We start from the raw sequence: 115343 nt of genomic DNA, 5'->3' as shown, positions 1-115343 counted from the left end.
CTGACCATTGATTCGATTAAATGATTTATCGCACGTAACGATACGGCATGCAATGCTTGAATATTCCATGCATGGACTTACTTGTAAAGCAACCATTTCGACATCGCAATACAATGAATTCTGTGAAAAAGTTTAACTGGAGGATGCTCAATGTTACAACGTCAACTCGTTATGTCAGCACTGATTCTCTCTCTTTCACATGGACATGCACCGTTGATTCATGCGGAGTCGGGACTCGGAATCTGGAGCCAGGGTGCACCTGCCCCAAGCAAACGCACAGAAATAGCCGCAACAACATTAGGCAGCAAAATCTATGCTGTCGGTGGCTTCAACCGGCCAAGCATCAGTAATATTCTGGATTTTGCTGTCAGCCGGGATGTAGAGATTTACAACCCTGCAACAGATAGCTGGACCGTATCAACACCTTTGCCAGAAGGACGACACCACGCCGGTATTGCAGCCCACGGTGGATTTCTATATGTCATTGGTGGGTTCACGAAATCCGGCTTAACTGTCTGGCATCCTGTCAACACTGTTTATGAATACGACCCTGTCACTCAAACCTGGCGAGAACGAGCACCTATGCCAACCGCACGTGGCGCACTTGGCGTAACCGTTCATCAGGGCCGGATATACGCAATCGGCGGTTACGACGGCAAACAAAACACCGGCGCCACCGAAATTTACGATCCGGCCACCGATTCCTGGACAACCGGCGCACCCTTGTCTGCTCCTCGCGATCATCTTGCTGTTGCAGCAGCCGGTTCCAAAATCTACGCAATCGGCGGACGATCTAATTTGAAATACCAGCAAAACACCAGCGTGGTTGAAGCGTATGACTCCGCTTCTGATCAATGGGAGTACAAAGCAAATTTACCAACTGCCCGCAGCGGAATCGGTGCCGGCGTAATCAACGATCATATCTACATACTCGGTGGCGAATCGGATGAAGGAACGTTTGACAGCAATGAAAAATATCTTCCCGACAATGACCGCTGGGTAATCATGCCGCCTATGCCAACGGCAAGACACGGCCTGGGTGTGGCTGTTGTCGATGGACGGCTGTATGCCATCGGCGGTGGAACATCGCCTGGCGCATCGTTCAGTCAGATTACCGAAATCTTCGATCAGGCACCGGCGCTACAGTAGCGTTGAAATCAAAAATGATCAAAATCGTCATGATTTTTAGTAGACCTTCAGCACACGTAACGAGTAAGTAACAATACTTATGTTTTTATCAGCCACTTTATGTTATAAATAATATATGTGTGCTTGTTGATAATATTGACAATAGGAAATAGTAGCAAATAGCACAAGCGCATTGTGGAGGGTTGTCCTAAAGAAGCAAACTCAATATGTAAATGGAGGAGGTTACAATGAAACAGCTATCAACTATATTCGCAGTAGGTGTGTTGGCTATATTCCTGAGCAATCAGGCTTTGGCATCCGATGCAGGACATACTTCTGAAGCCATGGAACATGCAGGACAAGCACTTGCGCATGGTGAAGACGGGCATGCCAAGGTTTTGGTTGAGCATGCGGAAAAAGCTTTGCAACATGCAAAAGAAGCTGAAGAAGCGCATGCCGCAGCACATAAACATATGACAGAAGCCATAAAACATATGGAAGAATCAATCAAGCATGGCAAAATGGGACATGCCGACGAAGGTGCGAAGCATATGAAAGAAGCTATCATGCATATGCGTAAATCAGGGCATTAATAGCTAGCTAATTATTAAAAAAACCCTCAGTTTTTTTCTGAGGGTTTTTTTGTGGCTTCAATCTGCCAACCTGGCATTGGCACAACGACCTACTGCGCTGTTAGTAAATGGCGTATTTTTTGAATGGCCTTTGCTTCAATCTGCCGTACTCGCTCAGCCGAAACGCCCAGTTCGTCCGCTAGCTCATGCAATGTCGCCGTATCTTCTTCTCTAAGCCAGCGCGCTTCGATAATGTGACGGCTGCGTTCGTCAAGACAGTCCAGGGACTGTTGTAATCCCTCACCGCGGCGTGTTCTGTCCTGTTCTGCTTCGAGTATCTGCGATGGATCTGAGCCGTCAGTCAAATAGGCAATCGGACTATAGTAGTCGTCTTCTTCGTCAGACAGCGGTTCAAGTGAAATGTCATTACCGTTGAAACGCTTTTCCATTTCAACCACTTCCTCAGGCTTGACATTCAATTGCTCAGCAACCTGCTTCACTTCTCCTGGACCCATGGTATCCAGCCCTTGCTTCAGGCTGCGTAAATTAAAAAACAGTTTTCGCTGCTGCTTGGTAGTTGCGATTTTAACCAACCGCCAGTTCCGCATGATAAATTCATGAATTTCAGCCTTGATCCAGTGCACCGCAAACGATACCAGCCGTACGCCACGCTCGGGGTCAAAACGCTTGACTGCTTTCATCAGGCCCACATTGCCTTCCTGAATAAGATCTGCCTGCGGCAGACCATAGCCCTTGTAACCGCGCGCAATCGTCACGACAAAACGCAAATGCGACAATATCAGCTGCTGCGCTGCTTTGATATCGCCCTGATCCCGTAAGCGTCTTGCAAGCTTGTTTTCTTCTTCCTGAGACAGTAACGGAAAAGAATTCGCCGACTGGATATAGCTTTCAAGATTCCCGCTTATGGACGGTACCGTTAAAGCATACGTCATGATATTCTCCTCTTTACCTCGTTCAAATAATAATATCCGCTCAATAAAATCTGTTTATTATTTTAGCACTCTCAGCTTAAGAGTGCGAATATAGCCGTGAGTTCAACATTATGTAAAAATATTATTAATCTAATCTTTTTTTATGATTTTTCCTGCAATGCATGAATTCGTTTAACATCCTGAATCAGATGCCAGCACCAGACTCAGCTCTATGTATCGGATTCGATTCGTTTGAGATGGCCGGCAACAGCGAGGCGCGCACCCAGCCAGCCCAGCCAAGCGGCAAATAGCAGCAGGCTGATGCTGTCCCGCTCAGGAAGATGCTGTAAATGCACATCCCAGGCATACAGATCGGCCAGCGTCTTGAGTTCATCATTTATCGCTTGTAATACCAGCGCAATAATCAACCAAGCTGTTATACCGCCTGCCAGCCCCTGGATTGCGCCAAAATAAAGGAAAGGCCGCCGGATAAAACCATCTGTTGCACCAATGAGCTTAGACAACTCAATTTCATCGCGTCTGGTCATAATCTGCAATCTAATGGTATTAAACATCACAGCAACCACGGCAACGCTCAACAATGCAAACAACAACAAAACCACCACGCGTCCGAAATTCAATATCGCTTCCAGACGTTTGGTCCAGACCGAATCAAACTGCACATATTCGATTTCCGGCCATCCCTGCATGGTCGTCTGGAGCTGATCCAGTGCTTCGATGTTCGCATCCTGTATGTCGACAACAAATGCATCCGGCAAGGGATTTCGTCCAAGGCTATGCATAATGTCTCCCAAACCACCACTCTGTTGTAGTTGCAGCAAAGCCTGATCCTTGGAGACAAATTCAATTCGCACGACCCGTTTTTGCTCTTGCAGCAGGTTACGAATCGTGTCGATATCCTGTTCTGTTGCATGCTGTTTAAAAAACAGGCTCATTTGCGGCGTAACGGTTGTCTGTCCAGAAATTGCATGTAAATTTTGCAGCAATATATAAACCCCGACCGGCAGACTGAATGCTATTCCCATCACCAGTATACTCAGCAGATTGGTTACGGGTGACAGCACCATGCGTTTGAGCGCCTGTCCGAAAACAAAAACGTGCTGACTCAACCAGGCTTTGATCATGCCGCAAATTTTCCATGCTGCAATGACAGCACACGATACCGGTTTTCTTCCAGCAATGACGCATCGTGCGTTGCAATTAATACAGTTACACCTACCTGATGAAATGAATGGAAAATTGTCATGATCTCCCGCGCATACGCCATATCCAGATTGCCTGTCGGCTCATCAGCAATTAGAATCAACGGCCGATGCACCACAGCTCGCGCAATGCACAATCGCTGCCGTTCGCCGCCGGAAAGTGTAATCGGCATGGCTTTTTCTTTTTTTAACAGGCCAACCTTATCGAGTGCGGCGCGTACTCTTCCAGCCGTAATTTTGTTGTCAAAACCACTAATCTGTAAAGGCAGCAGCACATTTTCATAGACGTTCCTGTCAAACAGTAGTTTATAGTCCTGAAACACAAAACCGATTTTTCGACGCAAAAACGGTAATGCAGCAGGTCTCAACTGTACGATATTGTGTCCGTTGATCGCGATAACCCCAGAGGTCGGTCGGTCGATAGCCGCAATCAACTTCAGTAATGTACTTTTACCCGCTCCGGAATGTCCCGTTAAAAAAACCATTTCACCCGCGTCAATATTTAAATCGATATTATTCAATGCCTGATATCCATCGGGGAAACGCTTACTCACTTGCTTGAAATGAATCATACAGCCTCGATTAGTACGGAGACGAGCAGTCTTTAAACATGACTAAATTCTGTGACAAACACAGTACTTACACAACAGATCAGCCGAAAACACCACCGGCTAGTCAAACATGGCGTCGACAAACTCTTCCGCATTAAAGGGCCGGAGATCGTCGACACCTTCTCCTACACCGATAAATCGCAATGCAGGCGGGTTTTGAGTGTACTGACCGCGTATAGCTGCAACCACACCGCCTTTTGCCGTACCATCGAGCTTGGTCAGGATAAGACCCGTGACATTCAGTGCCTCGTCAAATGCACGTACCTGCGTCACCGCATTTTGTCCGGTGTTGGCATCCAGCACCAGCATAACTTCATGCGGCGCATTCGGCATGGCCTTGGCAATTACGCGTTTTACCTTTTTGATTTCCTCCATCAAATGCAGTTGTGTCGTCAAGCGACCTGCAGTGTCCGCCAAAACAATATCTATTTCGCGGGCCTTTGCCGCATTAATGGCATCGAAAATTACTGCCGCCGGGTCGCTTTTTTTAGCGGAATCACTGTCAGGTGCAATCACCGTCACACTGTTTCGCTCTCCCCACGCGATCAGTTGTTCACGGGCAGCAGCACGAAATGTATCTCCAGCTGCAAGTAACACTGATTGTCCACGTGCCTGAAAATATTTGGCCAGCTTGCCGATTGACGTCGTCTTGCCCACTCCGTTCACACCAGTAATCATAATAACAAACGGCTTGTTTGATGTGGTATCTAGGGATTTTTCCAGTGGTTTTAGCATACCTACCAGGGACTCCTTCAATGCTGTCTTCAGCTCCGCCGCTTCTGTCAACCCCTTCTTTTTGACTTGTACACGAAGATCCTCAAGTAATTGGGTTGTCGCATTGACGCCTGTATCTGCCGTCAACAGGATGGTCTCCAATTCTTCATACAGTTCTTCATCAATTTTTCCGCCACCGCCAAACAAACCGGACAATTGTCTACCCAGATTCTGGCGAGTTCGTGTCAATCCCAGACGAATTTTTCCCGCGAAACTGAGCGGACTGGATTCATCCCGTGTCTGGGTTCCGGATTCAGCGACAGAATCCGGCAGCGTTTCCGGTTGATCAGTTTGAACTAATTTAGATTGATCATCTTCGAAAAAATGGCTTTCTGTTTCAGCAGTGTCATTTTTTCTGGCCGACTCTTCAGTCTGACTGGCATGTTCGGATTCTTTCTTTTTGGATTTAAAAAAATTAAACATTCTGGTAGGCTCTGTCCTGATTGCTATAATACATTCACATACTAATTTTATTCTGTTTGATCATATTAGGTTAGCAAAAATGAAGCCAGTTTACTGTAAAACTTTTTCGATCATCGCATTGCTGATGATATCCCAATACTGGGTGGCAAGTCCCCTAAGTGCAAATCCACATGAATACATACTCGAAAATGGCTTGAAACTGGTTGTCAAGGAAGATCATCGCTCACCTGTTGTTGTGTCGCTATTGATGTATAAAGCCGGCAGCGTCGACGAAACAAACGGTGTAACAGGTGTAGCACATGTTCTTGAGCACATGATGTTCAAAGGTACTGAGAAAATCCCCGGTGGAGAATTTTCCAAGCGTATCGCTGCTGCCGGCGGACGTGACAATGCTTTCACCAGCCGCGACTATACCGGTTATTTTCAACAACTGCATAAGGATTTTTTGCCGCTCTCCATGGAGCTTGAAGCAGATCGCATGCAAAACCTGAAGCTAACTGAAGAAGAATTTTCCAAAGAAATCAAAGTTGTTATGGAAGAACGACGGCTTAGGACCGATGACCAGGCGCGTTCATTGTTATTTGAGAAAATGCTGGCAACCGCTTATCAGTCTCACCCATACCGTCGCCCGGTCATCGGCTGGATGAACGATCTTGAGAACATGACCGTCGAAGATGCACAAACATGGTATGACCGCTGGTATACACCCAACAACGCGGTACTCGTTATTACCGGTGACGTCAATCCTGGCGAAGTAAAAACGCTGGCACAGCGGTATTATGGCAAGATACCGGCACGCCCTGTACTCTCACTGGACAAGCGCAAACCGCAGACCGAGCCACCCCAGCTTGGTATTAAACGTATCACCGTCAAGGCGCCGGCTGAATTGCCTTATCTGCTCATGGGATATCATACACCGGTTATACATGATCCTGACGAGGACTGGGAGCCTTTCGCACTCGAGGTACTTGAAAGCATACTTGACGGACATGCATCTGCCAGACTGAATAAATCACTGGTGCGCGGACTTCAAATCGCCAACTCTGTAAGCGCCAGCTATACAGCGACCGGCCGTGGCCAAAGCATGTTTTTGCTTGGCGGTACACCTAGCCCCGGAAAAACTGCTGAAGAACTGGAGCAGGCATTTCGTACGGAAATCAAGCAAATGATAGAAAATAAGGTGACCGATGAAGAATTAAATCGAGTGAAGGCCCAGGTTATCGCCAGCCAAGTTTATCAACTCGATTCCATTTTCGCACAGACTATGCAGATTGGCAGATTGGAAAGTATCGGACTCTCCTACCGGGATATTGATCTCATACTTGAGAAACTGCAGACAGTAACCGCAGATCAAATTCGCATGGTTGCGGAAAAATATTTTGATGATGACCGACTCACCGTCGCCGTACTTGAACCCCAACCTCTGGAGCATAAAGAGCCAGGCAAAGTATCCGAAGGATTGCGTCATTGAAATTGACATCATTGAAAATTTACGTCAGTCTCGTTTTGGAATCAGGAATTCCACTGTGAGTGCAGCGCGTTGATCATTTTATTGCATTCACAAAAGACTTACGCTCGTTCATGACGAATAATCATTTTTTCATCAATTGCGTACTGTTAATATTTCTCTGTGCACTGGTGTCTAATTCACTGGCGTGGGCCTTTCAAGGCGAGATTTTTATGCACGTCCTGGACAATGATCATCAGCATTTACATCCAATCACCCAGAAAACACATACAAATAACCCACCCCAGGATTTTTCTGCAGAAACCGAATTAGCAGTATCATCCGGCGTATGCCTCAGTACTGCACAACAGCCCTTTTTCCTGACAAAACCACTGTATTCCCTGCTCCCTGCAATTACAGAAGTTTTTGATGAATTCATTTCTGAGCTGATATCAGACACCCCCGCATATTCTCTGTTTCGCCCTCCTCGAATCTCCGACCGCAGCTAACAGATTGTTGCACACACCGGGATACCTGCTGCTCCCTCAGAAAACTGATGGCGTGTTCCAGCCAGCTTGTTCAAAGGGTGCCGGAATATCAATTGCACACTGCATATTTCATTTACTGCATGAAGCTGCGGTACAGGTTGGCCCAACTTCAGACAGACTGAAATTGACTGTTACGGTTGTAGCACAATCCCTGCAGCTTATAACAGGTTCAGTGTTGCGTGAATGTTAAGTCTGGCATTCGTGCCAGTACGTATTACCTGAAAAATAACTGCCCGCATCAATACTTCTTTTCCGTCAAAAGAGCCGAATAATGATCAATAACATCATATATTTTTCAATCAAGAACAAACTGATTGTGGGTTTGATGACAGTCAGCCTAATATGTGCTGGCGTTTATTCCATGTTCACCATGAATCTTGGTTCACTGCCAGACATCACTAATAATCAGGTGCAGGTCATCACGGTGTCTCAAAATCTGGCGACCGAGGACATCGAACGATTTGTCACCTTTCCGGTTGAACTGGCAATGGCCAATCTGCCCGGTGTTGTGGAAATCCGGTCCATCTCACGTTTTGGCCTTTCAGTTGTAACTATCGTCTTTGAGGATGATATGGGAATTTACCTGCCACGCCAGCTGGTCCAGGAAAAACTGAACACTGTCAGGCAACAGATTCCAAAACAGTTTGGAAACCCATATATGGGCCCTATCACAACGGGCCTGGGTGAAATATATCAGTATACCCTTCAACCCAAACCGGGTTACGAAGCCGCCTTTTCACCCACGGAATTGCGCACTATTCAAGACTGGATTGTAAAACGACAAATGGCGCTGGTGGATGGCGTCGTGGGAATCAATTCCTTCGGCGGAAAAATTAAGCAATACGAAATTGCCATCAACCCTGAACGACTGAACGCCAACAATATTTCCATTTCCGAGGTGTTTGAAGCGCTACGTCGCAACAATGCCAATACCGGCGGGGCGTATATTGAAAAACACAACATGGCTAATTTTATCCGCGGCGAAGGACTGGTACGTTCACTCGACGACATCCAAAATATCTTCATAAAAAATGAAAATGGCATTCCTGTTTTAATCAGAGATATTGCAGAAAAAGTACACTTTGGCCACCAGGTGCGCTACGGCGCTTTTACACAGGATGGCAGAGAAGCGGTTGGCGGCATGATAATGATGCTGCGAGGTTCCAATTCAAACGCCGTTATTCACAATGTTCAGGAACGCATCGGTGAAATTCAAAAATCTCTGCCAGAAAGTATTGAAATCAAACCGTTTCTGGATAGAAGCGCATTGATAGAAAGGACCACCTCAACTGTCACCCAGAATCTTACAGAAGGCGCACTCATTGTCATTTTTGTCCTGGTCATACTGTTAGGCAGTATACGCGGCGGGATTATTACCGCCAGCGCCATTCCTTTATCACTGCTGTTTGCTTTTATCATGATGCGCCTGTTCGATGTATCAGGCAACCTGATCAGCCTGGGCGCTATTGATTTCGGGATCATTGTCGATGGCGTCGTCATCATAGTCGAACGAACCGTTTTTGAAATTCAGAAGCAGCTCAGGTCGAATACTTTCGCAATCAGTCAGGATGTCATGGATGACATCGCCTATAACGCAGGTAGCACCATGATGAAAACAGCGTTTTTTGGCCAGCTGATTATTTTGATTGTGTTTATTCCCATCCTGTCGCTGACCGGCATTGAAGGCAAAATGTTCCATCCCATGGCTTATACGCTTGGCTTCGCCATGCTGGGCGCCATCCTGCTGTGCCTGACTTACGTTCCGATGATGTCCGCCCTGCTTTTAAAGCCGACAAAAAACAAAGGAAGCCGGCATGAAAAATGGGGCAAGCGACTCGAGAATTGCGGTAACCGTATTGTGGGCGGATTTCATTACGCTTACCGGCCATTGCTGAAAAGCGCCTTGCGACATAAAACAATTGTCATCATTGTCGCGATATCCCTATTCGGCTCGGCCGGTTTTGTTTTTTCCAGAATGGGCGGCGTGTTTATACCCCAGCTGGACGAGGGTGACATAGCAATGCAGGCATTGATCAGACCGGGTAGCAGCCTCACTGAAGCCATCGAGGTTTCCAACAAAATAGAAAACCTTCTGCTGGAGAATTTCCCTGAGATTCAAACCGTTTTATCCAGAATTGGGGTCTCCGATATTCCGACCGACCCAATGCCAATGGATATCGCCGACATGTTCATCATTCTGGAAAAAGACACCAGTCAGTGGATTTCCGCAAATTCAAAGGATGCGCTCATAGAAAAAATAAAAACTCTGCTCGATAGCAGGCTTGTGGGTGTCAACCTGGTTTTCAGTCAGCCGGTTGAGCTTCGTTTCAACGAGCTGTTAACCGGAGTTCGAGAAGATATTGCTGTAAAGTTGTACGGTGATGATCTTGGTGTACTGGCACAGAAAGTTGAACAAATGGCAAAAATCATCCAAACGGTGCCCGGGGTGGGTGATGTCAGCCCTGAGAGAATTACCGGTCTTGCCCAAATGACCGTGCGTTACAACCGGGAGAAACTCGCTCAGTACGAATTGAATATTGAGAAGCTGAATGAATATATCAATACGGCATTTGCCGGCGGTGTTGCAGGCATCATACTGGAAGGCGAGAAGCGCTTTGAAATGGTTATACGCTTTGATCCTGCCTACCAGAAAAGTATTGATGATTTACGCAATCTTTACGTGGACCTGCCCAATGGCCATCAAATTCCGCTCCAGGAACTGGCGGATATCAATTACGCGCAGGGACCCATGCAAATTTCACGCGACAATGCCTATCGAAGAATCTATGTAGGCGTCAACACCCGAGGGCGCGATGTCGAATCCGTGGTCAGGGATATCCAGCAAAAGCTGAATACCGAGCTGGATTTGCCGCCTGGATACTACCTTACTTATGGCGGCGAATACGAGAACCTGCTCAGCGCAAAACAGAGACTAACTGTACTTGTTCCCATTGTTTTATTCATGGTTTTTTTACTGCTCTACTTTGCCCTGAGGTCAATTTCCCACTCCCTGATAATCTTCACCGGTGTTCCACTGGCTGCAATTGGCGGTGTATTCGCACTATGGATACGAGACATGCCCTTCAGTATTTCTGCCGGCATTGGTTTTATTGTTGTTTTTGGCATCGCCGTGCTTGACGATCTGGTACTCATAGATCGTTTCAACACATTAAAAGCGGAAGGAATCACCCATATCAAACAACGCATTCTTATCGGCACCAAAGAGCGAATCAGACCCATCCTGCTCGCTGATACAACAGATATTGTTGGTTTTATGCCAATGGCACTTGCCGTTACGGCAGGTTCTGAAATCCAGCATCCACTATCCACCGTTGTCATAGGAGGTCTATTATCGTCCGCGCTGTTTACACTGGTCGTGCTGCCGGTATTGTATGCGATTGTTGAAACCCATGGTGCTGAAACCCCAAAAGGGACAGAGAAGAAGAGCCGCGAAAAAACTCTAATCTCAAAATCGAGAAAACCAATGTCCATTTTGCTCCTGTTATTCGTTTCATTGTACGCCGCCACAGCGATGCCAGCACCAACACACCCATCCGGAAGCGAACAAACGATCACGCTGGACGATGCCCAACGACTTGCCGTTGAAAATTTTCCAAAAATCCAGGCTGCGAAACTAGAAATAGAAAACCAGAAAGTTTTAAAAAAGACTGCCTGGAACCTGGGCAACACGTCCATTTTTACCGGTGGAGAAGAAATTGGTAAAGCGCAAGGCGTTTACACCCAAATCGGCATACAGCAACGTCAGATCGATGTATTCGGTGTATCGCCCAAACTAAAACTTCAAGAAAAGCGAATAGGATTGGCTGAAAGTGTGTTTAGACTCTCTGTTATAGAGGTGGAGCGTGAAGTCAGCCGGGCCTGGGCCGAGGCCTATACAGCCCAAAAAAACTATAAGGTGTACACACGCCTTGATTCAATCTTCAAGGATATCAAACGGGCAGCCAGTATACGGTTTGAGGTTGGCGCAACCTCCAGACTGGAATACCTGGCGACAACGAACCAGGGAAACCAAGTGCAGATATTAAAAGAACAGGCCTATCGTGATTATCTGAGCGCAATACAGAAACTCAACCTATGGTTTGTCACCGAAACATTTTTTAACGTCCCTGACACGCCGGCGCATCAACTGGATACACCGCTTGAATCAACGGCCGGTGCTTTGGAAAATCACCCATTATTGGATGTTTCCAAACAACAAATCAGTGTAGCTGACGCAGCTGTCAATGAAAGAAAAGCGCAGTTTATGCCAAAATTCAACCTGATGTACGGCAAACAGGAGATTACAGGACTACCGGGCGGCTTTCACCAGTTCCAGGCAGGCATTCAGATTCCGCTGTTTTTCGGCCCGGAACTGGGAAGGTCACAATCGGCCAAAATTCAACGTTCAATCGCAACCCAGAATCTTCGGCAAACGCAACGGGAACTGAATACTGCATATCAAAGTATTCGCGAACAATACACCAAATGGTTGAATTCATGGCGATACTATCAGCAAACAGCACTTCCCATGGCACAGGAACAACAAGAAGGCGCGCTGTTTGCATACAGGCAAGGCGCAATCGACTACGTCACATTTTTGCAAAATATGCGCGAGGCGATACGTGTTGAAATCGATTCATGGAATGCCTTTGGCAATTATCTGGACAGCCGCTTTCAACTGGAATACTTCTTGAAAACAACACACTGAAAATTTTTTGAATAAAGAACGAATTAAATGAGCCAATACAAACTGTCCCTGCTTGCTTACTTGATGCTGATTATTCTGTCCGTATCCGGCTGTTACCAACAGACTTACGATCGCCCTGCGCCGAAAGCAGAAAACGGACACAAGCACCATCATTCCGATGTCAAGGAATTTGATCGTCACAGCAAAACGGACTCTATGCATATGCACCAAGAAATCAATGAGGTGCATTTGTCTGAATTGATGCTCGCCAACCTGGACATCAGGATCGACACTTTACCTGTTCGCTCACTTTCAGGAAAAATTAAAGTAAACGGCAGGCTTGCCCTGTTTCCACAACACAGAGCCACCGTTACAGCAATTCTGGGCGCAAACGTCACTGCAATCGAAGTGATAGAAGGAGAAAAAGTACACAAAGGTCAGGTGCTGGCTTATCTCTCACACCCCAATCTGACCAATCTTCAGGCAGCTTACATACGTGTCTATAATCAAATGCAGTTCCTGAAAAAGGAATATCTGCGTGAAGAACACCTTTTTGAGGCAGGTGTCGGCTCTGCCAAAGCATTTCAACAGGCAAAAGCAGATTACCTGGCAATGAAAGGTGAAATCGCAGGATATGAGGCGCAATTAGTACAGCTGAATATTGATGCCAGGCAGGTCAGAACCGGAAAAATTCTGCAAAGCGTCCCTGTCGTCAGCCCGATTGACGGCAACATCGAAAAGGTGCTGATACAACTGGGACAATTTGTCGACCCCAATGCTACATTGTTTATGATCATGAATCTGGAGCATATTCACGCTGACCTGATGGTGTTTGAAAAAAACGTTTCTCAAGTTCGTGAAGGCCAGCAAGTATCATTCAGAGTTGAATCTCTCCCGGGGAAAACAATATCCGCACGAATCTTTGCGGTCGGAAAGAATTTTGAGCAAACGCCCAGGGCTGTCCATGTGCATGCAGAAATTGAACAAAAACACAGCCTCATGATTCCAGGCATGTATATTTCCGGTGAAATCCATATCGAAAACTCGTCTGTCACTGCGCTGCCGGAAAGTGCTGTTGTCACAGACGACGGAAAATCGTTTATTTTCTCTGCGGAACCTCACCGTCAAAATGGGAAAATGGAATGGATTTTCAGGCCTGTCGAGGTCAGAACGGGTATTTCGGATGATGGGTGGATTGAACTATTTCCAGTCGAATCATTCCCGGACAATGCCAAGGTGGCATGGAACAATGCCTATTACCTGATTGCGGAAATAAACAAAAGCGAAACCTCTCACGCGCATTAATTGTATTGGCTCAGCTGTATTAGTTTAGATGCGAACAAATTTCCTTTAGCTTCCTTATGATCAAATACCACCAGACTAGCCGGTGGTACTGAATGATGATCATTGAATCGACTACATGGAATTGATTCAGTGATTCATGTGCGCATCCTGTTCATCATCACCGTCATGTGTCGCCTCACCATGACTTCCATGCGGTGAATGTTCAATCTCTTCATGATCATGTTCTTGTTTTTCACCATGTTCTTTTTCATGACCATGACCATGGCCGTGTCCGTGCCCATGCGCACCCTCTTTTTCGTCTCCGTGTCCATGACCGTGTCCGTGTCCGTGTCCGTGTCCATGATCAGCGTTATCTTTGTCATGCTTCTCACCGTGATCATGATCCTTTTTCATTTGTGCGTGCATGTCTTCCATCATCCAGTGGATCTCGTCCATATCCAGAAAACGATCATTATTCAAATCATGTTTGTTAAATTTCTCGCCCTGAAATTTCATGAATTCTCTTCTGCTGATTTTGCCATCTCCATCAGCATCCATTTTGGATATTTTCTTTTCACACATTTCACATGAATCCTGATCATGATGATGGTCATCATCAAGACCTGGACTATGCGCCATGACAGAAGGCAGGTTCAGCGTAAATACAAATAAAGCTGCTGCCGCAGACACTGAAATTAAGCGTTTAGAGTCGGACATGTTTGTTCTCCTTGTAAGTGAATGTACTGATACGAAAAAATAATAGCATGCTTTCCGAGCCACATTTAATAACACGTCGGCATAAAAAACTGCTTCGACCGAGTCAATAATGATCAATCGTTGATTATGATTCCGGCATGTACAGCAGCGATATCATCGCTTGTTATATAGCAATAAAATGTTCCCGGTAATACTTGAGTTCATTGATAGAATCATAAATATCGGCCAATGCTTCGTGTTTGCTTTCTTTTTTCAATCCTGAAGCGATTTCAGGCTTCCAGCGTTTGACAAGTTCTTTGAGCGTGCTGACATCCAGATTGCGGTAGTGAAAATACGCTTCAAGTTCCGGCATCCAGCGTGCCATAAAGCGGCGATCCTGGCAAATTGAATTGCCGCACATGGGTGAAGCACCAGAGGGTACATGTTGCCGCAGGAAAGACAGCATTTGTGTTTCCACATCGGTCTCCGTCATTGTTGACGTTTTGACCTTGCCAATCAGACCTGATTTTGCATGCGTCGACCGGTTCCACTTGTCCATACCCTCAAGCACTGCATTTGATTGAGAAACAACCAGAACAGGACTTTCGGCAAGCATATTGAGCTGTCCGTCGGTAATGACAATCGCGACCTCAATGATTCGGTCTTTATCCGGATCAAGACCGGTCATCTCCATATCAATCCAAATAAGGTTATGATTATTGTTATCTTGTGCCATAATTAAACAAAAAGTCAGAATTAATGAATGTAATCTGTTTTATTTTGTCACAAACGGTATCACAACGTCACTTTCAATATCGATTACTTAGAAAATAACCATGATGCAATCATTTACCTTGATTTTTATCACTGTTTTATTATTGACCGTTTCGATTCAGGCATGGCTGTCATCACGGCATATCCGTCATGTACGTGCGCATCAGAACAGAGTCCCCGAGGAATTTGCCAGCAAGATCAGCCTTTCTGATCACCGCAAGGCAGCTGATTATACCTGCGCAAAAACTCGTGCCGGTTATCCCGGTATTTTTCTGCATGCAGGAATATTGCTGATTCTGACGCTGGGCGGTGGATTGGATGCTATCAGTCATTATTGGTCAGAATGGTTCAATGATCCGATCATTCACGGCATGGCCCTGATCATGAGTACGTTCCTGATCATGAGCCTGGTGGAAATACCGTTGAGTTATTACCGGATTTTTGTCATCGAGGAACGGTTCGGTTTCAATAAAATGACTCCAGCCATGTTTTTTGCCGACTTGATCAAACAAGGTCTGCTGATGGCCTTGTTAGGCATGCCCCTGCTATTTGCCATTCTGTGGCTGATGGAAAAAACCGGCGAATTCTGGTGGCTCTACGCCTGGGCGGGATGGATGGCATTCAATTTATTTTTACTGGCCATTTTCCCGACCTGGATTGCACCTCTGTTCAATCGATTTACTCCACTTGAAGACGAGTCGCTTAAAACGCGCATCGAGCAACTGATGAAAAAATGCGGTTTTAAGTCCAGTGGCCTGTTTGTAATGGATGGCTCACGCCGCAGCAAACATGGCAATGCGTATTTTACCGGATTTGGTAAAACCAAACGCATAGTCTTTTTTGACACGTTGCTCTCAAGCCTCGAACCCAGGGAAATTGAAGCTGTTTTAGCACACGAACTCGGGCATTTCAAACACCGCCATGTGATCAAAAGGATTGCTCTCTCGTTCGTACTAAGTCTGGCATTCTTCTGGCTTCTCGGTTATCTGATGAATCAACCCTGGTTTTATGAAGGCCTGGGTGTAACCGGTACTTCGGTACCTGCGCCTGCGATGGCGTTGCTGCTTTTTTTTCTTGTAATGCCTGTATTTACCTTCCTGTTTCATCCGGTTTCGAGCATTTATTCACGCAAGCACGAATTTGAAGCCGATGCCTATGCTGCCAAAAATGCATCTGCTGATAATCTGATCAGCGCACTGGTTAAGCTCTACCAGGATAATGCCGCTACCTTGACACCCGATCCGTTACACTCGACTTTTTACGATTCGCACCCGCCAGCTTCCATTCGGGTAGCGCATCTGCAAAATCAGTTACAACCTTAAATCTTAAATCTACGCAAAATTGAATGTATGAATGATCTTACAACCAAGCAATGCAAACCCTGTGAAGGCGGCGTCGCACCGCTAAACGCCGAAGCTGCGGCGAAATTACTACAGCAACTCGACGAATGGCATTTACAGGAAAAGCAAATTACCAAAACCTATTCTTTCAAGAACTATTATCAAACCATGGCTTTCGTCAATGCCGTAGCATGGGTCTCACATCGGGAGGATCATCATCCTGACATGACCGTCAGCTATAACCGGTGTGAAGTCACATATACCACACATGCCATTGGCGGCCTGTCTGAAAATGACTTCATCTGCGCCGCCAAAATAGACAAGCTGTTCAGCATTTGAACGCGTTTCAACCGCACGGCAGCTCACATCAGACAGGTCTGGTTATCGCCGTTTTTGGCAGGCACTACTCGGTAGAAACAGCCGAGGGAGAGCTGCTATCGTGTGTAATGCGTGGCAAGAAAGGAGGCGTTGCTTGCGGCGACAAGGTAACAATCAGGGCGACCGGAACTGACCAGGGTGTTATCGAGGCCTTACATCCTCGCAAAACACTTTTGTATCGCAGCGATGCTTTCAAGGAAAAAATCATTGCAGCCAATGTATCGCAAATCATTATAGTCGTTGCCGCAGTACCCAGTTACAGTGAAGAACTCGTAAATCGCTGTCTCATCGCTGCCGAAAGCCAGAAAATTCGCTCCATCCTCGTATTGAACAAGACCGATCTGACCGAACCAACACAAAATGCCACAGAAACCCTGTCGCTGTACGAAGCTATAGGCTATCCGCTGATCAGGGTCAGCGCAATACAAAATATTTCACCACTAAAGCCTTATCTTAAAAATCACTTGAGCGTACTGGCCGGTCAATCCGGAATGGGCAAATCGACACTGCTCAATGCGCTGGTTCCCGGTGCACAACGTGCCACAGCGGATATTTCAACGGCACTGGATTCTGGTTGTCACACTACGACCCATTCGCGCCTTTATCATCTTGACGCGGACAGCGCTATCATTGATTCACCAGGTATTCAGGCATTCGGGCTGCATCATGTCAGTAATGAAGACATTGCGTGGTGTTTTATCGAATTCCGCCCTTATATCGGACATTGCAGATTTCATAATTGCCGGCACCTCAATGAACCAGGATGCGCGCTCATTATTGCAGCAGAGAATGGTAAGATCAGTGACAGGCGACTGATGTATTATCAGAAACTGCAACAACACTGACAGGAACAATTCCATGCATTTGATCAACCGCACGACGATACGCTGCATCCTTTTGGCGGCGATGGTCGCCATGAGCCCGGTACGGCCAGTTACAGCCGATTTGGGCATTTCGCTCAGAATCGGTCAGCTTGGTTTTTACGGAGAGATACATCTAGGTGAATTTTTTCCAGCACCTGAACTAATTTACACTGAGCCGGTTATTATTCACAGACCATCCGTACATATTGTCCAACAACCCATTTATTTGCATGTACCGCCCGGCCACGTCAGACTGTGGCACCGCTATTGCTATCAATATAACGCCTGCAACCGGCCTGTCTTCTTTGTTCGTGAACGATGGTACAACAATATTTATGTTCCTCAATATCATCGACACAATACGCTTCAACACCGATATGGAAACAAGCATGCTGATGATTACCGTGACAAGCACCGTCACAAAGATAATGACCGTCATTACGATTTTGACAGACACGACAAAAACGACAAGCATCGCAGGCATGACCGGAGGCATGGAAGAAAGCATGACGATTAAGGCGGACTGGATTACGCCTGTTTAGACTTTGAACCGGACCTGGATATCACTGGCATACGACAACGCGCAGGCGTTTCTCAGCTGAGAGACCAGTTCACGGGCCTCCTGTGTATCATGTACAATCGAGAGCGGCAGGTCCAGTTCAATTTTGATCTCACCGGACAGATAATGCAGCACCACTCCTTCTATTGCCGAAACAGGCAGGTGCGGCCAGCATTGTTTCAACGCCTCAATGACTTGTTCCCGGTTTGGCAGATTATCACATGGCGAACCGGATTCGTCATCTTCCGGGTCGATATGCACGGTTACATCCGACACGACATCTATTGCATCAAGCAGGCGCCTGCGGACAGTATCGCCGATTTGGTGTCCTTCCGATACGCTCAGCAAGGGATCAACCTGAATGTGTACATCAATGATCGCATTGCCGGCACTTTTTCGTGAACGTAACATATGCATCGAACGCACCCCTTTTACATCAAATATATGCTTGCGAATTGCATTGACCTCCTCTCGATCCAGCGCCGTATCTATCAATTCCAGTGAACTGGAACGCACGAGATCAAAGCCGATTTTGGCTATCATCACGGCTACAACCACAGCAGCAACCGCATCCAGATATGGCTGTCCATACATGGCACCCGCAATTCCCAGCATGACAACAATTGACGAAATCGCGTCCGAACGGCTATGCCATGCATTTGCCATCAGCATATCAGAACGCAGTCGCCGCGCAGCAGCAACCGTATATCGATAGATCCATTCTTTGGAGATGATTGACAGGATGGCCACGGCCAGTGCCAGACCACCGGGTACCGGCAAGTTTTCTGATTCACTAAGACGGTGAATGGAATCATAGGCGACACCGCAGGCAACCGCTATCAATACGATACCAAGCGCGACCGTTGCAAGTGTCTCGATACGTCCATGGCCGTAAGGGTGTTTTTCGTCCGCCGCCTTGTGCGCATGCTTGGCGGCATACAGTACAAAAAAGTCTGTAAACACATCGGAAAAGGAATGAATCCCATCCGCAATCAACGCTTGTGAATTTGCCAGCCAGCCGAATATCACTTTAACAACACCCAGCAAAAAATCGATGACGGAGCCGATCAGCGTTACTTTACGAATATCGCGGTAGCGTCTCTGCCGCGATGGTATGGTTGAATTAGAGTTCATTCCCGGCGCATTGATTATGATTGAAATGAGACAGCACTCTGCAGCTAAACTTCAGGCCAAACGACTTGATATCATGCCAACAGGATTGCTGTGACCGACAGAGGTTTGAAACAGCTTTGGCAACATCCTGACGTTGAAGCTTGCAAAACAGGTTCAGGCCACAATCGCAAAGCGCCCGAGTCAATGGCTCTGCGGAATTCGCCTGGATATCAGGCATATTCAGAAGCACAGAAGCTGAATTGTTCAAGCTGTTTCTGTCAACATACAATTATTTCAAATTTTGATTGCGTGCATCTCTGCCGATTGTTACTTATATTTAGCGGTTCTCAATGCGATTATAATCCAGTGCCCCATATTCAACAGGGTCTGTCAATTGAAATATTTTATGCAAATGATCACTGAATTGCCAGAAATGCTCATGCGATCGTCGAATACCATACATACTCATCAAATGATGGTAGTCCTCTTCATTTTCCAATTGGCTCACATGGGTTACAAAATCTTCAAGTGTTCCGGATTCAACCTGCCATAATGCATCCGGATAAGCACCAACGAAACCGGGTAACACAGTAACATAATCTTCTTCCGGCACACGGTTGTTCTGTTCAAACAAGAGACTGGTGATATGTGTGTGCGCACTGTTACGCAAAATTGTATAAACCAGATTCTGGCGATCGTGATCAGCCACCATTAACAATCCCATCTCCGGCAGTATACTTGCCGCTCCTCCCCTGAACTCATGCAGTTTTTTTAAAATCTGTCTGTGTCGTTCCGGCACCGTTTCGTTTTCAAGATCATATCGATTGGACAGGATACCAGATAACTTTTGCTGCAGCTGATCATATAAATACGCCTTGGCTTGATTTCCGTCCGGGTATGTAATTTCCGGTTCAGTACGTAACTGCGCATGCCCATACACATATTGTTTCACCCTGTCCTTGGCACCCCGATACCAGTGCTCACGCAATGCGGTACGTGTATCCCCCGGCAACAGGGCCAGAAAATTGAATTCACTTTCCATTCGTAAAAAATCCATATAGAGACGCGTCGACAGCTGGTGGCCGACATTACCGTAAACGTCGAAACCTGCGACCAGCAGATAATGAATACGTTCCAGAATAGGGTAATCGATCAACCATGCCGTTTTGGGTGGCCGCCCTACCAGACCCTCGACCACAGTGGCACTGTCAAAGTGTCTAAAAACGGTCAACGCGGCATTCCAGTTCTGTCCATCGCCATCCCAGACCCAATCGAGGTCGAATCTTTCATCACGTTCTTTTAGAAGCTCATTGAGTCTCTCGCTTTTTTCTTTCAGGTAGGTTGCCTGCAAATCTGAATATTCGGTCCAGTGACTGATAATACCGGCATTACTCTCCCGCTCAGGAGGAATTTTTAACTGTTCGCTGTGTTTTGTTAAAAACCGATCGATACCGGTCAGCGCTTCCTGATCGGGGTTGACAAAAAACACCCAGAAATGATCATTGATTACATTTAGGGCAACCTGTCCACGACAGACGGCCCCCTTGATAAACCCGTTTATAGTAAATTTGGCGTGCTCCAGCATAAAGCGGTAACGAATATTGGCTGGAATTTCGGTAAACGTTTTGAATGGATTCGAAGCCAGCTCGGGATCATAGCCAGGCAGTTCCTTTACGCTGTATGGCGTATCAAAAAACAGCGTCTCGAAGCGCTGCAAACGCCTATTGCTTAAAGCATACGGTAGATGGTTTTTTGCGACAACACTGCTTTCGACTCTTTGCAAACGGTAGTAAACTGTCCCGATTTCCGGGTCATCGTATGGCCTGCGCGTACTGACAATACTGACAGGCTCACCCGGCGGCGTCCGTGAGCGCACGATTCTGAAATAAGCCCGGATATTGCTGTTGTTGAGTTCCAGATCTTCAAAATACAGGTGCCCCAAAAACAGGTGTTCATAAATATAACGCGCTACCAGACGCTGTTTAGCGGTTACTCCGTTCAAAAAGGCTTCCCAGATATGAATCTGGTCCTGATAGACGGCATCCAGTTCCGGCAACGCTGTCAGAGGCGCACCAATCTGTAACCAATTTTCCAGTATTTTCAACTCTGCGGGTTCAATCGGTGGCAAGCCATAAGGCATGCCCCAGTATGGACGGGACTGGGCGAAATCTTCAAATTGATCCATATTTGGGCAGATATTTTCCGGATCGATCGAGAAGTTAAACAATTCTGCAGGCAGGCGTTCATTGTGTTTGACAACTTCGTTGAGGGGATTGTACTTTTTTAGCATCAGCATCTGATAAAGCAGGCTGTCCTGCAAGTGGTCTCCCCCCGGATCCTCGTTTAACACCGGATAAAATTCTTTTTCCCGCCATTCCTGTAAAGTATGTGCGTCTTCAAACAAACGCGTTAAAGGATCGGCAGTTAATCGAGTACCGTTATAAATTATCTGCTTATTTGCACCACGATCGATGCCTTGCGCTGATGCCAGATTAACCTGACAAGGCGCATCGTAGCAGCCATGACAAACCACACAGCGCTTTTCCAGTACTGGCTGAATACGATCCCGGTACAACCGCCCCTGTTCCGATTCAGGTGAAACATACCGATTCGGTAGCGAAGCGGAACCAGCTGGCTGATCAACACTGCATGCCGGCAGTAAAAAACAAATAACAAGCAAGATAATGTTTTTCAATGTTGGTTTTTCCCTTTGACACAATCTGTTTATCTTAACGAATCACTAATACAATATTTTCTTGTTATTCCGGCACGGATAACATAGAGCCCAAATTTTACTTGATCACAAAGTGTGTGGTTGCGCATTTCAGACTATTGCCGATCAATGGCGAGCTGATACTATGCCGCACAACACGCTTGTTCCCAGCCGAACAACCAGACGGCAAGTACATTTCAGATCTGCTCAGTACCTGCTATTCCAGGGCAGGAGCAAACACTACCCTGAATATTACAACCTCGCTTAATGGCTTTTGAATCTTATGCACCCTGGTGTCATGACTTTGTAACCACTCTTTTTTCCGGAAATTCGATACTGAATTCACTGCCTTTACCGACTTCGCTTTTAATTTTGAGCCGCGCCTGATGTCGATTCAGAATATGTTTGACGATTGCAAGCCCGAGACCGGTACCACCTGTCTCTCTTGACCGGCTGCTGTCAACGCGGTAAAAACGCTCGGTCAATCGTGGAATATGTTCAGGTTCAATTCCCACACCGGTATCCCATACTGTAAACAAGCCTTTACCGTTGCTGACAGTCCAGCGTATTCCTATTTCACCGCCCTCGGGTGTATATCGAATTGCGTTACTGATTAAATTACTGAATGCGCTGCGCAGTTCTTCACGACTGGCCAGAATTTGATCTTCACTGTCAACGCTTATTTTGACAGTATGCCTGCCGCTGCTTAATGACTCGGCTTCACGGCGCAGCTCGTAAAGCATGGGCACGATATCCACGGTACTCTCGGTTAATTTGTTTAGGCTGTCTTCCAGTCGTGAAAGCGTTAACAGATCTTCAACAAGATGTTGCATACGCAATGTCTGCTCGGTCATTGCACTCAAAGCCTGATTTTGCATTTCCATGTCCATTTCCGGATCAGCAGTCAACATCTCCAGATAACCTATGATTACCGTGAGCGGTGTGCGCAATTCATGTGACACATTGGCAATAAAATCACGCCGCATGGCCTCGATTCTTTCATAGCTCGTAATATCACGACTGATCAGCAGCTTCTGCTTGTTTCCATACGGCACGAGTTGCATTAACAATGTCAAACGGTGATGACGCATTTGTTTCAGAACCAGTGGTTTGTTGTACTTTCTGGCGGCCAGATATTCAACAAACGACCGTTGACGGACCATATTGGTAATCTGATGCCCAATATCCAACTCCAGATTAATACCCAGATGTTTTTCGGCAACCGGATCACACCATTCAATATGATCTCGCTCGTCCAGAATGACAATACCATCCGGCATTGCAGCAGTTACGCTCTGCAACTGTTTCAACTCGAGATTAATTAATTGCCGGCTTTGGTTTTGCGTACGCACATACCGCGCCAACAGCGCAAATATATTATCCCAGATCCCTGAACCGGCTGGAATGCTGGACGGCGTATGATCTGATATAAGCAACCATTGTTCCAGCGCCGCCAGATGTTTTGTATGATGCACCACCAGCCATAACAAGCTGATGCTGAAAACCGACAATCCAATCAGTGTTTCAGTGAACAAGCCGATCAATAACGCAATCAACGCAATTAACAATACGCTTCCCAGCCGCCGCCAGTAACTAAACACATGCAAGCCCTTTATAAAATGTACTGCAGTTGTGGATTGTATTTAAATCAATAGGTGTCAGTTGCAATATTTTCGAATGGTTAATACTTTGTAAGATCATGCCTTTGATCGTGTTTGTTATTTACGCTTGTTATTTACAAATCCGCAAACCCAAGTATGATGTGTTTTGCAGCTATGGACTAATGTCGACAACCTAATCTATAAAACTCATTACGCAGATATCAGATATGACAGGTTTAACAAAAAATTCACCCGTTCCTACAGAAATTAAGCTACACAAGCAATCCAGAATACTGGAAATCACCTTTTCCGATGGCAAAAAATTTCAATACACCTGCGAGTTTTTACGCGTTCACTCACCGTCGGCCGAAGTCAGCGGTCATGGTTTTGGCCAGGAAATCCTGCAAACTGGCAAAAAAGGCGTCAATATACTTAAAATTGAGCCAGTCGGCCATTATGCCATTCAGCTGTTTTTCAGCGACGGACACAACACCGGTTTATATTCCTGGGATCTGCTCTATAAATATGGACTCAATCAGGATAAAATGTGGCAACAATATCTTCAACGTTTAGAAGAAGCAAACGCAACGCGTGATTCTGAAACTGATCGTCCGACGGACCATCAAACCTGTCGACATCACTGAACAGTACATAAGATTACCATCGATGTATTTAACTTCAGGATCTTAACCTTATTCATTTAAACTATTATGACGAAAACCACGCATTTCGGTTTCAATACCGTTTCCGAGACAGAAAAAGCCGACAAGGTTGCCGATGTTTTTCACTCTGTAGCCGAACGTTACAATCTGATGAATGATCTCATGTCCGCTGGATTACATCGTTACTGGAAACGGTTCGCTATCGAAGTCAGCGGCGTCAAAACCGGCGACAAGGTTCTGGATATAGCCGGCGGCACAGGCGATATGAGTGCGCTTTTTTTAAAACAGGTTGGCGATACAGGCGAAGTCTGGTTAACCGATATTAATAACTCCATGCTATCAATCGGGCGCGACCGCCTTCTCGATGAAGGTCACCCTGTACCTGCAGCACAATGCGATGCAGAAAAGTTGCCCTTCCCAGACAATTATTTTAACTGTGTCAGTGTTGCATTTGGATTGCGTAACATGACACATAAAGAAATTGCGCTCAAAGAAATGCTTCGAACCATCAAACCGGGTGGCACCGTTATTGTCCTGGAGTTCTCGAAAGTCTGGGAACCTTTACGACCAGCGTATGACACATACTCATTCAAATTGCTTCCTGTCATGGGTAAAGTGTTTGCCAACGACTCGGATAGTTATCGTTACCTTGCAGAATCGATACGCGTGCATCCATCACAGGAAACACTCAAGGAGATGATGGAAGAGACCGGCTTTGAACGCGTTGAGTATTTCAACCTGGCTGCAGGAATTGTGGCCCTGCACCGAGGGTACAAATTTTAAACTTCATAACCGGAAATCCGGGTAACCGATATAATACTTCTTCCTGATTTTAGTAAAAAAAACGCCGTCCTTAGACGGCGTTTTGACTTCAAGCAACAACAGGAGAGATTAAAAGTAAAAAACTAAAATATTCTTACGGAGCTTATTCTATTCCGTACAGAACTCTGGTCTGGTCAGTATCTAAAGAAAAAATGTCCTGCTCCCGTATGAATATCCATCACGACGTTGGGTGGATAAGCATAGACGGGAGCTGGGGCATAAACAGGGGCAGGATAATAATTGTAGACATAACCCGGCCTTGAAAAAATCGGTTGGTTGTAAATCGGCGCATAGCCACCTGGGTAAAAATGATGATGACCATGATGATGGTGGCCATGGTGATGATGATGGTGGTGATTATGATGTCGATGCCACCTGCCTGCTTCAGCAAGCGTCGGAATCGTCAATGCAAAACCTAGCAGTACTGCAATGAAGCAGCCTGAACAGCGAACACTCGTATTTGTTTTTGTTTTCATCTTGCGCACCTCCATACCGTCATACGTTATGGCCTAATTGTATGGATGCGAAGCTGAATAACAGCTGAATAAAACGACGCCCGCTGCAGCCTTGATATAAAATGCCCAATTTCGCATTATTTATAAAGGATAATCATGCAGACTAGGGCCAAAGCATCAACACGCAAATTTCAGATGATTGCCGGTGCCGGGATTTTTGCTGCTTTTATCGCATTAGGCGCGTTATTGCAAGTCAGTTCACAGGGAGATTCATCCGACACATATCCAAAAGGCTTTCGTGGCAACACCTGCACAGTGGAAACGGAAACATTGACCATCGGTTATTCCAGCTATTATCTTTCCGATGAGTATGAAATTTCTGAGGACGAACCCAGAACGCCTTATATTCCAGTCCAGTGCGGCAAGATACCGCAGCCGGGCATGCTGAATATTTCAATAGATCTGCTGCACCCGGATTCTTCCCGTAATGTACCACTGGCCATGCGCCTGGCAAAACTCGTCTATGTTGCCGACGAAACTGTTGAAGAACGTGAAATTCTTTCCGTACCTGCTCGACCCCATCCGTCAGGCGTCATTACGCATGCATTCAGGCTTGACGAAATCGGACATTACGTTATTTATCTGGATGGAACCAGTCCGGAGAATATTCATTACCTGGTGCGGGTCCCTGTTATTGTAGGTCATGACTGGCGGGATAACTTGAGAAATTTTTTACCGCCTTTTCTAAGAAAATACATCTAAGACTGGTGAGCATGACCATTTCAATGGCCGTCTATACACTTTTTTGCCGGCAACTCCTTAACCCTGGTGCGATTAATGCCGTAACGAGTGTAATAGTCCCGGATTACAGCAGGAGATAACTTATGGATGTTACCAATATCGCTAACACGGCTACTTCGATGAATGAAGCTTTCATCCAGCAAGCATCAGGTACAGCCGTTCTGAAAAAAGCGCTCGATATCAGTGCCGACAATGCAATGGCGCTGATAGAAGCAATTCCAGAAAACACATCCGCGCAACACTTGCCTTCACATTTAGGACAAAATATCAATACTACGGCCTAAAACAAATCAAGCATTCTAAAAAAAAACATTCTAATGGCGCTGCTCTGCAGCGTTTTTTTTGTTTCATCCGGAATCCGCACACTCTTTTTATTTGTTCAGCAAATCCAGTCGGGTTACACTTTGCTGTGTTATTACGAACCAATTACTTTATAAACATGAACAGAACTGAGCAAAGGAGTTAAAGGATGGCGCTTCGCATAAACGATCAGGCACCCAATTTTCAGGTTGATACAACACAGGGCAGGATTGATTTTCACGAATGGATAGGAGACAGCTGGGCTGTTTTATTTTCGCACCCGAAGGATTTTACCCCTGTCTGTACTACAGAACTGGGTTATATGGCCAGTATTCAGTCTGAATTTGACAAGCGCAACACCAAAATCATCGGTCTGAGCATCGATCCACTGGATGATCACAAGCAATGGTTGAAAGATGTTGAAGAGGTTGGCAAGGCGCAGGTCCAGTATCCGGTCATAGCGGACACCGACCTGAAGGTAGCAAAGTTGTATAATATGTTTCCGGCTGATGAAGCCGGTTCGGCTGAAGGTCGCACAGCATTGACTAATGCGACAGTGCGTTCGGTATTTGTCATTGGGCCCGATAAAAACATCAAACTGATGATGACCTATCCCATGACAACAGGTCGGAATTTCAATGAAATTCTACGCGCAATTGATTCCATGCAACTGACCGCAAAACACAAGGTTGCAACACCGGTCAACTGGCAGCAAGGCGAAGACGTGATCATCGTACCCGCAGTCAGCAATGAAGAAGCCGGAAAGATCTATCCGGATGGATGGGAAACCGTCAAGCCATATCTTAGAAAAGTGAAGCAACCGAAATAAAGGCTGCACAACAAACTTGACACACCGAGCAGGATCAATTGCTTTGTACAAACATCCTGCCCGGTCAGCTACTTGAGGACAAGAAATTAAAACATCATTATTTTTTATTGTGAATCAAACGGTTAATATTTTGTTTAATCAATTTGGCAGTTTTCTCCAAAGCAGTTTTTTCCACCTGGTTCAATTTGGGTTGCAAATGCCGTATTACGCCAGTACGTCCAACAACCACAGGAATGCTGAAGCAGTTATCCTCAATACCCTGCCATTCCCTGAAGTAGATGCTTAAGGGCATCGTCCGGTGATCATCAAATACAATGGCCTTGAGCACTTCACAGGTTGCAGTTGCAATCGCAAAGTTGGTATACCCTTTCAGGTTGTACACATCAAAACCCGCTTTGGTCACCTCTTCAAAAATTCTCCGATGTTCAGGATTATCGTCTATACGCTCACTGCCTGCAAAAGCATTACTGAATACGGGAAACTGATTTGGTCCATGCTCACCCAGAATATACGTACGCAGATCATCGGGATGAATCTTTTCTTCATGTGAAAGCAACACTCTAAAGCGTGCTGAATCAACAAGCGTACCGATTCCCATGATCCTTGAAGACGGCAATCCGGCTATCTGAGTCGTCAGGTACGTCAATACATCGACGGGATTTGAAATAATCACAATAATGGCAGCAGGATTATTCTGTATCAGCGGTGGCATCATTTTTTTAAACAGTTTCACATTGCCAGCTCCCAACTCCATTCGGCTGGTCATTTTTCCCCTGCCTTTCGCCGAAGCGGTTATCACAAGAATGTCACTGTCTCTGACTTCCTCAATGGCGCTGCTTTCAATGGTCATCGGTCGTTCACAAAATGACAGGGTATGCAGCAAATCAAGCGCATCCCCCTGCGCTTTGGTAACATTGCGGCCAGCGAGCACCAGATGGTTGCATAAGCCCTTTAGCACCACGGCATAAGCTATTGTCGAACCGACATTGCCGACTCCGATAATCGAAATTTTCATATTGAGTTCACTTCAATGATAATAAATCGTCGAATAATAAAGAAAATAACTTCCGCCAACATCTGATTTCTCATATCAAGCCGTGTTCTGATTGCCAGTCATTATAGTAATGTCAGCATTCCGTGCAGTAAATTTTATGCCTTCATACGCCAAATGCACAACCTGCACTGACAGTTCCAGTGCTTGTCGCCGGATCAGTTTTCAATATAATGAATAATTCTGAATATAGCCAGGCCATGTCATTACGCCTCTTTTGATAACGAACCGCACACATACCCGATAATGAACACATACCAGGATTTCATAGACACGCTTGGATTCAAAGAATCATCCAGCATTCCCGGCGGCGCTCAAAATTATGATGCGGAAAATTCATTCGGCTTCATAGGCAAGTATCAATTCGGGGAAGCAGCCTTGTTCGATTTGGGATACTACGGTATTGACGGCAGCGACAGCAATCTGTTCAGAAACGACTGGACCGGCAACTGGTCTGGAAAAAACGGCATCAGAAGCAAACAGGATTACTTCGATAATGGTACGGTTCAGGAGTTAATCATCCGTGACTGGCAAGAAATTCTGTGGAACAGAATACAATTTCTGGAACTTGATAAGTACGAAGGTCAAATACTCAATGAGCAACTGATCAGCGCCTCGGGAATGCTGGCAGCTGCCCATCTGATTGGCGCCGGAAGCAGTTCGTCGGATACTGCTGGCCTGAAAGGGTATCTTCTGTCAGGCGCTGTTTTCAGCCCTGAAGATGCTAACGGAACATCTGCCAATGATTATATGGAACTATTTGCAAGTTTCGAAACGCCATTTATAGCCAATCACAGTGCCGCCGAACATATTGAAGGTGGCCCAGGGAAAGACCTGCTGACCGGTGCTGGCGGAAATGACACATTGATCGGAAACGCAGCTATCGACACAGCAGCCTATAACGGTCAATCTACGGATTATGAGATCATAAAAGTTGCGGAAGGACACTGGTCAGTGGACCATTTGAGAAACGGAACTGACGGAACAGATACGCTCATTGATATTGAGCGCATAACATTTTCGGATACTTCCCTGGCGCTCGACCTGAGCGGCAATGCCGGCAACACCGCAAAATTAATGGGCGCCATTTTCGGTCAGTCATCCATTACGAACAAACAGCTGGCTGCCGCCGGATTGCGCTTACTGGATAACGGCACAAGCTATGAAACACTCTCACAGTATGCAATCAATGCAGCCCTCGGAAACAGTGCAACTGATCACAATGCGGTTGTTCAACTGTTATATCAGAATGTTACAGGGACCACGCCTTCTTCGGCCGAAGCAACGTATTTTGTCGGATTGCTGGATTCTGGCGAGCATACCATCTCATCAATTGGCATATTGGCAGCAGAGACCACGCTTAACCAGGACAATATCGATCTTGTAGGGCTGTCCCAAACAGGTCTTGAATTTTGGGCGTAATACAGATTCAATTGACTTGATGCTTTATTTAATGTTAAAAAAGCTGCAAGTGTATGGATGTTATGGCTAGCAACAACGCTGTAACGCGGCGAAGCAGTACCACGCTTGGATAACCGGCTTATTCCAAAACGATCATGACCAAGGCCTCAATATGATAGATGAAATTGACCGCCGTCTTAAAGAATGGATTACCATGGTTATCGATGGCCAGCTTGCCATTACATTTGAACATCCTGGTACGGAGCGGAACCAGCCTACGGTTTCGGTTTATTTGTACGACATGGAATACTCGACGCCGAATTCGACAACAAGAGAAATTCCATTCCAAATATCATTGTCCTATTTGCTCACCGTGCAATCCGATGATCAGGTCGAATCCCATAAATATCTGGGTAAAATACTCTATGCAGCCAAATCACAGTCAGACATGGAAGTCGGATTTCCTGCATTACCCGCACAATTCTGGCAGGCAATAGGAATCGCTCCCCTGCCCCACTTTAGTCTGCAAATACCCTTGATGATCACGCGGGAAACTGAACACATCCCCACAATCAAGGCGCAGCCACATATTGGCATCAGCTCCGTTACTCAGATAACCGGTGTCGTCGTAGGGCCATCGGATCAGCCGATTCCGGGTGCAAAAATTATGCTGCCTCATTCCAAAACAGTTGCTTATACAAACAACAAGGGATTATTTTCCATTGCGGCAGATGCAAATTTGCAACGCGCATTCAACTGTAAAATTGATGCGAAAGGAAAACAGTTTTCTATTTCTGTTCCGATGCAACAGATACTGAAAACTCCGCATGCACCTTTTACAATTCATCTTGACTTAGAGGTTTAATATGCCAAATTATCTATCACCTGGAATCTATGTAGAAGAGGTATCTACCGGCACCAAACCGATTGGGATGGTTGGAACGAGCATTCCCGCCTTCCTTGGTGTGGCACCCCTTAAAAACAAATATGTTAACCAGGCAATTGCATGCAATAACTGGGGTGAATTCTGCAAACATTTTGTCAATGAAGAGAGCAAAAGTACTCACCTGGCACAGGCTGTTTTCAGTTTTTTTAACAATCATGGCAGCCGCTGCTACATCGTCAACGTGGGTGAAAACGGGTCCATTGCAGGCGATGTTAAAAAAAGGAGTGGATTATTTGCACTGGAAACCATAGACGAGGTAGCCATTGTAGCAGCGCCGGGTTATAGCGATGCAATTTCTTATGAAGCCCTGCTATCGCACTGCGAAAAATTACAGGATCGTATAGCGATTCTGGATGCGCCGGAATCTGTCTCAGACACCAATGCGTTGAAAGTTTTAAAAACAGTTTCCGGCAGCGATCCATCGGAAACCAAGCCGGCAACGGATGTAAAAATCGAAAGTGCTGCATCGCAGGGACTAAGACCACGAAACTCGGATGAAGGATATGGTGCATTTTATTTTCCCTGGTTCAGGGGGCTGGATGCGCTCCAGCCAAGTTCCGGATCAATCGTAAACATTCCACCTTCTGGCGCCATAGCTGGAATATATGCGCGTACCGATGCCACTCGCGGTGTTCATAAAGCACCCGCGAACGAACAGGTCAGAGGTGCCTTGGGGTTGACATACAACGTTTCCAGAGAAGAGCATGGCGAACTGAATCGAAAAGGCGTCAATGTGATACGCATGTTTCCTGACGGTATTCGTGTATGGGGTGCCAGAACCCTGGCTGCTGAAGCAAGCGAGTGGCGCTATATCCCCGTCAGAAGGACTTTTAATATGATTAAAGAATCCATTCAGGAAGGAACGCGGTGGACAGTTTTCGAGCCCAATGACATGATGACCTGGAAGTCGGTTGAACGCGACATACGCGCTTTTCTGATGCGTGTCTGGCGCGACGGAGCATTATTGGGCGCAACACCCGAGCAGGCCTTTTTCGTTAAATGCGATGCCGAAACAAACCCTCCGGAAGTCAGGGACGCAGGACAGCTCATTGCGGAAATTGGAATTGCTCCGGTTAAACCGGCAGAATTCATTGTCTTCCGTATTGGGCAATGGACAAGTGAAACCGAATCAGCAACCAGCGCAGGAGCTTAAACATGGCCGAACAAAATATCTACAGAGCTTATAACTTTGTCCTTGACCTTGGTGGCGGAAAAGTATGCTACTTTACAAAAATCAACGGTCTTAGCGTAGACATAGAAACCATTGATTTCCGCGAAGGAGGTGCGGGGCCCGCCGTACGCAAACTGGCAGGCAGAGTTGCATACAATAATATCGAACTAAAGTGGGGTTTGACGGAATCTACTGAAATGTGGGACTGGCTGATGACTGCTGTCAAAGGCGAGGTATCCCGCAGGAACATATCCATCATACTGAGGGATAACGATGGTAAAAAGGAAGTGACCCGCTGGAACCTTGACAACGCCTGGCCCTGCAAATGGAGAGGTTCACCACTGGATGCTCTGTCCAATGAAGTTGCGATTGAAACATTGCACCTCGCGCATGAGGGTTTAACGCGTGCTTAGACTTACCCGCAAACTGTTGCAGGGTATTGCCAGAACGCTGGCGCGGTATGCCCGTTCGATTGAAAAGCTTCTGGCCCAGGACGATTCATTAGCCAACCGTTATTCAATCGATTACTCAGATGAGAGGCCCCCAGCGCACTGGCTAGCCAAAGTCCGTCAGGGCGCCCCTCATTTACTGGATAAGCGCTACGACGATACTCAAACTGTTTCATATTCATCCGAAACACTAAGCGAATCCGGTCCGAGTGCACCGGTTGCAAGTAACGAAGGTGAAGAACCACCAGCCCACTGGGTGGAAAAAGTTCGGCGCGGCGCTCCTTATTTACTGGACGATCAGCCTGTTTATAAAAAACACGATCTTGAACAATCTGCGGCAGATGACCGGGAATCACCTCAATCGTCATGGGACCAGACTGCCAGGGATATCGATCCAGACTCATCAGGAAATAACGAAAAAAAACTCCATACTTCCGAAACCAGTTATAAATCGTCCCTGAAATTGTCGTATCAAAAGAAACCAGGTTTTTCATCGCAAATCATCCGGCCTGGCCCATATAACAGTTTCGGAATGGATGCTCACAAAAAAGTATTACAGCACGATAAACCACGTCTGCGAGATACACCCGGTCTGACACAAAGGAACTCCAGTAGAAAAGCGAAAAAACCATATATTGGTGCGGTATCTCTCATTTCATCAGAAAAAAAAGCAACAGCATCTGAAACTGAATTCGGGCAACCAGACCCAACAGGATCGCCAGCACAGAATTCAGAAATCAAATCAAAAAATTTATCCAGCAACCGGCGACTCAGGATACAGCGACCGAACGTTACAGTTCCAGACGCAACTACTCATAACAATAACTATCGGCCACAATCTCGCTCCCAGGATGATCGATTCACATTAAATAATCGGGTGCGTACTGAACGCGATTCTCGTGACAAAAACCTCGCTACGCATCAATTTCCAGGCAAGATTACAAAATCTGGTTCTATAAACAAAAATACACTCAGTCAACGCGAATTGAACGAAACTGCTGCATCGCATCCCGATAAAACGGCACACTTTTTCTTTTCGTACAAACCCGAAGAACGTATGAACCGTAACCGGGAGCGAACTGACCACCACTTACCGGAGACAACTGGAACGGTATCAGCAGATAATTTATTTGGCACAAATCAAAAACAGTACATTACCCAGGCAACCAGAACAATCGAACCATTTGAATCCGGGGTATCGCACTGGCCCAATCTTCCAGGAGAAAGACAAAAACAAATATCGGATGGCCAGTGGCCCGAATTGCCAGAGGAGAATCTGCCAACCGCGCAGACAATAATTCAGTCAACGATAAATTTCGCACAATTACAACATACGATTGCGCGTGATCGTCAAAGCAAAATCGAGCAAAGGGGTATATCTTGGAGCGGGTAACATTCCTGGTAGAGGACAGTAATGACAGATTGAGCTGTCTGCTCAATCCAGAAACCGTCGTAATGCGCCGAACAACTGGCGTACGACCACGGGAGTCATTGAGTGGACTGATCAGCGCCGACAGAAGCGGAGATAATCCACTTTTGTTTACCGGTGCCGGCACAACTACCATCGAACTGGATCTGGTTTTTGATGTAACGATTCCAGGTTCATCTATTGTCAGCCAGAATGTACGCGACCTCACTCAACCCATCTGGAACCTTGCAGAAAACCAGCAACGCAGTGACCGCATGCACCGTCCGGCTGTATGTCGTTTCATCTGGGGAAAATCCTGGAACATACCCGGAGTGATTTCAGCAATCGCAGAAAAACTGGAATCATTTTCACCCCAGGGCATACCACGTCGTTCCTGGCTAAGACTAAGGCTTATCAGAATGCAGGAACAACCCACTTCGTCACTACTTGAAAGCGAGATGTGGCCAGTTGAAGAACAACAGACAGCTGGTATTGCCATAGAGCAACTGAATTTAGCCGAAACAACTGAATTTCAGAATGAAGACTTGTTTTCCGAGATAGCAGATGCGCAACTCGAATTACCGGAGAATGCGAATGAAAGAATCGATTTATCTGCCTTTCATCAGACTGGCGACCCTTACCAATGGCGTGAACTAGCGCAACGGTACAGTCTAAGTGATCCGCTTGAATGGCTGAAATCATTGTCACCTGGGCAAAACGGCATCAATGAAAGACAGGATTCAGGCGAATAATCATGTTTTCAACCGTACCCCAGATCATCATTGAAATTGACGGTTCCACACTTGCCAGCGGAATCATTCAAACCATTTATGAAATCCGGGTCAGGCAGATCCTGTCTTCACCCAGTCAGTGCGAGATCGTTTTGCAGGAAGCACATGAAGACATATCGGCGGAAGCGTTATCGAAAATGGGCGCAACAATTCATATTAAAATCGGGCATCAGGAACAATCCCTGTTTTACGGTCAAATAACAGCTGTTGAACAGCACTACAATGCATCGATACGTCCTCAGATCCACATTCGTGCCTACGACCTCCTGCATCGGTTACGCAAGCATCAGCCGGTACGCACGCACGTCAAGGTGGATTTTTATCAGCTCGCTGAAGAATTAACACATGAGGCAGGAATTACTGTTGTTGAAAAAAAATCAACGCCGGTAACGCCAAGACTGGTGCAATACAGACAGTCCGATCTGGAGCTTCTGTCTGAACTGGGAGAAAGTTATGGATTATACTTTTTTTTAAATAAACACGACCTGCGTATAACCGGCCTAGATGGATATGAAACAGGCGAACGCCTGACGCTGGGGGAAAATCTGTTTGAGGCCCGTTTTTCAGTCAATGCCGACACAATCACAGAATCTGTCAACACGACCGGCTGGAACCTGCAACGTGCAGCTTCCCACGTAAAAAATGCGCAAACTGCCAGCACGGAAATGCCGGTACACAAATTTATTGATACAGCCCGATTCAGCGCAGATGGACAACGCACTATCGTCGATTATAACTGTGAGAATGATCATTTGGCTGAAACCGCCGCACAGAACGAACTGGACAGGCGGGTTGCGCAACAGGTCACGCTCTGGGGTATTGCACAAGGTAATGTAAATCTGACGCCCGGCGCGGCCGTACAAGTATCAGGCGTAAATGCGTCACTGGAAAGCCGCTATGTCCTGACAGAGATCTGCCATTCAATCACTCCTGACAAAGGATTTTTTTCGGAAATTCACACTGCCACACCGGTTCTTGCATCTGTTCAGAAAAAAGCATCGAAAAACGCCACTGTTGGCATTGTGTCTCAGGTAAACGATCCGGATAACCTGGGGCGTATCAAAGTTTCTTTACCCACCTATAACGATATCGAAACAGACTGGCTTGAAGTTTTAGTCCCCGGTGCAGGCGCCAGCAAAGGCCAGCTCATTTTGCCTGATGTGGGTGATAACGTTTTATTACTCTTCGTTAATGAAGAACCTGCCCAGCCGATTGTTCTGGGGGGTCTTTATGGCGAAGAACAGATCCCTGACACGGTTGTGGACCAGGGTGCCGTCAAACGGTTTGTCACACAAACCGCAGGCAAACAGCGTTTTCTACTGGATGACACCGAAAACACAATTCGAATTGAGACGCAAAACGGACACTATATCAGTTTGACACCCGCGGAAATCGGAATCACACGTAACAACGGCAGTTCAATCACATTAACAGATGACCGGATGACGATACACTCGGAAACAAATTTAGTGATTGAAGCCCCGGGTAACAAGATAACCATTCGCGGTAAAAGAATTGACTTTGAGGAGGCTTCATAATGCGCTGGTTGACTGAAAATGCAGTATTGGTCTGCGCACACGAATTAGGCATTATATCGAACATTGCAACGCAGAATTTTGTCAGAATCAAAGGCAGGCGCGTATTAGTTGCCCGGGATCCCGAGAACAAAACAATTACCGGCTGCCCCAATACCGGCCCCTCGATAAAACCCTGCACGACGACGCTGAAAGTAACCCGTGGCTACTCTTCATTGCTACGGATCAACGGACACCGAGTTTGCTTGTCGAACGTAACCGGTTTAACAGACGGCACACCACCCGGAACCGTCACTTACAAAGTTCGCAGCGCCGGACAAATGCTTGTTTCGGAGATCTGATGGCTAACAGACTGAATACCGCCTGGCGATTCAACCACCCCGATATCGGAATTCAGGGCACGGGTCTTTATATCGAACCAAACGGAAAAATTTCCATGGCCAGTGGCCGTGCTGCCATTCGCCAATCCATCCTGTTGTTGATGTCCACCATACCGGGCGAAAGAGTGATGCGGCCCAAGTACGGGTGCAATCTGCACCAGCTGGCTTTTATGCCAAACGATGCAACCACACATGGCCTGGCTATTCATTATGTCAGAACGGCGCTCGAACAATGGGAGCCACGTATTGATATCATTCACATAGACGCGAATACCAATGAAGACGAACCCAGTTTGATGGATATTACCCTCGAATATCGCATACGGAAACTGAATCAGCCGGAACAGTTGACCATTGCCTACCACCTTATGGGAGCCAAAATCTGATGCCAATGCAATCACCTAATTTAGATGATCGAACATTCAAGGATCTGGTTGAAGCTGCCAAACTCAGAATCAGACAGCACTGCCCTGAATGGAATGATCTTTCACCCGGTGATCCTGGCATTGTTTTGCTTGAAGCATTTGCTTTTCTCACCGAGACAATGCTTTTCCGCCTGAACAGGATTCCGGAAAAAGCCTATATCGAATTCCTGAAACTGATCGGCGTCAGACTAACGCCACCTTCCGCAGCGCAGGTCACACTCATTTTTTCCCTCGGCAAACCACAACCGCAGGCTGTAGAAATTCCCCTCAAAACACGCGTTATGACAGCAAACAGTCCTTCCGGCACAGATGCGCCGGTATTTACCCTGACGGAAGCGGTTACAATACCGGCCGGCGAGACAACTGCCCAGGCCCGGGCTTATCATTGCAACCAGGTTGATGCCGAGCTCCTGGGTGCTGGTACTGGCCTGCCCGGACTCACGCTGGCCGTCAAACACGCACCAATCATCTCCCCGACATCCGACAAACTGGACTTGATTGTTGGTGTTGAAACTACACCTGATACGTTCGAAGGACATGCCGCTGCTGTCAGACATTTGGATAAAACCTATCGAGTTTGGGCAGAAGTCGAGAACTTCTCGGATTGCAGCAACAATCCCTTCGTCTACATCGCTGATCGGCAAGCCGGTACGATTACTTTCGCACCGGCCGTGCATCGTAAGGATGGTTCCGGGTTAATGAAACCAGCACCTGAGGCACTGGCCGCAATCCCACCCGCCGGGCAAGAAATCCGCGTCTGGTATCGATACGGCGGCGGATCAAAAGGTAATGTTTCCGAGAACCTACTTACGGTGTTAAAAGATCCCATAACCGGTGTGTCGGTCACAAATCCGGAGCCAGCGACAGGCGGACGCGACCAGGAATCGCTACAAAATGCTTTGACCAGAGGGCCTCAGGAACTACATTCTCTAAGCCGTGCAGTCACTGCCAGAGATTTCGAACTTATCGCCACTCAATGCTCCGGCGCAGTAAACCGGGCAAGAGCTTTCACCCAGGCACAGCTTTGGGCGCATGCCACCCCAGGAACGGTTGAAATCACGCTAGTTCCCGAAATTAATGCTGGTGCTGGTCAATTACATTCGATTACTGCCGACAGCCTGCAGTCCCATCACATTGAAGCGGTACGAAAGCAAATCCAGGCTGTATTGGATAGCAGAAAACCACTCGGAACACACTGCATCGTCAATTGGATGAATTACAAAAAAGTCAGTATCAAGGCAAAAATAACAATTCACCGAGAAGAACAGGCCGCCCAGGTCAGGCAAAGAGTTTTGCACGAACTTTATAGCAGTATTTGCCCGGTTAAACTACCGACCGGCACCAAGGCACCCTGGCCTTTTGGCCAGAGCCTGAAAGCATGGGATGTCTACAAGATTATTGGATCTGAACCAGCAGTACTTTCAGTTGATACGATGCAAATGATTATTGACGATGTGCCTGATACAAGAATTGTCGATATCTGCGCTGATGCTTTTCAGCCGCATGCATGGTACAGTGGGTGCGACGAGCGTGTATTCAGATCTATAAACGATGGTTACGGCTGGGAATTGATCGCGCGTTTTGAGGGTGAGACGGTTGAACGAATTCAGTCTTTTCCGATCGAATCATGTCACAGTATCCGTCACGCCGGCCTGCTTGCTGTTACGACAAGAGTATCCTCGCACATTTCATCTGTAAAAATTTCCAGAGATTGCGGACAGACCTGGATAGCCGCGCAACAATTTCAATTTAACATCGACGATATCGCATGGGTGGATCGGGATGGATTTCCATATCTTATACTGGCAAGCGAAAAAGGGCTTTATGAATTAAGTCTGCAACAAAAGGCTGTCCCTGTGCAGATTCTTGTTGATGCAAAACTTCCGGAACATGGTTTTCGCGCCGTCACAGTTTCATCAGCACTTGGAGGACGTACTTTTGTCGCAGCGGCCGGTTATGAAAACAAAGGTGTTTATTTATCATCTGAAGGCGGGAAATCGGGTAGTTTCCAAAATATTGGCCTCGCAGGAGAACTGATCGAAGTGCTTTCAGTGCAACACAAAGGTCCTCATCGGTATCTTTGGGCTGGCATCGCCGCACCGGGCTCTGATCAGGGGAAGGGCTGTTTTCGTTGGGCTTTTTCAGAATCTGCTGTCAACCCCGAAGGCTGGAAGGCATATTCAAGAAACTGGTCGGCCGGCGGGTGCAGATCGCTGGCCTTCCAGGGAGCATTTGTATTGGCTGCCTCGTACCGATTGGGCGTGCTGAGACTGAATTCCGATTTGCACAATCCCGAGTGGGAAACATTAAGCGCTTCCGAATGCGGTCTGCCATTAAGAGATGTTGGCAAACTGGAAACAATTGACACAGTGGCCGGCGCGGTCAGTTCCAATGTTATTATGGCCGGCAGCTTACTGGGCGCATACCGCAGCCTGGACAGCGGCCTGCATTATGCCAAATGCTCCCAGCATGAATTCAGTGACGAAGTGCGAATACCACCGAATTGGCTGTTTTATTCAGGCACGCACGAAATCGAGATCAGCAGCTAAAATGAAGCATCAGGAATTCAAGCAGTTGTTGCCGGAGATATTTCAAAGAACCGATCAGCCCGGTTCGCCACTTTATGGGCTGTTACAAGCGGTGGAAGGTTTGTCAGAACCGGCTGAATTGATTCTTCAGCAATTGCCTGTTTATTTTGATCCCTACGCTACCCCGGATAATTTTTTGCCATTTCTGGCAAGCTGGGTAGATTTAGACCGTTTTTTTACTTCAACACCTGGTTCAGCCGGCACCGACAATGAATTGCTGCAGCAGCTCGATAGCGGGCGCTTGCGCGAACTGATTGTGGCGGCGACCCGATTATCGAAATTACGAGGAACGGCTGCCGGTCTGCAATTATTTCTTGAAACCGCCACAGGCATACAGGGCTTTACTATTGACGAAAATGTTTTGCAGGAAAATAATGATGTGATACCGTTTCACATAAAAATATCTGCTCCCAAAGCCGCGCAAAAATATCAAGTAATGATCGAAAGAATCATCGAACAAGAGAAACCGGTATACGTGACACATTATTTGGAGTTTAGCCCTCATTAAAAGGAGAAGCATACATGGTCAAAATAGTCGAAATTACCCAGTCTTCGGATACAGTGACCTGCGATAAAAACGGTCAGGCGAGCATTCAGTTTAACGTAAATAATGTCAGCGCTGCTCAGTTAAGGGTCGGTGCCAAAATAATTACCGAGGAACCTGCAAAAGAATCGTGGTTCAGTATCGTGGACAAACCCGAGAAAAAGCTCGAAATCGACGCCACCGACCATTTTTCAGTTCAAATCAATGCGGACGATGCAGCGGAAGGCAGCTATAAACTGCGCCTGCTGGTGTATAACATCGAGAATTCTGATGAGGACTATACAGAAAGCGAAACCATCGCGGTCAATGTTCCGGCGCGGGAAGAAGTGCACGATGAACCAGAACCCAAATCCAAAATGTGGCTTATCTGGCTGCTGGTAGGTATTTTAGTGATCGCTTCGCTGGCAGCCGGTTATTATATCTTCAGCGGGCCGGACGACGAAACATCAGCCGAGCAAAAAGACAGCCTATCAGTGATCATGCCGAATGTGTCGGGAAAACCTTTCGAAGAGGCAAAATCCCTGCTGGAAGACCTGGAATTTACCGAAATAGAAACGGAAATACGGTTTGATGCTTCCAGTGCAGCCGGAACAGTGCTGGAACAGACACCTGAGGCAACCGAGAAAGTTGATGCGCACAACACCACTGTAACACTGATACTGGCAGATTCTGTCACCGTCATGCCTGATATCAGAGACATGACATTGCAAGGAGCAAAAGAGCGCCTGACAAGCAAAGGCTTCAACCAGCGGAATATCATCACCGAACCAAAGTTTGACGCCTCGAAACCTGCCGGAACCATTCTGGGACAATCACCAGCGCCTGATGCAGAAGTCAGCGCAAGAGAAACCCGTGTCACGCTCACGATCGCCGATACCGGGATAGATGTGCCGAATGTCAGAAATATGCAGCTTCAGGATGCGTTAATACGGCTGCAATCGGCAAAACTTGCATTGGGTGATATCAGCACACAATTCAAATCTGATCTGGCGGAAGGAACAATAATTGACCAAACGCCCCGTAGCGGAAAAGTACCTGAAAAAACCGAAATCGAGCTTGTTGTTTCGACAAAAAAACAGGTAATGACTGCACATCCGGCGTTCCTGAAAGCAGTCATCAGCTCCGGTATCAAGCACAATGCGCGTATTGCGCGTCAGCTTGCGCCGGAGGAGGAACTGGATGAAGATTCAGATTCAGAACAGTAACACTACCGATTCGCCATGAGTACAACAAAGATCGTCATCATCTGCTTATTCCTGCTGATGGCGATCTTTGTTGTCGGGTTGAGTCTAAATCTAGTCGAAAAACCGAACCATGGCGTATCCGGCGAAAGCAAGGAGCGGCAGCAGGAAGTCGCGTCAGATTACAAAAAAAACAGCTGGGTTAATGTTATTGACAAACTACTTGCGCCGTTCGCCGCTTCGCTCCAGCCTGATGATGTAGACATCAATTGTACGCATTCCAAGAAGGGATTTCAGCTGAACGAACAAACGCCCGAATGCGAGATCACAGTACCCGGTTTTGACGGATCATTTAAGAAGCTGTCCCTCAGGCCTGATAAACGCAATGTTAGATTGAGAATTACTTTTTTGCCGACGGATGGTGATAAACAGGAACCATTTTCATGGCCTTCAGATGAATCCGGTGACGACACGATTAATTTTGTCATCCTGGGGAATGCAGATATGCAAGGCAAAACTGTTGCAACGATTTTTGTCGAATGCAAAAATTGCACCGATCAGCGGAAAGTCAACATTGAATTTGAGTAATTTTTAATTGAGCGCGAGTATTGCTGTTGGGCCATTTGATATTATTGCTTCAGGGCCCTGTCGATCCGTAATGCTTTGATAACAGCTGGAATCGATCCAATAAGAAAAAACAGCGCCCAAATAGCAGCCAGAATGGCAATGATCAGCGCCCCGATGTCATCGGTAATATAGGCTAAAAACGGTGGCGCTATTCCATGCAGAAATCCAAGTAAAATCGTCGCCACCAAAGAAGTGGCAATCAAAAATACCAATCCCCTGTTTTGCAGAAAACGCTGATGTGCCAGTACCAGAAAAATCACAAAGGCAACTTTAAAAATCATGATGAATGCCAGCGTAGCTGCCGCTGCACCCACTTTGAAATCTGCAAATTCGGCGAAATAAATCGCCGTACCGAATGGTACCGCCAGTAGCAGCGAAACCATAAGCATTAACAATCCAAATGCAGTGAATATCGCAACAATGGCACCTAACAATGTCAGCAGAGCGACAATAAAAGTAATGATTCCCTGGATACGGCCGTGAATTCTGTCCGGTACGATTAACGCTGTACCCATCAGTAAAATGGTAAACAGCAACAGCCAGTCCAGCCAGGCCAGGTACAGAATTCCCAGTCCTGGTGTTGCCAGACTGTCTTTATCTGTATTTAAAAAAAACTGGGTACCCAGTTCAACCGCAAAAACAATAACCAGGCAAACAACTGACGCACAAAAAAAAGGAATTCTCAGTTTATCAAACAACGGTATACTCCTTTATTCAATCACGAAAGAACGAATTGCTACGATCATTTGTTCGCACGTTCCCGTGCAAATTTATTATGCACAACTTCAATATCAAAACGGTCGCTGGAAACGCAACGTGTACACTAATTGCAATGGCAATAGCATAACATGTAAATTATTCGAACTGTCACAGTTGATGCCGCTTCGTTACAATTACGGGCCAGCACTCTTTTTAGTAAATTAAAAATGTTTTTTGGCAAACTGCTGATATCTCCCGGCCGTTCCTTATGTATTATTGCTACGATATTGATCTGTAGTTGCGCTGCGCCCATGCTTCGCATTTCAGACATGCCCGTACCCACACTCTATCAACTCGGCATGGACGCGTACCAGCTCGGTAATCTCGAACTCGCACAGCGTTACTGGGATCAAGGACTTAGTAAAGCAAGCCAGAATGCATCAATGTCTTCATGGTCCGGAGCTTTTCTGGCAGGTCTTGCCAATGTCCATGAAAACCTGGGAAATCATGGGTTCGCCATTGATCTGGCCAGACAGGCACTAGAAATTGCCGAGGCATCATCCGATCAAAGGCTCAAAGCAGAAACTCATGTCACTCTGGCTCGGGCATACCTGCAAACGGGAAATTACCCTGCAGCAAAACACCATTCTGAACTGGCCCGGACTATTGCGAAGCGGATTGGAAATTTGAAACTCGAAAGCGACAGCACCCGAAATCTGGGCGCAATATACAAAAACCAGGGTGAATTTAACCGCGCCGAAAACTATTATCAAACAGCGATGACACTGGCCAGCCAGGCTGAAGACCTCCTGCTGCAGGCAAAGGCTCTTAACAATCTGGGAGAACTGTCGCAACGTCGCGGACAATATACCGAGGCGCTCAAATTTTACGAACAATCTTTACAGCTCAGGCAAAAAACAGAAGATTTGGCAGGCCAGGGAAATGTTCTGGGCAACCTGTGCCGTATTTACAGGGATTTGAACGAGTATGAACAGGCTTTATTGTTTTGCAAACGCGCTTTAATAATTTCCCGGAAAACACACACAAAAGCGTATGAAGCAAATCACCTGAACAATATTGCTGAAATCTACTGGCGTCTGGGAGAATTCAAAAGAGCAAAAAAATATTTTATTCAGTCAATTGAAATAAAGCAGACACTTGGTGATCGTGATGGCGAAGCGCGCGCCTGGAACAATCTAGCTGTTATCTTGAAATCTGAAGGCAAATACGAAAAAGCACTGGACAGCTTTTTTAAATCACTAAATATCAAACAACAAATCAAGGACATATCAGGACAAAGCGCCACTTATTACAACATTGGCCTGACTTATACTGATCTTGACCGTTACAACGATGCATTAGAATATTTGAAGCACGCCCTGCTGATTCAGGCTGAACTGAACGAGGCCGGTTTACTCTGGCGTATCTACGGTAAATTGAGCGATATTCACAAGCATCTGAATCATCCGGATCTGGCTGTCTTCTTTGGCAAGCTTGCAGTCAACCATATCCAGTCCCTGCGTGCAGAGAACCTGGCACTCAACAAACATCTGCAAAAAAGTTTTCTGGAGGATAAGCGAGTCATTTATGAAAATTTGGCAAATTTATTGATTGATCAGGGCCGTTTTCCAGAGGCACAGCAAGTCCTGGCAATGCTCAAGGAGGAGGAATATTTTGATTTCATTCAACGCCAGGAAACACTCGAAGGAAACTCGACCAAAGCCACCTACACCAGAACAGAAAGTGATTATGCCACTCGCTATCATCAACTTACGTCCGGTTTAATCGAACAGCGCAATACCTACACACAACTGAGCAAGAAAAAAGAATCCGGGCAGATATTGACACAAACGGAAACACAGCGTTTCAATGAACTGAATGCAGCACTTGAGGAAGCCCGGACAGTCTATCTGGAATTCTTGAACGAACTTGAGCAGGCATTCGCAGAGGAACGCCATTTGAAGGAATTTTATGCCAGGGACCTTGATGAGATCAACCAGACTCAGTATTTGCTGAGTAAATTTGAAAATACCGTTCTGGTTTATTATCTGTATACCGATGAAAAACTAAGAATTCTGCTGGTTGATTCCAACTTGTCATTTTCACCGACACTATACGAGCAACCAATTAACCGCCCTGAACTGAATCATTTGATTCATGCATTCAGAGAAGCACTTTCAAGGCGAAACGACCCTTTAATATTTGCTGAAAAATTATTTAAGCTACTAATTGAGCCGATACAGGCTGATTTGGATCTGCTCCAGCCCGAAACACTACTGATTTACCCTGCCCGTTCCCTGCGTTACCTGCCATTTTCCGCTTTGTTCGACGGCGAGCGATATCTGATCGAGCAATACGCAATAACAATGTACAACGCTGCGGCACAGAGTTATCTGCTACTGGAAAAACCGAGAGATCACTGGTCGATCGCCGGTTTTGGCATCTCGGAATCACTGGATCCTGTTTTCAATGATTTACCTGCCGTCGAGGATGAAATAAATGCGATCGTCAAGGAAAAAATTGCAGACGAAATTGGCATATTGCCCGGCAGCGCCTACCTGAATCAGGAATTTACTCCGGACCAGCTGATACAGGTATTAAAACAAAGAGATGCTTACCAGGTAATCCATCTTGCAACACATTTCAAATTCACGCCGGGTTCTCCAATAAGCTCATTTTTACTGGCTGGCAAAGGCGCCCATATCAGTCTGCAGGATTTACTGCAGGGTGACTATCAGATGGCCGGTAAAGACCTTGTTACGCTGTCGGCATGCGAAACCGCGTTAGGAGAACTGGACGATCCAAAACGGGATGGTAAAGAACTGGAAGGACTTGGCACACTGATACAAAGAAAAGGTGCGCATGCGGTGCTTGCCACACTCTGGCCCGTGGCAGACCAGAGCACGGCAGTATTCATGGCGCAGTTTTACACCCTCAGGGAGCAAAAAAACATTTCAAAAGCCGAGGCCATTCGACAAACACAACGGCTGTTTATCCAGGGCAATGTGATTATGGATGAAACAAACCGCAAGGCGCGCCTCAGAGGCATATCGCTTCCTGCCGATGAGATCGCGGAACCACAGTTTGAGCACCCTTATTTCTGGGCGCCATTTATTCTCATGGGCAATTGGCAATAGTGTTTCATTGATCAACTGGCATCTGCCTGTTTCACGTTTTTCATACAGTTATATTGTTTAATGTAAGCATTTACCCCACTCCTGTTGAAACTGCAGACGGCATTGCAGCGTGGATGGAAACCAGCCTTATACTCAGTGAAGAACCGGAAAACCAACCGCTACCGACATGGCCGCGCGAACAAGCCGAAGGCAAAATACCTGTTCAGTCTGGTCGGCTTATCCACAGATGCGCGGTTTCCTGCGCTCCTCTTTTCCCTGACCATCAATTAGATGAGAACACCTGCTATTGCCGGGAGAGTATGTCAATCTTTCGAATGTATGGTATAAACCCAGCATCATTATTCCTTAGGATTACTGAAAGAGAATATGGAAATAACTGCGCCTTTTGTCATTGCCTATTTGGCAACTGGCATTGCTCTCATCGGATATGATTTCGCTGCACCGACAACGCATAAAAAAGATTATGTATTGAAAGGAAAAATAGGAAACGCATTGGCTACATGGTTTCTGTGGCCGGTAACTGCCTTTATGGATAGTTATTACGCCACGAAGAAAGGAAAAGCCGGCATTAATCTAGCGCTGGGCATCATACTCCTGTTCATCATAATATTTTTTATGGCCAGTCTTTTTTTTCATTTCGTTGGCGGCCCTTCTGTCTTCGCATTTCTTGTATGCTTTGTGATAGCAGTGGTGCTTTCACCGTTTCTGGCGGCACTGGCACTGCCTGCTCACGACAGGCTTTAGCTTGAATCAATAGAAATGTTTCTAAATATCGCACATGATGTCATCCATACAACTGTCCGGAATTGATTCAATCATTTTTTAATTTACGGCAATTGCGAAGCTGTTCATACCCAGCAGAGCCCTTACCTCAAGATAGGTAACAGTAATAATGCAGTAACACAATCACCCAGAAAACTGTTGACAAAGCACGCCATTTGTCTCTATAACAGTAGTCAACTGCTTGCCTTCAGAAAAGTTGCCCGTGATAATCGAATCGCGTAATAAAGGTCGGAAAACGAGGCCTGGAACCGAATGAATAGCAGCAACATACACAGCAAAATGCCTGTTACAACGTCTGTGAAGATATGGCTGGCTTGGCTTGATCTTCTGAACCTGTTTTAATTATGTAAAATAGATTCAGAAGACAACTACAGGAGGACAAATGAATGAAAAAGATAAGCTGCATATTCATTTCATGGCCTGTCGGGAAGGAAGACAAGCCGAGTCTGAGTTCATCCGTTTTTCCTCTGCTTGACTGCAATACCCTATTACTTCTGCTATTCATATTAATGCTTGGCGGTTGTTCGACCGTACCGGTTGCAGACCGAAATGTTTCAAGTGCGGGCGGATTCTGGGAGCAGGACGAAAACACCGACCCTCGTTTCAATCACATGGCGAAGAGAGGCGATGAGGAAATCGGGATTTTATATGCTGCGGGTAACCATGTTCTTGTAAATGGCGAGCCGGTAAAAGATACGGCAGACATTGAAAATAATTCTTTCGTAAGTACAGGTCCCCAAAGCAGCGCGCGCATCGAATTCAAGGATGATGACAATATCTGCTCGATACAAATCCGTGAGTTCTCGGTAGGCAATGGGTACGGCGACACCGCAAATTGTGAATACAATATCATTACGGCACATGCTTCTGCCAGCACGCGGGATACCATATACCATATCAACGTGTCCGCTCAACGCACTGAGATTACAGTATTGCGCGGACTGCTCAAATCGTCATTGCTCATCGATCCGGCCCAAAGCGCTATCGTCAATAGCGGCGAGGAAATTATCCTGACAGCCGACTCAATTATCGGACCGCGGCCGGTTTCTTATGAAGAGATTGAAAGGCGAATTCGCTGGAGAGACAACTACACATTTTACAAAAGCGAAGTCAGCTGGGTTAAAGTGCTTGTAGGCGCCGGTGTTGCCGCGGGTATTGTTGCTGCCATTTTGCGTGGCAGGTCTGGAGGCAGCAGCGGCGGCACATCACAAGGTTATGATAGAAGCGACAATTATCCGGATTAAACAAATCTATCTGCAATGCAGATTGACATCATCGAAAATTTCGGCCGATTCGTGTAACCGGATGCTGTCATGCCCGGTTTCATCTATCGGTTAAGGCCAGCGAAAGGAAATTTATGAACACTGTAAACAATTCCACCCTTCATAATGCTTCTGTACTCCGACAGATTGTATTAAACGCCGCATTCTATACAGTCATGCTTTGTCTGTTGTCGGGCATACACGCCCCGCACGGCCATGCGGCACCTGACGCTAAAGCTTTATCCAAAGCGTGCACTGCGAAGAATGTGGTGTCATCAGAAGACGGTATCCGTCGTCTCGCGCTGATTGTTGGCGTCGGGCAGTATAAAAGCACGAAAATACCCGATCTTCCCGGTCCGCCACAAGATGCAAAACGAATCTATCAATTGCTGACCGGCCCGAACGGTTATGATTTTCCGAAAGAAAATGTCTGCGTATTAATAGATGATGCAGCCACAACAGCGAATTTTAAACATTTTTTCTCCAGTTTTCTGATCGACCGGGCGCAGCCGAACGATGAGGTGGTTTTTTACTATGCGGGACACGGCTCACAAACACGGGATCATGATGGAGACGAGCCTGATGGCATGGATGAAACATTCGTTTTTCATGATGCCAGAGACAGCGGAATCAAGGATTTTACCGACGACGAATTCGACGAATTACTGACCCGCCTACATCAAAAGACCAGCCACATTACTATATTTCTGGATTCCTGTAATTCGGGCACCGCTTTGCGCGGTGATACGGAATTTTTATCCCGTTATATACCGCCACCGGAATCCGAAATCGAAAATAAAACCGAAACAGAAACCGTCATCGAGCGTGGCTCGGCCTCAGAGTCACTTGCAAACAACCAGAAAACCGGCTGGATTACAAAATCACTGCCCGGCATTGTCGTTTTTACTGCCGCAGGTGACGGCACGGTGGCACTGGAAAAAAATTCACGCGGCATCTTTACCGATGCAATTCTGACCACATTCGGACAGGTAAACGCCACCCAATTGACTTATGCGCAGGCGGCCCGACAGATTCGACCGCTGGTAAAAGCGGAAAGCTACCAGATACCCTATTTCCAGGGAAATTTGCAGCGCACGGTTTTTGCCGGCGTAAACAGAAAATCACCACTGGCCTGGGAAGTGATTGAAACCGCGCCACAGCTCAAACTGGGCGGGTTCCCTCTGCCCGGCGTCGACACAGGCGCTGAATTCAGAGTGTACGATGGATTCTTAAATGGCGCTGACTTGCATGACCCAACCAAGGCCAAGGCCGTGGTCATTGTGGAAGAAAGCACGGGTTTGAATGCCACAGCCCGGATTATTTCCAGGTCGGTTGATACAGCGCCAATCCGCCCGGGCGATCTGGCAGTCTTATCAAGACCCGGCAGCGCCCAGCGTATGCTTAAAGTCACACTTCGCTCGCACACCGAGCAAGGCGGTATAACGGTTGAAAAGGCGAAGTTGATCAATGCGAGCCTTGACCAGAATCAGGATGCTAAAAACATGGTCCAGCTAGTCAAGGATAATGGTGTTTTTGAAATCAGTTATGACAATGATCAATACATTATCAGTGGCCCGGAGAACCGGGTCAGGAACCGTTTTAACACAGTAGACAGCGTCATTGAAAATTTGCGGTTGCATGCCCTGCAACGTGTACTGAGTTCGTTGCGTGGTGAAGGCGGCAGTCTGTTTGCAGATCAGGACACACTTCAGGTTCAACTGGTACCGGCTGACAAACAGGATCGGTGTGCGCAGGATTTAAGTTGGCGGCAGGCACCCCCCAATGCCATTGCAGCCCAGGAAATTCCGCTCTGCTACAGATGGAATGTCAAAGTAAGACTCAGCGAGAAATCACCCGTTCGTTTACTGGTGGGCGGCCTGATTTTATCAACGGACGGCAGTATTTTTGGTTTACCAGCCGATGGAACAGCGATACCTCTGGGTCCGGGTGAAGAAGCAGTTTTTGCGGCCAGGGGCGAGACATTTATCGCTTCAGAGCCATTGAATATTGAAGACCAGATTGTTGTTTTCGGAACGCAGGAGACCAATCCGGTACCATGGTCCCGGCTGACACAGTCCGCAGTGGAACGCGCCGGCGATAGCAAAAGCGGTTTGTATAGAATACTGGACCAATACCTGAAAGGTACGCGCGGTGTCTCACAGCCGGTTGAAACCGACGATACAGATACCGCTTGGACCAGAAGCAGTATCACGATGCGCGTGATCAACCCTGATCACTGAATCTTCGCATATCGACAAATCCGGACAAAACAAAAATGGAAATTTCACAATGTTGACTACAACTTTTATCAGACCGGTTCTTTATGTAAAAGCATACTGCGTTCTTTGGTTGTTTTTTTCTTTAGCCGCTTATGCTGATGAAAAAGACAGCATGATTAAGCGATTCCCTGCGGATATTCGTACTCAGACCGACAGGGCCCAGGTAATTCAGCCACGCAAACTGAAAATTCAGGAACTGCCAGACAATCGGGAACCGTTACGCAGCAGGGAACCGCTACGTATCCAGAAAAGAACACCAGCAGCAGAACCCACGTCCACCGGAGAACCCGAACGACTCCTGATTCAAAAGCCATTAGATCAAAGCGAGCGGTTACAGATACAAAGAGAATTAAATGATTTAAAAATACAAACCAATCGCGTGCGCGATAATGCGCTGCAGCTCGAACGCCAGATTAGAGACAAACAACGCATTCTGGAAAACACTGCACAACCGCAAATCCGGCAGGAATTGCAACTGGAAATAGGCCGAATGCATGAGCAGTTAAATCATATGAAAGGCCAGATAGAAAATATGGAAAACCAGCAGACAATTATGCGAAAAATGACGACCGGCCAGCAAGGTTTTGCCGATGACGCGGATCATTTGAGCGATTCGGGATACGGACCAGGACAACCAAATGTTGGCGACCGCCGGCAGAGCCATCCCTGCTTTATCGCCACTGCCGCATATGGCAGCCCAATGGCAAGAGAAGTACAGACTCTCAGACAATTCAGAGATAACCATCTGGCTAACTCGGCATGGGGCAGAAGCATCATCGCTTTTTATGAGACCTATTCGCCCCCGATTGCTGATTTTATCTCCAGGTACGAAACGGCCAGATCTGTAACACGGACACTGCTCTGGCCGCTCGTATTTGCCGTCAAGCATCCTGTAGTTCTGGCTGTGAGTCTGGCAGTTTTGCTGGCAGCATTCTTACTGCGAAGAAACAGACGAATATCATACAATACCAATTGATGTGGGTGCAGCCGGCAACTATGCAAACAGTACGTTTTATCGGTTTCGAGTGATCAGGGGCTGTATTTCTTTTCTACTGATTGCAGTTACAGCAGCCTGTTCATCGTTTTATGATTTGATCGACAGCCGGCTTTCCGATCGGGCCGAACACGAACGCCATGCCGGTTTTACGGCATACCAGAAACAAGATTATCTAGCGGCACTGAGACATTACCAGAATGCGCAGGCTTATTTGCCGTCTGATCATGGCGATGCCATGCGCGCAGATCTTTATTATAAAATGGGACGTGCCTATCTTAAACTGCAGAACAGCAGTGCAGCGATTGAAAGCTTTGAGCAGGCACTGACACTGCAGGAAACCGGCAGCGTGGATGACCGTGCCATTTTGCACAACATGCTCGGACTGGCTCATCAAAAAACCGGCAACATTGATAAATCCCGGGCACATCTGAGCAAGGCGCTGGAATTACGGGTTACTAACAGCGACACACTCGGCAGAGCCCGCACACTGGGCAATCTTGCAGCCACCTATCTCGCTCAGGGACGCTATATCAAAGCCATTACGCACTATAAGCAGGCACAGCAGCTATTTGCTGAAGCCGACCATGCGACATCCAGCGATTTGGGGAACATTCAAACCAATCTGAGTTCGGTTTATGCCGAAATGGGACAATATGAAAAAGCACTGACCCATCAGTATCGTGCCATGGCCATCTATCAGCAGGCCGGCAACACGGCAGGTATAGCGTCTGCATATCACAATATCGGCTATATCGAATCCGAGCTGCAGAATTATACAGTCGCACTGGATGCCTTCAGGCAGGCTATCGCCTTGCGTGAAACAATTCACGACCGTTTCGGCGCGGCGGAAACCCGTAACAATCTTGGTATGCTGCTCAACGAAATGGGGCGGCAGGAAGAAGCGCTTGAAACCCTGTTTAAGGCTTTGCCGGTTCTGGAAGAATTGCATACCCGAATCCAGATTGCAGCAACTTATGACAGTATCGGCAGCGTCTATGCGCAAATGAACAGACATGCGCCAGCACTGGATTTTTTTCAGAAGGCGCTGCTGATCTGGCATGAGTCCGGTGACCGCGAAAGCGAGAGAATTACATTGGCCAACATGGGCGATCTGTTCACACAATCGGGGCAGAAAACGCTGGCCATCGTATTTTACAAACTTGCTGTCAATATCAGCGAGTCGATACGCGAAGAACTCCAGATACTGCCCCAGCAAGAACAAAAAGCGTATTTAAACCGTGTACAGGATTTTTATCGCAAACTCGCTGATTTATTGCTTCAGCAGGACAGAGTGATTGAAGCGCAGCAGATTCTGGATTTATTAAAAATTCAGGAAGCCGCACAATTTTTAGGTCCCGTTCGCGGAAACACACGAACGGCAGCAGGAATCACCATGCTATCACCCGAACAACAGATCCAGAAGCAATATGCACAGCTATTACAGCAATCCATCCGGGTGGGCAAGGAACTGGCCGCATTACACAAGATTGATAGAGACATACGCACAGCCGCGCAAAACGAAATGCTGCAACAACTCATCAAACAGGAGCAACAGTTACAAAGAGGGTTTGTCAGCTTTATCGAAAGCAATGAAATCCGAGACCTGATCGATCAGCTCAGCCGCGAGGTCCGTACGCAAATGCCCGCACTGGAACAATTAAGACCGTTGCGTGACAATTTAAAACAACTGGGAGACCATGTTGTACTGCTTTATCCATTGATCATGGAAGACCGAATCGAACTGGTTCTGGTAACAGGACTTACCCCTCCCTTGCACGTCCCGGTTCCCATTGACCGCCAGGTACTGAACCAGACGGTATTGGATTTCCGGACCGCGCTAATCGAACGTAACGACACAGTACAGGATTATGCACACAGTTTATACCGCTGGCTCATCAAACCAGTAGAACACATATTAAATGAGGTCAATGCGGATACCATTCTATATGCACCGGATGGCATATTGCGATATATTCCCCTGGCGGCCCTGCATGACGGCCAGCAATGGCTGGTACAACGTTATAACATTAACAACATTACCGCATTTTCGCTAACTGACCTGGACACTCGTCCGGCCAAAGAAACAAAATTACTGGCGGCCGCTTTTACCACGGGTAATTACACATTTACCATTGGAGAGCAGACGTTTGATTTCAGGGGATTACGCTATGCCGGCGAGGAAGTGAATAATCTTTCTGAAATTTATCCCGATATGACCAAACTTCTGGATAAAAATTTCACGCCGGAAGTTGTGGTTACTGACATCAATCACTTCAACATCGTCCATTTCGCAACACATGCAGCGCTGGTGCCGGGCAAGGCGTATGAATCATTTATCCTGTTCGGGAATGGTGAAAGAGTAACCGTTGACCAGGTTAAATACGAGTGGAGCCTGACAAATATCGATTTGATTGTGCTGAGCGCTTGTGAAACAGCCCTGGGAGCAGTTTTTGGCCAGGGCGAGGAAATTCTGGGATTGGGCTTCCTCATGGAAAGCGCGGGTGCAAAATCTACGCTCGCTTCATTATGGTCAGTTGATGACCGTGGTACACAGTTGCTGATGAATCAATTCTACAGACAGCTCAGACTGCCCGGCACGACAAAAGCAGCTGCACTCAGGAAAGCACAGCTATCCATGCTGAATGAACAACCAGTAACCACCATGCCAGGCGATGATCGAGGCGTACAGATTGAACAGAATGCAACACCGGATCAGAACCGGTCCACAGCTCACCCGTATTACTGGGCATCTTTTATTTTAATTGGCAATGGCCTATAAATGATTCACTATAGTTGATACTAAAATATATCCGGACACTTCAAAATCTGGCACTATTGCATCATGAACAATAGCCTGACATGTTCACAATACAATTCGCTGTTTACAGTATTATTTTCGATCAGAGAGGTTAGTCTGAACACAGCTACAAATTTGCTTTAGGGCTGGAATAGCAGAAGACTGCAATAACTACAAAACATAGCGTAAGTTACTTTTGATTCTGAGTGTGAGCGGATTAAGACTGCGTAACAAAAGGAAAAAACATAGGGCGACTAGCTAAAACAGGCTAAAAAATATTAGCCTGGAGGAGTAAGCTCGCTCTAAACTCTAGTTACTTTTAACAAGATGATTTAATCGTATCAATTAAAAGGAGAAAAAATGCATAAAGCTATTATAGTGATTATTCTCAGCGTCGCGCTATTTATGCAGTTATCAGGTTGCGCCGAACAACAACCGCAGGAACAAGAACAACAGGAACAACAAAAACAGCAGCCGGTTGAACAAATATCGGACGCATTGACACCCGGGATTTTTTTAGAAGAAACGCGCGCTTTGATTCCTGAAGGTGTTGAATTAAGAAAGGTATATCCACCGGGAATAGAACTAACCAAAATTTCAGAAGGTTTTCGTGGACGACTTTATAATGATGCAGCTGGTTTTTGCACCATTGGATATGGACATCTGATCAAAAAATCTGCCTGTGACGGTACTGAAAAAGAGGAATTCAAATCCGGGATCTCTGAACAACAGGGTGAAGCGCTACTCGTTGAGGATATGAATTGGGCCAAATATTCAGTGATGCAGGCAGTATCTGTCGAGTTGACTGACGGCCAGTATGCCGCATTAGTAGATTTTGTTTTTAATGTAGGCAGTGGTAACTTCAACAAATCAACGTTGCTCAAAAAAATAAATGCACAACAGCATTCCGAAGTTCCTGCGCAATTCAGACGCTGGATACGCGCTGGCGGCAAAGTATGGCAAGGGCTCGTGACACGCCGCGAGCGTGAAATAGACTTGTATCTGGAAGGAACAGCCATACCGCGCTTGTTACCGCAGGAAGGCGAAGAATTGCCGGACATTGATATCCGGGAAGGCGAGCTGAACAGCTGATCCGTTTACTGATATAGCAGACACAACCATAATCAAATAACCTTAACAGGTGACAGCATGGATAATTTTATTAGTTCCAGGTCAATGATCACGCCAGGCCTTGCCGGCAGTGCGACAACCATGATTACAGGCACTCTGGTAACCACATTCGGGTTTCCAGGTGCCGTTACCGCACTGATAGTCAGCTTCGTATTTGGTTCAATGGCTCTGGCAGACAAATCGGTTGCGTTTTACTATAAATTGATTTTCTATATTATTAATTCAATTACTATTTTCTCGGTCGCAGTCGGGCTGAACCAGGCCGGTATGGCGATTATAGAACGGGACAGACAGGAAACCACAGTTAAAGAAAGAGCCCTTGGTCCGGCCGAAGAAGAGAATGATATTGTCAGAAAAGCTGAAACACAGCCTTTTTTCCAGGAATGGTTCTGACCATAAAACTGCTAACATCAATAATTAAAGCACATCGGCAATGCCAGAATTTATTGCCGATCAGTAATCTACTAGCGGCGATTCGCCATTTTTAGCTTGATTCCAGCATTATTGTTTCCAGCATTTTTGAAATTCATGTACTTGCAGATGGCGAATTATGAAAGTAGAAGAACTTGAGCGATGGACTTTTCTGATCATATTGACGTTTGTTTCCTGTCTGTTTTTATTTCTGCTTCAACCATTTTTTGAATCAATTCTGTGGGCGTGCATCATTGCAATTCTATTCCACCCAATGCAAATGTGGCTTGAAAGAAAAGTGGGTGAGCATCCAAATTTCACCGCCCTGATCACATTGACTGCCTGTGTTTTTCTGGTTGTTATTCCTGTGTTACTGCTGCTGACTTCATTTCTACAACAGGGTATAGCTTTATATCAGCGCATCGACACCGGTGAAATTCAACCTGCGCAATACATTGACCGAATTCGCCAGGCTTTTCCGGTAGCACAGGAATTTCTGGAGCGCATAGGCGTGGACATTTCCTCTCTGCGTGAGAATGCGACCAAAGCTGCACTGGCCACCGGCAGTTTCCTGACGCAAAACGCCGTAGCGGTGGGTGTCGGCACTTTCAATTTTCTACTGAAACTTGCGTTGATGCTGTATATCGCATTTTTCCTGCTGCGTGACGGCAGACAGTTGATAGAAAAACTGGTTTATGTCATTCCGCTGGGCGACGAACGCGAACGGTTGCTGTTTCAAAATATTGCAGGCGTAGCACGTGCGACTGTCAAGGGTAATCTAGTAGTGGCAATGGTTCAGGGCGCACTGGGTGGTTTCATTTTCTGGGTTCTCGATATTCCCGCACCACTGTTATGGGGAGTAGTGATGGCGGTATTATCACTGATACCGGCAGTCGGCGCTGGCCTGATCTGGCTACCAGCTGCCGTTTACCTTTACGCTGACGGGCAGTGGGCGGAAGCTTCAATATTAGTCGCCTACGGTATCCTGGTTATCGGTCTTGCCGATAACGTATTGCGTCCCATTCTGGTCGGCCGCGATACCAAGCTGCCGGACTGGATGGTGTTGCTTTCCACACTCGGCGGAATCGGATTGTTCGGTATTAACGGATTTGTGGTTGGCCCTTTGATCGCTGTTCTGTTCGTCGCCTTCTGGCAGATCTTTGGCAAAGATCTCAATGCTGGCGTTGCAGATACTGGTGTAAACAATGATCATGATCAACCGAAAACCGAATCGGATACGACCAAAAATCAGACTGCCAATGAAAATCCGACAAAACAATAACAACCGGAAACATCAACCGGAATACATACAAGCTTTCCCGCCAGTCAGTCCATTAAACTCAAAAGCAATTGAATAACTTTTTGAGCAGTGCTACAAGTAGCCAGCCATTTCGAATGGCAAGCCTGCCGAACTATGCTTTGGCATCAGGCCTGAACAAGGTCCTTCCCCGATACAGCATTACCACTACCCTTTGGGTCCGAAAAAAAACCACATAATCAAGCCGAACACTGGCAACAACAGTATCAATACAATCCAGAGTACTTTACTGCCTGTACCCGCAGCACTCTGTACGACCCTAACAATAGCCCATACATTCAGAATCAGTAATATCAATCCAAAAAAACCGCCCACTTCAATACCCATTGGCTACTCCTTCTGCAAGAGGTGCAAATTGTAACTACACGCACAAGTTGCAATGATACCGTAATTAAAGCGCCAAGCAGTATTAGTGTTGCTTCCAAGAGAAGCCGGGAGTTTTTCGTAACAATCTATCAGCAGAAAACCAATCTGGCAACGATCAAACCACGAATCAAGATAAGCAGTCCAATCAACGCACCGATAATGTTTCGGCAGTAAAAATCAGGCATATCACTTGATATAATTTGCCCTGGGATTACGTTGATTTCCGAATTAAGCGATGAAATCAATAATTAAAATAACAACCGTACCATTTCACGATCAATGACGCACGCTAAAGAAACGTTGAACTGCTTTGTTCCGGAACAGCAGACTGGCATCGCACCACATGAACCGATGGATCTTTCGCACTTGGAAATAGGTGCCACATACAATTACAACATTTTCCTGGTACATTTTTATCCAAACAAAACAGATAACTTTGTAATTACTGAAACCTCTCAACTTCATTGTCCCGACTGTCATGCTTCGTTGATTCAACCCGCACGCCGCACTAATAATTTTGTTAAACTGTCACGAAATTTACTTATCCATTGATCGAGCGACAACAATGCCAAACAAGAAAATAAAACAGCCTGCAGTTAAACAAAGCAAATGGCCGAAGTTTGTTACACTAACGTTGATCCTGGTGATCGTGTTCTTTGCCGTATCGCTTCTACCCCGCGGTTTTTCGGGTGACACATCCTTAATTGGCCAGGGAACACCTGTACTGTTGCTGGTCCATGACGACAATATTCTTCAGAGTGGAGAAACAATGGCAGCCATGAATGCGATCAGAGATGACTATGCAGAGCGTCTGGCTTTTATCGTCGCCGACATCAATACACCGGAAGGTAGAACATTTACCGACAGGCACGGCCTGATGCCGGCTGGATTGGTATTTTTCTCGGCTGACGGAGACAGACTGCAAACGCTGTACACACCACAAACGCCTGAATCGTTGCGACTGGAACTGAGCAAATTATTCCAGTATTGACGAATTGATTAATAAGCGCACGGCAGAAAAATGAGTCGTTTGAAATATAATGTTTCATAGACGTCTCAGCATTTCTCGAAACATGTCGTTCGAAAATAAACGCCGCTAATACCAGCCTGACGCATGCGCTTTTACGATTCGATTAGAACGGTATGTAGCGGCACGCTTATCATACCATGCACAAATCCATAGCATGAGTAACGCCGCTGAATAACGGTTTTCTGACCAAAAAGCGGCTAGCGCTTCATGCCTGGAAAAATGCAAGAACCCTCCCTGTTGTTCTAAATTCTCAACTCCAGATTCATCCTCCACATATATTCCTGTCCCGAACTACAGCTCTCACCCGCTTCACTGGAGTTAAATGGCATAAAAAATTAATATCTAAATTCAGTAGGTTAATTTGCAACCAGGTATTCGTTGTTTTACAGACCAATCCAAATCTCTGTCTCGTACGTAAAGAAAAATGTAGTTGTCATTTTTTAATCAACGCACAAGGAGCATGAAATGAATACCATCAAATCAAATCAGGATGCAGTAGTTCGAAAACAGCTTGATCACTCAAAAAAATCAATTTTTCAATGGCATATCGTATTTTTTCTATTATTACTATTTTCCGGATTCAGTGGTTTCCAAAATACCGCATATGCACAGGCCAAGACACTGGAACTTGACACATGCAGCCAGTGCAAAGTAACAATCAGTCAACGCATTGCGCAATTGCAGGAGATAAAAAAGCAGCTGGATAAAAATTACATTACAGACAAGAATCTGGCGTTGCTAATCAAATGGAAAGAAAGATTCAAAATCGACATCAAGCAATGCGATTTGGCTGATGAAATCAAAGGGCTTGTAACAGGTGAAAGCGTAAGTATTCTGGCTACTTTGCTGTCGTCGATGGAATTGACCGCCGAAGTCGTATCTGCGAGCACCGGCATCGGAGCGCTGATTTCGTTGGTGGGCATTGAGTCCTATACTGCCATATACAATATCGGCTACTGGAAAATCATTGATCAAAATACTGCTATCTATCAATGGCTGGTGGATTTTCTGGAATATGGCCGTACCGGTCGACTGGATAAAAATACAGTGGATTTCCTGTACGATAACCAGAAGGCGGTAGAAGCAATTACTGGTAAAAAACTACCTGCTCGTAGTAACAAAAAAGCAATCGAATCTTACTTGAAATCCCATGCCGTATCTCTGTTTTACACCATAGGTCAAATTGAAGAAAAATTTGGCAGCGCAAAATTTCCTCGAATCAAAATAAACGACTTCACTGGAAACTTCAAGGGCAGCCGATATGACGTCGGTTATTATAGGTATGTGCTGACATCCGTACTCACCAGTGAAATTGGTCTGGCGATAAACGAATTATTGAAACTGAAAGGCAAGACCTGTAACAGCAAAGCACATACCTTGATTAATGGCAAAACATTTAAAGGAAAACCTTTGATTGATACAGCCACTCCCAAAGAAACCACCACCAAGCCTATTAATAAACTGAAAGTAAATACACCGAATGGCGGGTTGAAGAAACTGGATGACAGCCATACCGGTAAAACTATAACAGTTGTTCCCCGGTAGACAGTCGGGCTAAACCCGGAACATATGTCTTCTTATGGGAATATGAAATAAACCATATCTCGTCCTGCTTCATATCTCCGGCAGTGCCGGAGATATGATTTCGAGGCAATCAAAAACAACACGTAAATTCAAAATGAAACGCCGACTCTGACTACTCCCACTCAATCGTCGCTGGTGGTTTTCCAGAGATATCGTATACGACCCGGTTGATTCCCCGGATCTCATTGATGATACGGTTTGAAACCTTGCCGAGTAGCGAATACGGCAGCTCGGCCCAGTTGGCGGTCATGAAATCCTGGGTTTGCACCGCACGCAAAGCGATTACATATTCGTAGGTGCGACCGTCCCCCATGACACCCACCGATTTTACCGGCACAAAAACTGCAAACGCCTGGGATGTTTTTTGATACCAGCCAGCGCGGTGCAGCTCTTCAATAAAAATCTGATCGGCGTGCCTGAGCAGCTCTGCATATTCGTATTTGACTTCGCCGAGAATCCGTACGCCCAGCCCCGGGCCAGGAAAAGGATGGCGGTTGATCATATCGCGCGGCAGGCCAAGTGCCAGACCAAGCTCGCGCACCTCGTCTTTGAACAGTTCGCGTAAAGGCTCGAGTAGTTTTAAATGAAGCGTTTCCGGCAAACCACCAACATTGTGGTGTGATTTGATGGTATTCGCTTTTTTGGTCTTGCCCCCCGCCGATTCAATCACATCCGGATAAATCGTACCCTGCGCCAGCCACTGGGCATCGATTATTTTTTCGGCCTCACCCTGAAAAATCTCGACAAACTCACGACCGATAATACGACGTTTTTCTTCAGGGTCGTTGACGCCCTTAAGCCGCTCAAAAAAAATCCGGCTGGCATCCACATGAATCACCTTAACCTCAAGATGATTGGCAAAAGTATCCATTACCTGCCTGGCCTCGTTGGCGCGCAATAATCCGTTGTCTACGAACACGCAGGTCAACTGGTCGCCAACTGCTTTGTGGATCAGTGCCGCTGCAACCGAGGAATCCACTCCGCCCGACAAACCCAGAATCACGCCATCATGCCCGACGGTCGCTCGTATCCTGCCGATTGCTTCTTCGACATAATCAGGCATATTCCAGTCGCGGCCGAGATTGCAAATGTCATGCAAAAAACGGTCGATAATCGCTTTTCCCTGCAAAGTGTGCGTCACTTCAGGATGAAACTGGATACCATAAAAACGGCGCTGCTCGTCAGCCATCGCGGCAATCGGTGTTGCCGCATTCAGCGCCATTACCTGAAAGCCGGGCGGCATCGTTTCGACCTTGTCGCCGTGACTCATCCAGACATCCAGTATGTTTTGACCCTGAGTGTCGATACGGTCCTGAATGTCCATCAATAATGTGCCGCCGCCTGTGGTCGAAATCTCGGCATATCCGAATTCGCGGACGACTGCATTTTCAACGATTCCACCAAGCTGGGCAGCCATCGTCTGCATGCCATAACAGATACCCAGAACAGGCACACCAAGCTCAAATACGATCTGTGGTGCGCGCGGTGTTTCAATTTCTACCACAGAAGCCGGCCCGCCCGACAGTATAATGCCCTGTGGAGAAAAGCGTTCAATAAATTCAGCAGTTACATCGTAGGGATGCAGCTCGCAATACACACCCGATTCACGCACACGCCGGGCAATCAGCTGCGTATACTGGGACCCGAAATCCAGGATAAGAATTTTTTGATGCATGTCGGCCTGTTTTACTTGATATGATAGTTAGGCGCTTCTTTCGTAATCTGCACATCATGTACATGAGACTCGCGTACCCCTGCGGCAGTAATCTGGACAAATTCAGCTTTTTCATGCATCTCCGCAATACTGGAGCAACCCAAATAACCCATACTGGAACGCACGCCACCCATCAACTGATGAATGACCAATGCAATGCTGCCTTTAAATGGCACACGTCCTTCAACGCCTTCCGGCACCAGCTTGTCGTTATTTTTTTGCTCTTTCTCTTGAAAATAACGGTCGCTGGAACCCTGCTGCATGGCTGAAAGCGATCCCATGCCGCGATAGGTTTTATAAGAACGCCCCTGATACAGTTCGATCTCTCCGGGCGATTCGGTGGTTCCAGCCAGCAAACCGCCCAGCATCACCAGATCGGCACCGGCTGCCAGTGCTTTGGCAATGTCGCCTGAATAACGAATGCCGCCATCCGCGATAACCGGCACGCCAGTCCCACTGAGCGCTTCGGAAACGTTACGAATCGCCGTTATCTGGGGGACACCGACACCGGCAACGACACGCGTCGTACAGATCGAACCCGGCCCGATCCCGACTTTGACGGCATCAGCCCCGCAATCCACAAGTGCACGTGCTGCATCTGCAGTGGCCACATTGCCACCGATAACCTGAATTTCCGGATACTGCTGTTTGATCCACTTAATTCGCTCAAGCACACTTTGCGAATGACCATGCGCAGTATCCACGACAATCACATCGACACCTGCCTTTACCAGTGCTTCAGTTCGCTCGTCACTACCCTCGCCTACGCCGATCGCGGCACCAACACGCAAACGTTCCTGATCGTCCTTGCAGGCAAGCGGATATTCTGAAATCTTGGTGATATCCTTGACTGTAATCAGCCCCTTTAATTCAAACTGTTCATTTACAACCAGCACGCGCTCAAGTCTATGCTTATGCAGCAGATTCATCACTTCATCGCGTGAGGTATTCTCACTGACCGTAACCAGCCGTTTTTTGGGCGTCATGATATTTTTCACCAACTGATCCAGGTTGGTTTCAAAACGGAGATCCCGGTTTGTTACGATACCGACAACCTTTTTTCCGTTCACAACGGGCAGGCCGGAGATTTTATGGGCACGAATCAGTTCCAGAACCTCTCGCACCGTCATATTCTGGTGAATCGTAATGGGATCTTTGACGACTCCGCTTTCGAAACGCTTGACTTTTGCCACTTGAGCTGCCTGTGCTTCAATCGGCATATTTTTATGCAAAATACCAATACCGCCCTCCTGAGCAATGGCAATTGCCAGATCGGCTTCGGTAACAGTGTCCATCGCTGCGGACGCCAATGGAATATTCAGGGAAATTGTGCGCGTCAATTGCGTTACGAGACTGACTTCTCTCGGCAAGACTGCAGAATATGCGGGAATTAATAGAACATCATCGAAGGTAAGCGCTTCTTGAATTAACTGCATACGAAATATCTATCCATTACAAAGCGATATTATATCCAATTCATGAATATTTTTTGCAGCAATTCAACTATCGAATGATATGTTTTTCAAATTATTACCGTTTAGATGCTCACTTTATGGCAGATTGATCCGTAATGAATACTGTTAATGTCGGTCATTTTTTTATTGACTTATCAGTTTTTTGGAGAAAAAAATGCGTTATCTTATTTTCATAGTATCGGTGTTGTCTTTCAGTTTGCCGGTATCAGCACAGCTTTTTAAATGGGTTGATGAACAGGGCAAAACACAGTATTCAGACCAGCCGCCGCCATCTGCCAATGTTCAGAACGAACAACAACTTAAAATTCAAGCATCGCCCACACCTGTATCTGCTGCCAGCACGATGAGCGACACTGAGACGGATAAGACTGATGAACTGGTCGAACAAAGACTCGAATACGACAAACGCCGCCAGGAAAGATTAAAAAAAGAAGCACAGCGAAAAACTGAAGCCGCCGAGAATCAAAAAAAATGTGTTGACGCACAGAGCAGATTAAGAGTATTTTCTGAATCACCCCGGTTACGAATCCCGGATGGCAAAGGGGGTCTGGTCTATGCCGATGACAACCTGCGCCAGCAAAAAATTGATGAAGCCAATGAAAGCATTAAAACGTTTTGCAAGTAAAATTTAATTTACAGCAATTTATCGCACATTAAATGCCGCATATCAAATTAACAACATTTTTGATTTTTTTCTTTGTGTTGTTATTTACTGGTGCCGTATCAAGCGATACGGCACCACAGCACCGTCCAGATCGTTCCGACGAAACCCCTATCGATTCGCGATTACTGCAGGCGATTAACACGCTGGAACAGAAAGCTGCAGAAGAAACTCAAATTATCGAAGCATTGAACGAACGTATAGCACGTCTGGAACAAAAAATTGCCGTCCTTAATACTGCGGTCATCGAACAGCAACAACCGGTGCAGACTATTCAGATAGAAAGCGATTTGGATAACCAGGGCAGTTCACTAGAAACCGCCGATGCCGAACCCGGTCGGTTCATGGTTGGTTCAGCAACTACACAGGTTTATTCCGAAACGAATATAACCTTTTTTGATATACAAAGCTGGCGAACTCTCTTCTCCCGGTATTCGACTTATTTGATACCCGCATCAGCCGGAATTCTGGCTGTGCTTATACTGTTACTTGTACGTCGTGTCTTATCTGTCAGGCGCGTCAAAAAGCCGCAACCTGCCAACGAAACAGCGTCTGCAACTGCAGCTACTGTTCCCATCCATCAGAATCCGATCGCCACTAATGAAAAAAATGCAGTACTCGCGCAAAAACTGGCTGCTTTACGAAGCGCTGTAGCACAGGGAAAACAGAAGCGGCAGGAACAGAAATAACCTGCCTCCTAACAAATACAGCCCAATTTTGAAAAACCGGTTTAAGACAAACAAGCGCAATACACGTCATGCGCTGTAATAGCGGATACGCAAACTCACTGTCATCTGATTAATCAGCATAATTTAATCAGCGCAATAACGTGTTTTTACCTCTGTATCCAGATCACTCCGACCGTTTCAGGGACAGGCTCTGCATTGCCTTTTCATGATTCCACTTGCCGTGAAACAAATGGCCTTTTTTGGTCGGCACACGATCACTGGTCCATGTCAGGTAATTTCCGTCCGGTGTAAAAACAGGCAAACCGTCAAATCCAGGTTTATCGGTAACACGGACAGGCGATTTTTCTCCTTCTACATCTACGATGTACAATTCGAAATTTCTGTGTCCATGGATATTGGTCGAGAAAATAATATATTCGTTGGACGGATGATAAAATGGCGCCCATGACAGTGCCTTCAGATGCGTAATCTGTTTTTGATCGGTACCGTCGATATTCATCGTGAATACTTCCGCTTCCCGGCCGTTTGGAGAAAAACGCCGCCAGACGATGCGTTTGCCATCCGTGCTAAAAAAAGGACCGCCATCGTAGACATTGGTATGCGTGAGTCGTTTTACATTCGAGCCATCAGCATCCATGATATAAATATCGATCATTGAAGACGGATCCTTTTTGAACAATTCCGCCTCGGCTTCAGTCAGTTTTTCAGTATAGGCACGCCTGTTTGAAGCAAATGCAATATAGTTGCCGTCCGGAGACCAGGACGCCTCCGCATCATATCCCAAAACATTGGTCAAATTTCTGATGTTATTGCCTTCCAGATCGGTTTCGTAAATATCATAATGTTCATCATAATCCCAGGCATATGACTTTCGTTCACCCGATTTTCTACGCTCCAGTTCCGCTGTCATTTTGTTCCTTGCATCCGGATCTTCGTGCGTCGAAGAAAACAACACTTTGTCCGCCGATGGATGAACCCAGGAGCATGTGGTTTTCCCGATACCGGGTGATACCTGACGGATCTTGCCGGTCTCCAGATGCTTCAGATAAATCTGGTAAAAAGGGTTTTCATCTGCCACTTCCGCCTGATAAACCATCCATTTCTGGTCGGCCCGGTAATAAGCTTCGCCGACACGCTTTTCCTTTTCGGTATCGGACAGCACGAAATCCTCAGTGATGAAATCTGTATTACCTGCGTTGGCAAAGCCAAACATTACTGTTATCAGCACCGATAACAGGACGCGGGCAAACATGCCTGAAAAAAAATTGGAGATGTACAGTCTATTTCTCATAGAATCACTTATTCACGTTAAAAAAATACAAACATTAGCATATCGCCCAGTCGATTTTGCAAACAATTGCACAATAAATTGCATCCTATAAGACCTGATATTCACGTACCATGTGCTAAATACTGTGCAGCAAAAACCGGCCTGACGGCACCGAATCATGATGCCGATACCCGATGGCGCACCAGCCACCGCTTCCAGGACAGGAACTTTTATACCTGGCCACGATTCACATTGATAAAATCAGGAGCAGCCATGAATCAACAAGAATCCAATCAGATATTTCGTCGTAATGATTGTCCCTGGGGCAAAAAGGCCGTTAAATTATTACGCGAAAAAGACATTGATTTTAAAGATCACATCTTCGCATCCACAACCGATGAAGATGCATTCAAAGAAAAATGGGATGTAGAGACAACACCCCAGATATTTTTGAACAACGAGCGCATTGGTGGTTATACCGAACTGGCTGATTACTTTGATATCGATACCGATGACCAAAATGAAAACAGAGAAGAAACATCCTATATTCCGGTAATCGCCGTTTTTGGTATCGCACTGCTGATGGCCTTGTCGACCGATACCATCATGTTCAGCTTCATGGGATATGCACTGTGTTTACTGGCGTGTCTGAAACTGATGGACATAAACAGCTTCGTATCAGGGTTTAAAAATTACGATCTGATCACACAGCGTCTGCCGTTTTATGGAAAAGTCTATCCTTTTGCCGAACTGATCGCAGGCCTGGGTTTTTTGACACCCCAATATCTGCATATTACCGGATGGGTATCATTGTTTGTCGGTATCGCCGGTGGTATTTCAGTATTTAAGGCGGTATATATCGACAAAACCGATTTGAACTGCGCATGTGTTGGCGGCAATTCAAATGTTCCACTGGGCACCGTCAGCTTTACCGAGAATGCAATGATGGCTATCATGGGTGCCTGGGTGCTGTTTGTGTAAAACCAACTCGGGCAAACAGTCCCATTTGACGCAGAAGGCTGCGTGTCACAGAATAACTATGGCAATACAGGATCGCCTGTAACAGATGTTTTCTTACTGGCTGTCAACCGCTCACGCTTAACGGGGACAAATACTGGAATGCGCTGAAAGCGCACGTATACAAGGATATTTTATGCTCACGACACTGCGCCGCCATCTCCTGACCCGCCCTATCCTCAAACGCATGCGCAAGGCTCTGCCAGGCATATCGGATACTGAGCGCGAAGCGCTGGAAGCTGGAGATGTCTGGTGGGACGCGGAATTGTTCACCGGCAATCCTGATTGGTCAAAGCTTTTGCAAACACCTCCCGTTAAACTGTCACAAGATGAGCAGGCATTTCTGGATGGCCCGGTCGAAGAATTGTGCGGTATGCTCAACGACTGGGAAATCAACTGGGAACGTAAAGACCTGCCACCTGAGATCTGGCATTTCATCCGTACCCATAAATTTTTCGCGATGATTATTCCGCAACAATACGGCGGACTCGGCTTTTCGGCCTATGCCAATTCACAGGTCATCCGCAAAATCGCCAGCCGGTCCGTAGTAGCCGCGGTCACAGTGATGGTACCCAATTCGCTCGGCCCGGGTGAATTGCTCATGGAATTCGGCACGAAAGCACAGCAGGACCACTGGCTGCCACGGCTGGCAAACGGCACGGAAATTCCCTGTTTCGGATTAACCAGTCCGCAGGCAGGCTCAGACGCTTCCTCCATGGATGACAACGGCGTCATCTGCAAAGGCACTTATCAGGGCGAGGAAATGACCGGCATTCGTTTAAACTGGCATAAGCGTTACATCACGCTCGGGCCTGTAGCAACCGTGCTGGGCCTGGCTTTCAAACTGTATGATCCCGAGCATTTGATTGGTAACCAGGAGGAACTGGGCATCACAGTGGCTTTGATTCCGACTGACCTGAACGGCATCAATATCGGTCGACGCCATTTGCCATGCTACCAAATGTTCCAGAATGGCCCCAACTGGGGTAAGGATGTATTTATTCCGCTGGATTTCGTCATCGGCGGCCCGCAGCAGATCGGTAAAGGCTGGAAAATGCTGATGGAGGCGCTTGCAGCCGGGCGAGGCATTTCCCTCCCTTCACTTGCAGCCGCTGCAACCGCTTTTTCAGCACGAACAACAGGCGCCTATGCCCGCATCAGACAGCAGTTTCATATTCCGATCGGAAAATTCGAGGGTGTACAGGCCCGCCTTGGAAAACTGGCTGCGAACGCCTATCTGCTTGACGCTGCACGTCAATTAACCTGTGCCGGACTTGATCAGGGTTATAAACTCGCCGTAATTTCCGCAATCATGAAAGCGCACACAACCTACCGGATGCGTGACGCGATCAATGACGCCATGGACGTACATGCCGGCAAGGCGGTAATCGATGGGCCGTCAAATTATCTTGGCAACTTATACCGGGCGGTGCCGATCGGCATCACGGTTGAAGGAGCAAATATCCTGACACGCAACATGATCATCTTCGGACAAGGTGCCATCCGCTGTCATCCCTGGCTCTTGAAAGAAATACTGGCATTGGAAGAAGAGGATCAGAAAAAAGCGCTTGTCGAATTTGATAAAGCTTTCTGGGGCCATGTTGCACACAGCACAAAAACTCTGGGGCGTGCATGGCTGCGCAGCTGGACAAACGGAAAATATTCACCCGTTCCATCCGTCCCTGATCAACTATTGCCATACTATAAGCAGTTAAGCCGCTACGCGGCTGCTTTCGCCCTGGTTGCCGATTTCGCGTTTCTGACACTGGGAGGCGCATTAAAACGCAAAGAAATGCTGTCCGCGCGCCTGGGCGACATCCTCTCAGAACTCTATTTTATCTCTGCCGTATTAAAACGATGGCAGGATGACGGTAAAAAAAACCAAGACCTGCCCCTCGTTGAATATTGTGTACAGGAAAGTTTTACCGTTATTGAAAACCGGCTGGACGCCGTGTTCAGAAATCTGCCGAACCGCTTCATGGCCTGGCTGGCCCGCTTCATCACCATGCCTCTGGGACCGCGGACCTATGGCCCCTCGGACAATCTGATCAGGCAATGCGCGGAATTTTTGCTTGAGCCATCCACGCAGCGGGAACGCCTGACCGAAGGCCTGCATGCCGGTAATGAGCACGGTGCCGTATCGATTCTGGAAAAGGCCTTCAGACTGGTCGACGAAAGCAGTTCGATAACGGAGAAAATGAAAAAAGCACGTATCTACAATATCGAACAGGCGCTCGAGCAAGGCATTCTGTCGAATGCCGAAGCCGAGAAGCTCAAAGCAGCAGAAGCAGCTGTAGCACAGGTCATCGCGGTGGATGACTTTGATGCCGGTGTATTAACAGGAATACAAAAGGAATAACCATGGTGCAGACAACATTACATCAACACAGTGAAGCACAGGTACTTCAGGGACGCCCGGTGTATATCATCGACGGAGCCCGCACACCGTTTATCAAGGCGCGCGGCAAGCCCGGCCCGTTTACACCGGTGGATCTTGCCGTGCAATGCGGTCGCCCGTTGCTGTTGCGCCAACCCTTTCACCCCAGTGACTTCGATGAAGTTATCCTCGGCTGTGTCAGCGTGATTTCTGATGAGATGAACCCGGCTCGTATCGCCGCATTACGCCTGGGCATGGGCGACAGCATGCCGGCGTTTACCGTACAAATTAATTGCGGCTCAGGCATGCAATCCATCGACACCGCATATAAATACATCCGCGCCGGTAATGCCGATCTGATACTGGCCGGCGGTGCGGAAGCATTAAGCCACGCGCCGCTGTTTTTCAGGCGCCAGGCGGTTGAGTGGTTCGCCTCGTTAAACAGGGCCAGTTCTTTGGCCCAGAAAATTAAATCCCTGGCCGCTTTCAAACCGGGGTATCTAAAGCCTGTCATCGGCCTGCTGCGTGGCCTGACCGATCCAGTAGTCGAAATGAACATGGGGCAAACCGCCGAAAAGCTGGCATATTTGTTCGATATTACACGCCAACAGGCTGATGAGTATGCAGTAGCCAGCCATTCACGACTGCATCGGGCGCAGCAGGAAGGATTTCTGCAGAACGAAATCGAGCCTGCTTTCAGCAGTTGCGGACAGGTTTTTGAACATGACGACGGTGTTCGTCCGGACTCATCACTTGAGAAACTGGCAAAGCTCTCGCCTGCTTTTGAACCGCCACACGGAAAAGTAACGCCAGGAAACAGCTCCCAGATAACCGATGGCGCTTCATGGGTTATTCTCGCTTCAGAAGATGCTGTCAACCGATACAAGCTGGAGCCCAGGGCAATAATAAAAGACAGCGAATGGTCGGCGCTCAGCCCTTCCATCATGGGACTGGGGCCTGTTTTATCCTCGACGGCCATCATGAAGCGCCATCAACTCACATTGGATAATATTGATTTGTGGGAAATTAACGAAGCATTTGCTGCACAGGTACTGGCATGTCTGAAAGCATGGAATGATACGGATTTCTGCAAATCGGTACTGGGACTCGAACAACCGATGGGAGAAATGGATCAGTCCATTCTCAATGTAGATGGCGGCGCAATTGGATTGGGACACCCTGTTGGCACCAGCGGCAACCGTATCGTTTTGCATCTGGTCAACGCGATGCACCGCCTGGACAAAAAAAACGGTATTGCCACAGAATGCATCGGCGGCGGACAGGGCGGCGCGATGCTAATAGAAAAGGTATAAATCATGAAAGTTGACGTACTCGAGCATGTTGAGAACCTGAATCAATACGGACCAACGTATACATCAGTAAAACCTAACTGGCTCTCCCGGCTTGATGAGCGTAGCATATTATGGCTGCAGCTGGACAAGCAGGACAGCAGCGCCAACACGCTGTCCGAAGACGTACTTCAGGAGCTCAGTGAAATACTTGATGATATCGACAATAAATCGCCTACGGCGCTGGTTATCGGTTCCGCAAAGCCCAAGGGATTCTGCGCAGGCGCTGATATTAAATCATTCAAAAGCCACGATGAATCCGAAATGGCAAATATGCTGCATCGCGGCCATGCAGTTTTAGACAGGCTGGCGTCGCTGGATGTACCTACCGTTGCCGTGATTCACGGACACTGCCTTGGCGGCGGTCTGGAACTGGCGTTAGCCTGCCAGCAACGCATTGGTGTTAAAAACGGACTGGAAATGGGTTTTCCCGAGATCCGTCTCGGCGTACACCCCGGACTGGGCGGCACATACCGTTTGACGCGCCTGATCAATCCAGTCACTGCCATGACCATGATGCTGACCGGCAAATCGGCGTATGACAGGCAAACCAAAAGCCAGGGACTGGTTGACGATCTGGTTGAAAGCCGCCATGTCGAAAATGCGGTATGCGCAGCGATTGAAAAAGGCGTCAGGAAACGCAGGCGCAAATTCAGTAATTTCATGCTGAATACGCTGGCAGTACGTAAATTCGCTGCAAAAAAGATGCGTGCCGAAAGTGAAAAAAAAGCACCATCCACCTATTACCCTGCGCCTTATGCACTGATCGATCTCTGGGAAAAATTCGGCAGCAGCACACATAAAATGCAGGCAGCGGAAATTCAGTCATTTGCCAGTCTAATAACGAGCGAAACTGCCCGGAATCTTGTGCGCATTTTCTTTCTGCACCAGTCGTTAAAAAACCAGGCAAAAGCGCGCGCCGATATTCAACACGTCCATATCATCGGTGCCGGTTCAATGGGCGGCGAAATTGCGGGTTGGTGCGCCATGCAGGGCCTGAAGGTAACGTTATCCGATCAACAGGCTGAACCTGTCGCCAAGGCCGTCAACAATACCGGGCAGCTTTGCCGAGACAAACACAGAACCGGCGCTGAGACACGCGACACGCTTGACCGTTTGATTCCGGACATGCGCAATGACGGTCTGGAAAACGCGGATTTGATAATCGAAGCTGTTCCTGAAAAAATCGATATCAAGAAAAAACTGTATCAAACCATTGAACCGCGCATGAAAGCCAATGCCATTCTGGTGACCAACACTTCAAGCATCCTGATCGAAAAACTTACAGACGGCCTGAGAAATCCTGCGCGCTTTATGGGTCTGCATTTTTTCAATCCGGTTTCCAAAATGCTCATGGTGGAAGCGATTGCTCATGACAATACCAGCACGGATGTAGTTGAACGGATTCTTGCGTTCACTCGCGATATAGGAAAAATTCCGGTACAGGTAGCGAGTTATCCCGGCTTTCTGGTCAACCGGGCACTGACACCCTATCTGCTGGAAGCTATTGTCATGCTCGAGGAAGGTATCGACAAAACACGCATTGATGAGATAGCTAAAAATTTCGGTATGCCGATGGGTCCAGTGGAGTTGATCGACCAAATCGGCCTGGATATTTGTATCCATGTGGCAGATATGCTGGCTGATTTACTGGACAAGCCGATGGCCAGGATTCCAGACAATGTACGCAAAAAAGCCGAAAACGGAGAACTTGGAAAAAAATCCGGCAAGGGCTTTTATCAATGGGAAAATGGAAAAATCAAACGTGATAAAAAAAGCACCAGTAAACAGGAAACGAATATACCCGATGATCACTTAACCGATCGACTGATTCTGCCTATGCTCGACGCCTGTGTGGAATGTCACCGTCTGGGGATCGTCAAGGATCCAGATCATCTTGATGGTGCAATGATTTTTGCGACCGGTTTTGCGCCTTTTCGGGGCGGCCCTATCCACTACGCCCGCACACGAGGCGCAAACGAAATTGTCACGACTCTCGAAAAGCTGAGCCAGCAGCATGGCGAGCGGTTCAAGCCGGATCAGGGCTGGCAGTCGTTATAACTGTTTTATGGATAATAAGCCGGTCGTATACTCGTGTCCCGATGCGCTGGCGAATGACATTATCAGGCAGGCGGGCAAACGCATCCAACTTGCTTTGCCGCTTGGCCTTGGGAAAGCCAGCCATATTGCCAACGCACTGGTCGAACGGGCGCTGGCAGACCAAAGTATCAATTTACAGATTTTTACCGCATTGACGCTGGAACGGCCAGAATTGAACAGCGAGTTCAAGCGCCGTTTTTTTGAACCCGCACTCAACCGCCTTTTTGGCGATTATCCGGATCTGATTTATGCAAAATTGATGCGGATGGGAAAACTGCCACGGAATATTGTGGTGAATGAATTCTTCTTTCTTGCCGGACAGTGGTTGAAAGTTCCAGCAGCGCAGCAGCAATATATTCCAGTCAATTATTCACATGCTTTGGATTGCCTTCTGGACAACGGCGTGAATGTTCTGGCGCAGCTGGTAACACACGAAGGTGATGAATACAACCTGAGTTGCAATCCCGATATTACAGCGGATTTATTAAATGTACGGCGTAAAGGACGCGCCCGGTTTCTTTTTGCGGCACAGATCAACCGCCAGCTACCGTTCATGTACGGCGATTCGCAAATCGGGACACAGGAGCTGGACCTGTTGCTTGAAAGCCCGGACAGTGAACACGAGCTGTACAGCGCGCCCAAACGACCTGTCAGCCTTGCAGATCAGGCGATCGGACTTCATGCATCCCGATTGGTGCGTGATGGCGGCACACTTCAGATCGGGATCGGCTCGATTGGTGACGCAGTTTCTCATGCGCTGATTCTACGTCACAAGCATAACGCCATCTTCAGAAAACTGATTGATGATCTTGCCGGTCAGCATACTGCTGATAACAGTGACCACTATGATGACCAACCATTCCGGGACGGCATTTACGGCATGAGCGAGATGTTCGTTGATGGTTTCCTGAGACTGGCAGACAATGGCATACTCAAACGCGACATCAATGGAGCGGTTCTACATGGCGCTTTTTTTGTTGAATGCAGGGACTTTTATCGTCGTTTACGCGAAATGTCCGCGAAAGAAAGGGCACGCTTTCAAATGAAGGCCGTCAGTTTTACCAATGAGATTTTTGGTGACGAGATGAGCAAGCGGCGTGCGCGCTTTAAAGCCAGCTTTATCAACAACGCCATGCTTGCAACCCTGCGCGGCTCTGTCATATCAGACGCATTGGAGGATGGCGCTGTCGTGAGCGGGGTCGGTGGACAGTATAATTTTGTTGCTCAGGCTTTGTCGCTCGACGATGCATTTTCAATTATTACGCTGAATGCCACGCGCCAGTCCCAAGGCCAGACGGTATCGAATATTACCTGGTCCTACGGCCATGAAACGATACCCTGGCATCTGCGTGATCGAGTAGTCACAGAATACGGCATAGCAAAACTGCGTGGCAAGTCAGATGCACAAGCGATAGCCGCAATGCTGTCTATTACGGATTCGCGGTTTCAGGACGATTTGCTGAAAAAAGCGAAAGCGGCCGGCAAGATCGATCCGCACTGGACCATACCAAAGGCCTACCGCAACAATACACCGGATCGAATCAGGACAGCACTGCAACCGGCCAGAGAAGCGGGTATATTGACGACATTTCCATTTGGCACCGACTTCACGCAAACCGAGCAGCGCCTGCTGCCGGCACTGGAAATTTTAAAACAGAAATCTCGTTCAAAACATGCATTGCTGCGTCTGTTTATCGATGGATTCATGTCAGGAGATTTGACTTCAGCCGAAACTGCATGCCTGGAACGCATGCAATTAAATAAACCGGCAGGCCTTAAAGAGTTCGGCTACCAAAAAATACTGACAGCCGCGCTTCGGCAATCGAGAGAGCTATGAGTAAGTTTGATTGCGGTAAATGCATGCTTCTGCCAAGTAGCCACTATTGACTTGACGCAGCTTCTTACGGAAAGCGTATTATGGAACCACACATTATCCAGCTGTATCCACAACCGGGCGGCGCACAGCGCCTCAAAGGCACCTATCTCGCACACGATCTGCGTCAATTTGCTGCTAAAGACCAGGCATATGTCTATACCAACTTTATTACAAGCCTGGATAACCGTATTGCGATAAGCCGCAGTGACGGAGAAGGTATGGAAGTTCCACAGTCAATCGCCAACGAACGGGACTGGTGGCTATTTCAGGAATTGGCCAGCCAGGCTGACATCTTAATCAGCAGCGGGCGATATCTGCGCGAATGGGCACAGGGAAACGCACAGGAAATTCTGCAGATTGACGACCCGAGATTTGCAGAACTGCGCGAGTGGCGGCAGTCGAACGGACTCCCGCCACAGGCAGATATTGCTGTTATCAGCAACAATCTGAATTTTCCTGTTCCTGATGTACTGACAGCCGGCGGAAGAAAGGTTTTTGTATTTACAACCGCCGGCCTCAATCCGGATCGGGCCAAAGAAATAGAAAAAAAAGGCGTGCATGTGGTTGCGGCAGGAGATCGCACAGGTGTTAACGGCAACACAATGATCGATTACTTGACCGAACAAGGCTACCGCATAATTTTTTCGTCTGCGGGCCCAAAAGTCTTTCACTTATTGATGGCCAGCAAAGTGTTAAACAGATTGTATATCACATACGCCAGCCGAATACTCGGCGGCGAATCCTATGCCGATATCGTAAAAGGCGCATTGCTCGAACCCGCCGTCAATTTTAATCTGAACAGTCTGTATCTGGATCCGGCTGGACCAGATGGAAAAAGCCAGCTGTTCTTTGCGTTCGACCGCCTGTGACTAGTGCTCTTTCAATATGATATTGTCAGGTACAGCGTTATCGTGGTGTTATGCAGCAAGGCACAGTACACGGGAAAGGGTTATTCCCTTTTCAAGTACTGTAACGCGGCTGCAGGACACCACGGTAACGTCCGGTGGGTGCGCTTGTCAGCGCCCATGGACCGTGTTGTGTCTTTTGGTAATAGAATGACTATTTCCTGCAAGACACGCCTTGCCATGAGTGCTGACAAGCGCACTGAACCCGGCAATATCATATTGATAGAGTACTGGTCTTCACTCGCTACAGAATTTTAGTTCTCAGGATCGTATGGCACGGGCTGCTTGGTGACATCTGCCTGACGAATTACCTGCACTCTGTAGCCAAAAGGGTCCCTGAAATCGCATTCGAAATCAGGGTAAAACGTGAGATTCCATTTCTCGGCGCGCTCACGTACTGCTTCAAGGTTATCGACAACAACACCCCAGTGCCCATCCTTGGGTGTATCCGGATTAATGGATGGATCTTCAAATAGCGCCAGAAAATCAAAACGGCCGTTCAAGTCCAGCATCGCTGCCTTGTCGGTCTGTTTCATGACCTCAACCTCCAGTATGTCCCTGTAAAATGCAATGGCCTTGTCCAGATCATTGACATCCAGTGCAACATGATTAATTCCATAGACCTGTACCATAATTAACACGCCCTCCGGTAAATGATACGTTAAAGGAAGAAAAGCCAATATACAGTCTAACCAATTGGCCTTTCTACCGCCAGTTCGCCTTTGAACCGCTTTTATTGACAACCGTGCACGCTCGTTCCCGCGTATTCAACAAGCATGAATTACATTTATCTCTTCAGTAAAAATATGATTTAGCAATGTTTAAAACCATATAATCATGCAATAATGATTTCAGAAGCTAAACACACTTGATGCTGTTGATGACTCATGGCTACCGTCTTAAAGGTGTATTTTTCGAGTAATCAAACCACAAACTGAGCCAGCATCAACACAACTGAAACGTATTTGAATCTACGCAGTCTATTTTAATTATTATGCAGTAAAAAGAACTTAATCACATGTAGACAACCGTAATATGGACATGAAAACCTCAATCGAGAACAAGCTTCGGACACTGCAGCCGCGCCATCTGGAAGTCGTTAACGAGAGTTACAAACATAATGTACCGGCAGGCTCGGAATCCCATTTCAAGGTAACTATCGTTTCCGATCAATTTAATGGAAAAAGACTAGTGGCCCGGCATCAGCTGGTCAACAATATTCTGGCTGATGAACTTACCCATTCTATCCATGCACTTGCACTGCATACAATGACAATCGAAGAATGGCATGACACCGGTGGAAAACACAAGGAGTCTCCTCCGTGTCTTGGCGGTTCTAAAGCAGAACGGCCTTGATGCAACTGTTTTTTCAGGAGAAGCAATTAGTCAGTTTAAATAATGTAATCAGATCTTTTGAATTCGATCGAGTTTTCAAGGAGTATTCTCAGGATATCGAACAGGTCGTTTGGTAAAAACCATGTATAAAGTATAGGAGGTAAAGCAGATGAATGAGACATTTGACAAAAAAGCCGTACTGAAATGCCTTAACAAAATCCTCGAACTCGAGCTTGCAGGGGTAGTTCGCTATACCCACTACGCTTTTATGGTTTATGGCTACAACCGTATACCTATCGTATCCTGGCTGCAGGCACAGGCGGACGAATCACTGCTTCATGCCCGTGAAGCAGGTGAAATGATTACGCATCTGGGCGATCATCCGCCACTGACGATCGGTCCTTTGCTTGAAACCCATCAGCACGATATTGGCGATATCCTGCGCGAGTCACTGGAACATGAAAGAACTGCTTTAGCAAGCTATAAAGAATTATTGTCTCTGGTTGAGGGTAAATTCGTGATGCTTGAAGAGTATGCGCGCCGACTGATTGCTGCGGAAGAAATGCATCAGGGTGAAGTGGACAAAATGCTGCGCCGGCCGGGTGCAGTTGCTGCTTTCTCTGAAACAAAATAAAGCCATAACCTGACAACAGTATCAATCAATAACTACTGATTCAGATAATTTTTCTGAAACGAAAGCACCCATTTGATTGCGATCTGGCACACAATTCAGGCATGCGGCCGCGGTGAGAACTGTTTTGCCAGATCCATTATTTAGAATGGTAATCACTGAAGGGGCTCATGGCATCAGGATGAAAACCAGACTTCAGTCCGGGGATGCGCTGATTATTGTCGATATGCAAAACGATTTTCTGCCTGGTGGTAGTTTGCCGGTCACCGCAGGAAAAAAGATTATTCCGGTGATCAATCAATATATCGTTAATTTCCAAAGTCGCGGGCTTCCAATTGTTGCAACACGCGACTGGCATCCGGAGAATCATTGCTCGTTTGAGTCAAATGGCGGCCCCTGGCCTTCACATTGCGTTGCACACACTGAAGGAGCCGCGTTTCCGGCAGCACTTGAACTCCCTGACAACGCCACAATAATTTCCAAAGCCACGACACAGGAAAAAGACGCATACTCGGCATTTTCAGGGACGCAACTCAATGAAATGCTGCAATCGCGCAATATAAAGCGGTTATTTGTTAGCGGACTGGCAACCGAGTATTGCGTTTTGAGTACAGTGGAAGACGCCATTCGCTTGCACTATAAGACATTTATACTCACGGATGCGGTATGCGCAATTAACCAACAGCCAGATGACGGTCGCAATGCACTGCTGAAAATGCAACGAATCGGGGTCGTTCCGGTCAATCACGAGGAGATTGAATGATGAATCCGTACTCAAATCCCTATGGGCAATTCAGTCCGTTGCTGACCGATCTGTATCAGCTGACCATGCTGCAAAGCTATATAGAACACGGCATGGAAGATACCGCAGTATTCGAAATGTTCGTACGCAAACTGCCAGAAGGCCGTAATTTTCTGGTTGTTGCCGGACTTGAGCAGGTGCTGGATTATCTCGAGTATTTACGATTTTCCGAGGACGAACTTACCTGGCTTGCTTCACGTTTTCCACCTCATGTTATCGAGTATTTGAAAGAGTTTCGCTTTGCCGGAGATGTTCACGCGCTGCCGGAAGGGACAGTTTTTTTTCCGGATGAACCAATAATCCGGGTTACCGCCCCGCTGCCACAAGCTCAATTGGTCGAATCCCGGATTATTAATCTGATACATTTCGAGACACTGATTGCCTCCAAAGCAGCCCGTTCGGTCCTGGTTGCACCTGATAAAACACTGGTTGATTTTGGCATGCGCCGTGCGCATGGCGCAGAAGCCGGACTACTGGCTGCGCGTGCAAGTTACCTGGCAGGATTCTCCGGCACTGCGACAGTACTTGCCGACGCTGTTTACGGCGTGCCGCTATACGGCACGATGGCTCATTCGTATATTCAGGCACATGACGACGAACTCGAGGCTTTTAAACACTTTGTGCAATCGCATCCAGACAATACCGTACTGCTCATCGACACATACGATACCGAAAAAGCCGCGGCCAAACTTACCGGTCTTGCCGACAAGCTCGCACGGAAACGAATTCAAATCAACGGTGTTCGACTGGATAGCGGCGATTTGGCCGAACATGCGAGAAATGTACGCAGAATACTGGACCAAGGCGGCCTGCACGAAACCACCATTTTCGCCAGCGGTAATATCGATGAGTACCGTTTACACGCGCTCATACAGTCCGGTGCCCCGATCGACGGTTTCGGGATCGGAACAGCACTCGATATATCCAGTGACGCACCTGCACTTGACTGCGCTTATAAACTTCAGGAATATGCGGACAAACCACGCCGTAAGCACTCGGAAGGAAAAGCCACCTGGCCCGGCAGAAAGCAGGTATTTCGCTGCTATAACGACAGCAATTGTTTTGCAGGCGATGTCGTGGCGCTGGAGGATGAGCAACCGCACACCGGCGAACCTTTGCTCAAACAATACATGCAGTCAGGCGAGCGCATACAGAACAATCTGCCGTTAAATGAGATTCGCCGGAAAACGGTATCGAACTATTCTCAACTGCCGCATGCCATGAAGCTTCTGGATACCGCGCCCGCTTATCCGGTCAGGATCTCCGGAAAAATAAAACAGCTGGCGGAACAACTTGATGCCAGGTATGCAGCAAAACAACAGTCGTAAGGCAGTCATGAGATTATCGTGCGATCTGACCCGCGCTTTTTTAAAAATCAACGGCAAAAAAAGGATAAACAGAGTAGTCTTGAGATATGTAAAACCATTTACCCTCATTCAAGACATACTGTCAATATAAGAATGAAAATTGCATGGTATTGATTTCGATACCAGCCGTAGAAAATCAAGCCGCTTTCTTTCAATGTGTATGCTTACTAAAAATCATTGATAGTTAATACTATCTCGATCCAGACATTATTTTTACCAGTTCTTGTGTTTTCTCAAAACTGTCGACAAGTTGTCTATAAACAGCGTTTTGCTCACAGCAATCTATACCTAACTGGTTTAAACGGGTGTTTTCAGATACATCTTCGCATTTATTATGCAATGCTGTTACCATGTTAGCCGCTGTTCCGACCAGAACAGCAACCTCCCAAAACGATTGCCGATAATGGTTGTCACGTTGAAATCTAATGGCTGTGTTCAATACATCAGGAAATTTCATTTGGCAACAGAGCCAGCTGCCTACTTCACAGTAATCAGTTCCTGTATGTTTTATCAAAGCCTTATTAACTGTTAATCCTGAATCTGTCTGGGACTCTCGTAATGCTTTGTTGGTCTCTTTGGGTAATTGATCTGCAAGCCACAGTAAGCCGATATTATGCAGAAGGCCAGCGGACTGGGAGGTTTGTTCAAAATCATTACATTCCACTTTATGAGATATTCTGGAAGCCAACAGACCGGCACCCTTACTGACCAGCAACGAAGTCGTCCAGAAGCGGTCTACTTTGAAGCCGGGGCATTTTCTTGTATCAAAACAAGAAGAAATTGACATGCCCAGACTTACACTCTTGACAATTGAATGACCCAAAATGAAACATGCCCGGTCTACGCTTGTTACAGGCTTTGCAGATGAAATCCATGCGGAATTGGCCAAATAAACCAGTCGCGCTGAAATTTCAGGAAATTTCATGATTATTTCTGCTAACTTCTGATGATTTAATTCAGTATCATCCAGTGCTTTCAACAGCTTATTTATATTTTTTGATAATAAGGGCAGATTTGTACTTCTTCGAGTACGCTGGATAAAGAGCTGACTAGTACAATTTACGTGATCGGTTATCATTATCAAACTGTCTCTATGCCATTTTTCTTGAGTCTGTTATCAAATGAGTAAAATCCATGCTCATCAATTCCGGAATTTTATCGCCCGGAACAGATGGGCTGAAAATATAACCCTGTATGATATGGCAGCCCAGACCATGCATGACCAATAATTGCTCCCTGGTTTCAACACCTTCTGCAATCAGGGTATAGTCAAGCGCATTGGCCAGCCCAATGATCGTGCCCAGGAGTACTGCTGTATGCGGGTTTGTTGTCACATCATCCAGAAAAACCTTGTCAATTTTAATACAGTCCAACGGCAATTCCTTTAATGATGCCAGACAGGAATAGCCCGTACCAAAATCGTCAATAGAAATTTTTATTCCGATTTGCCTGAGCTGTTTCAGAATATCGGTATGTTCTTTTGACTGTAATGCGCTCTCGGTAACTTCCAGCTCAAGATATTGTGCTGAAATATCATATTTCTCAAGCAAGTCCTTCACTATCTCGATTAATCGGGAATCCTGGAAATGTGTAGGCGAAATATTGACAGCTACTTGCAACGAAGACAAACCAGCTTTATGCCACTTAGCAATTTGCTGGCAAGCGGCTTTGAGCACCCAGTTTCCAAACTCAACAATTAAACCCAGTTCTTCAATCAGCGGTATAAATTCACCTGGGGGAATCATTCCTTTTTCGGGGTGTCGCCACCTTGCCAGCGCTTCGACGCTGACCATACGCCCGGTAAGCAGGCATATTTGCGGCTGAAAATGCAAAGAGAACTGCTCTTTTTCTAGCGCCTCGTGTAACATTTGCTCTTTTTCCAAACGAGAAACTGCCTCGGCGGCCATGTTATGTGAATAAAAAACAAAACACTGCTTGCCAGATTTCTTGGCTGCATACATTGCTGTATCTGCAGCTTTTAATAGCGCCACCTCATCGTCTCCATCATGTGGAAAAACAGCAATACCGATACTTGCACGCGGCTTTATCTGATGATTATTGAGAAACAGAGGCATATTGATCTTGTTCAAGCAACGAGCGGCCATATCTGAGACAGATTCGTTATCTTTAACATTGTTAACGATAATACAAAACTCATCGCCGCCCAGACGGGCCGCAAAATCTTCATCGCGGATTACTTCCTGTATTCGTTTGGCAATCATGATCAGCAACTGGTCTCCCAGATCATGACCGAGGCTGTCGTTGATATCTTTGAATCCGTCCAAATCAATAAACAGCAAGGCGAACTGTTCGTTACGATACTTTGCTATGCGGACAATAGCCTGGATACGCTCCTGATAGTAACTTCTGCTGGGGATGCCGGTCAGATTATCAAAATAAGCTATGTGATGAATCTGCTTTTCATTTTCATTGTATAGACTGATATCCTGGACTGTACCGGTAATTTTGGCCTGATTATGTTCGATTATCTTGACCATTTCCTGGTGGACAAAGAAGGATTCAGATTTGGATCCCTGCAGCCTGTATTCCATGTGTTGTATAGTCTTATTATAAGGTGCAGCCAGAATCATGTTTTTTACTATTTCCCTGTCCCTGGCATCAATCAGGCGCACAAATCCCTCAAGACTTGCATCAAATGTCTCCAGATCAATTCCGCATAAATCTGCCAACTGCTCCGAGATCTGGAAATGATTATTTTTTGAATCCCACACCCAGTAGCCGATGCGGGCAATACGCTGAGCAGTGGAAAGCTGCAATTTGCTGCTTCTGAGTTCGTTGGCATTCAGGTCAGATCTGAGAACAAACCACAAACGATGTATTAATATTGGATAGTTAAGTGGCTTGACCATAAAATCAGTGGCCCCACATTCAAAAGCACGATTGATGGAATCGATATCGCCCAGACCCGTGGACATAATGATTGGAACATTGATCAGTTCGGGGTTACTACGCAATAGCTTGCATGTATCAAATCCATTGAGTTCCGCCATGAGTGCGTCAAGTATTATCGCATCAGGCTTACTTTCCTTGACTTTTTCCAGCGCCCGCAGCCCGTTTTCAACTTCATCAACAATAAATGCCGACGCCCTTAATACTGAGCCGGTAATCATACGATAGCTGATATCATCATCCACCAGCAAAATACGTCGGCTCTGCATTTTGAATTGATCTTTTAATACGGGTGGATTGGTCGGCTCTTCCTGCAATGACGCGGACACATCCGGCAATAAAGCGATTTCATTTCGCAGTGCTGATAGAACTTCGGGAAGACCCGATTGCATGGCTTTTAGAAATTCATCGGCGCCTGAAACATGACCCTGTTTGGCGACCGCCTCGAGTGAAGCAGCGTTTTGCGCAAATGACTGTATACCCAGATTTCCGCAAGTTGATTTGAAATAATGTGCAATCCTGGTTAATTCAGCTGTGTCCTGTCGATCCAATGCCTGCTGCAAAGCATCAATATCTTTGGGAGCAGCATCTAAAAACATTGTGATAGTTTTGGCGAGCAGGTTTTCACCATCTACTGTAGTGATTTCACGCAAGGTGTCCAACGCATCCGGATTTATCAATTCACTACCAGATTCGCCACCCGAAGAAAAATGTTTTGCCGGCGCCTTGTCTTGATCTGCACTTTTGTCCACCAGCCATTTTTCCAATTGCTCGCGTAATTGTTTTTTGTTAAAGGGTTTGCTCAGGTAGCCATCCATGCCATTATCAAGACACCGTTCTACGATTCCTTTTTGAACATCAGCCGTTAATGCGATAATGGGAATATACTTGTGTGTATTTCGTGTTTTTTCAAGCTCACGAATTTTCCTTGTTGCTTCAAAGCCATCCATTTCAGGCATGTGACAATCCATCAATATCAAATCGTATTCACTTTCCGATACAGCATTGACAGCCTCCAGGCCATTATTGACCACTTCGACCTGACACCCGATTGAACGCAATATTCCGACACCAACCTCCTGGTTTATCAAATTATCTTCGGCTAACAACAGTTTTCCAGAAATCTGAGACACACCGACGGAATTCGATTCTGATTCTGAACGGTTCTGCACAGGATTTTTCTGCGAACCTATCAGACTTAACAAACATTTCAACAGTTTTTGCTGAATGACCGGTTTATTTAAAAAATAGCTGATGCCGCATTGCCTGCTTTGATCGGAATCAACGGTTATACTGTCAGAGCTGAGCATTACCAGTGGTAGTGATTCGAGTTGTGGTTCGTCATGGATTGCTTTGGCCAGCGTAAGACCATCCATCTCAGGCATATGAAAATCGAGTATAACCACATGATATAATTTATTATTCTTTTTGGCGTCCAATAAATGATTTAGCGCTTGAGCACCACTTGAAGCGCAATATGAATACACGCCCCAATATTTTAGCTGTTCAGACAGAATTTCTCGGTTTGCTGCATTATCATCAACGACCAGAATGTTTTTCCCTTGCAATGCAGAGACATCCGCTTTTTCCGGTATATGTTGAATACCGTATCCCAGTTGTAAACTGAAATAAAAGCAGGCACCCTGGCCCAAAGAACTGGTTAATTTCAGTTCGCCGCCCATCATTTCCACAATTTGTCTGGAAATACTCAACCCCAGTCCCGTTCCTCCATGACGGCGCGTAGTAGTTCCGTCTCCTTGTGTAAAACTTTCAAAGATCATTGCCTGCTGATCAGATGCAATACCAGGCCCGGTATCCCTGACTTCAAATAACAGACGCATCTGATCTCCAGACACGCCTTGATAAAGCCAACTGACTTTTAAAGTTATCTCTCCATGATGTGTAAATTTGATGGCATTTCCCAATAAATTTACGAGAACTTGCCGCAGCCGTTCTGCATCACCCTGAACAGTGGCATGCAGATCAGATGGCAAATCCAATACCAGTTCCAGACCCTTGTGATGAGCCTGAGTCGCCATTATTTCAGCCGTGTCCTCCAATAATTCGCGCACATCGAAATCATGTGTGACCAACTGAAACTTGCCCGACTCAATTTTAGAAAAATCCAGTATGTTATTAATGACACTCAGCAGAGATTCAGCCGATCGGTAAGCTATGTCTGCCAATCGTTTCTGGCGAACGTTCAGTTTCGTTGACAGTAATAACTCTGTCATTCCCAAAACACCGTTCATAGGTGTGCGTATTTCATGACTCATAGTAGCGAGAAACTCACTTTTCGCTTTATTGGCGGCCTGGGCCTTTTCAGCGAGATGACAGGCTTCATTGGTTTTGTGTTCCAGGTCAAGTGTACGCTTGACTACCTCTTCCTCGAGAATATTGAGGTTATTCGCAAGTTGCGTATCCCGTTGCTGTATACCATCCAACATTTTATTGAAGCCGATGGCAAGTGCATTCAATTCAATAATATTGCTTTGTTTGGCACGCGCCTGGTAATCAGAATTTATGGAAATCTGCTCCATGACATCTGAAAGGCCTGTTAATGGATTCAGTACCGATTTGTTCAAGCGCTGTACCAGGTGGTAGGCAGCAAACAAAGAGACTGCTGCCGCACCGATTGTGAATAGAATTTGCCATAGCAATTGCCAGTAGAGCGGAATCAGGCTTATTTCCAGGTAAAGACCGCCTACCTTCTGGTCCTTAAAAAAGATAGGTTGTATGAATGTCTTGCTGTAAAGGTCTTCTATGATGTCTTCCTGCATAAATCCCAAAGATGCAGGAAATGAACGGTCATTTACTGAGTAAGAGGCAAATTTTTCTTGATCTTCATTGTAAATGGCAGCGGCACTCACTTCTTTGGAATTGCTCAGCGATTGCAGAAGGGTTTGAGCCGAACCAAGATCCTGAAACATCAGTGTTGAAGCAGCATTGTCTGTTAGCAATTTTGCTTTAGATTTACTGGATTCAATTAAAGCATATGAACCGATTACATAGCTGTTGGCAATTATAAGCAAAGTCACGAGCAGTAATGCCATACTTAAAGTAGTCAGGCTGATTCGCTGTAATTTCTTTTGCAGCGTGATAGCAGCCGATAAGTTACTGAACATTATTTATACACCTCTCTGGCAAAACGCAGTAATTGGGAACTGAGATCAAGACCCGAGCTTTTTGCTGCTGACAGGTCAACATCAAACTTGATTTTTCCATGTACTACTACAATATTTATGGTGACACCTTCATGAAGCCTGTTTAGGTTATCTGTTATTTTTAGTACCGGCCTGTCCTTCAAGTGATCAAGGATTGCCTTGATAATAAAAGCAGATGTATGGCTGATAAACACCATTTGACAATCACCCAGATCTTCTATCTGATTTGTATAATTGATAGAAATGTCACGCTGATTGATTTTCTTTTCCTGCATTTGATTCAGCTCGCTGCCAAAGAAATGTTCACCGTGGATACAAATATCAAATTTGTTACCAATATCATCAGGCCATTGTGTGTAATTCGCAAAATTGTAGAGAAACGCAGCCTTTACCTGATATTCAGGTAATGCCTCTGCCTGGGCTGCTGACGAAACATTCAGATGAAAGAAACCCAAAAACAATAGTATTAGTGCAAGCTGCTCCAGTTTCTTCAGGCAGCTTGACGGGTATTCGTCAGGCATCACCTGTGGCATTAAATCCTTTGGCAGGAAAACTCTCTGAAGCGGGCTGTTCTTCCGCTTCAGTCCAGCAACCTGGTGGAATAATTGATTTTTGGTCATTATCAAAATCAATAGATTCGTCAGATGAGTTGATCAACCCACCGTGATCTATTTTTAAAGCAGCAGGCTCTATTCAATTTTCCATGTCGATTTTCAGCTATTCGAATACTTTCCGCGCTACTACCAAACTCAACATCGATTACCAAATTTTCAAATGAATGAGATTTCATCTGCCAGCGCCAGCGAAAATCACCAACAATATAAAATTCATTTATGTTTTTAAAATAAACCATTGAGTTTTATCAACTAAAATTATAAGAGAATGCCTTGACAAGGATCCAAATACTGAAATGCAAAAAAATTAAACCAAACAATCTGTTGCCTTCAAAATCTCAGCAAAATTCTTCCATATACACTACGAGGAATCCCGGAATTCAGCACATCCTGCGCGGTGAATTCCTGATGTTGTTTATTTGTAATATTCTGTGCGACGACCGATAACTCCAGATCGGGTTTTGGTGACCAGGCCAGCCTTAAATCAAGACGGGCCTGATCTGAAACATTGTGCGCACGGAGCCGGTCTGTATAGTAGAACATGCTGTTTAATTCCAGGTTGTAAGGCAGTTGTATATTTGAGCGGACAGAAAACTGGTGGCTCGGGTCCGAATTCTCTTTTCTAAAAATACTGTCTGACAATCCTGTTCCTTTTAAACGCGCATCTAATTCAAACCAGGTATAACTGGAAATAAGTTGCCAGAAACTGGTAGCCTGCCATTTCGCTATTATTTCTGCGCCATAAGTTGATGCTTTTAGTCGATTCGCAAAATTGTTGGCAACTAATAAATGGGCTGGCGCGGGTTGTTGCTCAATACCGACGATATTCACGTCGAAATCCACCAAATCATCGTAATAGTTATAAAATAAAGCTGTATCAACAGTAAATGCATGTGACAGCTGGCTACGGTAGCCTAATTCAAACGCATATACTTTTTCTGAATTTAGATTTTTATTTCCAAAAGCGCTGATCAAGGTAGGCGGCATAAAAGGATTTCTGCTCGGTATCGTTTCAAGATTGACACGAACATCGCTGTCAGACCGGGACGGTATGCGAACTGCTCGCGAAGCAGCGGCCCAGACACTGTTACGCTCGTTTATTTCCCAGAGCAACCGGGTATTTGGCTGAAATTCGAATCCGGTAAAACTGTTATGCTCAATTTTTGAACCCAGCGTGAACCGTACTGTATTCGATAGTTGGATGTCATCCTGAACAAAAGCGCTGAAGGTTCGGGTATAGCGTTTTTGCGGGTCAAATGTAAAAATATAATTTGATTCCAGATTATCAAAAACAGCGCGATAGCCCAGTCCCCAGACCACATCATGCCTGTCCAGCAACTTGAACTGGTTCTGAAGGTCAAGATCCAGCGTATTAACCTCGTTCGAAACACCGAGACTATGACGGTTGAAATGATCATAGTAGGCCTGAAAGCGCCATTTATTGTTTTCTGATTGATAATTTTCCCAACGAAACAGAATATTCCCAGACTGGTAATCAATCTGGTTTTCAATTCCATTACGACTGATATATTCAGTCAATGCAAACTGATCGGCCGTACCAACAGAATATCCACCCTGCAACATCCATTGATTATGTGCATTAAAATCACTATCAACACGAAAACCAGCCAGAAAATTACGCCACTGATCATTTGCCTGATGCAACTGCGTGTCATTAAAGTTTTCCACGTGCTTACCCTTGGCAAATAATCGAAAGCTTGTATGGTCGTTTATTTTCCCGCCATAGCGTGCACTCAGATTTTTTTCCTGTGAACCGCCCAGTAGCGTGATCTGTGTGCCTTGGGTCTGGTCTGCACTCTTAGTGATGATATTGATTACACCATTGACTGCATTGGCGCCCCAAATGGCCCCGCCAGGACCGCGAATCACTTCGATACGCTCAATATCTTCTAACAGCATATCCTGCATGTTCCAGAATACGCCCGTCAATAAAGGCGAGTAGACACTACGACCGTCAACCATCACTAACAGTTTGTTAGCAAAACGGTCATTAAAACCACGGATTGAGACCGCCCATTTATTGGCATCAACCTGCGCAACCTGAACACCCGGAACGCCGCGCAAGACTTCCGGTAACGAAGTGGCACCGGAACGGCGAATATCCTCTTGCGAAATTACATGAACGGCTGCAGCAGTTTTCATGAGGGTTTGAGTTTTTTTACTGACCGAAGTCACTTCAACATTCACTAACTGCTCTAAATCCAGAGAATAGACATCCGTATTGGAAAAAACCGATAACGGACAAAAAGCCAATATCAATGCCAGACTGAATGGAAGTCTTTTTGCAAATCTTCGTATATAGAAAGGAAGTGATCGGGTATACATTTATGCTGCAACAAAAAAATTTTGATGGCAGCTATGCTAATCGAAAGGTGTCAATTCCATAGATTCGATTAGAGCACGGAATCCATCATTTTTCGTTGCTATTCAATCATTCCCCAAAATAGCTGCCACTCTAATCTAATGCTAAAATTTACTGCAGACAGCCGTAACAAATCGACCATAAGAACCTGGAAACGGGAATTGACACACGCCGTATTTTTCGTGCCAATGCACGGCTAACACCACCCTTCTCTCATCGACTTCCAGGAAATTATTTTAATGTTGAATCCAGCATATCCCACATATTTTTGCATGCTGCATTACACGCAAGAGTATAGGCGGATGATCAAGAAGCTGCTGTTTGACGCTTGATCTTTACAGATGGTTACACGGAACTACCGGGTATGTAGCTGTCAGATATATTCTGGTAAATTGTACTGACGCAAGTTCAGCACCGTAGCGTCAAGTAGACACTGTTTATCTGTGTCGATGACCTGTAGTATCAATTATCATATTCCTGAATTACCAATTTTAGCCGTTCGGCATACCTGAATATATCGTCGACGCCATCTATTTCTAGACGTTCTTCATTTTTATTAGAAAATACACCTAAATATTTCTGCTTATAGTTGAAGTGCAGGCGACAAATAGGTTTTCTGTTATTATCGTCAAGAAGGATTGCACAGTAGCTTTTAGCATCCCGTATAAAGATACGTTTTACATCAATTATTTCACGCAATATCGCTTTTATCACGTTATAACCATCGTACTCTTCTTGCGTCGTTTCAATTTCTGTATCTTTGGTTTCTTCTTTTCCATCGTTTGAGTTTTGTTCGCTATTTGAAGACTCATTTGCAGCAAGTGCTGATTTTAAGCGTTCGTTAAGCCTCTCGTTAATAAACTGGTTTCTTGCTTCTTTTACAATTTTTGTGAATTGCTCTATTACCGATTGTGTGAGTCTGCCATCGTAGATTTGTGAAGCAAAAAAACGAACAAAAGCCTCAGAAGGATTGTGAAGCTCTTCTTCCAGTATTTTTTTTATTTCATTTGTATATTTTAGTGTGCTTGCTGTAGTTAAGATATCATCGAGAGAAAAAGCAGATTTTGTAAATTTCTTTAATTCATTTATCTGGTGATTTTCAAAGTTAAGTATATTGAATTCAAAGAACGGTTTTGAATCCATTTTGTTAGGTTCATCTATATCAGAATAAAACTGGTAGTTTATTCCGTTTGTCAAAATAGCAAAGCGAGCTTCAGTGACCGAAAAATATCGATAAAGCTGTGATGCATGATTGATATGTAAGTCGGCGCCAGACCATTTACATTCAATCAAAATAATAATCCTGTCATCCTTTTTGATGACATAATCGACCTTTTCACCCTTCTTTGAACCAATATCCGCTGTAAACTCCGGAATTACTTCAATCGGATTGAATACATCGTAACCAAGGGCTCCGATAAAAGGCATTACAAACGCGTTCTTTGTAGCTTCTTCGGTTTGTATGTGGCTTATTTGTTTTGGTATTCTGGATGCAATTTCTTTTATGCGATCGATCAAATCCATTTTTTCTCCTTTTTATTTTAAAAATATTTTCTTTGAGCTAATTTAGATTGTTGCATTACATTCAGTAACATCCAGGCCTGAGAATTCTAACACTTCGTCATTAAACTACTTCTGCATCATTCGGCTCATAAACGGCCAGGGTTGACAACTTAATGATGCTATTGAACAATCATCTGCAAAACATTTCTTGGTATCGATATTTAGCATTTGATGTATTTACTTCGCTCACGATCTCCAGTGTACGCATGGCCATGTCTAATAGTTAACTATCTATTTGGTCGATTTTTTTTCGCGGTTGAGATAATAATTACTTAAAAATCTCACGTTGACATACTGATATTTGTTATACCTCAGCCTATTTATTTACATGTCAAATCGTATCGTACGGCAGAATCCAAGACATTGATTTTATTGCTGGATTGTATGGCATGAGCCAGGCGCTTGGTTGAGGGCATTGTGGATCTACAACAAAACTAGTCTGATCAAACTTATTCCACGCACCTGTACCAGCACCATCTATAGCAAGAATCGTGATCAATCCAAAATCAATAAAAACCCCAAGTAAAGTGGTAGCATCAAATGATTTTGTTGCAGGTACTGTCACAGAATTACATCCTTCCTTGCGTACTGTAATCATGTAATCTTCTTTTTTCTTGAACGTAGTAACAGTGTTTCCCTTGCCAACAAACGCTTCATTTACGTAAAGCTCGGCATCCGGTTGATTGCTTCTGATTGCTACCTGTTGCGTAGAACCATTAAACATAGTCGCGCAACCCGAGAGCATAAACGAAATGGTAAAAGCTACTAATATCGATTTTTTCATTTTATTATCCTTTTTATAAAAAAACATTCTGGACTGATCAAGACCGCCAAAGTATCAGCAGGTTACACGCACGCCAAAGAGCATTCAACCACAACGACAATACGGTAATCTCTGTTGTTGCACCAGCCTGGCCAAACTAGCCGACAAACACCTTCATAAAAGCTAGTTGATCAAAATTTCAGAAACCCCATGCTTCATAATTTCATATTAATTTTGTGTAAATAATGTCTGTGATTTTCTGGCATTGAAGTTTCCACTAGACCTGCCGGAAACCGGTGAAGATTTTTTTCGTGTCAATCATTGAAAATCATGCACAAGGATCGGCTAGTCGACTAAACCAGGCGGACAATTCTCAAGGTTACAAAACGGGCACTCTGGAGCTGATTGGCATGAGTCATCGACATGACAGCCTGATACCATGACAAAAGTTGATATAGTTTGGTCATTTGTCTGGCGGTTTTCTACCCATGATCAGGCGCTGATTCGGGTCTGGCATATCCGCCAAAAAAGCTCATAAACGGATTTATTGCAAAAATGGCGCAATCCATGGGATATACGAGCTGTGATATTGTGCTGCGACTAACTGTCAATCAGTTCGTACCCCGGTTATTACAAGATAGTTTCAGCGCCAATTACAGGGATCAGGCGTTCTGAATCGTTGTCATTTAATGCATAATGCGATGAACTGGCACTAATTTTCACCCCCTGGCTTTTTCAAATGCAGACAAATAGAGAATTTTTCAACCTATACAACCACGGTTTTGTGCGCGTTGCTGTTGGTATACCCGAAGTTCGCGTAGCAGATGTCGAATTCAACGCGGCAGCTACAATTGCATTAATGCATCAGGCGGTCGACCGGCATGCAGCGCTTGTTCTTTTTCCGGAACTGGGATTAACCGCATATTCATGCGACGATCTATTCCATCAGCAGCCCTTAATCATTGGGGCGATTGAAGCACTTCATAAAGTACTAGAGGCCTCAAAATCACTCAACCTGGTGACAATCATAGGACTACCGCTGCAAATTGATTCCTCTCTTTTCAATTGCGCGGTAATTGTTTGTCAAGGCAGCATTATGGGTGTTGTCCCGAAAACATTTCTGCCCAATTACCGGGAATTTTATGAACTGCGACAATTCGCTTCCGCTGTTGCCGCTAACCGGAACACAATATCACTATGCGGTCAAAGCGCCATTCCATTTGGCACATCACTTATATTCCGAGCAGATAACAAACCAAATTTTTGTTTCTTCGTGGAAATTTGCGAGGATCTGTGGGTACCAATCCCGCCTTCATCACATGCGGCCCTGGCAGGTGCAACTGTACTCCTTAACTTGTCTGCTTCCAATATTACGACTGGCAAATACGATTATCGTCATAGTCTGGTGGCCAATCAATCAGCGCGCTGTCTTTCTGCGTATCTTTATACTTCGGCCGGGACAGGAGAATCGACCACAGACCTGGCGTGGGACGGGCATGCAATAATTTACGAAAATGGCGCGCTTGTTGCTGAGTCCAGAAGATTCCACAATGGCTCACAGTTATTATCTGCCGATGTTGATCTGGATCGATTAACACAGGAACGGATGCGCCAGAACAGTTTCAGCCAAAGCGTGCATTTCTATCGAGATAATATTCACCAGTTCCGGGAAATATTGTTCAAAACTGACCTGCCTGTTAAAGAGCAATTGCTTTGCCAGAGGTTATATGATCGTTTTCCTTATATTCCTTCTGACCCCAAAACGCGAAATGACCACTGCAACGAGATCTTCAACATCCAGACCCAGAGTTTAGTAAAACGGCTCAAACATACAGGTATCCAGAAGATTGTTATTGGAGTTTCAGGCGGATTGGATTCGGCTCTCGCTTTAATGGTCGCGGCCCGTGCCATGGATACGCTACAATTGCCGCGCAAACAAATTTTGGCCTATACAATGCCCGGATTTGCTACCAGCGATCGCACACTTGCCAATGCTAACGCCATTATGCTGGCCATGGGATGTACAGCACATGAAATTGATATTCGACCGGGCTGTAAAAAAATGCTTCAGGTTCTCAATCACCCTTATATGCATGGCAAACCGGTATATGACGTAACATTTGAAAATGTGCAGGCGGGCGAACGCACATCATATCTTTTTCGTTTTGCGAATTATCACAAGGCGTTGGTGCTCGGTACTGCCGATCTAAGTGAACTGGCACTGGGCTGGTGTACTTACGGCGTCGGCGATCAGATGTCACATTATGCTATTAATGCCAGTGTACCGAAGACACTGATTAAATTTCTTATTCGATGGATCATTGATACTGAACAGTTCAGACAGGAAATAAACACTATCCTTTTATCAATCCTGGAAACAAGGATCAGTCCAGAGCTTCTTCCCGGAGAAACAAGAAATGGACGCCCTGCACAACATACAGAGGCGATCATCGGTCCTTATGAATTACAGGATTTCAACTTGTATTACACAACCCGGTTTGGTTATCTTCCTACTAAAATAGCTTTTCTTGCCTACTGCAGCTGGCATGACAGAACCCGAGGAAACTGGCCAGATCCGACAGAGAACGGTAGAAACCAGTATACCATTGGTGAAATCAAACATTGGTTGCAGGTGTTCGCATATCGTTTTTTTCAAGAAAATCAATTCAAGCGAAGCTGCATTCCAAATTCCCCAAAAGTTGGTTCGGGCGGTTCGCTCTCGCCACGAGGCGATTATCGTGCCCCGAGTGATAGCGAAGCTACCTTATGGGTCAACAATATAAAATCCATACCGGATATCAGATCATGAGTTTAATCATTCAACATGTGATAATGTTACGTTGACAGCATGCTGGTCTGGACCCGCTGTACATCGCTGCGATAATTGTAGATGTTGTAACGAGCAGACCCGGTCATGACAACTTTTTTCCAGCAAAAAAATATGTACGGCTTATCGCATGTTCATGCTGAAGTATTTTCAAGCAAGATTGTACAATTAAACATCTTCAGTTTCAGACATTGTGTTCTAAAGATGTTTACATATTTCACGCTGAATCGCATTATGCCCTCGCTTCGAATTTTTGAGTCCATAAAAAGAATGAATTTCTGCCATTTAATTGTTTCTTTGGTGCCAACGTATTACCGTAAAAAAGCGAAATTTGTACTTGCAGTTAATACACAGTTCCACGGAAGCACGCATATTGCGCAGACCGAAACCATCAAGCCAGACACACAAAACCACATAGCAATCAGACTCAGTTGATTGTTTTGACGTATTAATTATTCGGCACAAATGAATCCAGTCGTTTCAATCTACCAATGAATGGGTCAATATCAGCAAGAGCAATTCTGCCCATTTAATTGCTGGCCTGCACTTCTGGGTCATTCAAACAGATATCCATTCCCCCAATTCGCAGCAATGCATAAGAAGGCCATTCCAAAAGAATAAATTTAAGAATCAGCGTCCGCAGTCGATAATCAATAGCAAATAATTGCACTTGATATAACTGACTGTTATTGCGGAGAACTGAATGGAAAATATTTATCTGGCCAAACAACCTATTCTGGATCGAAACAAAGATCTGGTTGCATTTGAGTTGTTTTTTAGGTCGCAAGAACTGGAAAACTCAGCAAACCCGGAAAACGGACTTTCGGCAACTGCAAATGTCATTGTGAATGCATATGGCCACCTGGGAATTCAGAATGTACTCGGTCAGCAACGCGGGTTCATCAATATTAACGGGGATTTGATCAGAAGTGACCTGATAAATCTGTTACCCCAAAAACATGTTGTACTTGAAATAAGCAGTTCGGAAATAATTGACGATGAACTGATTGCACACTGTACCGAGTTAAAAAAATCAGGCTATCAGTTTGCGCTTACAGGCGTTACTTCGGTCAATGAAAATGTTCAACGTATTCTTCCCCTGATCAATATAGTAAAAATTGATGTTTCAAGACTGAGTCAGATTGAACTCACCGAACTTGTCAAGCAAATGAAACGCTGGCCGGTTCTATTCCTTGCAGAGAAAGTTGAAAGCCATGATACAGCAAACCAGTGCATGCACATCGGTTTTGAAATGTTTCAGGGCTACTTCTACGCCAAACCTGAAAGCATTTCCGGAAAACGTGCCGACCCGGCAAAACTGTCATTGTTGAATTTACTGACACTGGTGATGAGCGACAGTGATCTGGAGGAAATTGACAAAGAATTCAAACGAGAACCCGGATTGAGCTATAACCTGCTGCGTATGGTCAATTCGGCAGCTGTAGGTATACCACAAAAAGTCAATTCCATTAAACAGTCGATCATGTTGCTGGGGCGCAAACAGCTGCAACGATGGATTCAACTGCTGTTATATACCACAGAAAATTCCAAAAACAATGAAGGCTTGGACAATGCGCTGCTAAGAACTGCGGCGGCCCGGGGCAAGCTCATGGAGCTTATTGCTGCAGTTGAACGCCCACATGACAAAAATTATCAGGAAAGAGCCTTTATGGTCGGCATTCTGTCTTTACTGGATACAGTACTGGGCATCGAAATGCAGCAGATTATCGATAAATTGAGCATACCCGAGGATATGAGTCAGGCACTGCTAATTCGCGAAGGCAGATTGGGCCTGGAGCTTCAATTAATTGAAGCAAACGAAATGGGTGAAGTCAAGACGATTCAATCCCTGCTGAAAGAACTGGATTTCTTAAATCTCAACGAACTGACCAACCTGGAACTTGCAGCTCTGGGCTGGGTGAACAGGATCGGAGAAGCTGCAAACTAGCAGTAGAAGTCGAATATTCTGAAAGATTCCGGAGAGGAAAACATGACGACAAACGAAAACCAGAATGACGAGCAGCGCCTGCATAGTAAAGCTGATGCTGAATGCCTCGCTCACGATCCTATTTATACAGAGGAAATCAATGAATATTTTTCAACCATCAAAAAAGACTTGTATCAAATCGATCGGCTGGTAAACGACGCCGTCTCAAATCTCGTGTTCAATTTCAAGTACATCAACGAACTTTCCCAATCGCACCATAAAATGGTTGTCGCGATTGAGAAATTATCAATCCCCAAAGAAAACACGTCTGTGCTGGAACTGTTAAGCAAACAAATGGAAATCGCCAGCAAAATTGAACATGAACTGGATTCAGCAGTGATTTCTTTGCAGTTTGGCGATCTGGTTTCTCAGTTGCTAGCGCATACGACAAAACAAATCGAGAACCTGAATGCGTCATTACTGCACATTGATCATACGAGTAGCAGCGTAATGAATTCAACATCGCATCAGACGACAAATACCAAACTTTCAATGGCGGTACAACACGCCAAGACGAACAAATCAAGCAAGCCCGTTGTACAACATGAAATGCAAAAAGGCGAAATAGAATTATTTTAGCCATTCACATAAAGATTTTGATCTTTATTTAACACGTTATATTTATTGGTTCGATAGCAGGAGAGCAAGCAAATGGAAAAAACGATTTTAACTGTGGATGATTCAGCCTCAATTCGCCAGATGGTTACATTCACTCTTAAAGGCGCAGGGTATCAGGTTACTGAAGCAGTAGACGGTCAGGATGCACTGGAAAAAGCACACCGGCAATCATTCAACCTGGTACTTACCGACATCAACATGCCCCGTATGGATGGCCTCAAATTGCTGGAGAAATTAAGAAATCTTGCAAGCTACAAAAACATACCGATTCTGATGTTGACGACAGAATCCGATGATGAAATGAAAGCCAAAGGACGTGCAGCGGGTGCAACAGGCTGGCTTGTCAAACCTTTCAACCCTGAAAGTCTGCTGGAAGTTATTAAAAAAGTCACAAATTAAAATGAAAAGACGCTGAATTATCAGTTTAATTATTAATTTGCTTCAGGATCGAATTCACTATCATGCTTTTTTTAAAATTTAAATTATGAATACAAAATTCAGTTATAAATTTTTATCAAATCCGGTCAGTCTTTTCAGGGATACCTGTTTTAGACAATAAATCGAGCTTTCATAGAATGAAACTGTGTAGATTGGTTACAACGTATCGATGCTTCCAGAATATCGTATCAGCTATACGTCCTCAGCACCTAGAAAAACTCGATCAGCATTAATTGCAGACGATTGCCTCAAGCATATTTACAACATGAAACGGTATGAAACCATGCTCTCTCATTCAATTGATGTTTCAAAATTTAGGATAAGAAATGAGTGCAGATCTTGAACAATTTTATGAGGTGTTTTTTGAAGAATCCTCGGAATTACTCGCAGAGATGGAAGCACGTTTGCTTGGGCTCGATATTAACGCGCCGGACCCAGAAGACTTAAACGCTATCTTTCGTGCAGCACACTCTATCAAAGGTGGGGCAGGCACATTTGGATTTACAGACATGACGGAGATGACGCATATGCTGGAGTCGCTACTGGACAAGCTACGCAAGGGTGAAATTGAAATTCACAGTGAAATGGTTGACACTTTTCTTAAAGCAGGCGATGTCATTAAAGGACAATTGGCCGCTCACAGAGGCGATGGAACAGCCGATGGGGATGCAGATGCAATAGTCCGTAGTGAATTGATGCGGTTTTCTGAACAGGCGTCCGAACCAGCCAGGGTGGATACTGAAACAGCAACAGCACCAACAGATCTGGCGAAGCACACACTGAATGAAACAGAACCTACTGATATAATACACTCTTCTGATTCTGGTACCGCGTCTGGAACCAAAGACGATCATTATGAAATAGCGTTTTCATCCGACGGTATCGGTCAGAAAGCCATGGATAACCTGCTTTCCAATTTAAATATGCTTGGCAAGTTGGAAATGCTGTCCCATATCGATGGAGAACAATGTAAATTACGCCTTACCACCGGTCTGGATGAAGAGGATATCTGGGAAGCCCTGGCATTTATCGTTGATCCGTCACAATTAACGATCGAGAAGCAGCCACTCCCAGTACCGTCAAAGTCTGTTGATGCGCACTACTCTGTTCCAGACCAGACCAGCAGCCCAACGTCTGAAAATGCTTATGAAATAGAACCAGAGAACGTCGAAAGCACTGAGTCAAAATCAGCCCAGCCCTACGGATTTTTCCCGGACGCTCCAGCTGCACCCAAGGAATCAGATCATACAAAACCAGACGAAACGAGTTCAAAGGCTCCCGAATCACCAAAACCCTTAACTGAGCCAGCCAATTCCGGTCTTGCCCATAAGCAGGCCAAATCAAGCACTTCAGTCAATGAGTCGTCTTCCATTCGTGTCAGTATCGAAAAAGTTGACCAGATGATTAATCTGGTCGGAGAACTGGTCATAACGCAAGCCATGCTTGCACAGACAGCTTCCGAGGTTGATCCGGTCCTTTATGAAAAACTGAACAGCGGAATGAATCAGCTCGAGCGTAATACTCGCGATTTGCAGGAATCCGTTATGTCAATTCGTATGATGCCAATCAGCTTTGTCTTCAGCCGCTACCCGCGAGTGGTACGTGATCTGGCCGCCAAACTCGACAAAAAGGTTGAACTGAAAACGGTTGGCGAAAGTACAGAGCTGGACAAAGGATTAATTGAAAAAATCGCTGACCCGCTGACGCATCTGGTAAGGAACAGCCTTGATCACGGCATTGAATCGCCTGAGAAAAGAGTTGCAGCAGGAAAGATAGCCAAAGGAACCATTACCTTACGGGCATTTCACCAGGGTGGCAGCATTGTTATCGAAGTCGGGGACGACGGCGCCGGGCTCAACCGTGAGAAAATCATCGCAAAAGCACTGGAACGCGGAATACCAGTCCATGAAAACATGTCGGATCAAGAGGTCTGGATGCTCATTTTCGAACCCGGTTTTTCTACAGCCGAGAAAGTCACTGACGTTTCCGGCCGCGGGGTCGGCATGGATGTTGTCAAACGTAACATTCAGAGTATGGGTGGGCGCATCGAGATTGATTCGGTGTTCGGCGTTGGAACACGCATTACGATTCGCTTACCACTGACACTGGCCATACTGGACGGTCTTTCAGTGGCTGTCGGCGACCAAATGTTTATTGTTCCCTTAACCTACATTACCGAATCTCTCCAGATTAAAAATACCGATATCAAAACTGTTGCAGGCAAAGGTCGTGTCGTCCACGTGCGCGGCGATTACCTGCCGGTAATCGCGCTCCATGAAGTTTTTAACATCAAACCTAGTTCAACCAATCTCGAGGACGGCATTCTTGTCATTCTGGATGCAGAGGGACACAAGGCAGCCATGTTCGTAGATGCACTGATTGGCCAGCATCAGGTTGTCATCAAGAGCCTTGAAAAGAACTATCGCAGGGTGACGGGTGTTTCCGGAGCAACAATCATGGGTGATGGCACAGTTGCCCTGATTCTTGATACCACCGGCCTGGTCATGGCTTCACAAAAAGCATCCACGTGACAGGTACTCAAAACCCTGAAGACAAATTCCAATATTCTTAAAAAAGGAGGAAGACGGTATGTCACAACAACAGACACTCACCCAACCCGAAACAGCAGGCAACGCGCCGACAGTAAACACCAATGAATTCCTGACCTTTAGACTGGGAAGTGAAGAATATGGCATTGATATTCTGAAAGTTCAAGAAATTCGTGGTTATGATGCCGTTACTCAAATAGCCAATTCACCTGATTTCATAAAAGGTGTTGTCAACCTGCGCGGCATTATCGTTCCCATTATCGACATGCGAATCAAATTTCGATTGGGCAACACTGACTACGACCAGTTTACGGTCGTAATTATTCTGAATGTATCAGGTCGTGTCATGGGTATCGTGGTTGACGGAGTTTCTGACGTTATCAGTCTCAATATGGATCACGTACGGTCAACACCCGAATTCGGTTCAGTCATTGACACAAAATACATTATGGGACTGGGAACCGTTGATGAACGCATGCTAATTCTGGTTGATATTGAAAAACTGATGGCCAGCGACGACATAGGATTGATTGAACAAACACTTAATTAGGCAGTACTTTACAAAGTTTATACAGGAGATTCAGATGTTTAGCAATATGACAATTAAATCACGCTTAATAATAATGATCAGCATCTTGTCGTTGCTGCTTATAAGTGTTGGCGGTATTGGATTATTTGGCGTCAATCAATCCAACCAGGGATTAAAAACCGTCTATGAGGACCGTACGATCCCGGCTGTAGATCTGGCGAAAATGAACGACCAATGGCAGATCATGCGCATGAATGCAGTGGTTGCTGCCAACCTGAATGATGTGGAAATTGCAAAGGCACGCACAATCGATACGGCCAATAGATATGCTGAGGTCCGAAAGATATGGTCCGTTTATATGCAAACGGTGCTGACACCGGAAGAAGCAGCGCTTGCGGAATCATATATTCAACATGAAAAAGCTTATGTGGATTCGCGTGACCTTACTCTCAGGCAGGCAAGTGCCGGTGATTTCGAGGCAGCCCGCACTAATGCGATGAGTGATGCTGGACCGAAATTCGACATTCTTCACAAAACCGTTTTCGATTTAATCGATTTGCAAGGCAGAGTCGCCAGTGAAGAATATGCAAGAGCACAAGAAAATTTTGAATCTCTCTTCTTTATCATTAGCTGCGCTGCAATTACAGGTGTTATTTTGGCAATTGTAATTGGCATGATGCTTATTCGCGCAATTGTAGGACCAATCAACGAAGCAGTTGCTGTTGCCAATGCCGTTGCTTCGGGAGATCTGACCAGCCGCATAGAGGCCAACTCAACCAACGAAACAGGTCGTCTCATGCATGCATTAAAACAAATGAACGATAACCTGGTCGATCTGGTCGGCAAAGTACGTATTGGTACCGATTCTATTTTCGTCGCTGCAGGTGAGATATCTGCCGGCAATTCAAATTTAAGTGAACGTACCGAGGAACAGGCATCGAGTCTGGAACAAACCGCATCCTCCATGGAAGAATTGACCTCTACCGTCAAACAAAATGCAGACAACGCATACCAGGCCAATCAACTGGCATCCGGCGCATCAGAGGTTGCAATTAAAGGTGGATCGGTTGTCGGTCAGGTTGTCCAGACCATGAGTGAAATCAACAATAGCTCAAGAAAAATCGTTGATATTATCAGCGTCATTGACGGCATAGCGTTCCAGACAAATATACTCGCATTAAATGCCGCTGTAGAAGCCGCACGTGCCGGGGAACAGGGCCGCGGCTTTGCTGTCGTGGCGACTGAAGTACGTACGCTGGCACAACGTTCAGCTGCCGCAGCAAAAGAAATCAAAGAGCTGATCAGTGATTCTGTCAGCAAAGTTGAAGACGGCACGCGATTGGTTGATGAAGCTGGGACAACCATGGATGAAATTGTCAATGCCGTCAAACGTGTAACAGATATCATGACTGAAATTTCTGCGGCTTCTCAGGAACAGAGCTCCGGAATCGAACAGATTAATCTGGCCGTTACACAGATGGATGGCATGACACAGCAAAACGCCGCGCTTGTAGAAGAAGCTGCCGCTGCTGCAGAATCCATGAAAGAGCAGGCGGAAGAACTGACCAAAGCAATCTCGTTGTTCAGATTATCTGAGAGCATGGTAATTAAACCAGTTAACAGAAACAAGAAACCGGCAAATGTAACCCAACTTCCAGATCGTACAACAGTTAATAAAAACGCTGCAAACAAGAAGGCAGAAAATACCGCAGGTTCAATTGCATCAAAACCCAAAAAGGTTGCAACAGGCGGTAATGATGAATACTGGGAAGAATTTTAACCGATTCGAGTAATTTTACTATTAATCTGGCCATTTGATCGCGGATAGCACTTGTCATACCCCGACCATTCTGGCCAGATCAACAGCCTTGTGTTGCATCAGTTTGTATTTTTCATTAATCATCATTCAACCGGACCGAAGGCAAAATGTGGGATGTTGAAATAAAAAAAAAGGAAGAAGCATCCCGTGAGTATGTTTTCACGCAGGCAGATTTTGAAAAAACCAAAAAAATGATTTATGAATACGCCGGTATTTCATTATCAGATTCCAAACAAAATATGGTTTACAGCCGCCTGACCCGTCGGCTACGGTTTCATGGTCTTAAAAGTTTCAAAGAATATCTAAAACTACTGGAAAGTAAAAACTCCCTGGAATGGCAGGAATTTGTTAATGCACTGACAACAAATCTCACATCTTTTTTTCGTGAGAATCATCATTTCTCAATTCTGGAACAACACCTGAAATCGTGTAAAAGATCCAGCTCAACTGATGCAGACGATTTTTCCAGTCCTAGCAAGAATTTTCACGATCGAGCAAACCTGAACAAAATCCATCTCTGGTGCACAGCATCCTCCACTGGAGAAGAGCCCTACTCTATGGCTATCACAGCCATCAGAGCGTTTAATACGCTAACACCCCCGGTTCATATTCTGGCTACTGACATCGATACTCAAGTACTACAAAAAGCCAGCGAAGGAATCTACGCTCTTGATCGTGTTGATAAGTTACCACAAAGCGTGCTTAAAGAATTTTTCTATAAAGGCAAGGGGCGTCACGAAGGCCTTGTAAAAATACGGGATGATGTCCGTAAACTGGTCACGTTCAGGAGAATCAACCTGCTTGACGAAAACTGGCATATGCGCGGCGGCTTTCAGGCTATATTCTGTCGAAATGTCATGATCTATTTTGATAAAAAGACACAATACAAAATACTGAAGAAATTTGCACCGTTGCTGGATGAGGGCGGATTGCTGTTTGCCGGTCATTCTGAAAGCCTCCAGCATGCATCGGATCTTTTCAGGCTGCGTTCAAATACCGTCTATGATGTTTCCAAAACACAGGAATCAGCATGATTGAAATCGAAAACAAAAATATCACATTGGCTGATAAGCAGGCAGCAACTCATTTTTACTTCGATAACGAATTCAAAGCACAAGCGGTCAAGCTGCTACCTGGCGAATATTTTGTAACAGATCGAGACAAACTACTTGTCACGGTACTCGGGTCATGCATTGCAGCATGTATACGGGATGTTCGAAGCGGAATTGGCGGCATGAATCATTTTATGCTGCCTGATACCGGCGCTTCGAATACCAACACTCAATTAAGCGCTTCTGCCCGTTATGGTACCTATGCTATGGAAATACTGATTAATCAGTTGTTGAAATTAGGCGCACGCCGTACGAATCTCGAAGCAAAAGTTTTTGGCGGCGGCAATGTTTTAAAGGAGCTGACTAATTCAAATATAGGTCAACGTAACGCCGATTTTGTTCTGGCGTTTCTTGCCACTGAGAATATTCGTGTAGCAGCGAAAGATTTGATCGATATTTATCCGAGAAAAGTATTTTTCTTTCCCAAGACTGGGAAAGTGATGGTCAAGAAACTCAAAGAGGGTCAGTTCAACAGCGTTTCAGATAACGAAAAGAGATACTTTACACAGGTAAATCAGCTTAGTCAGTCCAAAAATTCAGGCGGCACAGTCGAACTTTTTTCGTGATAGCGCACTTCTTTTCTTATGTATCTAAAAGATCATGAACAAAATCAGAGTCCTAATTATTGATGATTCCGCTCTCGTGCGGAAAATGCTTACTGAAATAATTAACAGTCAGGCAGATATGGAGGTGATTGGTGCCGCGCCCGATCCGTTGATAGCACGGGAAATGATTCGTGAGATGAATCCGGATGTATTAACATTGGATGTCGAAATGCCCAAAATGGACGGTCTTGATTTTCTGGAAAGATTAATGCGATTAAGGCCCACGCCGGTACTAATGATTTCAACACTGACCGAGAAAGGTTCAGAAGTTACATTTCGTGCCCTTGAGCTTGGCGCAGTTGATTTTATTGCAAAGCCCAAAATAGATATTGTCTCAGGCTTGCAAGATTATACCAGTCAAATAGTCGCCAAATTGCGTATTGCCAGGCATGCACGCATTAAGCGACTCACTCCCGCATCGGTCTCAAATACCTCGGCATCTTCACAGACACTTTCTACACCTAAAAATCATATAGCTTCAACCGAGAAACTGATTGTTATTGGCGCATCAACTGGTGGAACAGAGGCCCTGAAGGATTTTCTCATACAGCTGCCGTCTAATTGTCCCGGCATACTGATTGCGCAGCATATGCCAGAGTTATTTACAAAATCTTTCGCCGATCGCTTAAACAAACTGTGCAGAATAAGAGTGGTTGAGGCACAGGGCGGCGAACGCGTTTTACCCGGCCATGCTTTTGTCGCCCCCGGACATTCCCATCTCTTGCTGCGTCGAAGTGGTGCCAATTATATGACCGAATTAAATCAGGATGCTCCAGTCAACCGACACCGCCCCTCAGTTGACGTACTTTTTCATTCCGCTGCAAAAGTCGCAGGAAAAAATGCAATTGGGGTGATTATGACAGGTATGGGCAAAGATGGTGCAGCCGGCATGTTAGCAATGCATGCAGCAGGAGCCTACAATTTTGCGCAGGACGAGGCCAGTTGTGTGGTCTATGGTATGCCTAGAGAAGCGGTGACTGCTGGAGGCGTTGATGAAATCATTCCATTATCTGATATGGCAAAAAAGGTGTTGTCACGAGCCTTTCATATCGGTGCGCAAGCGGTACGCGTCTGAAAACACGTTACAACGAAATTTTGCTTGCATACAGATTAAACAAATGGACTATAAATCAAATTACTTTGAGATCAGTTATCCAGGCTAGTACTCTATCTATATATTAATGGAGGAAATGAATTATGCGTGTAAACCTGCCAATCACAACAGTCGAGAAAGATTTTCGCGAGCTGGATGGATTAATATCCAAAACTGACGTAAAGGGACGGATCACTTTCGTCAATGATGCGTTTGTTCAGGTCAGCGGATTCTCGCGCGAGGAATTACTGGGAAAACCGCATAACATAGTGCGTCATCCAGATGTGCCGGAAGAAGCTTTCAAAGATTTGTGGAATACCGTCAAATCCGGCAAGCCCTGGACAGCGATTGTTAAAAACAGATGCAAGAATGGTGATTATTACTGGGTTGAAGCCAATGTAACCCCACTACGTGAAGGGAATCAAATTACAGGATATGTTTCAATTCGTAACAAACCAACGGACGAGCAAATTGAAAGTGCCAAGACGCTATATAAACAAATAAAAGACGGCAAGGTTATTCTAAAAGAAGGTAAAACCGTTAAAAAAGGCTTTGCAGAAATATTGAGCAAGCTGACCAGTCCATCATTGAAAGTAAAACTGGGACTGGCTTTTGCGTTTCCAACTTTCGCCTTCCTATTGGCTGGAGTAACTGCATTGAATGGGTTTGCAACACAACAACCGACTGCATTTTTAACCGTTATGGGATGTGTTTTTTTGGTTTCGGTATTGTTGAGTTGCTATACAATTGTTTCCATTGTTAAACCTTTAGAGAATATTTCCAACGCTATATCACGTGCAGCATCCGGCGACTTTTCTCATACAGAGTATCCATCTTCAAAGGGTGAACTGGGTCGATTGCTTGAATTATTGAGCACTATGAGCAGGAACCTGCGCCGTATCGTATTGAATGTCTATTCCAGCACTAATATCGTCTCACAAAGTTCGGAAAGCCTAGTTCAAGGAAATGATGAATTGAACCGGCGTACGCTGAATCAATCAGCAAATCTTGAAAAAACGGCGGCATCAATGGAGGAACTGACTTCAACGGTGAAACAAAATACCGAAAATGTACAAGAAGTCAACAGACTTGGAATCCAGGCGCGTACAGTTGCTTCAAAAGGCGGTGAAATTGTCAATGACGTCGTACATACCATGAATTCAATCCATGAAAGCTCCAAAAAAGTTGTCAATATCATCAGCGTCATTGATGAAATCGCTTTTCAAACCAATATACTGGCATTGAATGCAGGTGTTGAGGCAGCGCGTGCAGGTGAGCATGGTCGCGGTTTTGCAGTTGTGGCCTCTGAGGTACGCATGCTTGCTCAGCGCTCTGCAACTGCAGCCAAGGAAATTGCAACGTTAATCAATAACTCAGTAAATCAGATTGAAACCGGCACAGAGTTAGTGGGCAAAGCTGGACAAACTATGAACGAGGTCGTAAATTCAATCCAGAAAGTAACCGAAATTATGGCTGATTTAGCAAATGCATCGCATGAGCAGAATTCGGGTATCGAACAAATCAACGAAGCGCTGATCAGTCTGGATACGGTGACTCAGCAGAACACTTCTTTAGGGCATGAAATTGCCAAATTGGCGAAATCATTGCAAGAACAGACCGATAACCTTGCCCAGGCCATCGCAGTACTAAAACTCGATGCTATCGAACACAATGAAACAGAATTTGACCGTCGCAACAATTCGAGACTCGCATGGAAAACATCCCCGCAAAACAACATCGACAGGAGAAGCGGGAAACGCCCGGCCAATATTCATCGCATCCATGGACGCAAAACCAGTGCCACAGGCTAATTGAATAGATATGCGCTCCGCTTAAAAAAGAGCGCATATGCGCGTTATTTATTCTCAATCGTGACGAGAGCGTTGATTATTGAAACATGTATAACTCCATGATTTGTCGCTGACAAGGTTGATTTTGCAATCTGTTTTGGTAAGATAGCAAATGTTGTGTTTAAAAAAACATAAGCTATGTACTATCAAAATACAAAACGCTTTGCGAAGAATTCATATATTTTTAGTGCCTGCATCGTACTGATAATGACAGCTTCAGGATGTAGTACGCTTTCTGAAAAGCAGGCAGGTAGCCATTATCAACTCAAATCCAGATCTATAGAGCAATCTCCGATAAAATCAGTTGTTAATAAACTGTATCACCAACACCAGGAATGGGAAGGTGTCCGTTATAGACTGGGAGGGATCAGTAAAAACGGCATTGATTGTTCAGGCTTCGTCTACCTGACATTCAAATCAAAAATGGACATACATCTGCCAAGAACGACGCGTCAACAGTCAAAGATGGGGAAAGTGATTCAAAAGCATGAATTAAATGCTGGAGACCTGGTATTTTTTCGCACCGGTCCGACATCAAAGCATGTCGGCATTTATTTAGAAAAAAACAAATTTCTCCATGTCTCTCAAAAGAAAGGGGTTACAATTTCTCGATTAGATAATGTCTACTGGAGAGCCAAATACTGGAAATCAGTCCGGGTATAAGCTGTATAACAAATGAAGCACCAGCGAATAAGATTGATTCCTCCGGCGCTGGTAATGGTTGTTTTTGCGATTGCAATGTGGTTTCTTGCCATTTCGTTTCCTGTTTCCCTATTTGAATCGGAACCGCCTATACTGTTTCCATTACTGATGATAGCGATCGGCTTATTGGTAATAGTGTTATGCGCTGTTACATTTATACGAAAAAAAACCACGTTAAACCCGTTAAAACCGGAGTTAGCCACAATTTTAATTAGCAGCGGCCTGTATCAATACAGTCGCAATCCAATTTATCTGGGATTTGTCATTATTTTGGCTGGGTGGGGCATGTACCTGAACAACATACCCGCATTATTGTTGATTGCAGGCTTTATTTTCTATATGGATCAGTTTCAGATAGAGCTTGAGGAAAAACTGTTGAGCCAAATTTTTGGAGATCAGTTCGAAATATACAAACGAAACGTACGGCGCTGGTTATAAACTACAAAACTCGCCAAATATTATTTATTTTATTGATGGAGTTCAACCATACAAGTGACTGAAAGGCCTCTACAAAAAAATGAAATTCTGGTCCGTGGATTATTTATGTTATTTTTTACCGTAATCTACAGCATCTCAAAATTTCTTATTATAGGAGTAATGCTATTCCAGTTTGGTACGATTTTAATGACAGAAAAACCAAATGAACAAATCCTCAAATTTTCGAATGGACTGAGTGCTTATATTTATCAAATCATTCAATTTCTGTCATTTAACAGTGAACAACGCCCTTTTCCTTTCAGCAAGTGGCCGAATGGTACTCAGCAAATTAACACTAATTCCTCGGATCATCTAGCTGATCAGTAGCCATTTACTGAACACACTTGCAGGTATTCTTTCGGGTATCCTTGCTTCAGTGATTATTTGGAACCACTGGTTATAAGCAATCAGAATTGACAAGCACAATACGCACTGATATGTAATGTATCGTGTTTACATCGACATAACCTGATCGTAAACACCCAGATAATTGTTTGTCATTGCCTTCATACTAAATTCTGATTCGATCTTTTGACGTGCTGATATACCCTGCGCTCTGGCTAACTCTGGTGTCATGTAATAATCTAGAATCGCACTTGCAAGCTCTGTGGTGTTACCGGATGCAACCAGTTTACCGTTACTTTTCTCATCGACCAATTCTGTATTTCCGCCTACTCTTGTCGCAACAACAGGTAATCCACAAGACATTGCCTCCAGGATTGTATTTGATATACCTTCTGCAAGAGATGGCAAAACAAACAAATCCATCATACGCATAAGCTCCGGAATATCAGAGCGTTCTCCCGGTAACCAGACAAAATTATCTATGCCGGCTTCCCGCACTATGTCAAGACATTCATTCCGGGTGCTGCCATCACCAACAATCATCAGGCGCAGTCTTTTACGAGCTTCAGGATTATTTTTCAGAATAAGTAAAAAAGCACGCACCAGATTTGGATAATCCTTGACAGCCTCCATTCTTCCCACGCTGCCGATTATAAATGCGTTATCTGTAAAAAAACCTTTCGGTCCTTGCTGGCAATGGTTTGCCATTCCTGGTGAAAAACGGCGGTTATCAACACCATTATAAATCTGGCTGATACGTTCAGGCGAGACATTTAGCAAACACGTGAGCCACGATTCCAGGTCTTTACTCACCGTAATGAAATGCCCTACAAATGGATATATTACCCTGCGCAACATATTGTATTTAAAATTCTCACCTTTTAAGTCGGTTATGTCGCGACCATGCTCACTATGGACTCGCCTCTTGATTCGTGCCACAGCAGCAATCAATTGCGCTTCCAGCGCTGCCAGATTACGTGTATGAATAATATCCGGTTTCAATTCACGTAATACAGAAAAGAGCTTCAGATATAATTTCAGATCATATCCCTGACGTTTATTCAGTGCTATGATCTTAATGTCATCTTGGGTAATTCGATTTCGAAAATCGGTATATCCCTCAAGACAAATAATTGCGTGGCGATAGCGGCTGGAGGGAATAGAATTAATCAGATTAACCAGGCCATTCTCGAGTCCGCCCACGCCCAGACGGTGGATGACATGAGCAATTAAAGGAGTACTTTGCATCAAACCCTCTTGTTTACAAAATTCGCCAGTCCCTACGACGCGCTCAAATTTTGAACAGACTCGCCCCATTTAAGATGAATAAACATTATTGTCCGCTCACCGCGTACAAACTGTTTGTAATCTCAGGCAGCATGTCTTCAAGGAACTGATGAAGTACCGGCATTGCCTCATCGGGTTGCAATCCAAAAGGTGTCGCAATAATCACTTCAGCGCCAAAATCACTATCCGTCAGCAATCTGTTCCTAGCGAGCAATAGTTTTGCCTTATATGAGCTAACCGTTTCATCATTACCTAATACATACCAGCGCCACACCAACAAATTCAAATCGTGTGAATTGAGCTGTGCCTGGCGGTACGTAACTTTTTCCGAATTGATCATAGACGACTGTTCGCTCTCACTAATCTGCCTCCATGGTGAATCCATTTCATATACCAGCGCATTTCCCGAGTTTATTAACTCATTGCCCTGACGCTGATTTTGATAGTATGTAATAAACAAACTGACCTGCTTATGCTCATTGTTGGAAAAATGCGCTTCGAACTTTCCTGGAGAACCAATGTAAACTGGATTCCAGTCAGATACCGGTTCATCTAACATGCGCCATTTTTTCTCTGAATAAGAGAAATTAAATTCCGGTTGAACAAAATCCTCATCATTATCGAGATAAGCTGCGTAAAGCGGCCATACTAATGCGACAGCAAGTACTGAACCGGTAAACAAAATGGTTTTCCTGGCTGAGACATCCGAAGTTTGCTCTTTGGCTCTACGATTGCCATTACTTTGAATAGTATTTGCAGTTGTATTGTCTTCGCGCCATAAAGACCCAACCCAAAAAAGTATTAACATGACTAAACCGAAAAAAACCCAGCCATATATCAAATGATCCACACCCACAGCCAACTGCATATTGCTCAAATGCCCGGTCATAACAATTAAATACGCGCGTATGCCATTCGCGATAATTGGCACCAGTATCGAAAACGCGATAAAAATAATACGCTTGATCAGGCTGTAATAGGTTAGATAAGCATATAGCGCGCCCAGCGTAACCGATGCAATTAGGTATCGCAATCCGCTGCAGGCCTCAACTACAGACCAATTTCCAGTTGGTAGAGAAAAAAACGTGCCTTCACGGTAAACCGGTATGCCACTCAACTGCAAAGCACTCACGGTGAAATCCGCTGTAAAATTAATCAACGGCGGGATCAGCATGTCCCCGAATGGCACTGCGAAAAACAGATAAGCCAGAGGAAATGCCAGCACAAGCATTATTCTGTAGCCCAGAATGGCAGCAACCACTATAGGCAACATGGCCACAACTGCGTATTGCATCACTACCTGGACGCTTGCCAATTCTGCAATCAGCCAGAACGCACCCAGAACAAATAAACAAAATAAGGCAACAGGGCTGGGCTGCTGATTGAGAGTGACAATGCTGTGTCGCTTGGTCCATACCATATAGATTACAAATGGCAGTATCAGAAACCCATGTGCATAAGTGTCCGACCTATACCAGGTTTCCACCATGGACCAGATGGTCTGATAATATATGATCAGAATCCCGGCAATAGCCATTACTGTCATCAGAATGGCAAAATGAATCGAATTGCGATTTGAATTTTCTGATACAAAAACAGTATTCATCCGGTTTCACTCTAGCAATTTAGTATTTTCGCGTGCAAAGTCAGCCCAAACTTTTAACGATGAACGGACCAATCCAATTGGCGACAGAACGCGGCAATTTCTGCCAGGTCTGAATAAAATATTTATATTTCGGATTTGAAGGACTATGATTAGGGATGTGAGACGCTTTAATTAGCTTGTATTCATAATGAAGCGGTTGCGCTTCGAATCCCCAGTTCTTTTTAAAACTATAAGATCCGGTATCACGTTTACTTCGCCCAAAATCGAAAGTTTTATAACCATTTTCACAGCTACGCCGCATTAGTTCCCAGTACATGAAATCGCTCGCAGCCCAATTTCTGGCCTCTACTGTTCCGCCGCCATAATAGGGCAACACTTCATTCCGGAAATAAAAACTCATCACGCTACTTAGGGTAACGCCGTTTTTATGAATGGTCATAAGCTCACAGTCTTGTGCAAATGTTTGTTTCAGTAACTGAAAGTATTTCTTTGAAAATACAGGTGTACCCAACCGGTGCACACTGCTTGAATATGCAAAGAAAAAGCGCTCGATATCTTCATCAATATCACTTTTCAGTCCAAATTTGATTCCTTTCCTTACCATCGCGCGCTGCTTGCGCGGTATCTCCAGAAGATTTTTCTCAATGTCGGCATCAAGCGTTTTTCGAAAAGTGACATATAAATCTTTGGTAGGCCAGTCCTGGTGTACAGGTTTCATATTACGGAACTCAAGGTAGTCAACCTTTAACTTATCGGCAAGTTCGATAGCTGCCAGCTCAAGCCTTTCTCTTACAGTATCACTACAGGCAGCAACACCACCATAAACGCAAAAAGGCAGTGAGCCCAAAAAATGTCCGAAAAGAAAACTTTTGATTTCAGCCAACGGCAGCACGCCCTGTATCTCGCCGTTACATTCGGCATACAAGAACCATGTTTTGTGATTAAACGCTCGCTCGATCACATTTTTCCAGCCTGCTCTGTGAAAGAAAGTCGCTTCTGGGCATGACAATACAAACTGGTCCCAGCGTTCGCTATCTTCCGGCTGCATTTCATGAACAGCTACGTGCACACTTGGATTTTCTGTATCTGCCACCTCTGCCAGCACACTCATTTATAGAAATATTTTGTTAGTTTAGAAAAATTTTATCCACTCTGTCCCATTGGAAATCGTGAATCAGCGCTCTTAATCTCTTTTCCATGCGGTGCAAATTTAGATAATGTCTGAATCGGGTTTTAAACCCGACGCCTTGTTGGCGAGGCTGATCCACATCAATTTCCCACGGATGAAAGTAAAAAATTGCAGCATGAGATTCGATACCGTTCAATCTTTTAATAAACCATTTAGAAACTGTATATGGCCACAGCCGGAAATATCCGCCACCGCCAGCGGGTACGTTCCTGCCCCATAATCTTACAGTTGTCACAGGTAATTCAAGCACCCCGCTCTCACCCCTTGGGAAATATGCAAATCTCGGTGCATCGGGCATACCGTAGTGATCATGTTGTACCGGATAAATACTTGAGCTATATCGATATCCCGCTTCAGCAAGGCAATCGAGCGCCCACAAATTTTTTCTGTTAATAGAAAAACTGGGAGCACGATAACCCACTACTGCCCGACTGCTGATTTCCTCCAATACCGCTTTGCTTCGAATGATATCTTCTTTGAATTCCGAAGGTGTTAAATCTGTAACGCGCGCATGTCCCCATCCATGACTGGCAATCTCATGACCGTTCTCAGACATCCGTTTAATCATTTGTGGATATCTTTCAGCAATCCACCCCAAGGTAAAAAAAGTTGCCTTGATTTGTTTTTCATCCAGCAGACCAAGTATTTTTTCGATGTTATGTTCCACTCTGCACGGAATACTATCCCAAGATGATCTTGGGATATGTTTTTCAAAAGCAGACACTTGAAAATAATCCTCGACATCAATGGTCATCGCGTTTTTTATTAAGGTACAGGTATTAATCTGGTTCATAATCTATCTTTTGTTAAAATCATTTTTAACATTACCAAATGACAGGTTCTGCTTTAATAAATCAAGAACAAAAAGTACAGATTTTTCCATTCTGACTAACCGGCTCTCCATCTTTTCGAGATCAGCTTTTGCCGGATAGCTATCCTCCTGCACGTCAGCCACGGACTGTTTTGTCATATTTGTCTCGGCTTCAACGTCAGGCGAGTCAAACTCCTGCTGAAAATCATTGACTACTACCTTAACGGCATCTTCTCCAAAATGATGCAGTTCTTCCAGACAGCCCATCATAAACATCCGGTCGCACAGCAAATTAATTTTTCGTGGAATTCCGCCTGTTGATAGATGGATTAATCGAAAAGCATCGTCATCTATAGCAGGATCATTCTGCCAGCCAGCGGTTTTTAAACGATGCTCAATATATGCTTTGGTTTCCTGCTCATCCAATGGACCCAGGTGATACGTGGCAATCACCCTCTGCCTCAACTGCTGCATCTTTTGATTCAAAAGTGTCTTCTTAAATTCGGGCTGGCCAAGCAAGAATGTCTGCAACAACGGCGCATTGTCTGTCTGAAAATTGGATAACATGCGCAGTTCCTCAAGCGTTTCAGAAGTAAGGTTCTGCGCTTCATCAACAACCAGCAGCACCCGCTTTCCCTGCCGGTCACAGCGTTGCAGAAACTGTTCAATCTCGAGCAGCAGAGCAGCCTTGCTCGTTTTAGCATAGGGCAAACCAAAAGCAGCAGCTACCAACGTCAAAATATCATTGGAATCGATATGCGTGTTTACTATCTGAACCGCAACAATCCTATCTGATTCGAGTCTTCGGAATAAATTGCGCATCAACGTGGTTTTTCCTGCGCCAACTTCGCCGGTCAAGACTATAAACCCTTCTCCTTGCGAAAGTCCGTATTCCAGATAAGCCATTGCCCGTTTATGTCCCTTGCTGCCGTAAAAAAAACTGGGATCAGGTTTTAACTGAAACGGTTTGGCGCTTAATCCATAAAACGATTCATACATTGCTCGATTCCACTAGAAATTCTTGGTTAATGAAACAGTAACGGCATTGGCTGACAAATCAAGATCCTGATTGCCAGACTGAATATTCGAAAGGCGATCTATGCGCTGATATTGCAGCATCCCGATCAAATCTGGAAAAAAATCCCTGGTCACATTCGCTGTAAAAAACAGATTATCATTTGTACTATTTACTGACAAAAAGTCGAATCTAACAAAACTAAAGTTCATATTGAAATTTGTCCGTGGCGATAGCCTGTAACGCCAAGCAACATTTCCACCTAATTGTCGCGTATCATTAAAAAACAGAGGGAAGCCAAGCAAATCTTCATCAAGCTCTTCGGCAGTATAAGGCTTTCGCTTTAATTGAAATACATTCAATGTCAAATCATTTCTGGTTCCGTTTAAGGTTACCGATGCATTAAAGCGTCTTTGCAGGAAAACACGGTTTGTCAGAAAATTGCTTAAACCTAGCAACAGGTTCTGTGCATCGATACTACCAACATTCAAGGCACCCAGCGCACCAAACTGGCCTGCTTGCTGGTTAAGCGTTGTAATATCCTCAATATATATAATTTGCCAGGTAGACAGCCGGGTTCGGTAATTAACTGTAGCTGAGTAAGTGTCACCAAAAAATCGCTGTCCTGCACTAAATTGCAAATCCGTCCTTTTATTGGGCGCCCAGACAAAACCTGCTGTCCAGGTCGGACTGCTTGGTTTTCCCCGAATTGAAATGAAGCTGTTTCGTTCATAACCGCCGGTAGCAGTCAAAGCGAATCGTCGCGTAAGATTATAACGGAGGTTCCCTATGTAACTTTCAAGTTCAATTGTAGTATTGGCACGATCCAGATGAATACGATTGTTGTTGTAATTGAATCCCCAGCCAAGTTTCCTGAAAGCGCTACCGCTGTTCAATAAAAACTGATAACTGTCTCTTTGGCTGTTGATAAATCCGTTGAATCCAGACTTTACAAATCCCCGGGTATAGCGCGCTTCGGCAGTAGCAAAACTCTGGAAACGATGTCGAAGATATGGGCTGACACTGTAAATTTCAAGATTAGCGCGATTTCCTGTTGCAAAAACGTTGTTCGCCGTCTGTGGTGCCAGCAGACTGACATTTTGTTGTAATATTCTGGCATCGCCATCAATAAAAAACAAATCCTTCAGCACTTCAGTTGTCGCGTTCGCATTAAGCATATGCCTGATTTGCGTCAACTCATTATTTTTGGCAAAAATGAGATTGTTCATGACGTATTGTGCGTTGACTTCATACCGACGCCCTTCACCAGTCACCAGCATACCCGGATTGATCTGCGTAATGAAGTCGCCCCCACTTGCTCCGGCTCCGCCAAACCCGATACCGCCCGCACCGCCTGCAATCAGACCACCACCCAATCGTACGTTGTCAGTATAGGTTTCACTGACAGTCAAAGTCGGGCTGAACTCCAGTTTTCCAACCGCAGTTTGCGCATAAACCAACAGAAAAAGAACGCAAGCAACGCTAAAATTATTAAACAGACAATTGTTATTCTGTTTAGTTATAAAATTCATGAGTAATAATACCCATAGTATTCGCCGCTGGCGAACGTTCTGACCTTGTTATAAATCAGGCTTATGTTAACGTGAAAGAAACCGCTAATCAGGCGCACATAATCCTGACCAGCTAAGGTCATCGCAGAATTGGCATTTTTAAACTTGATCTGGTTTGATAA

Annotated in this window: 95 protein-coding genes; 66 read left to right on the top strand and 29 right to left on the bottom strand. The window is 45.6% G+C overall.

The window, feature by feature from the left end; all coding sequences use genetic code 11:
• Positions 1-150: 150 nt before the first annotated feature.
• Together BMY62_RS00495 and smbP are read left to right on the top strand one after the other, a co-directional pair.
• Positions 151-1149, top strand: a complete 999-nt coding sequence (locus BMY62_RS00495; protein ID WP_090655023.1) for a Kelch repeat-containing protein — start codon at positions 151-153, stop codon at positions 1147-1149.
• A gap of 227 nt (positions 1150-1376) precedes the next feature.
• Positions 1377-1721: a small metal-binding protein SmbP gene (gene smbP, locus BMY62_RS00490; RefSeq protein WP_090655020.1), complete on the top strand. Its 345-nt coding sequence runs from the start codon at positions 1377-1379 to the stop codon at positions 1719-1721.
• A gap of 89 nt (positions 1722-1810) precedes the next feature.
• On the opposite strand, the gene rpoH is transcribed toward smbP, so the two are convergent.
• The 4 genes from rpoH to ftsY all read right to left on the bottom strand — a co-directional run bounded on the left by rpoH (position 1811) and on the right by ftsY (position 5663).
• Entirely contained in the window at positions 1811-2653 is an 843-nt protein-coding gene (rpoH, locus tag BMY62_RS00485) for an RNA polymerase sigma factor RpoH (RefSeq protein WP_090655017.1), read from the bottom strand.
• Positions 2654-2862: 209 nt separating this feature from the next.
• Positions 2863-3777, bottom strand: coding sequence for a permease-like cell division protein FtsX (gene ftsX / locus BMY62_RS00480; protein WP_090655015.1), 915 nt, complete (start codon positions 3775-3777; stop codon positions 2863-2865).
• Complete coding sequence (ftsE, locus tag BMY62_RS00475; RefSeq protein WP_090655012.1) at positions 3774-4427, bottom strand: cell division ATP-binding protein FtsE; 654 nt, start codon at positions 4425-4427, stop codon at positions 3774-3776. The genes ftsX and ftsE overlap by 4 nt, the downstream gene beginning before the upstream one ends.
• Positions 4428-4526: 99 nt before the next feature.
• Positions 4527-5663, bottom strand: coding sequence for a signal recognition particle-docking protein FtsY (ftsY, locus tag BMY62_RS00470; RefSeq protein WP_090655009.1), 1137 nt, complete (start codon positions 5661-5663; stop codon positions 4527-4529).
• A gap of 79 nt (positions 5664-5742) precedes the next feature.
• Here ftsY and BMY62_RS00465 point away from each other — a divergent pair, with 79 nt between their 5' ends.
• The 3 genes from BMY62_RS00465 (at position 5743) to BMY62_RS00445 (ending at position 13650) form a co-directional block, all read left to right on the top strand.
• Positions 5743-7134: a M16 family metallopeptidase gene (locus BMY62_RS00465; RefSeq protein ID WP_090655301.1), complete on the top strand. Its 1392-nt coding sequence runs from the start codon at positions 5743-5745 to the stop codon at positions 7132-7134.
• Positions 7135-7929: 795 nt separating this feature from the next.
• Positions 7930-12366 carry a CusA/CzcA family heavy metal efflux RND transporter gene (locus tag BMY62_RS00450; RefSeq protein WP_090655001.1) on the top strand — a complete coding sequence of 1479 codons (4437 nt, stop codon included), beginning with the start codon at positions 7930-7932 and terminating at the stop codon, positions 12364-12366.
• 27 nt (positions 12367-12393) lie between these two features.
• Positions 12394-13650: an efflux RND transporter periplasmic adaptor subunit gene (locus BMY62_RS00445; RefSeq protein ID WP_090654998.1), complete on the top strand. Its 1257-nt coding sequence runs from the start codon at positions 12394-12396 to the stop codon at positions 13648-13650.
• A 126-nt stretch (positions 13651-13776) separates the two neighbouring features.
• Here the strand turns inward: BMY62_RS00445 and BMY62_RS00440 are convergent, their stop codons facing one another.
• Complete coding sequence (locus BMY62_RS00440) at positions 13777-14346, bottom strand: hypothetical protein (RefSeq protein ID WP_090654995.1); 570 nt, start codon at positions 14344-14346, stop codon at positions 13777-13779.
• 163 nt (positions 14347-14509) lie between these two features.
• Complete coding sequence (orn, locus tag BMY62_RS00435) at positions 14510-15061, bottom strand: oligoribonuclease (protein WP_090654992.1); 552 nt, start codon at positions 15059-15061, stop codon at positions 14510-14512.
• A gap of 100 nt (positions 15062-15161) precedes the next feature.
• Between orn and BMY62_RS00430 the strand changes: the two genes are divergently transcribed.
• The 4 genes from BMY62_RS00430 to BMY62_RS00415 are packed head-to-tail and all read left to right on the top strand — an operon-like array spanning position 15162 to position 18197.
• A complete protein-coding gene (locus tag BMY62_RS00430) occupies positions 15162-16421 on the top strand; it encodes a M48 family metallopeptidase (protein ID WP_090654989.1) in 1260 nt (419 codons plus the stop codon).
• Positions 16422-16448: 27 nt separating this feature from the next.
• Positions 16449-16778, top strand: a complete 330-nt coding sequence (locus tag BMY62_RS00425; protein WP_090654986.1) for a 4a-hydroxytetrahydrobiopterin dehydratase — start codon at positions 16449-16451, stop codon at positions 16776-16778.
• On the top strand, positions 16775-17662 hold the full coding sequence (rsgA, locus tag BMY62_RS00420; RefSeq protein ID WP_256207365.1) for a ribosome small subunit-dependent GTPase A: 888 nt from the start codon (positions 16775-16777) through the stop codon (positions 17660-17662). Before BMY62_RS00425 ends, rsgA begins: the two co-directional genes overlap by 4 nt.
• A 13-nt stretch (positions 17663-17675) precedes the next feature.
• Positions 17676-18197, top strand: a complete 522-nt coding sequence (locus BMY62_RS00415; protein WP_256207364.1) for a hypothetical protein — start codon at positions 17676-17678, stop codon at positions 18195-18197.
• A 21-nt stretch (positions 18198-18218) separates the two neighbouring features.
• Here BMY62_RS00415 and BMY62_RS00410 read toward each other — a convergent pair whose 3' ends face one another.
• The 3 genes from BMY62_RS00410 to phoR form a co-directional block, all read right to left on the bottom strand.
• Positions 18219-19373, bottom strand: coding sequence for a cation diffusion facilitator family transporter (locus BMY62_RS00410; protein WP_090654984.1), 1155 nt, complete (start codon positions 19371-19373; stop codon positions 18219-18221).
• A gap of 316 nt (positions 19374-19689) precedes the next feature.
• Positions 19690-22047, bottom strand: coding sequence for a fatty acid cis/trans isomerase (locus BMY62_RS00405; protein ID WP_177170247.1), 2358 nt, complete (start codon positions 22045-22047; stop codon positions 19690-19692).
• A gap of 314 nt (positions 22048-22361) precedes the next feature.
• Positions 22362-23666: a phosphate regulon sensor histidine kinase PhoR gene (phoR, locus tag BMY62_RS00400; RefSeq protein WP_090655294.1), complete on the bottom strand. Its 1305-nt coding sequence runs from the start codon at positions 23664-23666 to the stop codon at positions 22362-22364.
• Positions 23667-23893: 227 nt separating this feature from the next.
• Here phoR and BMY62_RS00395 point away from each other — a divergent pair, with 227 nt between their 5' ends.
• The 6 genes from BMY62_RS00395 (at position 23894) to BMY62_RS00370 (ending at position 27535) form a co-directional block, all read left to right on the top strand.
• A complete protein-coding gene (locus BMY62_RS00395) occupies positions 23894-24310 on the top strand; it encodes a gamma-butyrobetaine hydroxylase family protein (RefSeq protein ID WP_090654978.1) in 417 nt (138 codons plus the stop codon).
• A gap of 66 nt (positions 24311-24376) precedes the next feature.
• Positions 24377-25111, top strand: a complete 735-nt coding sequence (gene ubiE, locus BMY62_RS00390; RefSeq protein ID WP_090654976.1) for a bifunctional demethylmenaquinone methyltransferase/2-methoxy-6-polyprenyl-1,4-benzoquinol methylase UbiE — start codon at positions 24377-24379, stop codon at positions 25109-25111.
• Between the two features lie 229 nt (positions 25112-25340).
• Positions 25341-25583 (top strand): hypothetical protein, encoded by a 243-nt coding sequence (locus BMY62_RS16040; protein ID WP_177170246.1) that lies wholly within the window; start codon positions 25341-25343, stop codon positions 25581-25583.
• A gap of 178 nt (positions 25584-25761) precedes the next feature.
• Entirely contained in the window at positions 25762-26367 is a 606-nt protein-coding gene (locus BMY62_RS00380; protein WP_090654970.1) for a hypothetical protein, read from the top strand.
• Positions 26368-26489: 122 nt separating this feature from the next.
• A complete protein-coding gene (locus BMY62_RS00375; protein WP_090633204.1) occupies positions 26490-26690 on the top strand; it encodes a YjfB family protein in 201 nt (66 codons plus the stop codon).
• Between the two features lie 185 nt (positions 26691-26875).
• Positions 26876-27535 (top strand): peroxiredoxin, encoded by a 660-nt coding sequence (locus tag BMY62_RS00370; protein ID WP_090654968.1) that lies wholly within the window; start codon positions 26876-26878, stop codon positions 27533-27535.
• A 97-nt stretch (positions 27536-27632) separates the two neighbouring features.
• On the opposite strand, the gene BMY62_RS00365 is transcribed toward BMY62_RS00370, so the two are convergent.
• Entirely contained in the window at positions 27633-28550 is a 918-nt protein-coding gene (locus tag BMY62_RS00365; protein ID WP_090654965.1) for a malate dehydrogenase, read from the bottom strand.
• A gap of 282 nt (positions 28551-28832) precedes the next feature.
• On the opposite strand from BMY62_RS00365, the gene BMY62_RS00360 reads away from it, so the two are divergent.
• The 13 genes from BMY62_RS00360 to BMY62_RS00300 all read left to right on the top strand — a co-directional run bounded on the left by BMY62_RS00360 (position 28833) and on the right by BMY62_RS00300 (position 41993).
• A complete protein-coding gene (locus BMY62_RS00360; protein ID WP_090654963.1) occupies positions 28833-30008 on the top strand; it encodes a hypothetical protein in 1176 nt (391 codons plus the stop codon).
• Positions 30009-30159: 151 nt separating this feature from the next.
• Positions 30160-30852 carry a Pvc16 family protein gene (locus tag BMY62_RS00355; protein WP_090654960.1) on the top strand — a complete coding sequence of 231 codons (693 nt, stop codon included), beginning with the start codon at positions 30160-30162 and terminating at the stop codon, positions 30850-30852.
• 1 nt (position 30853) lies between these two features.
• On the top strand, positions 30854-32086 hold the full coding sequence (locus BMY62_RS00350; RefSeq protein WP_090654958.1) for a phage tail sheath family protein: 1233 nt from the start codon (positions 30854-30856) through the stop codon (positions 32084-32086).
• Between the two features lie 2 nt (positions 32087-32088).
• Positions 32089-32517, top strand: a complete 429-nt coding sequence (locus BMY62_RS00345) for a phage tail protein (RefSeq protein ID WP_090654955.1) — start codon at positions 32089-32091, stop codon at positions 32515-32517.
• On the top strand, positions 32510-33946 hold the full coding sequence (locus tag BMY62_RS00340; protein WP_090654952.1) for a hypothetical protein: 1437 nt from the start codon (positions 32510-32512) through the stop codon (positions 33944-33946). Before BMY62_RS00345 ends, BMY62_RS00340 begins: the two co-directional genes overlap by 8 nt.
• Positions 33934-34713, top strand: coding sequence for a CIS tube protein (locus tag BMY62_RS00335; RefSeq protein WP_090654950.1), 780 nt, complete (start codon positions 33934-33936; stop codon positions 34711-34713). Before BMY62_RS00340 ends, BMY62_RS00335 begins: the two co-directional genes overlap by 13 nt.
• 2 nt (positions 34714-34715) lie before the next feature.
• Entirely contained in the window at positions 34716-36290 is a 1575-nt protein-coding gene (locus tag BMY62_RS00330; RefSeq protein ID WP_090654947.1) for a phage baseplate assembly protein V, read from the top strand.
• Positions 36290-36628: a hypothetical protein gene (locus tag BMY62_RS00325; RefSeq protein WP_090654944.1), complete on the top strand. Its 339-nt coding sequence runs from the start codon at positions 36290-36292 to the stop codon at positions 36626-36628. The genes BMY62_RS00330 and BMY62_RS00325 overlap by 1 nt, the downstream gene beginning before the upstream one ends.
• Entirely contained in the window at positions 36628-37053 is a 426-nt protein-coding gene (locus BMY62_RS00320; RefSeq protein WP_090654942.1) for a GPW/gp25 family protein, read from the top strand. Before BMY62_RS00325 ends, BMY62_RS00320 begins: the two co-directional genes overlap by 1 nt.
• Entirely contained in the window at positions 37053-39641 is a 2589-nt protein-coding gene (locus BMY62_RS00315) for a baseplate J/gp47 family protein (protein ID WP_090654939.1), read from the top strand. Before BMY62_RS00320 ends, BMY62_RS00315 begins: the two co-directional genes overlap by 1 nt.
• Before the next feature lies 1 nt (position 39642).
• Positions 39643-40188: a phage tail protein gene (locus tag BMY62_RS00310; protein WP_177170244.1), complete on the top strand. Its 546-nt coding sequence runs from the start codon at positions 39643-39645 to the stop codon at positions 40186-40188.
• A 14-nt stretch (positions 40189-40202) separates the two neighbouring features.
• A complete protein-coding gene (locus BMY62_RS00305; protein ID WP_090654934.1) occupies positions 40203-41429 on the top strand; it encodes a PASTA domain-containing protein in 1227 nt (408 codons plus the stop codon).
• A gap of 15 nt (positions 41430-41444) precedes the next feature.
• The gene (locus tag BMY62_RS00300; RefSeq protein ID WP_090654931.1) at positions 41445-41993 is read left to right on the top strand and encodes a hypothetical protein; all 549 of its coding nucleotides are present in this window, start codon (positions 41445-41447) and stop codon (positions 41991-41993) included.
• A 41-nt stretch (positions 41994-42034) separates the two neighbouring features.
• On the opposite strand, the gene BMY62_RS00295 is transcribed toward BMY62_RS00300, so the two are convergent.
• The gene (locus BMY62_RS00295) at positions 42035-42730 is read right to left on the bottom strand and encodes a hypothetical protein (RefSeq protein ID WP_090654928.1); all 696 of its coding nucleotides are present in this window, start codon (positions 42728-42730) and stop codon (positions 42035-42037) included.
• A gap of 312 nt (positions 42731-43042) precedes the next feature.
• On the opposite strand from BMY62_RS00295, the gene BMY62_RS00290 reads away from it, so the two are divergent.
• From BMY62_RS00290 to BMY62_RS00250, 9 genes are all read left to right on the top strand, one after another.
• Positions 43043-45868 carry a CHAT domain-containing tetratricopeptide repeat protein gene (locus tag BMY62_RS00290; protein WP_177170243.1) on the top strand — a complete coding sequence of 942 codons (2826 nt, stop codon included), beginning with the start codon at positions 43043-43045 and terminating at the stop codon, positions 45866-45868.
• 366 nt (positions 45869-46234) lie between these two features.
• Positions 46235-46612 (top strand): hypothetical protein, encoded by a 378-nt coding sequence (locus BMY62_RS00285; RefSeq protein ID WP_090654922.1) that lies wholly within the window; start codon positions 46235-46237, stop codon positions 46610-46612.
• A gap of 425 nt (positions 46613-47037) precedes the next feature.
• The gene (locus tag BMY62_RS00280; RefSeq protein WP_090654919.1) at positions 47038-47895 is read left to right on the top strand and encodes a hypothetical protein; all 858 of its coding nucleotides are present in this window, start codon (positions 47038-47040) and stop codon (positions 47893-47895) included.
• A 113-nt stretch (positions 47896-48008) separates the two neighbouring features.
• The gene (locus BMY62_RS00275; protein WP_090654916.1) at positions 48009-50153 is read left to right on the top strand and encodes a caspase family protein; all 2145 of its coding nucleotides are present in this window, start codon (positions 48009-48011) and stop codon (positions 50151-50153) included.
• Positions 50154-50202: 49 nt separating this feature from the next.
• Complete coding sequence (locus BMY62_RS00270) at positions 50203-51168, top strand: CFI-box-CTERM domain-containing protein (RefSeq protein WP_090654913.1); 966 nt, start codon at positions 50203-50205, stop codon at positions 51166-51168.
• A gap of 1 nt (position 51169) precedes the next feature.
• Complete coding sequence (locus BMY62_RS00265) at positions 51170-53968, top strand: CHAT domain-containing protein (RefSeq protein ID WP_090654909.1); 2799 nt, start codon at positions 51170-51172, stop codon at positions 53966-53968.
• Between the two features lie 378 nt (positions 53969-54346).
• Positions 54347-55078, top strand: a complete 732-nt coding sequence (locus tag BMY62_RS00260) for a lysozyme (protein ID WP_090654906.1) — start codon at positions 54347-54349, stop codon at positions 55076-55078.
• A gap of 57 nt (positions 55079-55135) precedes the next feature.
• A complete protein-coding gene (locus tag BMY62_RS00255) occupies positions 55136-55510 on the top strand; it encodes a hypothetical protein (protein WP_090654903.1) in 375 nt (124 codons plus the stop codon).
• 157 nt (positions 55511-55667) lie between these two features.
• Entirely contained in the window at positions 55668-56810 is a 1143-nt protein-coding gene (locus BMY62_RS00250; protein ID WP_090654900.1) for an AI-2E family transporter, read from the top strand.
• A gap of 183 nt (positions 56811-56993) precedes the next feature.
• On the opposite strand, the gene BMY62_RS00245 is transcribed toward BMY62_RS00250, so the two are convergent.
• The gene (locus BMY62_RS00245; protein WP_090654897.1) at positions 56994-57173 is read right to left on the bottom strand and encodes a PLDc N-terminal domain-containing protein; all 180 of its coding nucleotides are present in this window, start codon (positions 57171-57173) and stop codon (positions 56994-56996) included.
• 604 nt (positions 57174-57777) lie between these two features.
• Between BMY62_RS00245 and BMY62_RS00235 the strand changes: the two genes are divergently transcribed.
• Positions 57778-58203 carry a hypothetical protein gene (locus BMY62_RS00235; RefSeq protein ID WP_090654889.1) on the top strand — a complete coding sequence of 142 codons (426 nt, stop codon included), beginning with the start codon at positions 57778-57780 and terminating at the stop codon, positions 58201-58203.
• 105 nt (positions 58204-58308) lie between these two features.
• On the opposite strand, the gene BMY62_RS00230 is transcribed toward BMY62_RS00235, so the two are convergent.
• Positions 58309-58515, bottom strand: a complete 207-nt coding sequence (locus BMY62_RS00230; protein ID WP_090654886.1) for a hypothetical protein — start codon at positions 58513-58515, stop codon at positions 58309-58311.
• A 192-nt stretch (positions 58516-58707) separates the two neighbouring features.
• Here BMY62_RS00230 and BMY62_RS00225 point away from each other — a divergent pair, with 192 nt between their 5' ends.
• Positions 58708-59787, top strand: a complete 1080-nt coding sequence (locus BMY62_RS00225) for a hypothetical protein (RefSeq protein WP_090654883.1) — start codon at positions 58708-58710, stop codon at positions 59785-59787.
• A 151-nt stretch (positions 59788-59938) separates the two neighbouring features.
• On the opposite strand, the gene guaA is transcribed toward BMY62_RS00225, so the two are convergent.
• On the bottom strand, positions 59939-61501 hold the full coding sequence (gene guaA, locus BMY62_RS00220; protein ID WP_090654879.1) for a glutamine-hydrolyzing GMP synthase: 1563 nt from the start codon (positions 61499-61501) through the stop codon (positions 59939-59941).
• 11 nt (positions 61502-61512) lie between these two features.
• Positions 61513-62976, bottom strand: a complete 1464-nt coding sequence (guaB, locus tag BMY62_RS00215; protein ID WP_090654876.1) for an IMP dehydrogenase — start codon at positions 62974-62976, stop codon at positions 61513-61515.
• Between the two features lie 193 nt (positions 62977-63169).
• Here guaB and BMY62_RS00210 point away from each other — a divergent pair, with 193 nt between their 5' ends.
• Both BMY62_RS00210 and BMY62_RS00205 read left to right on the top strand, forming a co-directional pair.
• On the top strand, positions 63170-63640 hold the full coding sequence (locus BMY62_RS00210; RefSeq protein WP_090654873.1) for a DUF4124 domain-containing protein: 471 nt from the start codon (positions 63170-63172) through the stop codon (positions 63638-63640).
• Positions 63641-63672: 32 nt separating this feature from the next.
• The gene (locus tag BMY62_RS00205; RefSeq protein ID WP_090654870.1) at positions 63673-64365 is read left to right on the top strand and encodes a hypothetical protein; all 693 of its coding nucleotides are present in this window, start codon (positions 63673-63675) and stop codon (positions 64363-64365) included.
• Positions 64366-64528: 163 nt separating this feature from the next.
• Here the strand turns inward: BMY62_RS00205 and BMY62_RS00200 are convergent, their stop codons facing one another.
• Positions 64529-65656, bottom strand: coding sequence for a TolB family protein (locus BMY62_RS00200; RefSeq protein WP_218142906.1), 1128 nt, complete (start codon positions 65654-65656; stop codon positions 64529-64531).
• 252 nt (positions 65657-65908) lie between these two features.
• On the opposite strand from BMY62_RS00200, the gene BMY62_RS00195 reads away from it, so the two are divergent.
• The 6 genes from BMY62_RS00195 to BMY62_RS00170 all read left to right on the top strand — a co-directional run bounded on the left by BMY62_RS00195 (position 65909) and on the right by BMY62_RS00170 (position 75223).
• Positions 65909-66616 carry a MauE/DoxX family redox-associated membrane protein gene (locus BMY62_RS00195; protein WP_090654865.1) on the top strand — a complete coding sequence of 236 codons (708 nt, stop codon included), beginning with the start codon at positions 65909-65911 and terminating at the stop codon, positions 66614-66616.
• Positions 66617-66788: 172 nt separating this feature from the next.
• A complete protein-coding gene (locus BMY62_RS00190; protein WP_090654862.1) occupies positions 66789-69011 on the top strand; it encodes an acyl-CoA dehydrogenase in 2223 nt (740 codons plus the stop codon).
• Positions 69012-69013: 2 nt separating this feature from the next.
• Entirely contained in the window at positions 69014-70342 is a 1329-nt protein-coding gene (locus BMY62_RS00185; RefSeq protein ID WP_090654859.1) for an acetyl-CoA C-acetyltransferase, read from the top strand.
• Positions 70343-70345: 3 nt separating this feature from the next.
• Positions 70346-72439, top strand: a complete 2094-nt coding sequence (locus BMY62_RS00180) for a 3-hydroxyacyl-CoA dehydrogenase NAD-binding domain-containing protein (RefSeq protein WP_090654857.1) — start codon at positions 70346-70348, stop codon at positions 72437-72439.
• Between the two features lie 7 nt (positions 72440-72446).
• Positions 72447-74315, top strand: coding sequence for an acetyl-CoA hydrolase/transferase C-terminal domain-containing protein (locus tag BMY62_RS00175; protein ID WP_090654854.1), 1869 nt, complete (start codon positions 72447-72449; stop codon positions 74313-74315).
• A gap of 80 nt (positions 74316-74395) precedes the next feature.
• A complete protein-coding gene (locus BMY62_RS00170) occupies positions 74396-75223 on the top strand; it encodes a RibD family protein (protein WP_090654851.1) in 828 nt (275 codons plus the stop codon).
• A 290-nt stretch (positions 75224-75513) separates the two neighbouring features.
• On the opposite strand, the gene BMY62_RS00165 is transcribed toward BMY62_RS00170, so the two are convergent.
• Positions 75514-75891 (bottom strand): VOC family protein, encoded by a 378-nt coding sequence (locus tag BMY62_RS00165; protein WP_090654849.1) that lies wholly within the window; start codon positions 75889-75891, stop codon positions 75514-75516.
• A gap of 409 nt (positions 75892-76300) precedes the next feature.
• Here BMY62_RS00165 and BMY62_RS00160 point away from each other — a divergent pair, with 409 nt between their 5' ends.
• From BMY62_RS00160 to BMY62_RS00145, 4 genes are all read left to right on the top strand, one after another.
• Positions 76301-76615 carry a BolA/IbaG family iron-sulfur metabolism protein gene (locus BMY62_RS00160; protein WP_256207363.1) on the top strand — a complete coding sequence of 105 codons (315 nt, stop codon included), beginning with the start codon at positions 76301-76303 and terminating at the stop codon, positions 76613-76615.
• A 148-nt stretch (positions 76616-76763) separates the two neighbouring features.
• A complete protein-coding gene (locus BMY62_RS00155) occupies positions 76764-77228 on the top strand; it encodes a ferritin-like domain-containing protein (protein WP_090629827.1) in 465 nt (154 codons plus the stop codon).
• Between the two features lie 178 nt (positions 77229-77406).
• Complete coding sequence (locus BMY62_RS00150) at positions 77407-77988, top strand: nicotinamidase (RefSeq protein ID WP_090654844.1); 582 nt, start codon at positions 77407-77409, stop codon at positions 77986-77988.
• The gene (locus tag BMY62_RS00145; RefSeq protein WP_090654841.1) at positions 77988-79355 is read left to right on the top strand and encodes a nicotinate phosphoribosyltransferase; all 1368 of its coding nucleotides are present in this window, start codon (positions 77988-77990) and stop codon (positions 79353-79355) included. The genes BMY62_RS00150 and BMY62_RS00145 overlap by 1 nt, the downstream gene beginning before the upstream one ends.
• Before the next feature lie 229 nt (positions 79356-79584).
• On the opposite strand, the gene BMY62_RS00140 is transcribed toward BMY62_RS00145, so the two are convergent.
• The 6 genes from BMY62_RS00140 to BMY62_RS00110 form a co-directional block, all read right to left on the bottom strand.
• On the bottom strand, positions 79585-80472 hold the full coding sequence (locus BMY62_RS00140; protein ID WP_090654839.1) for an HDOD domain-containing protein: 888 nt from the start codon (positions 80470-80472) through the stop codon (positions 79585-79587).
• Positions 80473-80485: 13 nt separating this feature from the next.
• Positions 80486-85429 carry an EAL domain-containing protein gene (locus tag BMY62_RS00135; protein WP_090654836.1) on the bottom strand — a complete coding sequence of 1648 codons (4944 nt, stop codon included), beginning with the start codon at positions 85427-85429 and terminating at the stop codon, positions 80486-80488.
• Positions 85429-86088, bottom strand: a complete 660-nt coding sequence (locus tag BMY62_RS00130; protein ID WP_090629844.1) for a YfiR family protein — start codon at positions 86086-86088, stop codon at positions 85429-85431. Before BMY62_RS00130 ends, BMY62_RS00135 begins: the two co-directional genes overlap by 1 nt.
• A 324-nt stretch (positions 86089-86412) precedes the next feature.
• On the bottom strand, positions 86413-88428 hold the full coding sequence (locus BMY62_RS00120; protein WP_090654833.1) for a TonB-dependent receptor plug domain-containing protein: 2016 nt from the start codon (positions 88426-88428) through the stop codon (positions 86413-86415).
• 499 nt (positions 88429-88927) lie between these two features.
• A complete protein-coding gene (locus tag BMY62_RS00115) occupies positions 88928-89989 on the bottom strand; it encodes a type I restriction endonuclease (protein WP_090654830.1) in 1062 nt (353 codons plus the stop codon).
• Between the two features lie 370 nt (positions 89990-90359).
• On the bottom strand, positions 90360-90812 hold the full coding sequence (locus BMY62_RS00110) for a PEGA domain-containing protein (protein WP_218142905.1): 453 nt from the start codon (positions 90810-90812) through the stop codon (positions 90360-90362).
• A 290-nt stretch (positions 90813-91102) separates the two neighbouring features.
• Here BMY62_RS00110 and BMY62_RS16430 point away from each other — a divergent pair, with 290 nt between their 5' ends.
• From BMY62_RS16430 to BMY62_RS00035, 15 genes are all read left to right on the top strand, one after another.
• Positions 91103-91234: a hypothetical protein gene (locus tag BMY62_RS16430; RefSeq protein WP_256207362.1), complete on the top strand. Its 132-nt coding sequence runs from the start codon at positions 91103-91105 to the stop codon at positions 91232-91234.
• A gap of 296 nt (positions 91235-91530) precedes the next feature.
• Entirely contained in the window at positions 91531-93600 is a 2070-nt protein-coding gene (locus BMY62_RS00105) for an NAD(+) synthase (protein WP_090654826.1), read from the top strand.
• A 721-nt stretch (positions 93601-94321) separates the two neighbouring features.
• Complete coding sequence (locus BMY62_RS00095) at positions 94322-95566, top strand: EAL and HDOD domain-containing protein (protein WP_090654820.1); 1245 nt, start codon at positions 94322-94324, stop codon at positions 95564-95566.
• Positions 95567-95608: 42 nt separating this feature from the next.
• Positions 95609-96184 (top strand): hypothetical protein, encoded by a 576-nt coding sequence (locus BMY62_RS00090; RefSeq protein WP_090654817.1) that lies wholly within the window; start codon positions 95609-95611, stop codon positions 96182-96184.
• 72 nt (positions 96185-96256) lie between these two features.
• Complete coding sequence (locus BMY62_RS00085) at positions 96257-96622, top strand: response regulator (protein ID WP_090654814.1); 366 nt, start codon at positions 96257-96259, stop codon at positions 96620-96622.
• Between the two features lie 365 nt (positions 96623-96987).
• Positions 96988-99192 carry a chemotaxis protein CheA gene (cheA, locus tag BMY62_RS00080; protein WP_090654811.1) on the top strand — a complete coding sequence of 735 codons (2205 nt, stop codon included), beginning with the start codon at positions 96988-96990 and terminating at the stop codon, positions 99190-99192.
• A 58-nt stretch (positions 99193-99250) separates the two neighbouring features.
• On the top strand, positions 99251-99760 hold the full coding sequence (locus BMY62_RS00075) for a chemotaxis protein CheW (protein ID WP_090654808.1): 510 nt from the start codon (positions 99251-99253) through the stop codon (positions 99758-99760).
• 34 nt (positions 99761-99794) lie between these two features.
• A complete protein-coding gene (locus BMY62_RS00070; protein ID WP_090654806.1) occupies positions 99795-101519 on the top strand; it encodes a methyl-accepting chemotaxis protein in 1725 nt (574 codons plus the stop codon).
• Positions 101520-101665: 146 nt separating this feature from the next.
• Positions 101666-102592 carry a CheR family methyltransferase gene (locus BMY62_RS00065; RefSeq protein ID WP_090654803.1) on the top strand — a complete coding sequence of 309 codons (927 nt, stop codon included), beginning with the start codon at positions 101666-101668 and terminating at the stop codon, positions 102590-102592.
• A complete protein-coding gene (gene cheD, locus BMY62_RS00060; RefSeq protein WP_090654800.1) occupies positions 102589-103236 on the top strand; it encodes a chemoreceptor glutamine deamidase CheD in 648 nt (215 codons plus the stop codon). Before BMY62_RS00065 ends, cheD begins: the two co-directional genes overlap by 4 nt.
• Before the next feature lie 34 nt (positions 103237-103270).
• Entirely contained in the window at positions 103271-104350 is a 1080-nt protein-coding gene (locus tag BMY62_RS00055; protein WP_090654797.1) for a protein-glutamate methylesterase/protein-glutamine glutaminase, read from the top strand.
• 122 nt (positions 104351-104472) lie between these two features.
• Positions 104473-106179, top strand: coding sequence for a methyl-accepting chemotaxis protein (locus tag BMY62_RS00050; protein WP_090654794.1), 1707 nt, complete (start codon positions 104473-104475; stop codon positions 106177-106179).
• Positions 106180-106356: 177 nt separating this feature from the next.
• Positions 106357-106881: an NlpC/P60 family protein gene (locus tag BMY62_RS00045; RefSeq protein ID WP_256207361.1), complete on the top strand. Its 525-nt coding sequence runs from the start codon at positions 106357-106359 to the stop codon at positions 106879-106881.
• Positions 106882-106893: 12 nt separating this feature from the next.
• Positions 106894-107358, top strand: coding sequence for a methyltransferase family protein (locus BMY62_RS00040; RefSeq protein ID WP_090654791.1), 465 nt, complete (start codon positions 106894-106896; stop codon positions 107356-107358).
• Positions 107359-107412: 54 nt separating this feature from the next.
• A complete protein-coding gene (locus tag BMY62_RS00035; RefSeq protein WP_256207360.1) occupies positions 107413-107724 on the top strand; it encodes a DUF4389 domain-containing protein in 312 nt (103 codons plus the stop codon).
• Positions 107725-107850: 126 nt separating this feature from the next.
• Here the strand turns inward: BMY62_RS00035 and BMY62_RS00030 are convergent, their stop codons facing one another.
• The 6 genes from BMY62_RS00030 to BMY62_RS00005 all read right to left on the bottom strand — a co-directional run bounded on the left by BMY62_RS00030 (position 107851) and on the right by BMY62_RS00005 (position 115182).
• Entirely contained in the window at positions 107851-108990 is a 1140-nt protein-coding gene (locus BMY62_RS00030) for a TIGR03088 family PEP-CTERM/XrtA system glycosyltransferase (RefSeq protein WP_090654789.1), read from the bottom strand.
• 85 nt (positions 108991-109075) lie between these two features.
• Positions 109076-110635, bottom strand: coding sequence for an exosortase A (gene xrtA, locus BMY62_RS00025; protein WP_090654787.1), 1560 nt, complete (start codon positions 110633-110635; stop codon positions 109076-109078).
• Between the two features lie 40 nt (positions 110636-110675).
• On the bottom strand, positions 110676-111746 hold the full coding sequence (locus BMY62_RS00020) for a FemAB family XrtA/PEP-CTERM system-associated protein (RefSeq protein WP_090654784.1): 1071 nt from the start codon (positions 111744-111746) through the stop codon (positions 110676-110678).
• Between the two features lie 16 nt (positions 111747-111762).
• Positions 111763-112617, bottom strand: coding sequence for an XrtA system polysaccharide deacetylase (locus BMY62_RS00015; RefSeq protein WP_256207359.1), 855 nt, complete (start codon positions 112615-112617; stop codon positions 111763-111765).
• A gap of 3 nt (positions 112618-112620) precedes the next feature.
• Entirely contained in the window at positions 112621-113634 is a 1014-nt protein-coding gene (locus tag BMY62_RS00010) for an XrtA/PEP-CTERM system-associated ATPase (RefSeq protein ID WP_090654781.1), read from the bottom strand.
• Between the two features lie 12 nt (positions 113635-113646).
• On the bottom strand, positions 113647-115182 hold the full coding sequence (locus tag BMY62_RS00005; RefSeq protein ID WP_090654778.1) for a TIGR03016 family PEP-CTERM system-associated outer membrane protein: 1536 nt from the start codon (positions 115180-115182) through the stop codon (positions 113647-113649).
• Between the last annotated feature and the right edge of the window lie 161 nt (positions 115183-115343).

This window comes from Nitrosomonas marina (assembly GCF_900111605.1).
Classification (GTDB): domain Bacteria; phylum Pseudomonadota; class Gammaproteobacteria; order Burkholderiales; family Nitrosomonadaceae; genus Nitrosomonas; species Nitrosomonas marina_A.
The sequence above is the reverse complement of the archived record's forward strand: the minus strand, read 5'-3'. Positions and strand labels throughout refer to the sequence as shown.

Bases quoted from the DNA above. Each gene is read 5' to 3' on its own strand.
- BMY62_RS00495 (WP_090655023.1), top strand. From the start codon at position 151: ATGTTACAACGTCAACTCGTTATGTCAGCACTGATTCTCTCTCTTTCA.
- smbP (WP_090655020.1), top strand. From the start codon at position 1,377: ATGAAACAGCTATCAACTATATTCGCAGTAGGTGTGTTGGCTATATTC.
- rpoH (WP_090655017.1), bottom strand. From the start codon at position 2,653: ATGACGTATGCTTTAACGGTACCGTCCATAAGCGGGAATCTTGAAAGC.
- ftsX (WP_090655015.1), bottom strand. From the start codon at position 3,777: ATGATCAAAGCCTGGTTGAGTCAGCACGTTTTTGTTTTCGGACAGGCG.
- ftsE (WP_090655012.1), bottom strand. From the start codon at position 4,427: ATGATTCATTTCAAGCAAGTGAGTAAGCGTTTCCCCGATGGATATCAG.
- ftsY (WP_090655009.1), bottom strand. From the start codon at position 5,663: ATGTTTAATTTTTTTAAATCCAAAAAGAAAGAATCCGAACATGCCAGT.
- BMY62_RS00465 (WP_090655301.1), top strand. From the start codon at position 5,743: ATGAAGCCAGTTTACTGTAAAACTTTTTCGATCATCGCATTGCTGATG.
- BMY62_RS00450 (WP_090655001.1), top strand. From the start codon at position 7,930: ATGATCAATAACATCATATATTTTTCAATCAAGAACAAACTGATTGTG.
- BMY62_RS00445 (WP_090654998.1), top strand. From the start codon at position 12,394: ATGAGCCAATACAAACTGTCCCTGCTTGCTTACTTGATGCTGATTATT.
- BMY62_RS00440 (WP_090654995.1), bottom strand. From the start codon at position 14,346: ATGTCCGACTCTAAACGCTTAATTTCAGTGTCTGCGGCAGCAGCTTTA.
- orn (WP_090654992.1), bottom strand. From the start codon at position 15,061: ATGGCACAAGATAACAATAATCATAACCTTATTTGGATTGATATGGAG.
- BMY62_RS00430 (WP_090654989.1), top strand. From the start codon at position 15,162: ATGATGCAATCATTTACCTTGATTTTTATCACTGTTTTATTATTGACC.
- BMY62_RS00425 (WP_090654986.1), top strand. From the start codon at position 16,449: ATGAATGATCTTACAACCAAGCAATGCAAACCCTGTGAAGGCGGCGTC.
- BMY62_RS00415 (WP_256207364.1), top strand. From the start codon at position 17,676: ATGCATTTGATCAACCGCACGACGATACGCTGCATCCTTTTGGCGGCG.
- BMY62_RS00410 (WP_090654984.1), bottom strand. From the start codon at position 19,373: ATGAACTCTAATTCAACCATACCATCGCGGCAGAGACGCTACCGCGAT.
- BMY62_RS00395 (WP_090654978.1), top strand. From the start codon at position 23,894: ATGACAGGTTTAACAAAAAATTCACCCGTTCCTACAGAAATTAAGCTA.
- ubiE (WP_090654976.1), top strand. From the start codon at position 24,377: ATGACGAAAACCACGCATTTCGGTTTCAATACCGTTTCCGAGACAGAA.
- BMY62_RS00380 (WP_090654970.1), top strand. From the start codon at position 25,762: ATGCAGACTAGGGCCAAAGCATCAACACGCAAATTTCAGATGATTGCC.
- BMY62_RS00375 (WP_090633204.1), top strand. From the start codon at position 26,490: ATGGATGTTACCAATATCGCTAACACGGCTACTTCGATGAATGAAGCT.
- BMY62_RS00370 (WP_090654968.1), top strand. From the start codon at position 26,876: ATGGCGCTTCGCATAAACGATCAGGCACCCAATTTTCAGGTTGATACA.
- BMY62_RS00365 (WP_090654965.1), bottom strand. From the start codon at position 28,550: ATGAAAATTTCGATTATCGGAGTCGGCAATGTCGGTTCGACAATAGCT.
- BMY62_RS00360 (WP_090654963.1), top strand. From the start codon at position 28,833: ATGAACACATACCAGGATTTCATAGACACGCTTGGATTCAAAGAATCA.
- BMY62_RS00355 (WP_090654960.1), top strand. From the start codon at position 30,160: ATGATAGATGAAATTGACCGCCGTCTTAAAGAATGGATTACCATGGTT.
- BMY62_RS00350 (WP_090654958.1), top strand. From the start codon at position 30,854: ATGCCAAATTATCTATCACCTGGAATCTATGTAGAAGAGGTATCTACC.
- BMY62_RS00345 (WP_090654955.1), top strand. From the start codon at position 32,089: ATGGCCGAACAAAATATCTACAGAGCTTATAACTTTGTCCTTGACCTT.
- BMY62_RS00330 (WP_090654947.1), top strand. From the start codon at position 34,716: ATGTTTTCAACCGTACCCCAGATCATCATTGAAATTGACGGTTCCACA.
- BMY62_RS00325 (WP_090654944.1), top strand. From the start codon at position 36,290: ATGCGCTGGTTGACTGAAAATGCAGTATTGGTCTGCGCACACGAATTA.
- BMY62_RS00320 (WP_090654942.1), top strand. From the start codon at position 36,628: ATGGCTAACAGACTGAATACCGCCTGGCGATTCAACCACCCCGATATC.
- BMY62_RS00315 (WP_090654939.1), top strand. From the start codon at position 37,053: ATGCCAATGCAATCACCTAATTTAGATGATCGAACATTCAAGGATCTG.
- BMY62_RS00310 (WP_177170244.1), top strand. From the start codon at position 39,643: ATGAAGCATCAGGAATTCAAGCAGTTGTTGCCGGAGATATTTCAAAGA.
- BMY62_RS00305 (WP_090654934.1), top strand. From the start codon at position 40,203: ATGGTCAAAATAGTCGAAATTACCCAGTCTTCGGATACAGTGACCTGC.
- BMY62_RS00300 (WP_090654931.1), top strand. From the start codon at position 41,445: ATGAGTACAACAAAGATCGTCATCATCTGCTTATTCCTGCTGATGGCG.
- BMY62_RS00290 (WP_177170243.1), top strand. From the start codon at position 43,043: ATGCTTCGCATTTCAGACATGCCCGTACCCACACTCTATCAACTCGGC.
- BMY62_RS00285 (WP_090654922.1), top strand. From the start codon at position 46,235: ATGGAAATAACTGCGCCTTTTGTCATTGCCTATTTGGCAACTGGCATT.
- BMY62_RS00280 (WP_090654919.1), top strand. From the start codon at position 47,038: ATGAAAAAGATAAGCTGCATATTCATTTCATGGCCTGTCGGGAAGGAA.
- BMY62_RS00275 (WP_090654916.1), top strand. From the start codon at position 48,009: ATGAACACTGTAAACAATTCCACCCTTCATAATGCTTCTGTACTCCGA.
- BMY62_RS00270 (WP_090654913.1), top strand. From the start codon at position 50,203: ATGTTGACTACAACTTTTATCAGACCGGTTCTTTATGTAAAAGCATAC.
- BMY62_RS00260 (WP_090654906.1), top strand. From the start codon at position 54,347: ATGCATAAAGCTATTATAGTGATTATTCTCAGCGTCGCGCTATTTATG.
- BMY62_RS00255 (WP_090654903.1), top strand. From the start codon at position 55,136: ATGGATAATTTTATTAGTTCCAGGTCAATGATCACGCCAGGCCTTGCC.
- BMY62_RS00250 (WP_090654900.1), top strand. From the start codon at position 55,668: ATGAAAGTAGAAGAACTTGAGCGATGGACTTTTCTGATCATATTGACG.
- BMY62_RS00245 (WP_090654897.1), bottom strand. From the start codon at position 57,173: ATGGGTATTGAAGTGGGCGGTTTTTTTGGATTGATATTACTGATTCTG.
- BMY62_RS00235 (WP_090654889.1), top strand. From the start codon at position 57,778: ATGCCAAACAAGAAAATAAAACAGCCTGCAGTTAAACAAAGCAAATGG.
- BMY62_RS00225 (WP_090654883.1), top strand. From the start codon at position 58,708: ATGAATACCATCAAATCAAATCAGGATGCAGTAGTTCGAAAACAGCTT.
- guaA (WP_090654879.1), bottom strand. From the start codon at position 61,501: ATGCATCAAAAAATTCTTATCCTGGATTTCGGGTCCCAGTATACGCAG.
- guaB (WP_090654876.1), bottom strand. From the start codon at position 62,976: ATGCAGTTAATTCAAGAAGCGCTTACCTTCGATGATGTTCTATTAATT.
- BMY62_RS00210 (WP_090654873.1), top strand. From the start codon at position 63,170: ATGCGTTATCTTATTTTCATAGTATCGGTGTTGTCTTTCAGTTTGCCG.
- BMY62_RS00205 (WP_090654870.1), top strand. From the start codon at position 63,673: ATGCCGCATATCAAATTAACAACATTTTTGATTTTTTTCTTTGTGTTG.
- BMY62_RS00200 (WP_218142906.1), bottom strand. From the start codon at position 65,656: ATGAGAAATAGACTGTACATCTCCAATTTTTTTTCAGGCATGTTTGCC.
- BMY62_RS00195 (WP_090654865.1), top strand. From the start codon at position 65,909: ATGAATCAACAAGAATCCAATCAGATATTTCGTCGTAATGATTGTCCC.
- BMY62_RS00190 (WP_090654862.1), top strand. From the start codon at position 66,789: ATGCTCACGACACTGCGCCGCCATCTCCTGACCCGCCCTATCCTCAAA.
- BMY62_RS00185 (WP_090654859.1), top strand. From the start codon at position 69,014: ATGGTGCAGACAACATTACATCAACACAGTGAAGCACAGGTACTTCAG.
- BMY62_RS00180 (WP_090654857.1), top strand. From the start codon at position 70,346: ATGAAAGTTGACGTACTCGAGCATGTTGAGAACCTGAATCAATACGGA.
- BMY62_RS00175 (WP_090654854.1), top strand. From the start codon at position 72,447: ATGGATAATAAGCCGGTCGTATACTCGTGTCCCGATGCGCTGGCGAAT.
- BMY62_RS00170 (WP_090654851.1), top strand. From the start codon at position 74,396: ATGGAACCACACATTATCCAGCTGTATCCACAACCGGGCGGCGCACAG.
- BMY62_RS00165 (WP_090654849.1), bottom strand. From the start codon at position 75,891: ATGGTACAGGTCTATGGAATTAATCATGTTGCACTGGATGTCAATGAT.
- BMY62_RS00160 (WP_256207363.1), top strand. From the start codon at position 76,301: ATGAAAACCTCAATCGAGAACAAGCTTCGGACACTGCAGCCGCGCCAT.
- BMY62_RS00155 (WP_090629827.1), top strand. From the start codon at position 76,764: ATGAATGAGACATTTGACAAAAAAGCCGTACTGAAATGCCTTAACAAA.
- BMY62_RS00150 (WP_090654844.1), top strand. From the start codon at position 77,407: ATGAAAACCAGACTTCAGTCCGGGGATGCGCTGATTATTGTCGATATG.
- BMY62_RS00145 (WP_090654841.1), top strand. From the start codon at position 77,988: ATGAATCCGTACTCAAATCCCTATGGGCAATTCAGTCCGTTGCTGACC.
- BMY62_RS00140 (WP_090654839.1), bottom strand. From the start codon at position 80,472: ATGATAACCGATCACGTAAATTGTACTAGTCAGCTCTTTATCCAGCGT.
- BMY62_RS00135 (WP_090654836.1), bottom strand. From the start codon at position 85,429: ATGTTCAGTAACTTATCGGCTGCTATCACGCTGCAAAAGAAATTACAG.
- BMY62_RS00130 (WP_090629844.1), bottom strand. From the start codon at position 86,088: ATGACCAAAAATCAATTATTCCACCAGGTTGCTGGACTGAAGCGGAAG.
- BMY62_RS00120 (WP_090654833.1), bottom strand. From the start codon at position 88,428: ATGTATACCCGATCACTTCCTTTCTATATACGAAGATTTGCAAAAAGA.
- BMY62_RS00115 (WP_090654830.1), bottom strand. From the start codon at position 89,989: ATGGATTTGATCGATCGCATAAAAGAAATTGCATCCAGAATACCAAAA.
- BMY62_RS00110 (WP_218142905.1), bottom strand. From the start codon at position 90,812: ATGAAAAAATCGATATTAGTAGCTTTTACCATTTCGTTTATGCTCTCG.
- BMY62_RS00105 (WP_090654826.1), top strand. From the start codon at position 91,531: ATGCAGACAAATAGAGAATTTTTCAACCTATACAACCACGGTTTTGTG.
- BMY62_RS00095 (WP_090654820.1), top strand. From the start codon at position 94,322: ATGGAAAATATTTATCTGGCCAAACAACCTATTCTGGATCGAAACAAA.
- BMY62_RS00090 (WP_090654817.1), top strand. From the start codon at position 95,609: ATGACGACAAACGAAAACCAGAATGACGAGCAGCGCCTGCATAGTAAA.
- BMY62_RS00085 (WP_090654814.1), top strand. From the start codon at position 96,257: ATGGAAAAAACGATTTTAACTGTGGATGATTCAGCCTCAATTCGCCAG.
- cheA (WP_090654811.1), top strand. From the start codon at position 96,988: ATGAGTGCAGATCTTGAACAATTTTATGAGGTGTTTTTTGAAGAATCC.
- BMY62_RS00075 (WP_090654808.1), top strand. From the start codon at position 99,251: ATGTCACAACAACAGACACTCACCCAACCCGAAACAGCAGGCAACGCG.
- BMY62_RS00070 (WP_090654806.1), top strand. From the start codon at position 99,795: ATGTTTAGCAATATGACAATTAAATCACGCTTAATAATAATGATCAGC.
- BMY62_RS00065 (WP_090654803.1), top strand. From the start codon at position 101,666: ATGTGGGATGTTGAAATAAAAAAAAAGGAAGAAGCATCCCGTGAGTAT.
- cheD (WP_090654800.1), top strand. From the start codon at position 102,589: ATGATTGAAATCGAAAACAAAAATATCACATTGGCTGATAAGCAGGCA.
- BMY62_RS00055 (WP_090654797.1), top strand. From the start codon at position 103,271: ATGAACAAAATCAGAGTCCTAATTATTGATGATTCCGCTCTCGTGCGG.
- BMY62_RS00050 (WP_090654794.1), top strand. From the start codon at position 104,473: ATGCGTGTAAACCTGCCAATCACAACAGTCGAGAAAGATTTTCGCGAG.
- BMY62_RS00045 (WP_256207361.1), top strand. From the start codon at position 106,357: ATGTACTATCAAAATACAAAACGCTTTGCGAAGAATTCATATATTTTT.
- BMY62_RS00040 (WP_090654791.1), top strand. From the start codon at position 106,894: ATGAAGCACCAGCGAATAAGATTGATTCCTCCGGCGCTGGTAATGGTT.
- BMY62_RS00030 (WP_090654789.1), bottom strand. From the start codon at position 108,990: ATGCAAAGTACTCCTTTAATTGCTCATGTCATCCACCGTCTGGGCGTG.
- xrtA (WP_090654787.1), bottom strand. From the start codon at position 110,635: ATGAATACTGTTTTTGTATCAGAAAATTCAAATCGCAATTCGATTCAT.
- BMY62_RS00020 (WP_090654784.1), bottom strand. From the start codon at position 111,746: ATGAGTGTGCTGGCAGAGGTGGCAGATACAGAAAATCCAAGTGTGCAC.
- BMY62_RS00015 (WP_256207359.1), bottom strand. From the start codon at position 112,617: ATGAACCAGATTAATACCTGTACCTTAATAAAAAACGCGATGACCATT.
- BMY62_RS00010 (WP_090654781.1), bottom strand. From the start codon at position 113,634: ATGTATGAATCGTTTTATGGATTAAGCGCCAAACCGTTTCAGTTAAAA.
- BMY62_RS00005 (WP_090654778.1), bottom strand. From the start codon at position 115,182: ATGAATTTTATAACTAAACAGAATAACAATTGTCTGTTTAATAATTTT.